The following is a 115343-nucleotide window of genomic DNA, read 5'->3' on the forward strand; positions in this document are numbered from 1 at the left end:
AGATCTGCCTGGCCTATTCTCAAAAGTATGAGTTTGCAGGGATGACCGCTGAGTGCAGCAGTGAAAATAAAGTGGCTCAAAACCTTTATCAAAAAATGAACGGTAAAGAAAATGCAGGGGTTCAATACCGTTTTTTTTAAGAGAAGTGCAGCTTTTACTTTTAAGACTTCTACTAAATGGTAAAAATATGTTATAGTATGAAAAGTGAAATTGATGAAAATGTCGGTGGGCTATATGTTAGATGATGGTATCAATAGTAGGGGGAAGTTGGACTAGCTGGTTGAAAGGCGGCCATCCTATTTTTAGTATAGCCGCAAGGAAGGAGCAGGACCTTGAAAAAAAATCCAATCTTAAACGCGTGGAAAATAGTAACTGCGACGAGCGGTTTTTTACTTGCGCTGTTTATCTTTAAAGTCCGAAAAGGAAGATAATCATATAAAGAAAGCTCCTCGATTGAGGAGCTTTTTATTATTTAGTAATAGGAAACGTCAAGGGAGTCACTGTTGATAAAGAATCTCTGTAAGAATGATAAGTGAAATAATGACGTGTTGGACTATAAATAGTCATGTAAAGTAAATAATCATATTTCGTTTCCATATAGAAAAAAACGCCGTCTGCGTAGAGTGTATAGAAAGAGTACGAAATCCCGAGCAGCGTTTGCTTTTGTACACTTGTGCTTGGGTTTTCTTTAATCCATTCGTACAGTTCAAACACACTCACTCCTGGTGATGATTGCAGCGTGTGTACTTTGTCATATAACTTATCCGATACATCGGAAACGGACTGTTTTAATTGGTGAAATAAGTTGGACATTTGTTCTTTCATTGTGGTGAGCTCCTTTACGGGTAGTCAGCTATTAGCATGCTCAGGGAAATCCACACTTATGTATAGTTAGTGGATGGCTGATTTGAATTTGCCGCCCTGCGCTTCTTGGGTATCCATAATGGTTGTAAAGGCATGTGGATCTATTTCGGAAATAATGGTTTTAAGCTTGGTAATTTCCAAACGCGTCACAACTACGTATATGACTTCTTTTTCTGTACCTTCAAATCCGCCTTTACCATACAGTTTCGTCACGCCGCGGCCTAAACGATGTGTAATAGCGTCTGATAGCTCTTCATAGTGATTTGAAACTATAAAAGCTGCTTTTGTTTCATCAAGCCCTTGAATAATCGCATCGATTGTTTTAGAAGCAATATAGTACGTAAGGATCGAGTACATAGCCTGTTCCCACCCTAACACAAACCCTGCCCAAGCGAAAATGAAGATATTTAAAAACATCACAAATTCGCCCACAGAAAACGGGATTTTTTTTGTTAATAAAATACCTAAAATCTCAGTTCCGTCTAACGCTCCACCGTGACGAATGACCGTTCCTACACCTGCTCCTAACAGCAGTCCGCCAAATACAGTAGCAAGAAGCGGTTCAGATGTTACAGCTGGAACATGGTGCAACTGAGATTCTACAATGGATAAAGCAACAACTGCAAACATAGATGAAAAGCAGAAGTTACGACCAATTTGTTTGTATCCACTATATAAAAAAGGGAGATTAAAGATGATGATAAGAAGACTGAACGGCAATTTCGTTAAGTACACTAAAATTAGAGAAATACCGATAATACCGCCATCAATTACAGAATTTGGGACTAAAAATAATTCGATAGAAACGGCAGCCAAGGAAGCCCCAATTAACATCATAATATAGCGATAAATGAGCCGACCTGCCTTTTCCTTTTTGTGCTGTTTCGTTGTCATAAAATCTTTCCTTTCAAAATACTGCCTATACGCAACTCTTACTAGTATAACTAAGTCTTGGGAACTCTATCCAATTATCTACTTTAAAAAAGACTAGCCAGAATAAACAAAATCCTGTTAAATTAAACGGTAGACATTTGCTGAAATAAAGGAGCTGTACATATGATAAACATTTATATTCCAGCGCTTCAAACAAGCGCTGGTGAAAAAGCGGCACGCTATATTGATACATTAACCAAACCGATAGGAAGCCTTGGAAGACTCGAAGAAATAGCAGTGGAATTAGCGGCCATGACCGGGGAAGTTTTTCCGACAGTCTCGCCGCCAGGAGTCCTCGTTTTTGCAGGCGATCATGGAATTGTAAAAGAAGGAGTTTCAGCTTATCCGCAAGATGTAACGGCACAAATGGCGCTGAATTTTTTACAGGGAGGAGCAGCTATTAACGTGTTTAGTCAGCAAATAGATGCCCAGTTCAAACTGATTGACATCGGCATTGCTTCTGACCTTTCCCATAAAGACCTTGTACAACGCAAAGTGAAGCTGGGCACAGCAAGTTTTTATAAAGAAGACGCGATGACGCGCAGTGAGGCAGAACTGGCTGTTCAAGTCGGATATGAAGAAGCTGAAGAGCTTATTGCCCAAGGAATTAAATGTTTGATTGTAGGAGAAATGGGCATCGGAAATACTACGTCAAGCACGGCTATTTTAGCTGTATTGACAGGAGAAAAAGTCTCTAAGCTTGCAGGAATGGGCACAGGGATTTCTGACGAACAACTGCGCCACAAAGTGAACGTGATTGAAGAAGCGCTGCAAAACAGGCACATTAACCCTCAGGATCCAATTGATATTATTAGTAAAATAGGGGGTCTTGAAATTGCAGGGATGACAGGTGCTATGCTGGCGGCAGCTGCTCACCGTATTCCTATTTTAGTAGATGGTTTTATTTGTACAGTTGCAGCCCTTCTAGCAACAGAAATCAATACACAAGCAAGAGACTATATGTTTGCTAGTCACGAATCTGTTGAACAAGGTCATGCGTGTGCAATGAAGCTTCTTGGCAAGAAACCGCTCCTCAACCTCAATCTTCGTTTAGGTGAGGGAAGTGGAGCTGCTGTTACATTTCCACTGCTGCACTCAGCTTCACTGATGATTGCCAATATGGCCACATTTGAATCTGCGGGAGTGTCTGAGAAAGAATAAACCTAAAAAAGACATGGGAACAAAACCATGTCTTTTTTCTTTATTTTATAAAAAAATTTATATTTTTAACATCATAAACCAATAAATGCTAAAGCTAGCACCTGTTAAAATAAATGATCCAATAATTAACAATACCAGTGCAACGCGTCGTTTAATCGCTTGAATTTCTCTATCTTTTGGCAAACGTCCCATTGGTCTTCCTCCATTATGTAAATATTTCACGTATTTTCCTATTTTACTCCGCTTTAAAAAGAGAGAACATATGTCAAAGTTACTAAAAACCAAATTATTTTACAAAAAAATTGTATCCCCGTTACAGCAGGGCAAAGAATACGTATTTTTTCAGTTAGAAAAGGACTGCTCTAAAGGTTTACTTACATGGCAACAACCTTTATCATATAACTGACTATACTATGATGTTATCCAAAGTTGGAAGAAATCTCAATAAATGTGAGTGTTATAATTACATGATAAGAGTCAGAAAATTTTAAAAAAGAGTGTGAGTAAACAATGAACGGTATGTTGATTATTCGGAACGGTGCTCCTTTTTATGAAGGAGCTTCCGTGCCTATGACAAAAGATAAAGCCTGTATTATCGGGCGAAGCAGTGAAGAATGGGAGCCTTATCTGGCCTTTCAAAGTGCTTACATTTCACGCAAGCATTTTGAAGTAACGTACGAAAGCAATGCCTTTTTCATTACAGACTTGTTTAGTAAACACGGGACAAAAGTAAACGGAGAAGAGTTACAGCCTGGAACCCCTCGTTTATTGAAAGAGCAGGATGTCATTACCTTAGCAAATGAGGAGGCAACTTTAGTATTTAGAAATGATGATATGGATGCAACCCTTGATTTAGGACCTTTGCTAAAACAAATAAATAAGCCATTTTACACATTAGATCCAATTTTGCAGAAAGTAAAAGTAAAAGAGGAAACGTATATTCTGTCAGATAAAGAATACGCGTGCTTAGCTTATCTTCTAGAATACAACAATCAATTTGTTTCAAAAGAAGCATTAAAAAAAAGCGTTTGGCCTGAACGAGTAGAGTCAAATGGAGAAATTCTAGTAGCAGCAGAAGAGCTGAATGCGCTGATTTACCGGGTTCGCAAAAAAATAGGAACATATTTAGAAATCGAAGTGATTCGAGGAAAAGGATATTGGCTGCACTTTAACGAAAATGGACGTGAATAGAATCACGTCCATTTTTTAATCTCGTTTTACAGCATGTACACGTATATGTTTAGCTTCTGCTAGCCAAGATCCATTTTGAAATAGTTTGTCTTGCATTCGATTTTCTAAGCGCGTAATGAGGACATTTTTAGTTTCTGTCGTCACGTGAGCAAAAAGAGGGGCTGCATTTGTTTCCAGCCAATTACGCAAGCCATTTTCCCCTTTTAACAAAAAGGGACGGCTGTAGTGAATAGCCGTGGTGACTTGAAAATTCTGTGATTCCAAAAGAGAAGAATATTCAGCTACAGAAGGAAAGTACCATGGGAAATCTCCATCGTTATAAGGGATATCAAACGTTTTAAATTGACGGATGATTTCTGTAAAAATTTCATCCATGTTTCCCTTTCCCCAAAATTCTGCTACAAATCGGCCGTTTGGTTTTAAAGCATTGTAAATGTTTTTAATGACAAGGTGAGGGGGACGGATGTCGTGTAAAGTTGCATTTGAAAAAACTGCGTCAAATTGTTCGTAATAAGGAAGGTTAAGGGCATTTAACTGTTCAAAGGATAGAGTTGGGTACTGATGACGAGCTTGTTCAATCATATTTTCAGAGCAATCGATGCCCGTTGCAAGGACATGAAGCTTATGAAGCTGCGAAATAAATTCGCCAGTGCCGCAGCCAATATCTAAAATATGTTCGCCAGCTTGAGGAGAAAGAAGGTTCATAGCACTTCCTCCAAATGAAGAAACAAACGGAAGATGATACACTTGAGCAATTTTTTGTTGGTTAACAGTTTGACTCATGAAGTGATTCCTCCTTTGTAAAAGATGATGACTATCGTTTTATAAGAAGAAACAAGCTTTGAATAGTAGATATGAAGTTATTGATAGAATTATACCATATATCTTACTTATTATGCCGAAAACTGCAAAGAAAAAGCGCACCAAACTTCTAGCTTGGGCGCTTACAAGCACGAACTATTTTATAACCATTAACTTAACCAAACTGAACAAATAGAGGAAGATCCGTATGACCCATCTCACGTACGTAGACGTATAAATTTCCTTTATGATGAATTTCATGGTCAATGGCCATTTGTAAAAGTTGACTTCCAGGAAGCTTTCTTCCAAACGCTGCAGTGGCGTCAATTGTTTTGTTTAAATCATCTTCGCTAAGTGAACGTAATACGTCTACTGTTTTTTGGGTATATTCAGCTGCAAGGTCCGATAATGACTTACCGCTAAAATCAGCTTTTTGACCAAGTGGCGATAAATCACCGGATTTTACCACTGATGCAAATGCATAAAAGGATGTTAAAATATGCGTAGATAAGTCAAAAGCGGACATAGATGTCGGGGCAGGCTTGTATTCGTAGTGACCTGCTTCAATTTTGTTGATTAATTCATTAGTTACATTTCGATGTGCTAAAAAGTGATGAGTAATTTGTTCAACTGTCATGATGAAAGGCTCCTTTATTATGTATTCGCTCCTGAGTATAGCATCTGGAAATCAGAAAGCGAAGAAAAAACTTTAACAAAAAGAAAAACAGCTGCATGTGAGCAGCTGCTTTTCTTTTTATTAGAAATTACGTTGTTTTAATTCTTCAAGTAATAACTCCATACCTTCGCGGCTTAAAGTTAATTTGCCATCTGCGATTGTTACGTTGTCAGAAGATACTTCGCCAGTAATCGCACAAGCACCGTTCGGCTCATATTTCTTTAAAATAATTCGATCTGTTTCGACAAAAATTTCAACAGGATCTTTTACATCTATTTCAAGAACACGTCTTAACTCTTTAGGAATTACGATACGACCTAAATCATCTACTTTTCTTACAATACCAGTCGATTTCATTTTTTAATCACCTTTACTTTTATATTTTATTGAGTGCGCAAAATATTATTTTTGGAATTTCTAAGATGATTATATACTAGATAACCGCTAAATTTGTCGAAGTTATTAATATGTAAATGAACTGTAATATTATTGAAATATTATCTGTAAATACAAATCCTCCTACAATATGGAATATGTAGGGCTCTTTGTATGATATAGGAGATGCAGGAATTAATTACATTTGACATACAATTTTTTTTGTGTTTATACAGCAGTATGGAGGTAGAGTACATGTAAGCGTGAAAGCAAACAAGTTGAAAAAATGAAGAAAATATGATTAAATTTAAAAAGTGACTTGCTCAAAATAATTAAATCGTAATGATTACGTATTTCAAATAAAAATTATTAAAACGAAAGGATGACAAAGAGTTTGGCTAAAAAATCAAAAGTGGTAAAAGAACAAAAACGTCAAGAGATGGTAGCGAAGTATGCGCAATTACGCCAAGAGCTGAAGGAAAAAGGAGATTACGAAGCGTTAAAAAAATTGCCTAGAGATTCTTCACCAACGCGCTTAAATAATCGCTGCCGCGTTACCGGTCGTCCGCGAGGCTATCTTAGAAAATTTGAAATGTCACGCATCGCGTTTAGGGAATTGGCCTACAAAGGACAAATTCCAGGAGTCAAAAAAGCAAGCTGGTAGTATAAAAGCCCTCATTATGAGGGCTTTTATTATTTATTAGCTGCAAAATATCGAGCGATCCCTTGGTAAATACCTGTAGATATTTGCTGCTGATACGCGTTAGAAGAAACAATTTGCTCATCGTGAGCATTTGATAAAAAGCCTAATTCAAGAAGTACAGCCCGCTGGTTGTTTTCTCGAGTAACATAATAATCTCCAAAACGAACCCCCATATCCTTCATAGAAGGCGCGTTTTCAGCCATGCTTTCTTGAATGTATTTTGCTAATTCTTTATCTTTAGATTCACTGTAATAAAATGATGCGATGCCGTTTGCAGAAGATGAAGTAGACGCGTTATAGTGAATGCTGATAAATGCATCTGCATGCCTTGCTTCACTAACATTCACCCGTCCGCTCAGTGAAATAAAAGTATCGTTTGAACGCGTCATAAATACATTTGCTCCAGCATTAGCTAAGCGGCTTGCCACAAGTTTTGCTGTTGTTAACGCTAAATTTTTCTCAATCGATGACTTGCCTGACGTGCCAGGATCATATCCGCCGTGCCCAGCGTCTACTACAATAATTTTATCTTTTAAAGCAGCAGATGAGGAAGGCAAACTAGCTGAAGTTGTAGAATCAGCCGCAGCTGTTAACCCTTTTGATACCCATGCTGTTTGACTGGCAGAATACTGAATTTGCACCCAGTCATTCGTTTCGTTTACTTTTTTGAATCTTTCACCTGCTTTTGCTACACGGATAATTCCAGCACTTAAGCTCGGCTGAGTGCGTAAATTTGAAGCTTTTGTAATTTGAATCGACTGGGCTGTTTGTGAAGACTGTCCAGAACCTGTTTGTAAGTACTGACTTGCTACCCAGCCTGTTTTGCCGCTTGCTGTTTTAATCTGGGACCAGGATCCGCTTTCTTTTACCACCGTTACTTTCGAATTGCGCGGTAAGTTCGTCACAATGGACGCGCTTGTGCTCGCAGAAGAACGAACGTTTAATGAACTGGCGTTAACGACCGCTGGCTTCGATGTTGTAGAGCCAGAATCTTTATCTGGCGCAGAAGAACCGGAGCTTGCTTGTAGGTACTGACTTGCTACCCAGCCCGTTTGACCGCTTGCCGTTTTAACCTGTGACCAAGACCCGCTTTCTTTTACCACCGTTACTTTTGCATTTCGCGGTAAGTTTGTCACGATGGATGCGCTTGTGCTTGCAGAAGAGCGAACGTTTAATGAGCTCGCATTAACGACCGCTGACTTCGATGTCGAATTTGCGGTAGACGTACTGTTTATTTGCGTTTTATTTATGTATTGAGATGAAATCCAAGCTTCTTTACCGTTATAGGTAATTTTAGCCCATCCTTTGCTTTCATCTACTATATCAACGGTGTTTCCCTTCGTTATTTTTCCAACGATAGCACCGCTTGTACTAGGCGTTGCACGTACATTTAACGATGTAGCAGTTACTTTGGCCGATTCAGCTGCATCTGCATCAATTGAATGCAAAAGCAATGAAGAGCTTAAAAGAACAGAAGAAACGGCTGTGTACATGACATGTTTTTTATTCATTTTTTCCTCCTTGCAAATTACAAATTTCAACATAAGGTTATTGGTATACAAATCATATATCGGCAAATAGTCCAAAATTTTGAGTTAAATCTACTATTATCTCATAATACCGATATTATCCATCATACTATATGTCGAAATTCAATTGTATAATGAATTTGAACTAGCTGCCATCCTTAAGGACAAATTTTACATTAATGTAAAATATAATTATATTAAAGGTGGAATTTAGCGATATTAAAGACCTTTAATCCTTTGTTCATCTACATTTTGAGGATATGTCTTCTACTAGTAAGAACGTAAAATAGTATAAAACAGCTGAGTGTGAATATGATAGAGGAGAGATAGAAAATAAAAGCTTATCTATCTTTTGGAGGAGAAAACATCCACAATTATGAAACATTTAGAATAAAAATAACAAAAATATATAAAATAATACAAAGCCTGTCTAGACGGGTGTAAAGCTCGTAGCATAAACTAAAAGTTAATAGTTAGAAAATTCTTTCTTTTTATTTTGAAACATGGTACAGTATAAAAAAGTGAAAGGGTGGAAACTGATATGCGAAAGATTGTTCAGTATGAAACAAAGTGGTCGCTTTTGTATCAAATGGAAAAAGAAGCGCTGCTTAATACACTAAAAGATTTTTCAGTAGACATCGAACATATTGGAAGCACGTCCGTTCCAGGATTGGCTGGTTCACCAATCGTTGATATTTTAATCGGAGTCAAACGCGAAGAAGATATAAATGAAGTGCGCGCTATATTAAAAAATAAATCTCACGTATATGTAGCGGAAAAAGAGATGTTTGTCTTATTAAAAGAAGGCGTTCCAGCTGCACACTACCCTCCAATTATGACAGCTAAAAATGCCCGTAAGCTCATTCCACATGATGCGAGAAGAAGTCATGTGTACGTAACGGTCAGTGAATCACCTTACTGGAACGAACGAATTAATTTCAGGGAGCAGTTACGCTCGAACGAACGTGCTAGAAAAAAATATGAAGCTATGAAATACGAGCTTTCAAAACGACTGTGGAACGATATTTCTACCTATGAGTACAAAAAAGAGGAATTCATTCAGCGCAGTCTATAAAAAACGTCATTTCAATTGAAATGACGTTTTTTTTAATTAATTATCTTGTAAAACAATGGTCTCAAGCTTGTCAGCAGTATTTACTGCGAGAACCGTATAGTTTTTACCACTTTGAAGATTTGTTCCAGGAAGATTTAGTATTTCTTTTCCATCTGCCGTGGAAACAGATAGATCATACGAACCCGGATTTACTACTTGATAACCTGAAATGCTTTTAAAAGACAGATCTTTAAATAAAGGAGCAGCACCTTTAGGACCTACGTTTACCGCAGGAGCATCAGGAGATAAATGAGCAACACGTAAGCTTGCTTTTCCATCCATTCCTTGCTTATTATTCGTGAAAGCCTGTAGTTCAAGGTTTTCTGCTTTATTTACAGCGGCCACTGTATACGATTTTCCACCGTCTACAACAAGGGTAGCTTCGATGATGGAATCTTTTGTTCCTTTTGTCTTCGCTTCGTATACTTCTACTTTATGAGAACCGGCTGCCAAAGGCAAAGAGTTGGCGACATCTTTAAACTTTGCTCCTTCTACTAAAGCTTTGTCATCCACAAAAATGTCTACAGCCGGAGCATCCGGTGAAGCATGAACGATGCGAACTTCTGCATTTTGAGCTGTTCGCTCATCTGCAGCAGGAGGTGTTTCAGCGGCAAATACTAACATGCGGCTAAGTGCCAAGAAGGCAATCACTGCTACCATTACAAATACTCGTTTCATCAAGTATCACTCCTTTTTTAGTATACACAGCTTTATGTAAAGAGAAGGACTGTGCAGTTGTTAGCGTATACTAAATAAAATCAACTATTCGTTTGTTTGTTAACTTTTGATGTGTTTACTGAGATTTCTGACGAAAAAATCGAAGAATAGCCAAAATATTGTACAGAGCTGTTAAGAGCCATGTCAGTAAAAAGCCTAGGCCAAGCCCAATATTGGCATCTATATACGTATGGGTGAAGTCATCATATACGACGTAGGAAAGAGGAGCAATCGACAGTAAAAATAGAAGAAAAAACAAAAGCGTTTTCCATTTGTTTGAAGTGAAGGTTAAACAAAAGAAAAGGAAAGCAGCGAACAATAGAAGACCGTCTCGAATAGCCCAAGGTAAAACGCCGATATGTGGATTAGCGAGAAGAAAAGTCGGAACAATTGAAAGGAGGAAAAGGAGAGAAAGTAAAGTCACGTGAAGAGTGTGCTTTTTTGTAAAAGCCGGCACCAATAAAAACGCTGCGGTTGCGCTTAAAAGAAAATTACAAATTAAAATAAACTCCATATCAACACCTCATTTATTGAGTATTACTTTTAGTCTATTCAGCACGCTGTTAAAGTAGATAAAAAAGCTGCGATGTTCATCGCAGCTTTTGGTTATTCGAATTTAAATCCTTGTTTTTCAAGCATCGCTCGAACTTCTGGATAATAAATAGTTTTATAAATAGCTGATACAGTTTGTGACCAGTTGCGGTCATCAGCACCGTTTGTTCTCTTTTTCATATACTCTGCCATTTCAGCATCATAGTCTTGAATCAATGACTTTAAGTCGTGATTATAGCTTTCACGATGGTGCACAGCAGCTTGTGGCAATCGAGGCTTTTTCGCAGAATGATCTGCCGGATGTCCAACCACAAGACCACTTACTGGGAATACGTATTCCGGTAAATCGAGCAGTTCAATGACTTCTAGTGGTTTTCTGCGAATTCCTCCGATTGGGACTGTACCTAAACCGAGTGATTCTGCTGCAACTGTTGCGGCTTCTAAAGAAATTCCAGCATCAGTTGCCCCGACTAAAATTGATTCAAGCCCATCGGTTACGCCAAGGGGGGCATCGTTAAGTTCAGCTGCAATCTTAGCACGATTAAAATCTGCACAAAAGATTAAAAATAGAGGAGCTTGGTCGATCCACGCTTGGTTGCCGGCAAGCTCTGAAAGTTTTTTCTTCTTTTCTTTATCTTGGACGCTAATAATAGTCACTTGCTGTCCATTAATAGAAGAAGCGGCTGACTGAGCAGATTGAATAATCGTATCTAAATGCTCGTCACTTACTGCTTCGTCTGTATACTGACGGATAGAACGATGATCTTGAATTGTACGAATTGCTTCATTCATGATGCGTCATCCTTTCAAAGAAGTTATGATTAACCTTGTAATGTTTTTACATCTAAAGGTGCTACAAGTACGCCAGTTTGAGCAAATGCTACAAAACTTTGGAAGTGAGCTGATTTATTGTGTGCTTGAATTGCTTCTTCGCTTTTCCACTCTTCAATCATCATAAATGTGTTAGGTGTAAAAGCATCTTCAAATAGTTGATAGTTGCTGTTTCCTTCTTCTTGTAAAGAATGCTTAATTAGTTCTTTTACGTTTTCTAAAAATTCTTCTCTTTTTGCTGGGTTAACTTTCATTGAAGCTTGTAAATGAATCATGGGTGATTCCTCCTTTAATAATGATGGTGCTTTATATTATTTGTTTTGTTTTTAATCTTTCATTCAATTTATGATTAAAATGAAGATAAGTTCGAATATCATCGAACAATGAAACTATAACACCGATTAAATAACAGTGCAAGGAATTTAGTTCGAAAGTTATCGAACATTGATACACAAAAGAAGCTGTGTTATATTTTAAGCATGAGAAAACCTTATCAACCACCGAAATCTGAAATTAAATTAACGCCTATTTTACACGCGTTGAGTGACCCTAACCGGCTGCGAATTGTACAGTGTTTAGCGACAAGAAAGGAGCAGACCTGTTCGTATTATCAAAAGTTAAATGTATCAAAATCAACGCTATCACATCATATTAAAGTACTTCGCGAAGCTGGAATTATCAAACTACGTATAGAAGGTACGCAGCACTATTATTCCTTGCGTTTAGAAGAACTTGAGGAATTGTTCCCAGGTCTGCTTCCTTCCATTATAAATATAGATGAGCAGTTATTTTAAAAGCTGAACAATGTTTTGTTCAGCTTTTTTGTTCAAAATAAATGTGTCCATGCAGGCTGCATCCAGGATTAAAGGAAGAACGACAGTGAGGGCAAGTCGAGTTACAGGTTAAATATTCATGAATTGATAGCTCATGTTTACATACTCCGCAAAGAATAGCTTTTTCATTAAACATAGCTTTTGGCCACTTTTTAATATCATGATCAGCATATCCATTATGACATTGATAGCATGGATAATATGTATTACAGCAATAAAATTTTATTGCAATAATATCTTTATCCGTATGATAGTGGGTACAGCGCGTTTCGGAATCCACTGTATCACCTTTTACTATAGGTGCAGATTTGTTCATTATCATCACTCCCTATGAAAAGTATAGCATGCTTTTATACGCCTTATCATACATATGTAAAAAGAAAAATGCTATAATAAAACCATCGTTTTACATGTCAGATTGCATGCTAAAAAGATCAGATAAAAATTGATGTCAAAACAGATCGATTAAGTGAAGTAAAGAGAGGAAGAAAAAATGAGTAAGCAAGTTATCGTTTTTACCGGAGGCGGAACAGCTGGACACGTAACACCAAACATTGCCATTATGAAAGAATTAGACAGTGAAAAATGGGATATCCATTATGTCGGTTCTCACAATGGTATTGAGAAAGAATTAATTACAAAATTAAACGTTCCATATCATGCGATTTCAAGCGGGAAGCTGCGTCGATACGTAGATATGGAAAATGTAAAAGATGTATTTCGAGTAGCAAAAGGAGTTGGCGATGCACGTCGCGTGCTGAAAAAGTTAAAGCCTTCTCTTGTGTTTTCAAAAGGCGGTTTTGTCACAGTTCCTGTTGTAATGGCTGCTAAATCGCTAAACATTCCCGTGTTCATTCATGAAAGTGATTTAACACCGGGACTGGCAAATAAAATTGCGCAGAAATTTGCCACTAAAATTTTCACTTCTTTTGATGAAGCGGCAAACTATTTTCCAAAAGAAAAAGTGCAGGTTGTTGGTTCACCTATTCGAAAAGAATTATTTAGCGGAAGCGCAGCGAACGGGGAAAGCTGGCTTCGCTTTTATGATAAGCGCCCAATTTTAACCATTATGGGCGGAAGTTTAGGAGCACGTCGCATCAATGAAATTGTTCGAGAGTCCTTGCCTGAACTGCAAAAGAAATTTCAAATTGTACACCTGTGCGGAAAAGGCAATGTTGATACAAGCCTTGAAAAAGAGTCGGGCTACCGTCAGTTAGAATATGTAAATGAACAGCTTCCAGATGTTCTAGCGGCCACTGATTATGTGATTACACGCGGCGGATCAAATGCTATCTTTGAGTTTTTAGCCCTTCATAAACCGATGATGATTATTCCTTTGTCAAAAGCACAAAGCCGGGGAGATCAAATTTTAAATGCACAGTCCTTTAAGAAAAAAGGCTACTGTATGGTTGTGGAAGAAGAACAGTTAACAAAAGAAGTGTTTTTGCGTGAAGTAAATGAGCTTCAGCAGCAGGCAAGTACGATGAAGCGTACAATGCGTGAAGCAACAAAAACGGATGCCATTTCAATTCTTGTAAATGAAATTGAGAAAATGAGCTAAAAAAAGCGTTCTTATCGAGGAGATAAGAACGCTTTTTTCTGAAAGAGGAGGAGGAAGCAGGCCGTAAAATAATTCATGATGAAATGGAAAGTATTTTGTCACGCGCGTCTGAACAAAATGTTGTGGCGGTTGTAGATGATCAAAACATTTTTATTGGATCCGTGCGGCGAAGAGAGATTATAGAGTATTGTATCTCTCAACTTTTTATACATGGAGAAACGCCTTTAAATGTGAAGATTTAGTTAAGTTTGCGTAAAAAACATAATTTTTACATAAAAGGTAGTCTCTTTTTATATAATTAATGTTATAATAAGAGATGTAAAGACGAAACTTGCGTAATGTAAGCCTCTAACATTTGTTAGAGGTTCTTTTTTTACATAACATAAAACATTTGATTTCAGTTCTTTCTATGGTTAAGTTAGAATAAGTGTTAAAGTAAGAGGTTTCTTGCTTTTTCACATAAGAAAAGTGAGCTGTACAAAGGAGACAAAGTATATTGACTACGGAAAAAACAAAAAGCGATCAATTACGCAGCATATTCAAAACTATTATCTTCGCTATCGCTCTAGTATTTATGATTCGCGCATTTTTATTTTCTCCGTATATTGTAGAAGGCGCTTCAATGAACCCAACGCTGCATAACGGAGAGCGTTTGTTTGTGAATAAACTGTCGTATTCGCTCCATGATATTCGCCGCGGAGATATTGTGATTATTAAAGATGAGGCTAAGAATAAGCATTATGTAAAAAGAGTAATCGGTCTGCCAGGTGAAAAAATCGAAATGAAAAAAGATCAGCTTTATATTGATGATAAAAAAGTAAGTGAACCTTATTTAAAAACGAATCGTCAAATTGCCAATAACATGGATATGGAGCTTACAGGAGATTTTGAACCCGTTCAAATACCTAAAAACGAAGTATTTGTAATGGGTGATAACCGTCTTTACAGTATGGATAGCCGCAACGGTCTAGGCCTCATTGATGAAAAACGGATTGTCGGAAAAAGCGAATTTGTATTTTACCCCATTAAAAAAATAAGAAAAACAACGTAAAAAGAAATGCCGGCGAAGGTATTTCTTTTTTTGTGCCTATGTCTACTCGGCTTCTAGATGGGCAAGCTAAGGAAAAAAGGGGTGAATTAATTGAAGACCGCCTATGAAAAATTATTTAAGCATTTTAAATTTGTTGATGCTCTTGAGATGAAAAACCGGTTAGCAATGGGACCTATCCTCACATACGCTTCACGGGAAAACGGAGAAATATCTGATATCGATCTGACTTTTTACGAAAAACGAGTAGGGGGCGTCAGTACGGTAATTGTCGGCCCCGCGTTTATCACAGAAAATGGCCAAGTAGCACATGGTCAAATCGGCATTCATCGTGATCATGTCATACGAAAGCTTCATCAACTAACCCAAATGATTCATAGAAGAGGAGCTAAAGCGATTCTTCAACTATCACACGGGGGAAGAAAGTGCGTAGAAATGAAAAATAAATGGCAAGCCATTAGCCCAAGTGAAAAGCCTCATAAACGTAAAGGGAAAAAGCCTGTTCAAATGACCGAGCGCGATATAACTTATATGGTTCAAGCGTTTGGCGAAGCTACCACCAGAGCTATGGAAGCCGGGTTTGATGGAGTAGAAATTGACGGAGGAAATGAATGTTTACTGCAGCAGTTTATGTCAAGGCAAGCAAATGAACGGAGCGATTCTTATGGTGGAAGCGCAGAAAACCGCTTCACTTTTGCACTTGAAGTTATTCGTGAAGTGACGCGTCGAGCAGCACATGCGGGCAAACCATTTATTGTGGGATATACATTAGCGCCCAAAGAAAAAGGCTATTTAGGAAATAAAGTGGAAGATACATTTGAGTGGATTGATCGTCTTGTTCATACAGAAATTGACTATTTACATATCAGTGCTTTGCATGAACCTACCTTAAGTAGTGAAGAAAATCGTTCACTGGTTTCTTCGATTATTAAGCACGTCAATCATCGGGTCCCTCTTGTGGGTACAGGAGGACTTACGGCAACAGAAGTAGCAGAAGCTTTTGAGAAAGGGCTGGCTTTAATTACGATTGAACAAGCATTAGTTGTGCAGCCAGATTGGGTAGAAAAAGTGATAAATAGCGATGAGCCCGCTTCTATGGATGTGACGTCATTAGACAAAGATATGAGTTTGCCACCTGAAGTACTAGCTCACTGGCAAGACATGCATAAAAATGACCGCCCTTATTAAGTGAGCGGTCGTTTTTATGTTGTTGACTTAACAAGAAGAATTTTATTTTACTGATACTATAACCAAGCAGCATACATAGACTAAAAGAAAAACTAAAAACACAGTTGACTTCTAGGAATAGTTAGGATTACAATATAAACAACTTATTCATAAAACGGACAGCTGATCGGACATACCGAAGGCTTCTAGCAAACAACTGTTGGAGGCCTTTTTGTGCTTTCTAACAGAAGATGAAAGTGGAGGGACAACATGAAAAAGTTAATTACGTTTGCACTTATTGGCTTTTTAGCTCAGTTAATTGATGGATCACTTGGAATGGCATACGGGGTGACATCAACTACGCTGCTTTTAACGTTTGGAATTGCACCAGCTGTGGCTTCCGCATCTGTTCACTTAGCAGAAGTTGTAACAACGGCAGCTTCGGGTGTTTCGCATATTAAATTTGGAAACGTAGATAAATCGATGGTGTTAAAACTGATTATCCCGGGCTCCATCGGAGCTTTTGTAGGAGCCTGCTTTCTAAGTAATTTACCTGGAGATGCAGTAAGGCCTTACGTTTCAACATTCTTATTGCTTCTAGGAGTTTATGTGTTATTTCGTTTTTTATTTACGTTTAAAACAAACGAAGAAAAGAGCACCAAACCTTTATCGACGAAGCAGTCCATTCCTTTAGGGTTAATTGCTGGATTTGCTGATGCTACAGGAGGAGGAGGCTGGGGGCCGATAGCAACGCCTGTATTGCTAGCTAAAAAAGGCACAACAGCACGGAAAGTCGTTGGAACCGTGGATACAAGTGAATTTGCTATTGCCGTCTCGGCTACACTTGGCTTTTTAATTTCTCTTGGCTGGGAGCAAGTAAACTGGTTCTGGGTAGGCGCCCTTATGATTGGCGGAATTATCGCGGCTCCGATTGCTGCATGGTTTGTTCGTATTATCCCGGCTCACTTGCTTGGTTCACTTGTTGGTGGGTTTATCATTTTAACAAATGCTCGAACACTCTTAAATACATGGATATCCAGCAGCTCAACTCAGATAGCTGTATATGCATTCATACTTATTGTGTGGGCAGCAGCGATCATTTACTCACTGTTACAAGGGAAAAAATATAATCAAAATCAAAACGTAGAAGTTTCGTAATAAAGAGGATGGAATAAAAGTAGCTTAGTTAAAGGGAGATCTGAACGTGTTTAATTCTTGATGGAGAATCAAATGCGTTCAGATTTTTTTATGGTTAGGGTGAAGGGAGTTTCATGTATGTAGTGGTTTCTAGCTGTTGATTGGAGCGCAAGCGACGAGGAGGCTTAGCGGCCGCCTGCGGAAAGCGAAGGCTTGCACGGAAATCAACAGCAGTGTAACAAGGGGCCATACTAGCGCATTATCCCATTTGTTCGTCTTTAGATTGGGGTGATTTCGTAATGTCTCAATCTCTTTTATTATCTGAATTCCGTAAAATAGAGAAGCGTAGATATTTTTTTTGCGTCTTATGATACAATAGACGAGTTCATTCATGAGTGGGAATACTTTCTAACACATATAAAATTCATTGAATCGTCGAGGTGTGAAGAGTAAGTGGTCTATTTTATTTTAGTATTAGTAGCAGCTATCGAAGTAATTGTCTTATTGATTAATCGACCTGTATTTGCAAACATTCCGTATGTTCAAGTATATATTGTTCCTTTGTTAATAGTAATTGTCATCACGATGTTACTTTCGCGAAATCCAAAGAGATTTATACGGTGGTTCAAACAAGGGCTTATTACGATTTCAGTCGTTGTGCTTGTATTCGTACCGGTTCTCTATGCCAAAAATCTCCCGCTGTATGGTTATAATGAAGCAAAAAAAATGCTTGCGCAAAGAGAACAGCTCTTGCTAAGTCAGTTCCAAAAAGGAAAATACGTATATCCAGCAAAAGACAGCCCTAAAAAATACCGTTATCTATTTAAAGTCAATCGTGGAAACGGCATGCTTGAATATGTATTCGACCCATACACAGGCGGTTATGAAGTTGTGACAGATGTGATAAAAAAATAAAGGTTTAGCTTATTTAAAGCTAAGCCTTTTAATATGAGAAAAATTGAAACTTTTTGAAAATCTGTGCGTATTTATTAAAGAACGTTCACAAAAAAGTCACAAAAGGAGTTGCACAATGGGGAAGTTAGAATACCGACTGCTAAAGCCTGATGATACGTTTGTATCTATTTATCACTATCAATCTATTGAACTTGAACAAATTTTAGCAAGAAGAGAATGCGAATTTTTTGTTAAAGAAGGAGTAACGTATAAACAAACTTCATCTGCAGTCGAAGACGATATACATATTATTTATGTAAAAGAACATGAACATGGGGCGAAAGAGCAAGCAGAAGACGATAACAGAGAGATTACGTTAGAAGTACGCGAACTGAATTCTCTTCGAGGACATCCGATTTTATTCGTCTCTTCATTTTATACCCATTTGGACGTATTAAGCTATATCGGAACAGTTTATACATACTACAATGGATGGGAATGGGAAAGAGACTCTGCGGAAATTGATGAAGATCGCAGCGTGTACAGTTTATATGTAACAAAAACAGGCGTAACGTATGAAGGGGGGAAGGCGTAATGTCAAAAACAAAAAAAATGATGGCCGGGGTTTTGACCACAGCTTTAATGACATCGCTCGTTGCCTGCGGTTCAACTGATCAGGCAAGACCAGCTAAACCGAAAGATAAATCGTGTGACAAGTGGAAGTGGGATGAAGATACCCAAACGTACTACTGTTCAGATTCTTCTTCTTCGCACAGCGGCTCATATTATCACGGAGGCCGCTACTACGGCTCTAAAAAACAGTTGACCTCATCATCGGCCTATAAATCATTTAAATCAAGCAGCTCGTATAAATCTGGAATTGGGAGCGGCTCTAAAGGCGGTTTTGGCGGGTAATGCATAAAGAAAAGCGAGAAATGTTTTATAAAGAAATTGAAGATTTTTGGCACGATTTATACGGAACAGAGTATGCTCTTTATGACGTACATACAGAGTCTTCTCATATCATTGATTCTATTAAAGAAGCTGCAAATCAAATTGGGGAATTATTTTTTAAAACTGCACCTTTACTTCGTTCGTTAGATGATCAGACGCTTTTTTCTTTAGGATTTCCAAAAGACAGCCTTCCGTACCTACGACTGAAAACGATGAAAACAGAAAGTGTGATTTCGCGCCTTGATTTTGCTGTTACGACTGATCAAATCAAGCTTTTAGAACTAAATGCGGATACGCCTACGTTCATTAAAGAATTGTTTCATGTAAATGAGTTAGTCTGTCGGCATTTTCAAGTACAAAACCCTAATAAGCTTGAAGAAAAAAAGCTTGCTTTAGCATTAAAACACGCCATTTTTGAAGCTTATAACGAGCTCGATAGAACGAACTATCCAAACGTCGTTTTTTCTTCGCACGATACGCATGAAGAAGATAAGTTAACGACTCTTTATTTAATGAAGCTAGCCGATGTAGATGCTACATACGTTCCATTATCGCAGCTTCGAATTGTCCCTTCCTCTACAGTGGAAGAAGGTGAACATATAGAAGCGGGCGTGTATGATCAATATGGACAAAAAATAGACGTACTCTATCGCCAAACTTATCCGCTTGAACATTTAATTGAAGATGAAGATCCGAGTACGCATGAAAAAGTCGGACACATGCTTTTAACATTAGCACAGCAAAAACAAGTAGCCATAATCAATCCGCCTTCTGCATTTTTGCTGCAGTCCAAAGCCGTGCAAGCACTCATTTGGGCTTTGCATGAACAACATCATCCTTTCTTCACTAAAGAAGAGCGTCACATCATTGAAACATACTTTTTACCAACGTATTTAGAAGAAGATACATTTATTGAAAGAAAACAAGCATTTGTGAAGAAACCATCCTTTGGTCGTGAGGGAGATACCGTTGAAATTTATAATGAAGACGGAATCAAAATAGACGAAGATCAGCATAAGACATATCAAGAATACACGGCTGTGTATCAACAGTTTATTCCTTTGCCAACTGCAACGATGAAGGCTCAAACGCAAACAATAGAGGCTCATATCATGTACGGGTGCTTTTTATTAAATGGAAAAGCAAGCGCAGTAGGAATACGAGCTGGAAATCAAATTACGGATAACGAATCGTACTATTTGCCGATTGGATTAAAATGAAAAGGGGAATAAAAATGACACAATGGATTGATTGGGCTAGTATAGGGAGTTTTTTATCTCACGTAGCGGTAGGGATAGGGTTATTATTTATCGGAGTTATGGTATTTGAATTAACAACAAAATTTAATGACCGTGAACTCATAAAAAAAGGCAATGTGGCGGTCGCTTTGAAGTTATGGGGAAAAGGAATTGGGCTTGCTATTGTCATTTTTACTGTATGGAGCAACAGCTTAAATTTGGTAGATGCAACTCTTTGGGGAGTAGTAGGTATCATTACTCAAGTAGTGGCATATTGGATTATTGAATTTATCATGACGCCTAAAACGAGCCTAGCCAAAAAAGTAGAAGAAGGAAATATAGCCGTTGGAGTAACTCTTTTTGCAGCGTCGGTTGCCGTCGGCCTTATTGTGGCCGGAAGCTTAACATATTAAAAGAAGGCGATTCCTGTTTTACGGGGAATCGCTTTTTTTATGTCCAGATTGCTCGTGTTCACTTAGTAATAATGTACGTGTATTTTCACGGTCGGCACGAACAATTTTTTGCTGTGTGTAAAGCGGAATGACAAAGAGCAAAATAAATAAAAAAACATAGCTCATTTTTGTTATCCTCCCATGTAAATTGTAAACGCCTGCTAATAGTGTGTGACAAACAATACGTAAATATAGCATATTTGACTGGGTGAACTGGAAAAAATTGAGGGATGCAAAAAGAATATAATCTCACCTTCAACAAAAACTAAAAGCAGTATAGAGGCACGTCTTTTATTAAGAAAGGAGTTGGAAAAAGTGAAAAGGTGGCTCATTTTGTGCTTCTTGATTGTAATCGCAGCTGGATCTGGATGTGGACGCCCAGATGAAACGTCTCAACCGAGCATTTTCCTTATACCAGAAGGGTACAAAGGATGGGTTATGGTCGAATATGATAAAGATAACGGAAACCCCAGCAAGACAGAAGGACACTACACTGTATTTAAAGTAAATGACCAGGGAGTCGGGAAAACCAAAACGCTTTTAAGCGGCGGCGGCTGGGCAAGAAATAAATATTTCTATGTAAATAAGAATGGAGAGCGAAAGCAATTGAAGCAGGGGAAGATGATACATGGAACGACTCAAGGTAACAAAAATCATACGGTAACCTACTTTTTCGTCGGCACCGCAAAAGAGTTCGATAAGGCCGGAGACTATCGAAGAAAACTTACCGAAGAAAGTTCTTCGTAAAAAAAGAAACGTTGCCTCTTCGGCAACGTTTCTTTTCTATCTTCATTTGAATGTGCAAAAGACGGTATCTTTTAAACGTTGAATTTCGCTTAATGCTTCTTCTTGCTTATGAATTACCCAATCTGGCAATGAATGTTCAACCGACAGCTCGTCGAAACAAGCCCCGCATGTTTTAACTTCAATATAAGATTCAATATACTGAAGGTGATCTAAGTTATAAGCCCAAAGTCGACGTTCAGGGCATATCGTTTCTAAGTAAAGCGGAAGCTGAAAAAAAGGATCTACTGCTTCAGAAAGTTCTAACGGTCCTTGGCTATCAGCGTTGGTTACGTCTAGATAACCGCAGTGAGGACACGTGCATGAGTGCGTTGACCCGCTCAATTTTTTATCCAATTTTACAACTCGCGCACATAGTTCGCAGTTTGGACATTTTACTAAGATAAAGTCAAGGAACTTATCTAAAAATTGTTGCTGTATTACTTGCTGATTTGTCATTTTTTGTACCTCTAACTGTCAAACTTTTTTTAGTTACGAAAATAAATCATGAAACCTACATACTATTCATAACACATGATGAGGGTTAAAACAACAAAAACCCTTTTCGACAGAAGGGTTGTGTGCTATAGTATGACAAATCAGAATAAATAAAGAAAAATGGTGAGAAAAAATGAGTCAAAACGAACAATGGACATCAAAACTCGGCTTTATCTTGGCATCTGCCGGTTCTGCAATTGGAATCGGAGCCATTTGGAAACTGCCTTATGTAGCCGGAACAAGCGGAGGAGGGGCCTTCTTTTTACTGTTTATCTTGTTTACAGCAATTATTGGTTTGCCGCTTTTGCTTGCTGAATTTGTACTAGGTAGACATACACAAAAAGAAGCAATTCGTGCTTATGATGCAGTTGCTCCCGGCTCCCTATGGAAAGGAATCGGGTATTTAGGCGTGATTACATGCTTTATTTTATTATCCTTCTATAGTGTAGTAGGAGGCTGGATTTTGCAATATATTTTTGCAAGCGTCACGGGTCAGCTGAATGGAGTAAGTGACTACGGGAGTTTATTTAACTCGACCATTGCTAATCCAACACGTGCTGTTATCTCTCAATTTGTTTTTCTTCTTTTAACAATTGTTGTAGTAGCAAGAGGCATTCAAAATGGTATTGAAAAAGCAAACAAAATTTTAATGCCTGCTCTCTTTATTTTATTTATTATTATCATTATTCGTTCTTTAACATTAGAAGGGGCAATGGAAGGTGTATCTTTCTTTTTGTATCCAGATTTTTCAAAGCTTACATCCCAAACCATTTTGTTTGCGATGGGACAAGCATTCTTTTCCCTTAGTGTAGGCGTTTCAGTTATGGTTACGTACAGTTCGTATCTATCTAAGCAGCAAAACTTGCCAAAATCAGCTATTTCAATTTCAGCGTTAAATATTTTGATTTCTTTACTAGCAGGACTGGCCATTTTCCCTGCGGTCTTTTCAATGGGTGTAAAACCGACGGAAGGACCAGGTCTTTTATTCATTGTATTGCCTTCTATTTTTGAACAGCTTCCGTTCGGAATTGTGTTTCAAACTTTCTTTTTGGCGCTGTTTTTATTTGCCACTTTGACATCTGCGTTTTCAATGTTAGAAATTATTGTTGCTTCTTTAGCCAAAGGAGAGCAGCATAAGCGTATAAAGCTATCTTGGATTTCGGGCTTGCTAATCTTCGTGGTAGGAATACCTTCAGCGCTATCGTATGGTTTGTTAAGTGACGTATCGATCTTTGGAAAAAGCATCTTTGACGCTTTCGATTTTCTTGTAAGTAATATCCTTATGCCACTAGGTGCTCTTTTAATTGCCATCTTTGTTCCTTGGAAAATGAAAAAAGATGTGCTAATTGAAGAATTCAAGCACGGTTCAACGAATGTGAAGCGCTGGTTCTCTTTATGGCTTCTTGCTATTCGATACATTGCACCTGTTTTAATTATCATTGTATTTATTAATATGCTAGGCTTTATCTAACGAAAAAACGCTGTTAAAACGCTTGGTTTTAACAGCGTTTTTTTGAAGGAAGAGGAGGAGTATGATGCTTGATTTCTTGTATGATATGTTTGTAGGGGTAGGGGTATTTATTTTATTAATAATTCTGTTGCTAGTAGCGAGAACGTCAGGGAAACGCAAGAAATAGGCGGGTATAATTCCCAGTGTAAAAACCCCAAAAAAGACTAACACCACAGAATTAAACTATGATAATATATTATCCTATGAGCATAATCAATGCTCACATATGTTGTGATGAAGCGTTTTTTAGAAAGAGGGATCATCTTGAGTGGAGAAGTTCTTGTCAAGATTTTATCTCAAGCGTATGAACAAAAAAAGACATTACCAATCGTCTCATTCTCGTCTTTTTTTGAACAAAAAAAGGTGGGCTTTCGTTTAAATAACGATGTGTCCGCTGATATTATCTACCATACGCTTATGTGTATTCAGAGAAAAACGTGTGTCCAAGATGTGTTAGTGGAAGTACTAAAAGTTGATAGTCCAAACAATGACGGGGCATTTTCTGATTGTGTATATATTTTAGCAAATGGTACAAAACAGCAAGTGAAAGAATGGGTTCAACCCTTACATCCTAAAAGAGTGAAACAAGGATATCAGCACGGGACACCCATTGATGCGCCACAGTTAAAAAATGACTACCACGTGTTTGCCGTTACTTGGTCATAAGCGTTTAACCCAAAAAACATCCTGCTGTCGCTGCAGGATGTTTTTTTGTTAATAAGGATGAGCATCGTGTCCTTTTTCATTAGCTTCTTCTACCGCATCAGCAGCTTTGTTGCTTCCTAACGGTGAACCGCCTTCTTTTGGCAATTTCCCGTATGTAGGAGTCATTTCTGCTCCCATTTCAATTTCTAGGGAACCATCATCATGCATCAGAAGACCAATGCCATTTGCTACGCGATTGCCGTAGTCAAAATCACATTGAGTTAAAAGCTCAATCATCTTTGTTTGAACGGTATGGTGACAACATTTTAAGCCGTCTACTAAATTTTGAATAAGCTCATCACGTTCCCAGTCCTCTAGTAAACGATAGCGTTCACCAGCTTGCTTAAAGTCATTTGTACGATCAATTTTTTCTTTTTTTACATTTCCTTCAACATAAGGCTGATGAGGTTTTGGATGGTCATGCGCTTCTTGAAGACCTCCAAGAGAAGAAGGCTCATAGTTCACATGCGGGTTCTGACCTGGAGCAACGTCTACATGATAGGCCATTTGACCATCGCGTTGATTTGTTGCTACATGTTTTTTCGGCGCGTTAATAGGCAGCTGCAAGTAGTTTGTTCCCACCCGGTGACGCTGCGTGTCGGAATAAGAAAACGTTCTTCCTTGCAGCATTTTATCATCAGAAAAATCTAGCCCGTCTACAAGTACACCAGTACCAAATGCGACTTGCTCCGTTTCAGCAAATACGTTGCTTGGATTTTTATCTAGGACCATTTTACCTACTGGGAGAAATGGAAATTGGTCTTCCGGCCAAATTTTCGTGTCATCGAGCGGATCAAAATCCAGTTCGGGATGCTCTCCATCTTCCATGATTTGTATACAAAGTTCCCACTCGGGGTAGTTACCGCTCTCAATCGCTTCATACAAGTCTTGAGTGGCGTGACTAATATTTTTAGCTTGAATTTCTTCTGCTTGCTTTTGGGTCAAATTTTTAATTCCTTGTTTTGGTTCCCAATGGTATTTCACAAGAAACGCATCGCCATCTTTGTTTATCCACTTATATGTATTAACACCGGAACCTTGCATTTGCCGATAGTTAGCAGGTATTCCCCAGGGTGAAAATAAAAAAGTAATCATATGCATAGCCTCAGGGGTGTGAGAAATAAAATCAAAAATACGCTCGGTATCTTGACGGTTTGTCACAGGATCGGGCTTAAAAGCATGAATCAAATCAGGGAATTTAATAGCATCGCGGATAAAAAATATTTTAAGGTTATTTCCTACTAAGTCCCAGTTTCCGTCTTCTGTGTAGAACTTTACAGCAAATCCCCTTGGGTCTCGCATTGTTTCTGGAGAGTCCTTTCCATGAGTTACGGTAGAAAATCTGACAAAAACGGGCGTCTGTTTGCCTGCTCCTGAAAAAACTTTTGCGCGGGTGTATTTTTCAACGGGCTCGTCACCAAGCTTTCCGTACGTTTCAAAATACCCGTGAGCTCCCGTTCCCCGGGCATGAACAACACGTTCCGGTATACGTTCACGATCAAAATGCGAAAGTTTTTCAATCAGCTGGTAATTTTCAAGAGTAGCAGGTCCTCTGTTGCCTACCGTTCGAGAATTTTGGTTATCACGAATGGGGTGACCTTGACGCGTCGTAAGCGTCTGCTCGTTTTCTCCGGCTGCATAGCGTTTGTCTTCCGAGTCACCTGATCCGCTAACATTTGTACCATGAGTGCCTTTATGGCTCATAAAATAATCCTCCTTGTTTCAAACATAACAAGACTATTTTTTTCAGCCCTCGCTTTTTTATTCATTAATATGGATATAATATAAATTTTTAGAAGAAAAGCTGTTTTACTAGAGAGGGAAACAAATCCGCTAAACGAATAAATTTTAAAAAAGTTTCACATTTCAAAAAAAAATAAATTGTTTTTTTTGAAATATAAAGATAATGTTACGGGTGATTTTTTACCTATTATTAGTGTAGGAAAAGGAATAATATTGGAATATATTAGCTTTTTTGTCGAACTTATTAAGTGTTAAACGACAATAAACTACGACAATATACACCATACAGCTGCGCTGCTGTCGTTTCCTGTAACATAAATGTAATATTAGTGATGTTATTTTGTAATAATGTGTTGTTACAATGTAAACGTCTTATAGATTAGTAGATTATGGCATTGGAGGAACCTTTTTTTATGAAAAAGTTGATATATTCGTTAGCGTTATGTGGATCTTTAACAGTAGTACCTACAATTAGTGAAGCTGCTTTAGGAGATGCTACGCTGCACCCAGGAACAAGTAATTCAGATGTGAAAGAATTACAGCAAAAATTAAAAAACAAAGGCTATTTTACATACGGTACAACAACAAACTATTACGGTTCAATCACGACTAGCGCAGTAAAGTCGTTTCAGCGTGCAAATGGTTTATCTGCAGATGGTATTGCAGGTCCATCTACATTTAATAAGCTGCTAGGAAGCGGAAGCTCATCAATTAGCTCAAGTTCATTGCTGCGCGTTGGTTCAACTGGACCAAATGTACAATCTTTACAGCAGCAGCTAAAGAATAAAGGCTATTTTAAAGGAACTACGACTCAATACTTCGGTTCAATTACAAAAAATGCAGTAATGGCATTTCAACGTGCAAACGGACTGTCTGTGGACGGAATTGCGGGTCCGGCTACGTTAAGCAAGTTAAAAAATGGCGGTTCTAGCGCTTCAACTGGTGGTTCTAGCTCTAGCAACTCAACTATTTTACGTCAAGGTATGAAAGGTTCAGCAGTAAGCAGCCTTCAGCAAAAACTAAAAAATAAAGGTTACTTCTCAGCTGGTGTAACAGGCTACTTTGGCTCAATTACAACAAGTGCAGTAAAATCATTTCAACGTGCAAATGGTTTATTAGTAGACGGAGAAGCGGGTCCAGATACGCTGAATAAATTAAATTCAAGCAGCTCTAGCAGCTCAAAACCTTCAACATCAACAGGAAGCAGCACAAGCTCAAGCTCAGCTTCAAAAGTTATTTCATACGGTAAACGTTTTATGGGAACACCTTATGTTTGGGGTGGAGCTGCGCCTGGAGGATTTGATTGCAGTGGTTACCTTAACTATGTATATCGCAATGCAGTAGGTGTAAGTCTTCCTCGTACAGTTGCTAGCATCTATCAAACTGGTACGCGTGTAAGTTCACCTCAGCCTGGCGATATCGTTTTCTTTGAAACGTACCAACCAGGAGCTAGTCATGCTGGCATTTATATCGGAAACGGTCAATTCATGCATGCAGGTTCTTCAACAGGCGTGACAATCACATCACTAAGCAACTCTTACTGGTCAAAACGTTACTTAGGAGCAAAGCGTTACCTATAAGAGTGTAACAAAAAGGAGTAGTTGTAGAACTATTCCTTTTTTCTATGCACCATAAACGTAAAAGTAGGAAATTTTTGCGCGATTTGATATGATAACTAGGGAACAAATAAAAGGAGTGTATAACATGGCTATTGTAGATGTAACCATTATTCCGGTAGGTACGGAAACGCCAAGCGTGAGTCAGTACGTAGCTGATATTCAAAAAGTGTTGGCCAAGCATGAAGATGAAATTACATATCAATTAACCCCTATGAATACATTGATTGAAGGGGAATTAAGCACGCTGCTAAACATTGTTCAAGAGATGCATGAGGTGCCTTTTGAAAATGGTATTCAGCGCGTATGTACAAATTTACGAATTGATGATCGCCGTGATAAAGAAAATCATACGATGGCTGGGAAATTACAATCCGTACAGTCTAAATTAAAAGCGAAATAAAGAATATGCAATACAATAAAAACGCTTGAGTATCCACTCAGGCGTTTTTTATTGTATTTATACTTAATTAGCATGCACAAGAGAAAAAATTTGAAAAGCTACGCGCAGCCGAAGGGTTTCCTCTGACGTGTGAATAGGTCTTTTTAATAACTCTTCGCATTTTTCAATTCGATAGATCACCGTGTTCCGATGAACGAATAACTGCTTAGCAGTCTCTGAGATTTGGCAATTGGAATTTAGATATGTTTCAAGCGTGTCGAGTAAGATGGAGCGATCTTTCTTATCGTACTGCAGCAAACCTTCTAATGTTTGAGAATAGTAATCCTGTAAATCGTTTGCTGGAAGCAACCTCAGCAGTTCTTTAAACTGTTTTGGCTGATAAAATTGAATAAGCTTCGACTGGTCTTTAAAATGGATGGTTTCAAGAGCTTCAACAGCTTCTTTATATGAATCAGCGATTGTAAGTAGGGATTGGCTTTGGTTTCCAACTCCAAATGAAATTCGCTTATCGTAGTGACGGTAAACAGCTTCCTGCAAGCGATGCAAGCATTCTATAATCATAGGTTGAGAATGAGGTGTAAACAAAAGAATATAAAGATTGTCATAGAAAAACAAAACGGCCTCTGTATGACCTGTTGATAACTCATATTGAAGGAGCTCATAGATCATATCATCATCGCTGTAAGGCGTGAATGTAGAATGGATTTTCCCGACGGCGCAAATATAGCTGTTTCCTGCTGATAAGCCCATCATCTGTGCTTGAAAGGAAGCATCTTCAAGCGTTTTATAATAATTGTTAACAAGCTGATTGAAAAAATCGTTTTTTCGTCGCCGTTCAGCTTCATACAAAGCCTGCTGCCTCATCATTTCGAAGGATAAAACGTTTGTCGCTTGTTCAATCGTTAGGAGCGCTGAATCGGATAAAGAAACTTGATGTTCAATAAGTAAATAACTGTACTTTCTTGTATGAGTAGCAATCGGAAAAAGCGTAACGGTTTTTTTTTTGTGTAAAAAGGAAAAGGTTGTATATTTTACCGTTCGTAAAAACAGCTGCTTAGCGCCCGCTACCGCTTCTTCCATCGGGAGTGAAAAGGGTTCGCGTTTGTTTGTATAAAAGAGTTCATGGCCATGGGTATCAAAAAGGGCAACGTGAGCATTGCATAACGTTTGAATGGATTGCATAATTTTCTCAATGCCTTTTCCTTGTAAGATGTACGAGGAAAATAGCTGATGTGTGACCATCGCTTGCTGAAGCTCGGCTGTTTTTTTATCTAAAATAAAGCTGAGAGATTCGTTAATAACCGCGCCTAACGTTTCGTCCGTTTGGAAATCAATGATCGGAAAGTGAAGTTCATCAGCTAGCTGACAAATAGAAGCAGGCACGTGCTCGAAAAAGCGCTTCGTTTTGATGGCCAATCCTGCACATTTCTTTTTAGCCATTCCTTCTACAAGTTTTGCTAAGCTTTCTTCATGTTCTTTGAAGTGATAACCCGTTGTAATTAAAAATTCTCCTTCTTTTAAAAAAGATAAAATATCGGGTGCGTCCATCATATTGACGTTATGTACTTTGCGGGTGACTCCTTTTTGCCCGGCTACTACAGATGCTTTCTCATAAATTGGAATGCGTAAAAGAGTTTGTAGTTCCATTATTTATTACTCCTTTTGTTAAAAATTCTCACATTTCCCTACGCGTATCTTTATCTATCTTTTATTTTATAAGAAAGTTTAGTTAAAATAAATAAAATTTTCAGAAAAAAATGTATAAATTGTTAATGAAGAAGTATATTCAATCCTGTAAGATAAAATAAATAACATATAATGTTAGAAAAAGTGACGTATATAAGATTTTGCATATTTAGTGATAATAGCTAAAAAAACACTAAATCATTGTAGAAAGTGTTAATGAAAACAATCAGTCATTTTCTTAAAATGAAGATAGCAGGAGGGATAGCAATGGTTGCAGATATGACGGGAAAATCTAAGCTTTGCCAGCAAATCGAAGAAAACGTTAACTGGTTGTCACAGTTTGGGGTAGATGAAAAAGAAGGGGTCACGAGGCTTTTATATACGGAACAGTGGAATGCAGCTCAAAAGGCATTGGAAGAAAAAATGAAGGGACTTCACCTCAAAACGTATTACGATGATGTTGGAAATTTATTTGGACGGTTGCAAGGAACGGGTTCAGAACAACAAGTTATTTTAACAGGATCCCATATCGACACCGTGATAAACGGAGGAAAGTATGACGGGGCGTTTGGTGTTGTGGCAGGTATCATTGCTCTGCAGTACCTATATGCGCATTACGGCTCCCCTACAAAAACCTTAGAGGTCGTATCACTTTGTGAAGAAGAAGGTAGCAGATTTCCTCTTACGTATTGGGGATCAGGCAATATAAATGGATTACACAGCAAAAGTGATGCAAAACATGTTATAAATAAAGAAGGGGTTAAGCTGGATGACGCAATGAAACAGCTCAATTTCGGAAAAGGCCTCCACAGCGAGCCATACCGCACGGATATCGCTTCTTTTATTGAACTGCATATCGAACAAGGAAAGCAGCTTGAAATGTCTCGTTGCGATATCGGAATTGTTTCTAGTATCGTCGGGCAGAAACGATTTACAGTATCTGTTAAAGGTGAAAGTAACCATGCGGGCACAACCCCGATGAACATCAGAAAAGATGCATTTTATGTGAGCTGCAAACTTGCTAAAGCATTTATTGAATTGAGCGAAAAATATCATAACGCTTTATACGTAACGGTTGGCAAAATTACACTTTCTCCAAATGCACCGAATGTAATACCAGGATATGTAGAATTCACGGTCGATATAAGACATCATGAGTATGAGGTTTTACAAGAAGCAGAACGAGAAATGAAGGAAATTATAAAGCGAACAGCAGGGGATTTAGAAGTGAATATCGACTGCTGGATGAATGAAAAACCTGTCGCTATGAACGAAGAATTATCTGAACTTTCCAAAATTATTTCCTCGGAAAAGAATATCTCCTCCCGAGAATTAGTAAGCGGTGCAGGACACGACTCCCAGGTATTTGGACGAAGAGTTCCCACATGTTTGTTATTCGTACCGAGCCAAGATGGAATCAGCCATTCCCCAAAGGAATTCACCAAAGGAGAACAGTTAGAAAAAGGAGTAAAGGTCTTAATAGAACTATTATATAAACTTGCCTACTAGGAGGAATTTGACATGACTATAACAAAACAGCTTCATACACCGCCGCGTACGATTATGACACCCGGACCCGTAGAAGCAGATCCACGCGTATTAAGAGCATTAGGAACACCTATTTTAGGTCAGTTTGACCCCGCATTTACGCACATTATGAACGAAACGATGGAAATGCTTCGTGAACTATTTCAAACCAAAAACAAATGGGCTTTTCCCGTTGATGGAACGTCTAGAGCTGGGATTGAAGCAGTTCTTGCAAGTGTAGTTGAGCCTGGCGATAAAGTGTTCGTCCCGATTTTCGGCCGCTTCGGCTATTTATTAACGGAAATTGCCGAGCGCTACGGAGCTGATGTACACAATATCGAATGCGAATGGGGAGAAGTGTTTGACCCTGAAACAGTTATTCGTGAAATAAAAAAAGTAAACCCGAAAATTGTTGCAATGGTTCATGGTGAAACGTCTACAGGAAGAATGCAGCCTCTTAAAGAAATTGGTGCTGCATGCCGCAACGAAGATATTTTATTTATCGTCGACGCAGTAGCTACTATTGGCGGTACGGATGTAAAAGTAGATGAGTGGAACATTGACGCATTGATTGCAGGCACACAAAAGTGTTTATCTGTTCCGTCCGGCATGGCACCTATTACGTACAATGATCGTATTGAAAAAATTATTATGGAACGTAAAAAAGTTGAAAAAGGAATTGCGACAAAAGCAGATGCTCAAACTGTTCGTCTGCGTCCGAATATTATCAGCAACTATTTTGATTTGAGTCAGCTTCAAGACTATTGGAGTGAGCGCAGATTAAATCATCATACGGAAGCAACGTCCATGCTCTATGCTTTAAGAGAAGGGCTGCGCGTTATTTTAGAAGAAGGATTAGAGGAAAGATTTGCAAGACATCGCCTCCATGAAAAAGCACTTGTAGCCGGTATTAAAGCAATGGGATTATCTTTATTCGGGGATGAGCATTCAAAAGTTCCAACCGTTACTTGTGTTTTAATTCCCTCAGGTATTGACGGAGAGGCAGTTCGTTCTACGCTTCTTGAACAATTTGGAATTGAAATTGCAAGTTCTTTTGGACCGATGCACGGAAAAATATGGCGTATCGGTACAATGGGATACAGCTGTCGAAAAGACAACGTTCTCTTTACATTGGCTGGTCTTGAAGCAGTGCTTATTCGAAACGGTGCAACCGTGAATGCAGGTTCTGCTTTACAAGCAGCATTAGAAGTTTACGAGGAAGAAGTAGCCTTGTCTAGTCTGTAAAGATTCGTTTTATTCATCATATAAAGAAAAGAGGAGATTTTCTATGAGCGAATACTTTTTTACACACCCCTATGCATCTCAGCGTACGTGTACGTTTGGAAAAAATGGAATGGTAGCAACTAGTCAGCCTCTTGCCGCTCAAGCGGGTCTTGAAATGTTGAAAAAAGGAGGCAATGCGGTAGATGCTGCTATTGCCTCGGCAGCTTGTTTAACGGTTGTAGAGCCTACGTCAAATGGAATTGGCGGAGACGCATTTGCTCTCGTGTGGATAAATGAAGAGCTATACGGACTCAACGCGAGCGGTCCTGCTCCTGCTTCCATCTCTATTGAGGCTCTGCGTGCCATGGGGATAAAAGAGATGCCGGCTCGCGGTTTTGTTCCTGTTACGGTCCCAGGTGCCCCCAGCGCGTGGGCGGAACTGTCAAAACGCTTTGGGCGACTGTCGTTAAAAGAAGTGCTGCAGCCTGCTATTTCGTATGCACAAGAAGGGTTCCCAATCTCCCCAATTTTAGGGTACAATTGGGAACGAGCGTTTGAACGATTTACACACGCGTTAAAAGGTGACGAATATAAGCACTGGTTTGAGACGTTTACCAACAATGGATCAGCTCCTAAAGTAGGGGAAGTGTGGCGATCACCGGACCATGCTGCTACGCTGCTTGAAATTGCCGAAACGAATGGGGAATCTTTTTACAGAGGGGATTTAGCTGATAAAATAGCAGCTTTTTCGAAAAAATACGGCGGATTTTTAACAAAAGAAGATTTAGCAGCTTTTAGAGCAGAGTGGGTGAAGCCAATTTCAACTTCTTACCGAGGATATGATGTGTGGGAAATTCCACCAAACGGCCAAGGACTTATTGCACTTTTAGCTTTAAATACGTTAAAAGGCTTTTCTTTCGATGCCAAAGATTCTGTCGATACATATCACAAGCAAATTGAAGCCATGAAGCTAGCGTTTGCAGATGGACAAAAATTCATTACAGATGCTGATAAAATGACAGTAGCAGTTGAAGATTTGTTGAATGATTCTTATGCAAACAAGCGCAGAGGGCTGATTGGCGAAAAAGCGCTTGTTCCCGAAGCCGGACAGCCGTCTCATAGCGGCACGATCTATTTAGCGACAGCTGATGGAGAAGGAAACATGGTATCATTCATTCAAAGTAATTACATGGATTTTGGCTCAGGACTTGTCGTACCTAATACGGGCATATGCCTGCAAAACCGCGGGCATAATTTTTCGTTAGACCCACAGCACCATAACCGATTAGAGCCTGGAAAACGAACCTACCATACTATTATTCCTGGATTTTTAACAAAGAATAAAAGCGCTGTAGGTCCATTCGGTGTAATGGGCAAATTCATGCAACCTCAAGGACATGTGCAAGTCGTCATGAATATGATCGATTTCCATCTAAATCCTCAGGCAGCTTTAGATGCACCAAGATGGCAGTGGATTGAACATAAAAAGGTTCTTGTGGAAAAAGAAATGCCTTCACATATTGTAGAAGCATTAGAACGCAAAGGGCATGATATTCATGTGGCTACGAGCAGACATACGTTTGGAAGAGGACAGATTATTTTAAGAGATGAACAAACCGGTGTATTATACGGCGGCACAGAAGCGCGAACAGACGGAGCGGTCGTTGCTTATTAGATCACAGAGAAAGGAGCGCGAGAAATGCGACAATTGGATATTTTTATAGCGTTTTTTCGCTCAGGTATGCTCGGCTACGGAGGCGGACCTTCAGCTATTCCACTCGTAAAAAAAGAAGTGGTCGATACGTACAAGTGGATGGATGACGATGAATTTGGCGATTTATTAGCAATCGCCAATACGCTGCCTGGGCCTATTGCTACAAAGCTGGCTGGATACATCGGCTATCGAGTCGGTGGTATTTTGGGTCTCGGGACAGCTTTATTTGCAGCCGTTATTCCAACCGTTTTTTTAATGGTATTGCTGTTAACAACTTTAACGCAATTTAAAGATCAGCCGTGGGTTATGGGTATGACCAAAGCAGTTGTTCCTGTAGTAGGAGTTATGCTCGCGGTTATGACGTGGGACTTTTTTAAAAAATCAACGTCTGGTCTAGGGTGGACGCCAGCTATTATCTTACTGATTATTAGTTTAGGGCTAATGGAATTCGCCCATATCCATCCAGCGGTCATTATTATTGTCCTTATGGCAGCAGCTTGGATTCCGCTAAAACGAAAAGGAAAAAAAGACGAAAGTGCTGAGCAGAAGCAGAAGAGGGAATCGGTATGATTTATATTCAGCTATTTATGGCGTTTTTTGTTTCAAATATTTTAGGCTATGGGGGCGGACCTGCGTCGATTCCGCTTATTCAAAAAGAAGTCGTAGATCGCTACCATTGGCTTACGGTCAAAGAGTTTAGTGAAATGCTAGCAATTGGAAATGCGCTGCCGGGTCCGATTGCAACAAAAATGGCGGGGTTTATCGGATATCAGCAGGCAGGGATTTTAGGCTCGGTGATTGCTCTTTTTGCAACGATTGCTCCGTCGGTTTTACTTTTAGTTATTTTACTTCGAATATTATTTAAGTATAAAGATTCGCCAAATGTTAAGAAAATGACGAACTACATTCGTCCGGTTATTGCCATTTTACTGGGCTTGATGGCATATGAATTTTTTATGAATTCATACGGTGATTCAGGGATATGGCAAACTTTATTTTTAGTAGCAGCCAGCTTTCTTTTATTGGAAAAATTGCGTGTGCATCCAGCGTTCGTTATTGTCGGAGCACTCGTATACGGAGCTGTTTTTCTTGCGTGAATGAAGCTCTCGAAGGATGAGAGTTTTTTTTTGTAAAAGAGACGAAAAGAGGGGAAGTCATGGTTGAAAAAGCGGTGTTAGAAAACGTTCAGGATCTGGTTAACTTGCGAATTTTGCTTATGAAAGAACTGGGAGAATTAAACGGGAATGAGGAGCTGTTTCGAAAAGCTACAGAAGAATATTTTACTGCAAATATAAATAATCCACATAGCTATACGGCTATTTTAAAAGCGAATGGAGAAATTGTATCAGCAGGAAGCATCGTCTTTTTTATACGTCCGCCTTCACCAAGTAACCTCCAGGGAAAAGAAGCATATGTTATGAACATGTATACAGCTTTTGATCACCGAAAGCACGGCTATTCTTCAGCTGTTTTAAAGCATTTGATGCAGTACTGCCAAAAAAATGGTGTAAACCGAATATGGTTAAATGCTTCTTCCGCTGGAAAAAGCTTGTATCAAAAACATGGATTTATTAAATATGAATCTGAAATGGAATACAAATTTGAAAAAAACTAGAGCAGCAAAACTCTTGATAGAGATGGGTTTGAAGGAGCTATGGTTTTTAAAAAATAAAAAAAATTAATAAAAAGTGTTGACGAAGATAAAAAAACCATTCATAATACAAATCAACATCACACAACATTACACACAACTTGGAAGCGACAAACAGTTTCAAACGATCGGAACTGATTATCCAAGTACACATACATAGTCAATACTGAGCGTTGATAGGAGCACTAGTAGAAAAAATTTCCCTGTAACAGAGAGCTGACGGTTGCTGCGAGTCAGAACACAAATTTTTTCGAAGTACATTCCTTGAGCATCTTTTCCGAGCAGGAAAAGACGGCCTAGCCGTTATTTTAATGAAGAGGCAAGCAAAATGCTTGCAACTAGGGTGGTACCGCGAATTTTCGTCCCTACTGACTCTTAAGAAAAATCTTAAGGGTGAGTAGGGACTTTTTGTATTTCGGTCCATTATAATTTTATATCCATTACAAGCGATGAAAAGAGCATAGTAGCAAAATCTTCCCTGTATTCAGAGAGCTGATGGTTGGTGCGAATCAGTACAAAAGAGATTGCGAATTACATTCTTGGAGCTTTCTTTTGGCGATAGTCAAAAGCGGCAATAGCCGTTATCTTAATGAAGAGGCAAGCAATGCTTGCAATTAGGGTGGTACCGCGATCAATTCGTCCCTACTGATACAATCAGTAGGGACTTTTTGTATATCCGCATAAGCGGCTGTGTAGGTGTAAAACGGGTTTTTCAATACAAACTAATCGAGAAGATCCGTTCAAGGTTATAAAATCAAAGGAGGATTTTTAAAATGACAAAATCACTAGAACAATTACGAGGACAAATCGACGAAATAAATTTAGAAATTTTAGAATTATTAAATAAACGCGGTGAAATCGCACAAGAAATCGGAAAAGTAAAAGGGACACAAGGTGTGAATCGCTTTGATCCAGTTCGTGAACGTAAATCGTTAGATCAAATCTTAGCTAACCATAATGGACCATTCGAAGCTTCAACAATTCAGCATATTTTCAAAGAAATTTTCAAAGCAAGCTTAGAGCTTCAAGAAGACGATCACCGTAAAGCACTTCTTGTATCTCGCAAAAAGAAATCTGAAGATACAATCGTTGACATCAACGGCACAAAAGTAGGTCCTGGAAACTTAGAATTTGTAATGGGACCATGTGCAGTAGAAAGCTACGAACAAGTAAAAGAAGTGGGCTTAGCGCTTAAAGAACAAGGCATTACATTAATGCGCGGTGGAGCGTTCAAACCACGTACATCACCTTACGATTTCCAAGGTCTTGGAGTGGAAGGGTTAAAAATCTTACGTCAAGTAGGAGATGAGCTAGGCCTATCAATTATCAGTGAAATTGTTTCTCCTCAAGATATTGAAACGGCTCTAGACTACGTAGATGTGATTCAAATTGGTGCACGTAACATGCAAAACTTCGAGCTATTAAAAGCTGCAGGTTCTGTAGACAAACCGATTCTTTTAAAACGTGGATTGGCAGCAACAATTGAAGAATTCATTAACGCTGCTGAATACATTATGTCTCGCGGAAATGGAAACATTATTCTTTGTGAACGCGGTATCCGCACATACGAGCGTGCAACACGCAACACACTAGATATCTCAGCTGTTCCAATCTTGAAAAAAGAAACGCATTTACCAGTTGTAGTAGACGTAACACATTCAACAGGACGCAAAGACTTATTATTACCATGTGCAAAAGCAGCGATTGCTATCGGCGCAGATGCTGTAATGGCAGAAGTTCATCCAGACCCAGCAGTAGCACTATCAGATTCAGCACAGCAAATGAACATTCCTGAATTCCACAAATTCATGGAAGAATTAAAAGGTGCAGCAGTAAAATTATCTTAATTTCATAGTGATACAGTGATAAGAAACTAGTAGCAAACATTTCCCTGTCTCAGAGAGCTGACGGTTGGTGGAAGTCAGTACACAAATGTGAGCGAATTACACTCTTTAAGTACTCTTTTACAGAGCGGTCAGCGGATCGTTAACAATTCGAGGTGGCAAGCAATGTTTGCAACTAGGGTGGTATCGCGAGAAAAACTCGTCCCTATGACGTAGGGGCGAGTTTTTTTATTTTTTATAACAGAAAGGAATCGATAATATGAGATATTTAACAGCAGGAGAATCGCACGGACCTCAATTAACAGCGATTATTGAAGGAGTACCAGCAGGGCTTGAATTAACAGCCGAACATATTAATGAAGATTTAGCAAGAAGACAAAAGGGACATGGGCGCGGACGCCGCATGCAGATTGAAAAAGATCAAGTTCAGATTAAAGGCGGGGTTCGCCACGGTGAGACGCTTGGTTCACCCATTGCTTTAGTCGTTGAAAACAAAGATTTTACTCACTGGAGAAATATTATGGGTGCTGATCCAGTTGATCATGATGAAGAAGTAAAGCGACAAATTACAAAACCTCGTCCAGGTCATGCGGATTTAAATGGAGCGATTAAATACGGTCACAGAGATATGCGAAACGTATTGGAACGTTCATCTGCTCGTGAAACGACGGTACGAGTAGCCACAGGCGCAGTTGCCAAACAAGTACTAAAAGCTGTAGGCGTAAATATTGCATGTCACGTGCTTGAAATCGGCGGTGTGAAAGCTGAAAAAACGGCATATGAGTCACTGACAGAACTTCAGGAAAAAACAGAAGCGTCACCTGTTCGCTGCTTAGATGAAGAAGCGGGACAGAAAATGATGAAAGCAATCGATGATGCAAAAGAAAATGGAGACAGCATTGGTGGCGTAGTGGAAGTAGTAGTAGAAGGAATGCCTACTGCAGTGGGAAGTTACGTGCACTATGATCGTAAGTTAGATTCAAAGCTAGCTGCTGCTATTATGAGCATTAACGCGTTTAAAGGCGTTGAAATCGGCGTAGGCTTTGAAGCAGCTCGCAGACCGGGAAGTGAAGTCCATGATGAAATTCTATGGGATGAACAAAATGGCTATACGCGTAAAACGAACAATGCGGGAGGTTTAGAAGGAGGCATGACAACAGGAATGCCGATTGTTGTGCGAGGCGTCATGAAACCTATTCCTACCTTATACAAGCCGCTTCAAAGTGTAGATATTGATACAAAAGAGCCATTTGCTGCAAGTATTGAACGCTCAGACAGCTGTGCAGTACCGGCGGCAGCGGTTGTAGCAGAATCAGTGATTGCTTGGGAACTAGCATCTGCTATTATCGATCAATTTGGGGCAGATCGAATTCAGTTAATTCAAGAAAACGTAAAAAAACATGAAGAATACGCAAAGCAATTTTAATGAATAGAGGAGAATGAAAGGTGAAAACACGTGTATTACTTATTGGCGTCGGCCTTATTGGAGGATCATTAGCGCTAGCTATGAAGAAGCATCGTCACGTCACAGTCGTTGGAGCTGATATCAATACAAATGAAGTACAAGTAGCCAACCAGCTAGGTATCGTTGATTATGTAGCTGAAGATATAAAAACAGAAGTAGCCCAAGCAGATTATATCGTACTTGCTACTCCAGTAGAGTACACGACAGCATGGATACACGACCTTTCTAATTGGAAGCTTAAAGAAACGGTTATCGTAACGGATGTCGGAAGTACCAAAGGTGAAATTATGAAAGCAGCCGAAGCGCTGAATAAGAAACGTATTTCATTTATTGGCGGGCATCCGATGGCTGGTTCTCATACGAGCGGTGCAGTCAATGCACGAGCGGATTTATTTTGTTCGGCGCGCTATATTTTAACGCCGTTTGAAAATGAGCAAAAAGAAAAAATAGATGCGCTTATGCATTTGCTAGAGCCTACAGGTGCACAATTTGTACCGCTTGATGCAGCTACTCATGATCAAATCACTGGAGTTGTCAGTCATTTACCTCATGTGATTGCGACCAGTCTTGTAAGACAAGTAAAAGGATATTCAGCACAGAATCATCTTGTCACGGAAATGGCAGCAGGCGGTTTTCGAGATATTACGAGAATTGCTTCAAGTAATCCTCATATGTGGAGAGATATACTAAAACAAAACCGTTCTATGCTTTTAACATTGCTTGATGACTGGATGAAAGAAATGGAACAAGTAAAACTATTAGTAGAAAAAGGTGACGGTCACGAATTATTTGATTACTTTTCAGATGCCAAAGAATTTCGTGATTCGCTTCACGCATAAAAGGAGAGACATATTGTGACAGTAAAAGCTTTACGAGGAACGATTCAAATTCCAGGGGATAAATCTATTTCTCACCGTTCCGTTATGTTTGGTTCGATTGCAGAAGGAACAACAACGATTAACGGATTTTTGCCAGGAGACGATTGCCTTAGCACCATTTCCTGCTTTCAAAAACTAGGTGTAAATATTCAAATGATTGATGAACAAAGCGTCGTAGTAAAAGGAAAAGGGATACAAGCGCTAAAAGAGCCATCTGATATTTTAGATGTTGGAAATTCGGGCACAACGATTCGCCTTATGATGGGGATTTTAGCAAATACACCCTTTCATTCAACATTGATTGGAGACGAATCCATTGCCAAACGCCCTATGAAGCGTGTGACCGGTCCGCTTCGTGATATGAATATTCATTTAGACGGTCGAAAAGATGCTAATTTTACACCGCTTGTTATACGAGGTGGGAAAGCAAAAGGTATACACTATACATCTCCCGTTGCAAGCGCACAAGTAAAATCAGCTATTTTACTTGCTGGACTGCAGGCGGAAGGAACAACTTCTGTAACGGAACCGGCGAAATCACGTGATCATACAGAACGTATGCTAGAGGCATTTGGTGTTAAAGTCGAAGAAGAAGGCTTAACCGTTTCAATTGAAGGCGGCCAAACGTTAAGAGGAACCCATGTAGAAGTGCCTGGTGATATTTCGTCAGCTGCATTCTTTTTAGTAGCGGGGGCTATTGTTGCAAACAGCCGCATTGAAATTCAAAAAGTTGGGATGAATCCGACTCGAACGGGTATTTTAGATGTGCTTTCAAATATGGGCGCTTCGATCGAGACAGTCAAAGAAACAAAAGAAACAGCGGAACCCTATGCAGATTTAGTTGTAGAAGCTTCTCACTTAAAAGGTACGGAAGTAGGCGGAGACTTGATTCCACGCCTAATTGACGAAATCCCGATTATTGCACTAGCTGCCACACAGGCAGAAGGGATTACGATTATTAAAGATGCTGCAGAGTTAAAAGTCAAAGAAACAAACCGTATTGATACGGTAGTGAATGAGTTAACCAAAATGGGAGCTAACATTGAAGCAACGGAAGATGGAATGATTATTCACGGAGGTGCAAAACTTCACGGAGCAAATGTAAACAGCCACGGAGATCACCGTATCGGTATGATGCTCGCTGTTGCCTCTTGTATTGCAGAAGGGGAAACAATTATTGAAAATCGTGACGCGGTATCCGTCTCTTACCCGCAGTTTTTTGCTCACTTAGAGTCTTTACAGCAGTAAATTCCCTTATTATGTTAAAATAGCAGTTTGAAAGTTATAAGGAATTTATAAAATTAAAACCAATGACTCTATATTTCGCCGGAGAAATCCGATATAATCATTACAACACCTCTAGTATTAAATAGAATTTGGTGAATGATTATGTTTTTGATGATTGTCTACATCGGGGCCATTTTATTTTTTATAAAAATGTTTATGGATCGAGATTTTATTTGGTTTTTGTTCCTATTGCCATTTTTGATGTTTGTTATGTTTTTTGAAACAGACTATCTTGATCATGTCCCTGAATCTGGAAGGTTAATTATCTTTACGTTTTCTTTTTTAGTCATTTATGCAATGGTTTTGGTGTATAATCGATATTTTAGAAAAGAAGGATGTAAAGAGTAAACTCAAATGTGAATCTATTGATAATGATAAAAAAAGCATGCCCTACGGCGTGCTTTTTTTATCGCTTGAATCGACATCCACTGGCGTAAGCGGCTTTTTAGCAGGGCCTTCTACCACAGATCCGTCGTAAGAGAAACGAGAACCGTGACAAGGGCAGTCCCACGTGCGGTCACCAGCGTTCCAATTTACTTCACATCCTAAGTGCGTACATGTAGTATCGACGCAGTGAAGCTTCCCTTGAGGATCTTTATAAGCTCCCGTACGTTTGCTGTTTACATATACGACCGACCCTTCATCATTTTGAAGCTGATCCAGTCCTTTTTCAGGCATTGAAAACTTACCGGTAATAAAGTGTTCAGCCACATCAAGATTTTGACGAAAGAAATGCTTAAGGCTAGGGTCCGCATAAAAACGAGACGGATTATACAACTCCGCATATGGGTTGTCTTTTCCGGTTATTGCATCTCGAATAATATGTGCTGCAATGGTGCTATGAGTCATCCCCCATTTTTTAAATCCGGTAGCAATAAAGATATTTGGCTTGCTTTCTTTAATGGGACCGATATATGGAATTTTATCAAGCGTAAATAAATCTTGTGCAGACCATTTGTAACGAAAATGTTGAACAGTAAAATTTTCTTCGGCGAACCTCTGAAGGGACTCATAGTGGAACATAGTATTAATTCCTTGTCCAGCTTTGTGGCCTTCTCCACCAATTAAAATGAGTTCTTCTCCGTCAACTTTTGTTGAACGCAGCGAATGAGTAGGCTGATCAGCACTTAAATACATGCCTCCAGGGTAAGCTTGTTCAACTTTTGCTGCTAACACATACGAACGTTTGGCATACATGCGCGTATAGTAAAAGCCGGCTCCATCATAAAATGGAAAGTGTGAACACGCCACTACATATTTGCAAGAAATTCGATGTCCGTCTCTTGTGACAACGGTGGGCGACGTGCTTTCTTCTACATCCGTGGCTACGGTGTTTTCAAAAATCAATCCGCCGCTTTCTGTGAATTTTTTTACTAAATGAAGCAGATATTTTAACGGATGAAACTGAGCTTGATCTTTCATAATAGCTGCTGCCCTAATATCAAAATTAAAAGGAAGCTCTGTTGCAAATTCACATGGGATATGTAATCGCTGATAGGCTCGAAATTCTTTACGAACTCGATGATCAAACTCCAGCGTTTCTCCGTATAAGTAAGCATCTTGTACCGAAAAATCACAGTCAATGTTTTCCGTTTGAATTAAGTTTTTCATAAACTGCAGAGCTTGTTCGTTTGCTTTATAATACAGCAGCGTTTTTTCTTCGCCAATGTGTGAAAGCAGCTCATCGTAGATAACGTCATGCTGAGCTGTAATCTTTGCTGTTGTGTGACCGGTTGTACCATTTAAAATATTATCAGCTTCAATTAACGCCACGTTCAGCCCTTCTTTTTGTAATAAATAAGCTGTTGTAATACCGCTAATACCGCCTCCTACTACTACAACATCAACTTTTCGATTTTCTGAAAGAGATGGGTATGTTGGAAACTTTAAATGATCGCGCCAGTAGGGCTCAGTATCCTTTGGGATATTTGCCAATTTATTCACCTCCATATGATAAGTCTTATTTTTACCATAGTTTTCTAAAAAATGTATGCAAAATAAAGGAATCTACTCCAATAGCATCTCTTTGCTGTACCTATTTAAGCAAAAGGAGGGGAAAAGAGTGATTGCAATCAGCCTTTGTATAATTGTTGCGAACGAAGAAGAGGTTAAACCAAAACATTTGCTCTTTAAGATTCTTCTTTTTAAACGTGGCTTCTGCACCTGCACCTTACCATTTGCTGCGAAAGAAGTGGTGAATAAAAAGCAAAGTATAAAATAGTAAAGGTTACAGATTTAAACATGCAAAGCAATAAATTCATATAAATGATAGGGAGCATCATATAATAAAAGTATAGAGGCTTAATTCGGCAAAAGATATTTAAACATCAAGGTCCAAATAAAAGGGCAAACGGCATGTTTGTCCTTTTTTCATGATTATAGTGACAATTTTCATATATAGTAATAAAGTATATATATAGCAAAAAAATCCCAAATTCCAAGAAGATAAAAAACAGCTTAAAACCAAAACAAGTTGTACTCTTAGAGTATGTAGAACGTGCAAAAAAAAGAAATAATATGTAGTATTGTAATACAGGACGTAATTGGGAAGAAAAATGAAAACGTTGACAAAAAGAGGAGGGGTACCATGTTGGGTTCACTACCTAATGTTATAAATACGTCAACGCTTGTGTCTTCAAGTGAACAACAAGAAGCGTCATCTGAATCATTTAAAACATATACTCATAAAGGAAAAAAATTCAAGGTCTATTTACCTAAATCCTATCATATTTTAAAATCTTACCCACTAATGGTTATGCTGCATGGATGTACACAAAATGCAGATGATTTTGCAATAGGCACGCAAATGAACGAGCTCGCCGACGAAAAAGAATTTATTGTCGTATACCCACAGCAGTCTTCTAACTCAAATATGAATAAATGCTGGAACTGGTTTGAACCTCTTCATCAAATTAGAGGGTTTGGCGAGCCAGCTATTATTGCAGGGATTGTAAAAAAAGTTCAAAACATGCACTTTATTCAGAAAAATAAAGTGTTTATTGCCGGTCTGTCAGCAGGAGGAGCAATGAGCATTGTTATGGGGGTAACGTATCCAGAACTGTTTGCTGGAATAGGTGTGTCAGCAGGTATCGAATATCAGGCGGCTCTTAACGTATTTAATGCGTATTCTGTCATGGCCAGTAAAGGTCCTTCACCCGTTAAACAAGGAAGAATTGCTTATCAGCAAATGGGAAAACGGGCAAAGCCACTGCCGCTCATTGTATTTCATGGTAACGCTGATTCTACGGTAAATGTAGCCAATGCAGATCAAGTGGTTCACCAGTGGATTACAACGAATAATCTTGCTTATAATGGAAGAATAGATGGATGGATTCAAGATAGCCCGGTTAAAACGAGAGAAGAAAAAATTCTCTTTGGCCGGGATTATACAACATATCGCTACGAAAGTAGTAAGGGAGAATTGGCTATTGATAAATATATTATCAATGGAATGGGGCATGCATGGTCAGGAGGGAATTCAGCGGGCAGCTATACAGACCCTAAAGGCCCCAATGCTAGTCGAATCATGTGGGACTTTTTTATGAGTCAAAAAGTATAAACAGAGCATATAATGAGGTTCAATTGCGTTCTTATCGCAGAGAAGAAGAGCTGAAAGTAGCTCTTCCGGCCCTTATTAGTATAAAGAAGCAGCTGCAGGAACCATTATTTTAACTAGACGTGTTTTTCTAAAAATTAGGATTTGATTATTTAGAAAACGGGTACTGTAATAAAGAAAATAAGAAGTCAAAATTACATAGCTTAGGATTGACAGCTTATAGTTGTAAATGTAAGATAACTGCGAGCTGCATTTTGTATGATTAAAACATTAAAAAAAGCCGAAAACTGAAAAAATAAATAGAAATTGTAAGATGAGCGGGTAAGGAAAAGGAGATTAAAAAATGAATATTGCATTTTTCTTAGTACCAAAAAGTGATGTTGTAACCCTAAATATTCAATCCACATTAAGACAGGCTCTTGAAAAAATGGAGTATCATCGCTATTCTACAGTTCCGCTAGTTGACGATGATGGTAAATATGTGGGCGTTCTTACTGAAGGAGATCTTCTTTGGAAGTTAAAAAGCCTAGGAGACTATCGCTTTCAAGATACGGAAAATATTAAATTAACAGAGATTGACCGCTATCAAGATTATAACCCAGTTGCTATATATGATGAAGTTCAAAACATCCTTTCAAAGGCAATTGACCAAAATTTTGTTCCTGTAACGGATGATCAAGGTGTATTTATTGGAATTGTAAGAAGAAGAGAAATTCTAGAGTTTTATGCAGAAAGCGCAAGTAAAGTGAAAAATCAAATATAAAAAAAGCCATCTAGAGATGGCTTTTTTTCTTGTCTTATCTCCCCCGTACATACTCCTAAAAACAGGCTTAGGTCATGGCCCACAGCAATGCACTTCCTTGTACTAGTTTACATAATCTATTTATATATAGGTATAAAATTGCCTATATAAATCTTATTTATAGATAAGGATGGTTTATGTGAGTTACAACAATAAAAAGAAGTGTTGCTGGTGTTCTAATCAGTATTATTACAAAACTTCTGGCTATGATCCAAGAAGTAGCCATGAAGGAAAATGCTGTCATAGCGATTATAAGCATAACGATCATTGTCCTAAACATGATGATGATCATCGTTCTGGACATAAAAAATGCCATCATGGTGGCAACCATAGCGGAGGTCACGACGGTAACCATGGCGGAGATCATGGTGGCAACCATGGCGGAGGTCACGGCGGCAGTCATGGCGGAGGTCACGGCGGAGGTCACGGCGGAGGTCACGGCGGTTGTCATGGCGGAGGTCACGGCGGTAACCACGGTGGAGGTCACGGCGGTTGTCATGGCGGTAACCACGGCGGTTGTAAAAGACGTCGCTGCTGTTGGGGCTGGGTGTTTTAATTTAATAAATAATTGAATTAAAATGAAGCGTTGATTTAGCAGAAAGAACTCAAGAAATTGAGTTCTTTTTTTTGTAAGTTGAAACTTATAAACGGTATACTTCGTATATATAGTAAGAGCATTTTGGAGGAGGAAAAAAATGTTTAAAAAAATGTTTGCTAAAATTGGAGTTGGAGCTGCCAAAGTGGATTTACGATTAAATGAAACCGCCTATACGCTCGGTCATGTAATTGAAGGAGCTATTGTCATCCAAGGTGGAAACGTTCAGCAACGTATTAATTTAATTGATGTTGAATTTTGGCTTGAAGTTCAATTGAAAAGCGGTCAAATGCATACACATCGTGTGGAAAGCCTGCGCGCAGCTTCTTCATTTACAATTAATGAAGGCGAGAAAAAAGAAATTCCATTTACATATCATTTACCTTTGGACCTTCCAATCTCTGCGAGCAACGTTAGCTATTTCTTTAAGACACACTTAGATATTGAAGGGGGAGTAGACTCAACAGACCGGGATCCTGTGCGCATTAAAGCTCCAAAAAGCTTATATCAGCTAGTAGAGGGCTTTGAAGCACTTGGATTTAGAGAAAAACATCATTCAGGAAAATTTAACGGATACAAACAAGAATTTTCATTTTTCCCTACAGACTTTTTAAAGGGATATGTAAATGAGGTTGAGTTTGAGGTAGCCATTGAACGAGAAGGGATCCGCGTGCTGTTGGAGCTAGATTTGCCTTCTTTTGGCCGTGAGAGGGAAATAAAAAATGAACTCTTTTTTACAAATGATGAACTAAGCCAGCCATCTACTATCGCTCGTTTGCTGGAAGAAGCGATGGAAGAGATGATGGAGAATCCTCGAGACTATGAATATTATAAGTCTCCTCACTATGATCAGCATTCACACCACCCACGTATGAGCGGGTTAGGGGGAGCAATGGGAGGTTTTGCAGCCGGTATGTTAGGCGGACTGCTCATTGAGAATTTGATGGATGATATGTTTGAAGACTCGGCGCTTGGTGAAATTGGAGAAGATATTGAAGAAGCCGGGGAAGATCTGTTGGATGGAGATTTTTTTGATGAAGGAGACGATTGGTAAAAGGGATTTTGAATAAATAAAAAGGATGATTAATGATGATCATCCTTTTTTTCTTTCTTCTTTCTTTTTTTTACTTCTATATACTTAATGTGAAAATCCTCTATAATCAGAACTTTAAAGTAAAATTGCTCATGCTGAATGATATCATTTTTGGTCACATCAAACTTTTCGGTTAACACCCACCCGGCAATGGTATCTACTTCTTCGTCGCTAATATCCGTACCGAGTAAATCATTTACTTGGCTAATGAGCATTTTTCCGTCAAGAATATAATGATCGTCTTTAATTTTTTGTACATAAGGAATTTCGTCCGTATCAAACTCATCTCGAATTTCTCCCACAATTTCTTCAATAATATCTTCTACTGTAACAAGCCCAGCAGTTCCGCCATACTCATCAAAAAGAATAGCCATTTGAATACGTTCTTTTTGCATCTTTACAAGCAAGTCATGAATGGGTACGGTTTCAATTACTTTAAAAATAGGCTTGACGTATGACTCTAACGTATTGGTGCCGTCTTTTTCGTTGAATACAATATCATTATAAATTTCTTTGATATTAACGAGACCGATTACTTTATCTTTATCCCCATCTTCAACAATTGGATAGCGCGTATATTTTTCGACATTTGCGATTTGCAAAAAAATCTCTACGACGTCGTCTTTGGAAGCACTCACAATTTCCGTACGAGGGACCATTACTTCTTTAGCTAAACGATCGTCAAAATCAAAGATTTTGCTCATATATCGATATTCGGATTGATTGATTTCACCGCCTTCGAAGCTCTCAGATAACAAAATACGCAGCTCTTCTTCACTATGAGCAGCTTCATTTTCTGAAATCATCGTTATACCAAAAACCTTAGTCAACATACGAGCTGATCCATTTAATATTTTAATGAACGGATACATAAGTTTGTAAAACACGATAATCGGTTTTGCAAAGTTCAGCGTAATTTGTTCAGCCATTTGAATAGCAAACGTTTTAGGAGCTAATTCCCCTAAGACAACATGTAAAAAAGTAATAACAACAAATGCAATGACAAAAGATAAAATACCAGCAAGCGGCTCATTCGTATGGAAGGTAGTAAAAAGAGGGTGAAGCAACCGATCTAGCGTCGGTTCACCAAGCCAACCAAGCCCGAGAGCCGTGATGGTGATACCAAGCTGACAAGCGGATAGATATTCATCTAGATGCGTAATAACGTGTTTGGCAGATACAGCTTTTTTATGTCCTTCTTCTAGAAGCTGATTGATTTTTGAACTTCTTACTTTTACAATAGCGAATTCTGTCGCTACAAAAAAAGCAGTTAATGCAATTAAAACTGCAACTAATAGTAATTTTACGGCGATCATCAAAGTCACCACCTTGTATGTAAATGTATATATTAAGTGTTAGCCAAAGTGGTGAAAACATGTATTAAATCAAGAAAAGAAAAACGCACATAAAAAAACTGCTTCTATCTTTAAAAAGAAAAAGAAGCAGTTTATTATGTTACATGTTCATTTAGGGGAATTAATCTTAACTTTACCATCATGGTCTATCACATATCGGTTCTACAGTTCAACTGACTTTTAGCAAACGTATTGCGAGTGTGTTATGACACCTCCTTTAACTGTAATCCGAGTATATATGATGCATCTCTCACCCCTTTCTATTAGTTAATTGTATTATAATGCATAATTAATCAAAATACTACAAATATTCAGAAAATAATCCAAAATGCATAGTTTTTTGTCATTTTCTGAAATATACGCACAAAACGAGATTGAGACATAACAAAATCAATACAATACAATCTAAAGACGAGTAAACTGAGTAAATGATCTAGTATGAGTCGTTTGGTTACACTGCTGGTGATTTCCGTGCAAGGCTACGCTTTCCCTCCAATCAACAGCTAGAAGCAACTCCAAACATATTAACATTAAACCTATATTCACCATACCAATGAAAAGATCCGAACGATGAATCGTTCGGATCTTGCTTCAACTAAAATACGTTTGTACCAGCCTCTTTTTAATTAATGTAGCTTATGGTTATTAGGCATCTGAGGAGAGGCAGTAGCTTTTGCAAAACTTGTGATCATTTGCTGCATATCTGCTTTTGCAAGCTGCGGCACTTGATAATAATGGTGTTTATTTTGATAAAGAGAAATTTCATAAGCCATTTCAATCCAATTAGGAACACTGTCTCCGAATATTCGGCGAACAACAGGATTTGTTATTTCTAAAGCGGTCATGGTTAAAAGAGATGCTTGAGACTTAACTAGACCTAGCATATGACCTGATATGCCTTTTTCATTGATTTCCTCAACGGACTGATTCGGCTTTTTAGGCTGCGAAGGCTTTAAGCCATAAACAAAGGTATGAGACTGCTTCATGTTATATACATGTGTAGAATCGGCCGGCTTTTGACCAGTAGAAAAAGCTTCTACGATTAAATTATATTCATTTAAAATAAACTGATATTGCCGATCAATGATATCAAGCAGCTCTTGTTCTTTTACATATTGCCTAAACATCATAAACTGATCCATTACATTAATCGAGCCCGCAAGTGTTTCATGAACGTCAAATAGTTCATGCCCTCCATGGTTCAATTGAGGGGGGACAGCTCCAGTTTGCATGTTTGTAGGAAGTTCGTGATTATTCATACTAAGTCCTCCTTAAAATCGGTATCGACTATAGTCTTTAAACTTCTTCAGGTTTTATACTCAAACTTGATTTATTCATAAAATGTTGCTCTACATAACTTAATTTACAACTAGTTATTTAATTAAAGGGTAAAAGTGAAAGGGTTTTATGAAAAAAAAGCGAATATCAATAACAATTCACGATCTATAGATAGGGGAATCAAAAAACATGAATGAGCTGCTGTCATACTCAAGTGAATTAAAACACGAAGCAAATCAACTGGTGGTATCCAGTCATTTATTGGATCTGTTAAGAGAATATGGTTGTCTTCTCTCAGGGGAGAGTTTTGAGTTAAATGTCATGACAAATCGCATCATTAATTTTTACGTAGGAAATGATGAAATGGATGAAGAATCTATTTTTCACATGGGGTATCAGCTTACAAAGCGTTTTAGCCCTTATAAGATGATATTTGCTAATGAAAAAGATAAGTATCAGTGGAGTGTGTATATGATTCAGAAGGGAGAAGAGTGGAAGCTTGATATTTCCGTGCTTCCAGAAAATATCGTGAAAGGCAAAGTTGAGAAACAAGAGTTATTAAAATCACTTTTCACTGAAAAGAAGCGGGAATGCATTTTATTTTTCAAGCAGCAAAGCGGATATAATCGCTATTATACGAGTGATCATGTCTATAAGGCTGTGCTAGAAGATGACATTCACGATGATATGTCTTTTTTTATGTGGCTGCAAAGACAAAAAAAAGTAAATCAACAAACGTAAAAAAGAGCCGCTGAGGCTCTTTTTATGCGTTTACGGATGTTTTTACAGGTAAAGCAGCTTTTAGCATCCAAATATGTTTTTCAATGTTGCCGATTGTTCCAATGAATAAGTCAGCTGTTACGTGATCGTGTGCTGCTTCAGCGTTTTCAACTGCATTTTTTAGGTTTTTAACAAGTAGCGTATAGTCATTAATTAAGGTTTCTACCATTTCTTCACTCGTTTGCTCGTTTCCATCTTCAGAAAGAGTAGCTGCTTGCAAAAATTGCTTCATTGTAGCAATTGGGCTTCCTCCAATGGCTAGTAATCGTTCTGCATATTCATCTATATAGTCCGCCGTCTCATTATAGAATTCTTCAAATTTTTCATGAAGCGGAAAAAATTGAGGCCCTTTTACATACCAGTGAAAGCGATGTAGCTTCGTATACAATACGTTAAAATCGGCAATTTGTTGGTTCAATACGTTTTCTAAATTCATAGTTAATAGCCTCCTAATAAGTTGTTGTTATCTTATATTTATATTATATCAAATATCAAATTAAAATCAATACTTATTTATAATAATTATTAAATAATAATAAAAGTGCTTTTAAATCATAGTTATTCTCTTTAAAAACTCTAAAGATATGATAGGATAGAGCAAGAGTATTGAAAGGAAGAAGGGTTAGTCATGCATATTACGCCAGAAGCAAAACAATTAATTAACAATATACTTGAAGAACAAGAGATAACAGGAATTCGCTTGTATTTCAAAGGAATTAGCTGTGAAATCCCTAATATTGGGTTAGCTTTTGAAGAGCCTTTTGAAAATGATGAAATGTATGAAGTCGATGGAGTACAAGTAGCAATGGAAGCTTCTATTTTGCCTTATACAAATGAATTAATGTTAGATGTTCATACAACGCCGTACGGTCCAGGTTTAGCATTAGTTGGGGCTAAAGAGGCTGAATAAAAAAATGTATGTAAGAGAAGCTAACAGGTTTGTTGTTTGTTTTGGTAAACCTTGGTTTACTTAATTTAAACGTTAGTGAAATGGAGGGGGACCTATGCTTCTTTCTCATCATGTAACGGTTGAACAAAGACAGCAAATCAAACGCTTTAAGCAGCAAATACAAGACGCAAAAACGCTAGAGGAGCGCCGTTTGTATCAAGCACAGCTAAATAAATTTGTTGAGCGCCTATTTATTGAGAATCGCTTGCAGCGCAGCGGCGAACAATAAAAAACACCTAGAAAAGAAACCTTCAAAGAAGGTTTCTTTTTTTTAGTAGATTATTATACTTTTACACTTTGCAATTATTCATTTTCTTATATATCGCTCTTTATCTACTTGGAATCTGGTTTTCTGTATGAATATAGCACTAAAAACGTGTAAGTGACTATTAAATGAAAGCGCTTTCTGTTATAGTGAAGGTATAGAATGGTACTTGTTCACCTACAATGTTCATAAGGAGTGGTTTGTATGATTGAAAGAGGAAACTTCTTAATTGGTTTAGCGTGGGGAACATCTTTGAGCATACCTTTATGGATCGCCTTCTTTGGCTGGATAAAATTAGTTTGGCGCTTGCTTTAAATAAATAAAAACAAAAAAAGTAAAAAAACTTCAGTGAATATGCGCTGAAGTTTTTTTAAACAATATAAATAGGTATTAAGAACTATTAAATAAATTATAACTTTTAACGATAAGTAAATAAGACTACTATAAATATTGTTTTTGGATTTTTTAGGTTCCTAATGTTTTAGGTCTTATTACACAACGGAAAGCAGGAGTACAAATTGAAAAGCTATCGTTTAGTAAGTTTCTCTACCTTATGTATCTGTCTACTCTTTTTATTCATTTCACCTTTTCAAGATACATCTAGTGCGTCAACTGATAAATATCAAAATTTCAAGCAGCTCTCACAGCATGAGTCTTCAGCTAGCTATAAAGTGACGACCAAAAAAACGAAAAGCCCTGTCCTTATCTTTGCTCCACACGGTGGAGGAATTGAAGGGGGGACAAGCGAAATTGCCCAAGAGCTTGGCAAACAAAATGCTCTTTACCTATTCGAATCGTTAAAGTCGAAAGGATCACGAGACCTGCACCTCACAAGCACTCATTTTGATGAGCCCACAGCGCGTAAGATGGTAAGCAAGTATGATAATGTTTTATCTCTTCACGGGTATTCTGGGAACGAAAAACATATTTTTGTGGGCGGGACTGATCGGGAGCGCGCAAAAAAATTAACGCAGTTATTAAATCAAAATGGATTTCCGGCCGAACTGATTACAAAAGGGCACGATGAGATTGCAGGCATTAACTCTGGAAATATTGCAAATAAAAATCGTACCGGGAAAAGTATTCAATTAGAGATTAGCCAACCGCTGCGAAGTGCTATGTTTCATTCATTCACTTCAAAAGGAAGAGCTTCGTCTAAAACTCAAACTTTTTATAGGTTTACAAATGTGCTTTCTACATTCGCTTCTACTTCTTACTGAATCAAAAAAAGAATGCTTTCGCAAGCATTCTTTTTTTATAAACTAGTTTTGCTACTCGTGACTTATAATAGGTTTCCAGTTAAAATCTTTTACATCTTGAACAGAAGGTTTTCTCACGTGCTGTAAGCTTTCTTTATTACACGCTCCATAAACTATAAAATTTTCCTGAGCTTCTATTAAAGAAATAGAGTTGGCTCCTAATTCGTTGGCATTAAGCTTTTGGTACGGATCGTCTTCCCAAAAACATATCTCACAAATGTCATAGTCACCATCACTGTCTAAAGATTGATAACCACAGCAAGGGCATGTATACTTTTTCATTGTTTCTATCCTTTCTGTATGGGATTTTAAGCTAGAAAAAAGTCAGTCATCTTATTTAACTATTTTACTATATTCAAGGATAGTCCGAAAGAAAATTCAAAAAAATTACAGCGGCATCTTCCCTAGGATTTGTGAACATTTTATAACGAATTGGTAATAGTTATTGTGAGACTGAGTAAAAAAGGAGTACACTTACTAGGAAAATAGATCGTGTTCGGAAACGTCTACATAAAAACATTTTTGGATATGATGAAAAAAGAAAAAAGAGATAGGGAGTCATAAATATGAAAAAAATAATAGGTTTACTTTTAGCATGCTTTTTAGCTGTTCCGACAGTTAGTTTTGCTCATACACATGTGCAAACAACCGTGCCGGAAAATGGTGCAACTGTTACAGCTCCTCTAAAAGAAATTAAATTAACCTTTGAAACACACATCGAGAAAATCAGTACTGTAACCGTTACAAAAGATGGACAAAAAATTTCACTTGCATCGCAAAAAGTAGAGGGTCATGATTTAATAGCTTCTCTCGATCAGCCTCTTAAAAACGGATCTTACACAGTGGACTGGGAAATTGTAGGGGAAGATGGTCATGTAATGAAAGATTCGATTGCTTTTAAAGTAGATGTGAAAGATGAAGCGAAAGAAGAGAATACTCAAGCAGCCGGAAAAGATAGTGAAAAAAAGCAAGACGCCACGCAATCCGAACAGCACCAAAAAAGTGCAGTAGCAAATGATGAAAAAACAGAGAACAATGATTCTTCATCGTTTTTTGTTATCATGATTATTGCTATTGTAGTTGTGGTTGGAGCATTACTCTTAATCTTCAGAAAGAAAAAGTCTTAAAAAGATGAGTATTTTGTTGCCTGTTTTTGAGTGGTTCACATACGTAGGTCTTTCCTTATTATTAGGATTTGCCGTACTGCAATATGTACCGCTTACAAAAAAGCCAACAATTTTATTATCAAAGCGATGGCTACTTGCAAGTGCAGCGGCTGTCGCTATTTTTTCGGTTGGAAATTCGCTTGAGATTATTTTATCTTTTTCAAAAATAAGAGGGTTAGGTGAAACAGTTCGTCTTGTATTATTGGAAACAAGAACGGGACACGCCTGGATCTTTGTTGTGCTAATTGCTATTTTATGTATGGTTGCTGTTTCAATAGAGAGCCACCCTCATATGTATACATTGCTGACTGTAGCCTTGGTGGGAGGAATCGCCTACGCAAGTCACGCAGCATCCGCTTCTGCGCTTAGCGGCATGCTTTCTCATTCTCTTCATATTTTAGCAGTTGGACTGTGGGGAGGGGTGGTTCTGATTGTTGCCGCTTTTTCAAAAGAAACCTCCAATTGGAAAAGTTTCTTAAGCTGGTTTACTCCTTTTGCAATCGCTTGTTTTGTGCTTCTTTCATTAAGTGGGTTCATTTCGATGGTCATTATCATGGGTCTGTCCAACTATGTAAATTCATGGGCTACAGATTACGGGCAGTCTCTTTTGCTAAAGCATATTACGATTATTCCGCTGCTTGCATTTGCCCTCCTCAATGGCTTTCTTATGAAAAAAACGATAAAACATCCAGAATATAAGCCCGTGATGTGGATTCGAGCAGAAAGCATTATTTTGCTTATCATTTTTTTATTTACAGCTATCATGGTAACGCAATCGCCGCCAACTAATATAAGTCATATGGCAATGGATTCATCGATTCTTCCGTTTATCTATGGGAAACAAGTGACGCTCCCTCTAACGTTTCACGTAACGATTGTGGGAATCCTATTCTTATTTGTCGCACTGCTGTTTTTTGTGTATTTACTTATTTGTTTTTACAAAAAGACAGTATGGCTTAGCGTATTAAGTGCGGGTTTGTTTGTTTTTGCTTTTTATATTGCGATGATGACAAGTATTCAAGTCTAAAAACAGTGAGAAATATCTCACTGTTTTTTTATTAGCCATTAAAAGCTGTATTATCTCTCGGGCCTTTTCCCGGAGAAGGAGGCATCGGCATTTGGGAATTAGAACCAGAGCTAGAGCTAGAACCAGAGCCGGACGTAGAGCCGCTTGGAGGCGATATATTTCCTGCGTTTCCAAAAATAACGATCCCGCCAGAAATTGTTCCAATAGAAATAGATTTAATATAAACAGACATCCTTATTCAACCTCTCATCTAGTAAAAGAATTCAGTGTACCATAATGTATGACCAGCTTGTCATTTTCGTATAGACGAGTTTGAAAAATAGGTAAAAGCTTAGAAGTTCAGGTTAAGAAAGGAAATGGTGTAAAATAAGATGGAACTTTGAAGGTAAAGTGTGTGGTGTTTGCCTAAAGTGTGTATACCACCTATTAAAAGAATTAGAAAGGAACTAAGATGAATACGCAAAAAGGAATTCATTTTTCATTTAAAAAATTATGGTTGCTAACGAACCCTCCGACAGGAAAGCTACTCATTTCGTTCATACTGGCCTTAATTAATACCGGAGCGTCGCTTTCTATCCCTCTTGTCATTAAAGAAGTGATGGAGAAAATTGCAGTAGGCATCTCACCGCAGCTTATAGCAGGACTCCTTGGTTTATTCGCTGCTCAAATGGTAACAAGCGCAGTATCTCTTTATCTCCTTGCTCAAGTAGGACAAGGTGTTGTAAAAGAACTGAGACATAAAGTGTGGAACAAGCTCATAAAGCTTCCGATTTCATTTTACGACCAAAACCATTCCGGTGAAATGGTAAGCCGCATTACAAATGATACAACCATTGTGATGAATTTATTGTCAACAGAAATGATTGACTTTGTTAAAAATATTTTATCTATTATCGTTGCCATTGTTATTTTATTTACGCTTGATGTACCCATGACGCTCATTTTATTAGCGGTTATTCCCGTTATGTTTGTACTGGTTATGCCCCTAGCGCGAAAAATACATAAAATTTCACGTGAGCAGCAGGATAAAATGTCCAAGCTTACAGCTTTTTTAGCTCAAATGCTGAGTGAAATCCGCTTGATTAAAGTATCCGGTTCAGAGAAAAAAGAAGTTGATTCCGGCTTACAATCGTTTCAGTCACTCTACCTCTTCGGTGTAAAGAGAGCTAAAATTGAAGCCATCATTACCCCGATTATTAGCACGGTGATGACCGCTGTTATGATTGCCATCGTCGGGTTTGGTGCATACCGTGTGAGTGAGGGATTTATCACTGCAGGAGAGCTGGTAGCTTTTGTTCTTTACCTTTTTCAAATTATGGTTCCGGTTGCTTCACTTAGCCGATTTGTTACTAGCTTTCAGCAAACTAAAGGAGCTTCAGAAAGAATCTTTGATATATTAGCTGAGAAAGAAGAGAACTATGAAAATGGAGAGGTGCTTGAACAGGTAGGGAGTTTAAGGTTCGATAAAGTTGCTTTTCAATATGAAGATAAACCAGTATTGCAGGAAGTTTCATTTTCTGCTAAAAAAGGAGAAGTTACCGCTTTTGTTGGACCTAGCGGAGCTGGAAAATCTACTATTTTTTCGCTTATCGAACGCTTTTATGAGCCTTCATCGGGGCGCATATTCTTGGATGGAACAGACAGTCAAAACGTCAACTTACGTTCGTGGCGTCACCTGTTTAGCTATGTTCAGCAGGATTCTCCGATTTTAGCAGGAACAATTCGAGAAAATCTCATTTACGGATTAGAGCGGCATGTGACGGATGAAGAAATAGAAGAAGCAGCGAAGTTAGCAAATGCTCATCATTTCATTCAGTCCTTTGAAGATCAATATGAAACAATGATTGGAGAAAGAGGTATTAATCTCTCAGGAGGACAGCGACAGCGTATTGCAATTGCCCGAGCGCTGTTACGCAATCCCCAGTTTTTACTACTGGACGAAGCGACAGCTAGCTTAGACTCCGAATCAGAAAAGCTTGTGCAAGAGTCATTGGAAACGGTAATGAAAGAACGCACATCACTCGTCATTGCACATCGTCTATCTACGGTCATTAATGCGGACCAAATTATTGTAATAGAAGAAGGGAAGGTTACAGGAAGCGGAACGCATAAAGAGCTGTTAGCCTTTCATTCTTTTTACCGGCGTTTGGTAGAGCAGCAGTTTCAAACATCCCTATAGAACAAACAAAAAAGACTGCTTTTAAGCAGTCTTTTTTTAGTTTATTTATTTAGCTTTTTAACTAATTCATCACCCATTAACTCAGAAGAAAAAGGATCTCGGCTTGTGACAATTTGATCATTTGCCCAAACAGCATATGCTTTTTTATCCATCTCAGGGATGTAATTAGCCACTTCACGAAGTTCTTGTTCTAAACTGTATGGTAAAAAGGGAAGTACTTCTTCCGGTTCAATTTCATCAGGATAACCAGTTACGTCTAGTCCTTTAATTAACAGTTTATCATCGGATCCTTTCAAGAAAGCAAAAACAGAAGGTCCGTGACACTCAGCTGCTAAAATACCTCCATTGTCGTACACTTTGTTCATAAGTGCATGCAAGTCCACATTTTTTGCTAAGTCAAACATAGCGCCGTGGCCGCCTACTACTAAGATAACATCATAGTTCTCAGCATCTACTTCTTCAAGTTTCATTGTCTGATCCGCTCTTCCTGATTCATATAATTTCTTATACGTTCCGTCTGGATCAAAGTCTTCTGAAATACTTCGAACGTCTACTTCCGGCTTACCTCCAAAAGGTGAGGCTAAATCAACGGTGTGCCCTGCGTCCTCAAGCTTTTGCAGCGGAGCAAATAATTCTTCTGCCCACCAACCTGTGTGATAATCTTTCTCTTCGTATCCGCTTGATAATACAGCTAACACTCTTGCCATGTTTATACCTCCTAAATGATGTAAAACGTATAGTGATACATATCATGTATTCATTGTGAACTGTACCCTATATAAAAAAACTTTAAACAATGGCAAGTTATGAAAAGGTAGCGTGAATCATAAACGAAACCAAAAAAGAGATAGCAAATTTAAGATGCCACTTTTTATCTGTACGCTTATAGCGCTTCACGCCCATCACGAGTAAACAAGCTAGAACAGCCATCGTAATAATTCCTGAAAAGTACGTAAAATTTGCTTGAAATCCTTTTATTAAAGCCATATAACCATGTAAAATAATCAAGGCCGTTGATATAAGAGCAATGGGAACGTGCCACTGACGAACATACTTGGCTAAAAATTGGATAAGCGGTTTTAACTCAAAATTTCCTTTCTTTATATGCGATAACGGTTTCCATTTTAATAATAAAAAAATAGGATAAATGGCTAAAGCTGCAAAAAAACCAATTCGTGCGATTGAACCAAGCTCTTTAAAATTTCCTTCATATATTTTAGAATCGAGTGGAAGGGAATGTTTATAAATAGGGATGTAAATAAGCCCTGCTACAACTAGTAAAAAAGAGATAGTAAAGATAAAGATCACTTTTTTTCGCTCATTTTTATTTTTGATTAATGTCTGTAGCCATGATTTTTTAGCTGGAGATTTAGCTGAATTCATTTTCTTCCTCCTTGGAAAAAACTAGTTAGTATCAGTATGAACTTTTTTTCTTAAAAATTCTTTAAAAATCCTTCTTTTTTAGAAAAATTCATTTTTTTCTTTGCAATACGCGTTATAGTTAAACAAAGGGTTTAAAAAGGAGATGAATATATGAAAAAAAGAATAAGTATATCTATAATCAGTCTTTGTTTACTTTTAACGGCCTGTGGTCAGGAACCTGCTCAAAGCACAAATGCTGAGCAGCCAAAACCGTTGGACGTAAATCTTCAAGGCCCAGGGGCGTTACAGAAAAATGAAAGCGGTATCTACAAAGCCGAAGTTACATATGGAGACGAAAAAGTGAAAAATGATGATGTTGAAATGATTGAATTTGAAATAGAAAAAAAAGATAGCGAAGGGAAAGGGAAGATGTTAAAGCCTAAACAAATAGGAGAAGGTGTATATGAAATACAAACATCTTTCTCTGAGCCTGGCACATATACCGTGCAATCACATGTTTCTGCAAAAGGGACGCATAACATGCCTCTTATAACCGTTACGGTTAAATAAAAAAAGTCAAGGATTCTAATTCCTTGGCTTCTTTTCGTTTAGTATGTCCATTGAATTCCCATTCTACAAGGGGAAAAGGTTATTTGGAATAGGATGATGTTTTCTATCATCAATTAAAGTAATGCACTGAGCCAACTGTTCAATTCCTCGTTTGATCGTATTCGTATTTACTTGTGAGATGCTTAATCGGAGAAGAGTGTCTCTTTTATATTCTGGTAAAAAAAATCTAGAGGCATCATCAACATATATGTGCTGCTCATTCAGCATGTGAACGATCTGTTTTGCTGTCACATGCTCAGGCAAACTAATGGATAAATAGAATCCTGAAGTTGGTTTAGAAAAGTGTGTATGAGCGGGTAGCAGTGAATCACATGCTTCTACAAGAGTTTGCATTTTGGTATGGTATACCTCTTTTATCTTTTTAAGATGACTCGTAAACATGCCGTTTTTTAAATAAATTTCAAGAGCACCTTGGGAAAGCGCTGAACTATTAAAATCTGAACTGAATTTATATCGTAAAAAGTTGCTATTCATTAACGAAGGAAGCACGACAGCAGCAATACGTAACCCAGGAAGAAAGACTTTCGAAAAGCTTTTAATGTAAATAACTCGTCCACAAGGATTAAAAGAAAATAAAGGATCTGATTTTGCATCGAGATCAAGGTCGCCCAAAAAGTCATCTTCCACTATATATACATCGTATTTTTCGGCTAGCTCCACGATTTTTTTCTTCTCAAAATTTGTATAACAATGCCCAAGAGGATTGTGAAATCTTGGAATAATGTAGAAAAATTTTATATCATTATTTCGAAAAATGTACTCCAAACGATCAAGGTCAATCCCTTCCATCGATAGCTGGATCCCAAAAGTAGTAGCTTGGTGCACCGTAAGAGACTCGATAAAACCGAAATAAGTGGGCTGTTCAATTAGGATATTATTTTTTCCATTTGGAAAGGGCATAGAACCTAGTAAGTGAAGAGCTTGCTGAGACCCGGATACAACAACTAACCTTTCAGCTTGAGTGAACACCTGTAGGTTCTGCAAGTGTTTCACTAACTGTACCCGCAATGAGTAAGAGCCTTGTTGATCAGAGTATGTAAAAAGCTCTTCTTTGTAGTGTTCAATCGCTTGGTTTATACAATGCTGAAATTCAAGATAAGGCATAACGTTTTTATCTGGACCAGCAGACAAGAAATCAATCACTTCATTTTCATTCGTCCTATGTTGAAATTCTGCCACAACGTAGTAGCCGCTTTTAGGAACAGAATAAATTAAATGCTCTTTTTCTAGTTCACTGTACGCTTTGAGAACGGTATTCTTGCTGCACGAAAAAAGTTGGGAGAGTCGGCGAACAGAAGGGAGTTTACCACCTGCAATAAGCGATCCATTTGCTAGGCCAAGCTTAATTTCTTCCATGATTTTCAGATATTTTAAACTCATAGGTCATACTCCTTTAATTTGTACCCGTACAGATAGGTAAAAGAATGATTTATTTTAGTAGTTGTCCTGCGCTATCCTTTTAATTATATCAGAACTTTTTTTAGAAAAATGGTACAGTTCTGAAAAATAAAAAGACAGGGGTAGGGTAAGATGCAAAAAGAAATTAGAGAGAAAATGGGTGTATTGTTGGGATTAGTAGGCGTTATCTGTTTTAGCTTAACCCTTCCTTCTACAAGCATTGCAGTCGAGTATTTCGGAACGACAGTCGCCGGTTTAGGAAGAACAGCTGTAGCTGCTGTTTTAGTAGCTGTGATATTGATTGTACGAAAAGAAAAATTTCCTTCTCTCCGCCAATTTAAAAGTCTGCTGATCGTCGCTTTAGGCGCAGTTTTAGGGTTTCCTCTGCTCACTTCTTGGGCAATGAAATCCTTGCCTGTTTCTCACGGAGCGGTTGAACTCGCTCTTTTACCATTAGCCACAGCCGGTTTTGCGATGTTTAGAGGGGGTGAACGCCCTTCTTTAAAATTCTGGATATCAAGTATGATTGGTTCGGCAGCCGTTATCGTGTATGCTCTTCACCTTGGATTCGGTCAACTGCAGTTTGCTGATGCAGCTTTACTAGCAGCGGTGCTGATACTTGGACTGAGCTATGCAGAAGGAGGGGTGTTAGCAAGAGAATTAGGCAGCTGGCAAGTAATTGCTTGGGCCATTATCATCGATGCACCATTTTTTATGGTTCCAGTGGGACTAAGCATTACAGCTGAAATGCTCCATGCGCCTTTACAAGCATGGGTTAGTTTGATTTATCTCTCAGTAGTGAGTCAATTTTTGGCATACGTTGCTTGGTACAGCGGGATGGCTATGGGTGGAATAGCCAGAGTTAGCCAAGTTCAATATTTACAGCCATTTTTAATGATTCTGTTTGCAGCTCTATTTCTAGGTGAAACGATTACACTTTTTACTCTTGCTACAGCAATAATTGTTGTTTTTTCGGTTGTACTAGGCAAAAACGCTTCGGTGTCAAAAAAAGAAGTGCATCCACAGAAAATAGTGAATAAAGACGCTTAACTAATATGTGGATTTGTTACATTAAAACAACATGCTCTATTCCAATTAGCAATCGGCAGGTTCACTCAGTCTCCTGTTTTTCTATGTAAGTTTCAAGAGCCAAAGTATAAGAAATGAATGAATTTCCTATGTGAAAAAGGTATATAACGGTTTTTTTTCACATAGGTTGAACATTATACAAGAACTTGTACACCGAAAAAATACAATTAGACAAATAATTCGTATTGGGCTTGTCATATACATAGAGAGAAGAGGTAGTGATGAAAAAGGACGGGAGATAGAGGAGATAACGAGATGAACACTTTTTTGAAAGGAACATTTATTCTAGCAGGTGCTGCCTTTGCAGGAGAGTTAATTGAATTTCTTGTAAATATGGTACTTGCTAGAGAATTAGGAAGGGAAGGCATGGGCATGTACATGACTGTTCTTCCTATCATTTTTCTTATTGCCACCGTAGCCAACTTAGAACTGCCTATTTCTATTTCTAAATTTCTTGCTGAACATCATCGCAAAGAACATCAGCATATGATGAAGCATGCCACCATTTTTGCTACTGCTGTGAGCTTGGGAATCTTTTTTATTACACTAGCAGTATTAGCAGCCTTTCCATTTTTCAGTCACTATCATCCTTACTTAAAATGGGTTGTCCTATGTTTCATTCCGGTTGTTTCGTTTTCAGCGGTGCTTCGTGGATATTTTACGGGTAAAAATAATATGACGACTATCGCTGTGTCTAATTTTATCCGCAAAGCCTTTCAGCTAACGATTTTATTTATTGTGTTTCAAATGTTTGCTTTCACAGATGTTAAAATGTCGCTGTTTATTGCGATTTGTACGCTAATTGGGACCGAAGCTGTTATTTTGCTTTATTTTTTTATCACGTATGTTACCCAGTTAAGTGTTTTATCAAGAGGGCACAGACCTCTGCTTTCTCCAAGTGAGATTCGGAAAAAGCTGTTAGGCGTCTCACTTCCGACCACGGGACTGCGTTTATTTAATGCGGTATGTAATGCTATTCAGCCGTTTTTAATCAAACACGCGCTCGTTTTATCGGGCATGACTTTAACCGGGGCAACGCAGCATTTTGGTATGCTAACAGGGGTAGCGATGTCGATCGGCTTTTTTCCGGCTTTCTTTGCTCATTCTCTTTTAGTAGCACTAATACCTGCTGTATCTGAAGCTCATGCGAAAAATCAGGAAGAACAGCTTCAAAGACTTTTGACTCAAAGTATGCAAATGACATTTTTATATGGGATTCCGTCTATAGTGGCGATGTATTTCTTTGCTGAGCCGCTTACTAACTTGTTTTTTCATTCTACAGAAGCCGTGTACTACCTAAAGGCTTTATGGCCGTATTTTCTTTTTCACTTTTTTGCCGTCCCGCTTCAAGCTTATTTAATTGGCCTTGGCTATGTAAAAGATGCTTTTTATCATACGATTTGGTCTCATATTGTATCTTTTTCCCTGATGTTTTTCTTAGGATCACAAACAAATATTGGCATGCAGGGAATTATTATCGGGATGAACTGTGGCGTGGTTGTCCTGACCGTTCTGCACTATGTAACGATTTGCAAAGTCATTAATGTTTCCTTTTTTTCACTTAAGCATAAAACGCATTTATCCTAAAAAAACCTCCAACAGTGAAGTTGGAGGTTTTTTGGTTACCAGTTATTCATAATTGAGCTAAACAGTGTAGCAGGGTCTTGTCCACCGCCGCCTGATAAGTATTTCGTTGTTTGCGTAGAATTAGCATTATCAAAGCCAGCGTGGATAGAAACGACTGCATCATCGGTATACCCGACAAACCAAGCATCTTTGACATCGTTGGTTGTACCGGTTTTACCTGCAGCATCTCGTGAAGAACGAGCGTTAACACCTGTTCCATAGCTTTTTTCAATCACATCTTGCAGCATGGATGTCATTGTATCTGCATTTTCTTCACTCATTACTTGCTCTGTCTGAATGTCTGGCTTTTTCACTTCACCGTCGCGCATCTCAATTTTTCGAATTGCGTACGGCTTAGTCATGACGCCTTTGTTAGCAAAAGTAGTATATCCTTGTGCTAACTGAAGGGGAGAGAACGTTGTGGTCGTTCCTCCAAGAGCAAGCCCTAATTTTGACTTATCATCATCTTCAAGAGGAAGTCCAGCTTTTTCCATGAATTTTGCGCTTGTATCAATACCAATTTGTTTTAAAAGCCAAACAGCTGGAACGTTAAGTGAACGAGTAAGTGCTTCACGCATTGTCACATGCTTTTGATATTCACCTTCTGCATTTTTAGGGCTATATCCACCGCCAAAGTCTTGTCGTTCGTCACTTAAGAGTGAAGTTGGTGTATAATCTCCAGTTTCTAAGGCTGGACCGTATACGGCTAACGGCTTAATAGCTGAACCAAGCTGATAGCCGCTTGTAGCACGGTTTAAGCCGTTTCGTTCATAGCTGCGTCCTCCATACATCGCTGAGATCCCACCTGTTTTAGGGTTAACAGCTGAAATCCCAACCTCTACTTTGCTGTTGATGTCATCATCTCGGAACGTATGATTTGCTACAGAGTTATTAATCGATTCCTGTAAATTAGGATCTAAATCTGTATAAATGGCATAACCACCCTTATAAAGGTCATCAGCAGATACGCCATACTGTTGAGCAGCTTCTTTAATTACATAATCAATAAATGCTTGATTGGAGTTCGGTTTTTTAACAGGAATACTAGGCTTGACTACACGTTCGTTTAACGCTTGCTGATACTGAGTATCGCTAATAACGTTTTGGTCATGCATCAGTTTCAATACAACGTTTCGTCGGGCTGTCGCTTTTTCTGTACTATTGCTTGGTGAATACGTACTCGGCGCTTTTGGCAGTCCCGCTAAAAGCGCAGCTTCGCCTACGGTTAAATCTGATACAGGCTTATTAAAATAAAGCTGAGAAGCTGCACCAATACCATATACACCGCTTCCGAAATAAATTTGATTTAAATATAATTCCAAAATTTGATCTTTTGTAAATTGTCTTTCTAAGCCAAGTGATAGAAACATTTCATCTACTTTACGTTTAATGGTCTTATCACTAGATAAGTAAAGATTTCTTGCTAGCTGCTGTGTAATGGTACTTGCGCCTTCAGCTTTACTCATTGTTACAATGTTCTTAAAAAGGGCGCGGCCAATACCTTGTAAATCAATCCCAAAATGCTTGTAAAAGCGACGGTCTTCCGTTGCAACAAACGCCATTTTTACATAATCGGGAATTTCATTGCTCGAAACATTTTGACGGGGAACGGTTTTATACAATTCGTCAATCTTACGGTCATTTTTGTCATAGACTACCGTACTTTGAACCGACTGCAGTTTCGAGTAAGATAAATCAGCCGTTTGCTGAAATTGCTTTAATACATAGGTAACTCCCAGCATTACAATTAAAACAACGACTAAAAAGGCTAAAATAAATTTCCTCATGTTGGTTCACTCCACTAAGTAATAATTCCATGTTCACACATAGCTACATTCTTCGTCTTTACAAGGTCGTTATGTAAAGAATGCTGAAGTTTGTTGACCCATTCAATCTTTTAACAGAGAAATGGGTGATAAAGTATTAACGTTCACAAGCTGACGCGCTAAGTTTAATAAAGGCTATTATTCAAGTGCAGGTAAGTTTTTAGGGTATAAGATGATTGACATAAATAGCTCTTTACGCAGTTATTTTTTGCTTACTCGCAGATGCTTCGTTTTTTATTAAACTGAAACAAAGTGAAATACAATCATCTGAACTTAGTTTACCCATAAATTTGTGTTTGTCAAATAAAGTCGTATAAAGCACCATTCGGGGCTTTGTTCCCCTTTATGAAAAAACAAGCTGATATTTTACGTTCTGTTTCTCATAGAAAAAAGTTGTTGTAACACGTATACGAAATAAGATTTAGTACGTTCGGGTATAAATGCTGATATCTGTTGAAAGTAACGAAATAAAGAAAAAATTAACTAATTTATCAGACTAGGGCACTTTTTATACTAAGGAGGACGGGCGAGTTTTAATCATTATCCACCTTTTGACGGGAGCACTTAGCTAAAAGTGGAATATTTCTTTCCCCGCTGTAAGTCAAACGAATTAAATACCTAGCTGCATATGAGCAATGGCCATATGAAGTTATTCAGTATTATGTGATACTGCCAGCAAAACATACAGGTATTTCTTTGACAGTAGTTCCTTTACAAATGCTTCGAAAGTTCTTATAATAAAATTATCTTTAATTCGAGATATTTAAAAGGAGTGGATATACGTGAAACATATTTTTAAAAAAGGAACGGACGAGACGAAACCGACTTTATTGCTGTTGCATGGTACAGGAGGTACAGAACAAGATCTGCTTCCTGTTGCCGATATGATTGATTCCTCTTGCTCGGTATTATCTGTAAGAGGAAATGTACTAGAAAACGGAATGCCTCGTTTCTTTAGACGTTTACAAGAAGGAATATTTGATATAGAAGATTTAATTGAACGCACAAAAGAACTTCATCAATTTTTAGATGAAGCGGCTGAAACATACTCATTCGATCGACACAACATCGTAGCTGTAGGCTACTCAAATGGTGCCAATATTGCAGGAAGTTTGCTATTTCATTATGAGAATTCTTTAAAAGGGGCGGCTCTTCTTCATCCGATGGTTCCAAGAAGAGGAATTGAAGTTCCTAAGACCGACGCTTCTATCTTTATTGGCGCAGGCAAAAACGACCCTATTTGCCCAGCATCAGAAACGGAAGAACTTTCTGCGCTTTTAGAAAAAGCTGGAGCGGACGTACAGGTGCATTGGGAATCATTTGGCCATCAGTTAACACGAACAGAAATTGAAGCAGCTGAAAAATGGTATCGAGCAAAATTTTAATTTAAAAACTTTCCGCATTCGTGCGGGAAGTTTTTTATTTTTAAAAAATAATGAAAGTTATCGTACAAAAGATAGATATAAATGGTAAAAAGTACTTTTTTTACTGAATGAAGGGAAATTTTATGATATCATTTTATTTCCGGTATATCCTTGCAGAATAGCTATTTTTAGGTGAAGTATCAAATTATTTTAAAATTCTTGGCTTCTATCACAAAAAAATGAAACCAAAGTCTGAGTAAACCGTTATAATAAATGCAGGATTTAAATTCAAAAGGATGGTTAAAAGCATATGACTCGTTTTTTTATTGTTTTACTTTTCGTTCTAATGGTTATATGTGTATATACCATTATTTCGCAAACCCTTTACCGTCGCTATCATTCATCAGTCATAATAAAAGGGGCAAAAAAGCATAAAATAGCTATAACATTTGATGACGGACCTCATCCTGTTTATACACCAAAAATTTTGGACTTGTTCAAACTGCATGAAATGAAAGCTACTTTTTTTATTGTGGGAGAACTAGGGGAGAAACACCCGTCTATTTTAAACAGAATGATTGATGAAGGACATGAAATAGCTATACATCATCATCGTCATGTGAGTGCATGGACGCAAACACCTTGGCAATTAAAAAGACAAATTCATCAATGTGCACAGGTTATAGAGAAAGTAACCAATCAAAAGCCGCTTTTTTATCGTCCGCCGTGGGGACATTTAAATATGAGCAGTTTATCAATGGCCAAGCCATATCACCTTGTGATCTGGACAGGAATCTTTCAGGATTGGACACTAAAAACAACGAAAACGGCATTAGTTCAAAAACTAATGCGTAAAGTAGAAGATGGAGCCATTTTTGTTTTACACGATAATGGAGATACCCCGGGAGCAGATGAAAAAGCACCTGAAATGACGATTGCGGCGTTAGAAGAATTTTTACCTTACTTAAAACAGCAAGGGTATGAAAGTATAACCATGCAGCAATTGATGAATCAATCGTAAATAGAGGAGCGAGCAGTGGACTTAACAATTATTTCTCAGTATATACATTCCTATGGTTATATTGTTATTTTACTTGTACTTTTTTGTGGGATTGTTGGAATTCCAGCGCCTGAAGAATCGTTTTTAATATTATTAGGCATGTTTATTGCCAAACATCAGCTGAACTTATACGAATCATCTCTTTTTGCTTTTTTAGGTGTTATCACTGGAATGCTTACTGCTTACGGGCTAGGAAGGTATGCGGGAACCCCATTTTTTGATAAATACGGAAGATACGTAGGGTTAACCAAAGAGAAAATTGAAGCGGCAAGCGGCAGCTACCATAAATATGGGATATGGACCATTTTATTTGGTTTATATATTCCAGGCTTGCGTCAAATTAGCCCATATATGGCGGGAATAAGTCGCTATCCGTTTTTCCTTTATTTATTGTTATCGTTAGTAGGAAGTCTAGTATGGGTCCTTTCTTTTCTGATTCTAGGTTACTACGTAGGAGATCGAATTCATATTTCGTATATCATCATGGGCGCTGTAGCTTTTTTTGTCATTTATTTACTTATAAAAAGAACAAGAAACCGAAAACGTCTTGAGAGGAGGGATGGTCAATGAGGAAGGTTTTATTCTTACCGCTTTTTCAGATGCCATCTGGTCATCACCAAGTAGCAGACGCCGTTATGGATGCCATTATGGAGCGTTTTTCGCACGTTATTTGTCAAAAAATTGATTGTTTAAGCTATTGGAGCAAACCGCTTGAACAAATGATTTCATCGATATACATGAAATGGATTTCTGTTTTCCCAAAGCAGTTTGAAAAATTTTATTACGGTCATGTATACAAAAAAAACGACCATACGATGGACGATTTTGTTGTGAAAAAGTGGCCGATTATCGAATACCATATGAAGAAATTAATTGATGCAGAGCAGCCGGATGTCATTGTTTGTACACACAGCTTTCCTTCCTGTGTATTAAGCGGGTTAAAAGAAAAAGGAATCATTGATCTTCCTATTATAAACGTATACACAGACTTCTTAGTAAGCGACGTATGGGGTAAAAATGGAATTGAGCTTCACTGCGTGCCTGATCAGGATACAAAAGCGTTTTTACAAAACGTTCACGGTGTAAAAGAGTCTTCTATTTATGTAACGGGAATTCCTGTTCATAAAGCGTTTTTAAAAAGAAGGATTGACCATCTTATGCCACAGAAACATATACTGATTGCCGGAGGGAATTCCGGCCTTGGAAATGTACGCAAAATGCTTCAGCAGCTTCCGCAAAACTGTACGTATATGTATTATGTGCTGTGCGGAAAAAACAAAAAGTTGTATCAAGAACTAATAAAATTAAACCACCCGAGAATTAAAGCGGTCTCGTATGTAAAATCGAGAGAGAAAATGAATGATTTATATGAGGGAGCAGATGCCATTGTCACAAAAGCGGGAGGAGTGACAATTAGCGAAGCCCTTCACAAAAGACTACCTATTTTTATTCACTCCTCTCTTCCCGGTCAAGAACAAATTAACATTGAATATCTAAAAGAAAAAGAGCTGCTGATACCGCTTAATGAGGCTGAAGCCTTTGAACAGCAGCTTAAGAACATTTTAGAAAATGATGTGAAACGAAACCGGTTGATAAAACGGATGGACGAATATGTAGACAGCTTAGAAGTAAAAGTAGATCACGTGCTTGCAGATCACTTTAAGCTGTATCGATATGAGACAAGTCAAAATCAATTTTAAGCAGAACATTGGTTATTTCTTTTTACATTCGATAAACTAACTGTAGAGATAACAACTGTAGAAGGTTAGATGAAGTAAAAGGAGATTATAATATGAACTCAGTTATTGAAACGATTTTAAATCATCGTTCTATTCGCAAATATGAAGACAAACCATTGTCAGAAGAGCAAATTCAGACGATTGTAGAAAGCGCACAGGCAGCTTCCACATCAAGCTATATTCAAGCGTATTCCATTATTGGAGTAAAAGATAAAGAAACGAAGCGAAAGCTTGCTCAATTAGCAGGAAATCAGCCTTACGTAGAAACAAATGGACACTTCTTTGTATTTTGCGCTGACTTTCATCGTCATGATGTCATTGCGGAAATGGAGAAAAAAGATTTATCGACAGCCCTCGAAAGCACAGAGCAGTTTATGGTAGCTATTATTGACGTTGCCCTTGCTGCGCAAAATGCAACGCTTGCTGCTGAATCAATGGGACTTGGAGCTTGTTACATCGGCGGTTTGCGTAACGAATTAGAAGAAGTAAGCAAATTGTTAAAACTGCCTTATCATGTAATTCCGTTATTTGGTCTAACCGTTGGACACCCAGCGGGTATTACGGATAAAAAGCCGCGCTTACCATTTAAACATGTGTATCATGAAGAAACATATGAGCCGAACGATGAGCAGACGAAAAAAGAATTAACAGCGTACAACGAAGAAATTTCTGCTTATTACAACGAAAGAACAAATGGCAAACGCCAAGACACATGGACTGGTCAAATGGCCGACATGCTTTCCAATCCTAAGCGTATGTATATGAAAGAATTTGTTGAAAAGCAAGGATTTAACAAGAAATAAAAAAAGCTGGGACAAAAGTATTTTAGCCGAATTGAAAAGCGAACCGCTAATCAAAATTTTTGATTAGCGGTTCGCTTTTTTTGTTATAAAAAAACTGAATATACCCGTTAAATGATCAATAAAAAAGAAGAGGCATAGTCAGCAATGGTAGAGAAATTTAACTATTTTAGTAAAAACAACAATAAAAAGCAGTAAAAAGTAGAAACGTTTCATCATATAGCCAAATTATCAGAAATATTACGATTGAATGTTCTGTTTTGTTAAGTTTTGTAATAAAAGTAGCATGGCTCTGTAACGGCTGTGAAATGTGAGGATGATATCATTCAATCATTGAGTAAATAAGGAGGTATTCGTAATGAAAAAATTTATATTTACTCTAGGAACAACAGCAATCCTTTCAGCAGGATTTGTAGGTGCAGCTTCTGCTTCTACAAGCGGAACGTATCACGTAGAAAAAGGTGATACGTTATGGAAAGTCGCTCAAAAGCACAGCGTGAGCGTAGACGAGCTAAAAGATGCAAACAACTTAACATCTAATATTATTTATCCAAATCAAGAATTAAACGTAGCTACTATAAAAGAAATGACGCACAAAGTTCAGCAAGGAAACACATTATGGTCTATCAGTCAGCAATACGGCGTGACGGTAGATCAAATTAAAGAATGGAACGGACTGAAGTCAGATTTAATTTATCCTGGCGAACAATTAAAAATTCAGTCTCCAAACGGCCAAGCTCAGCAATCAAGCCCTTCAGTAGCCCAAGCTGCTCCAGAAGCTCAGCAAGCTCAAGCGCCGGCTGAACAAACTCAAGAAGAACAGCAGCAAGCTCAAGTTGAACAAACTCAAGAAGAACAGCAGCAAGCTCAAGTTGAACAAGCTCAAAAAGAGCAGCAGCAAGCTCAAGCTGAACAAGCTCAAAAAGAGCAGCAGCAGGCTCAAGCTGAACAAGCTCAAAAAGAGCAGCAGCAGGCTCAAGCTGAACAAGCTCAAAAAGAGCAGCAGCAGGCTCAAGCTGAACAGGCTCAAAAAGAACAACAACCTGCTGAATCGTCACAACAAGCCAGCGGCAAATCAATGACAGTTGAAGCAACTGCCTATACGGCTAATTGTGCTGGATGTAGCGGTACAACCGCTACAGGAGTGGATTTAAAAGCAAATCCAAATCAAAAAGTAATCGCTGTTGACCCTAGTGTTATTCCATTAGGTTCGAAAGTTTATGTAGAAGGCTATGGTGAAGCTGTAGCTGCCGATACAGGTGGAGCAATTAAAGGCAATCGAATTGATGTATTCGTTCCTGCTGAAGGTGATGCTCAACAGTTCGGAAGAAAATCTGTTAAAATTACGGTTATGAACTAAGAAGTTCTTTATAAAATTGCTAGTCTAGTATAGAAATACATAGCTAGTAAAGCAAAAGAGGTGCCTTATGGCACCTCTTTTTACTTTATAATACGCTTTGCGCCCGCATAGCTGTTTTTCCAGTACGCTGTTGAAATTGATTGCGTTTTAACGCCTTTGCTGCTGACATAAATGAATTCTTGTTTGTCTAGGTAAATTCCTACGACTGAAACGGATTTGCCGTTTTTAAAGAAAACTAAATCTCCAGCCCGCAGGCTGTTTTGCTTTACGTCCGTACCGCTTTTATACTGATCTGCTACTGTACGGGGGATAGAAATATTTGAACCCGCGTTTTTATATACATACTGTGTGTACCCTGATACATCAAAACCTTTTGGTGTCGTACCTCCATATTTATATGGCTTTCCAATTAGCGTTTTAGCATACGATACAATTTGCTGCTGTTTTGCACTAACAGAAGTTTGAGGTGCTGGAGCCGGCGAAGGTGCGCTTGCACTTTTCACTTTCAGCACTTGTCCGACTTTTAGCGCGTCTGTTTTTAAATTGTTTAATTTTTTTAATTCAGCTACCGTCATGCCGTACTTTTTAGCGACTGCTGTCAGCGTGTCTCCTTTTTTCACCGTGTAGGTGCCATTGCTATCAGCCGGTGTAGATGGAGCTGTTGGTGAAGGTTGAATATCTTCATCAAGCAAATAACTCATATTTGCGTTAAACGCTACTTTTCGCTTCGTTTTATAGCTCTTCGCTTTTTGCTGAAATTGCGTATTGTATGCGTTGATTTCTTTTTCAAAATTTGCAGAGATCTTATTAAATTCCGCGTCACTTACATCTCCATACGCATAGTCTTCAAGATCTACAATGTAATTGTAAAGAGCAATTAAGCTGTCGTATAAATACCCTTGAAGCTGATCAGCTTCTGAATTAAGGTGATTCATCGCATAATTTTTATCAGTCTTTGTTAGAAACTGGTCAATTTGATTCGCAAGCTGATCATATGCATCTAACGCTTTTTCGTCATCTTTTATTCCTTCAATTTCTTTTAGCTTTTTTTCTACGGTTTTATAAAATGGTGCGTAATAATCTGCTAGCGAATTAACGTCTTTTTGATAAACGCTGACAGAAGAAGCAGCATAAGCAGAGTGACTAAAAACAGGCGTTGTCACCGATGCTCCTACTAAAACAGATGCTGCTATAAATGGTACAAGTAGTTTCTCTTTTTTCATTTGTAAAGTCCCCCAAATATCCAAATAATAGTATAGCAGATAGATTATACTATATTAGGTTATAAAAGAACTAGTACTTTTCCTTTAATTTCATATTTTTTAGCAGTTTGCGTACTAGATAGAAGATAATCTAAGGAACAAAGAAAATATGTGATACAATGTACAAATATTCAGTTAAAAAGGAAGTGTACGATATGCAGCAATTTATCAAAGAAATAGCGCGCGGAAAAAGGGGATCAACTGACTTAACGTATGAACAAGCAAAAGAAGCAGCTCGCTTAATCGCTTCTGGACAAGCTACGGATGCTCAGATCGCTGCTTTTTTTATCGCGGAACGTATTAAAACTGAAAATGCAGATGAACTATTGGGATTCGTCCATGCTTTTCGTGAAAAAACAAAAGAAATATCGCTGTCTCAGCCGTTAAAAGATAAATCAATTGATTTTGCAAGCCCTTATGCAGGGAGGAATTCATTTTTTGCGACCATTCCTGCATCAATTTTATTAGCTGAAAGAGGTGTGCCAGCTTTTTTACACTGTACAGAAGCACTTCCTCCAAAGTTTGGAACAACGATTGAAGACGTACTTCATTCATTACAGATCCCTCAAGCTCAAACGATTGAAGACATCGGTCATGCGTTTGAAACGTTAAAAATTGGCTTTGTAAATGCCGAAACAATCTCTTATCCTCTTAGCCGCATCAAACAAGTTCGTCATGAAATTGGTGTAAGGACACTTATTAATACGGTTGAAAAACTACTAAACTTATCGAATGCTTCTTCTTTAATGATGGGCGCTTTTCACCGTACAGCCATTAATAAGATTGTGCCTATTTTTGCTTCTCTGCCTTTCAAACACGTATACGTGGTACAAGGGATAGAAGGATCAGAAGATGTACCTGTACATAGAAGCAGCTTTGTTTTTACGATCTCAGAAGGAGAGATGGAGTCGTTTATTGTCAATCCAAAAGAATACGGACTGTTTGTGGAAGAAGAGCACTTTGAAAAGAAAATAAGTGTTGAAAAACAAGTGGAATATGTGACGCGCATTCTGGAGGGTGAATCTTCTTCCGAACTGACTTACGTCTATAATCAAGTAGTATTAAACGCTGGCTTGCGCTATTATCTATTTGGCTATGAAGCTTCTATTGAAAAAGGAGTAGACTATGCAAAACGTCAGCTAGCTGAAGGTTTGGGCTGGAAACACCTGCAGAAATGGAAAACACAAGCGATTTCAGAAGAGTAAAAGGTGAGCAAACATGCTCATCTTTTTTTAGCGGAAGAGATAAATCCTTTGTTTTTTGTCAGAAAATTTACTATAATTAGTTATGTATTTTGTGTTAGAAAATATCACATTTGATGTTAATTAGAAAATAGATTAGCAGAAAGGAAGCTTTCATTGAAACTTACGTCGAGAGAACAAGAAAAATTAATGATTGTCGTAGCTGCAGACTTAGCAAGACGCCGTCAAACAAGAGGATTAAAACTTAATTATCCCGAAGCAGTAGCTATTATTACATATGAAATTATGGAAGGAGCTCGTGATGGCAAGACGGTAGCACAGCTAATGCGAGAAGGGACCAAGATTTTAAAACGAGAAGATGTAATGGAAGGTATTCCGGAAATGATTCATGATATTCAAGTGGAAGCTACCTTTCCAGACGGAACCAAGCTCGTCACTGTGCACGATCCAATTCGTTAAGAGGAGGGAAAGATATGATTCCAGGGGAATATTTCTTAAAAAAAGACCCAATCACATGCAATAACGGAAAGAAATCAATTAGCGTGACTGTAATCAACAGAGGCGATCGACCTGTTCAAGTAGGGTCACACTTTCATTTTTTTGAAGTGAATGCTGCGCTTGAGTTCCCCCGCGAAGCTTCGCTTGGCTATCATTTAAATATTCCGGCCGGTACAGCCGTTCGTTTTGAACCAGGTGATGCAAAAGAAGTGGATCTCGTTGCTTTCTCCGGAACAAGAGAAATCTACGGTCTTAACAATAAAACAAACAGATCGCTTTCTGATAGAAAGGAAGATGTATAAGATGAGTTTTCAAATGTCGCGACGTCAGTATGCAGATATGTTTGGACCAACCGTTGGAGATGCTGTTCGTTTAGCAGACACAGAGCTATTTATTGAAATTGAAAAAGATTTCACCACGTACGGAGATGAAGTAAAGTTCGGCGGAGGAAAAGTCATTCGTGACGGAATGGGGCAGCATCCTCTTGCAACACGAAGCGAAGCAGCGGACTTAGTGTTGACAAATGCAATTATTGTTGATTATACAGGCATATATAAAGCAGATATTGGAATAAAAGATGGACTCATTCAAACTATCGGAAAAGCGGGCAATCCCCTGCTGATGAATGAAGTAGACATCATCATTGGTGCCAGTACAGAAGTGATTGCAGCTGAAGGGAAAATTGTAACCGCCGGCGGTATTGATGCACATATTCATTTCATTTGTCCGCAGCAAATTGAAACTGCTCTTGCCTCGGGAGTTACAACAATGATTGGAGGAGGAACGGGACCGGCTACAGGAACAAAAGCTACAACTTGTACACCCGGAGCTTGGCATATTGAACGAATGCTTGAAGCTGCTGAAGCATTCCCAATGAATATTGGCTTTTTAGGAAAAGGGAATGCAAGTGCCAAAGAGCCTTTAATTGAGCAAATTGAAGCTGGAGCGATTGGACTAAAGCTTCATGAAGACTGGGGAACCACGGCATCTGCCATTGACACAAGCTTACAGGTAGCAGACGAGTACGATGTCCAAATTGCGATTCATACAGATACTTTAAATGAAGGCGGCTTTGTCGAAGATACGATTGCAGCGATTGGCGATCGAGTCATTCATACCTATCATACTGAAGGAGCTGGAGGCGGACATGCACCTGATATTATGGAAATGGCAAGCTTTCCAAACGTGCTTCCATCATCAACTAATCCAACAAGACCCTATACTGTCAACACGCTTGAAGAACATTTAGATATGCTCATGGTATGTCATCATCTTGATCCCTCTGTACCAGAAGACATCGCTTTTGCTGATTCTCGCATTCGCAAAGAAACCATTGCAGCTGAAGATATTTTACACGATTTAGGTGTATTCAGCATGATTTCTTCAGATTCCCAAGCAATGGGACGTGTAGGAGAAGTGATTACAAGAACGTGGCAAACAGCTGACAAAATGAAAAAGCAGCGAGGGAAACTTGATGGTGACAGCGAAGCTGGCGATAACGCACGTGTCAAACGCTATGTAGCTAAATATACGATTAATCCAGCTATTGCTCATGGAATTTCGGAATACGTAGGATCAGTAGAAACAGGGAAAATGGCTGACTTAGTCCTATGGGAGCCAGCTTTTTTTGGAATAAAGCCTGACTTGATTGTAAAAGGCGGTTTGATTGCACACAGCTTAATGGGAGATCCTAACGCGTCAATTCCAACTCCACAGCCGGTTTTATACCGTCCGATGTTTGCTTCTTATGGAAAAGCAAGAGCTAAAACGTCTCTTACGTTTGTGTCAAAAGCAGCGTACGAGAACAAAGTGGGCGAGAAACTGGGGTTGCAAAAGCTGCTTAAACCGGTCAAAAATATTCGTCAATTAAAAAAAACAGATATGAAGTTAAACGGGGAAATGCCTAAAATTGAAGTTGATCCCCAAACGTACGAAGTAAAAGTAGATGGACAAATGATTACATGTGAAGCAGCAGAAGTTGTGCCTATGGCACAGCGATACTTTTTATTTTGAGGTGAAAGAAATGGTAATCGAAAAAATTATCGGAAATATGGCAACATTAGAAAAACGGGCTCCGCATATAGAAACGGTATATATCGAAAGTGATCACTTAGTAAAACGCGTTCAGCGCGTTGTAACAGATCACGGTAAGGAACTAGGAATTCGTCTAAAAGAAAATCGCGAGCTCACTGATGGCGACGTGCTGTTTATGGATGAAAGCAATATGATTGTTGTTCAGGTGGTGGCAGACGATATTTTAACCATTCAGCCGATTGATATTCAGCAAATGGGAGAAATTGCTCACCAGCTTGGCAACCGACATTTGCCAGCACAGTTTGAAGGTGGAGACATGCTCGTACAGTACGATTATTTAGTCGAAGAATTGCTTCAGCAGCTTGATATTCCCTATAAGCGCGAAAAAAGAAAAGTAAAACAAGCTTTTAAGCATATCGGACACAGTCATGACTAATTCATTGCTTTCGCTGATTCAACTATGTGATTCAAATTTTCCATCCGGTGCATTTTCACATTCGTTTGGCTTTGAAACGTATATTCAGCGAGATCAAATTTACAACACAGAAACCTTTCAAGAAGCGCTTCGTACATACCTTGATGTTCAGCTGACGTATACGGACGGCTTAGCATGCAGACTGGCTTATGAGTATGCAAATCATGACCAGTTTAACGAAATTATAAGAGTGGATCATGAATTATACGCTCTTGCTTTGTCAAAAGAAACAAGAGAAGGGACGAGACGCGTGGGCCAGCGCATGTTAAAACTTTGCTTAGAGTTATTTCAAGGCTCTTATTTAGAAAAGTATATGAGTGAAGTAAAAGCAAAGAAGGCGTATGGACATCCTGCTGTTGTATTTGCATTAGCCAGCCTGCAGTTAAACATTACAAAAGAAGAGGCAATTTTAAGTCACTTGTACGCTAGTATTTCTTCGTTAATTCAAAATGCTGTTCGCGGCATACCGATCGGGCAAACCGATGGGCAAAAAACGCTCGTTCTTTTTCAGCCGTTGCTGCAGCAAGCACTTCAGCATATTTTACAAGCAGATCAAGAGGAATTTGGTGCGGTGACACCAGGGTTAGAAATTGCTCAAATGCAGCATGAACAGTTACATGTTCGATTGTTCATGTCATAAAAAAGGAGGGAAAGCCTTCTAACAATGAAGGCGTAAAAATGAATGCAATTAAAATTGGAATTGGTGGACCTGTTGGTGCAGGGAAAACAATGTTAGTAGAACGATTAACGCGTGCACTAGAAGGACAGCTAAGCATGGCAGTCGTTACAAACGATATTTACACAAAAGAAGATGCGCAATTTCTAGTAAAAAACAGTATTTTGCCAGAAAATCGTATCGTAGGAGTAGAAACAGGAGGATGTCCTCATACGGCCATTCGAGAAGATGCATCTATGAACTTTGCTGCGATCGATGAGTTAGTGGAACGCCACCCCGATGTTGAACTTATTTTTGTAGAAAGCGGAGGAGATAATTTAGCCGCAACGTTTAGCCCAGAGCTCGTTGATTTTTCGATTTATATCATCGACGTAGCACAAGGGGAAAAAATCCCGCGTAAAGGCGGTCAAGGAATGATTAAATCTGATTTATTCATTATCAACAAAACAGATTTAGCCCCGTATGTAGGAGCCAGTTTAGAAGTAATGGAAAAAGATACAATCCAAGCAAGAGGGCACAAGCCTTTTGTTTTCACCAATTTAAAAGAAGATAAAGGGCTCGACCAAGTGATAGAATGGATTAAAAAAGAGGCCTTTTTAATCGGCCTTGAATCATGAGCTACACGGGTTATTTAGAGCTTCGAGCAGAAAGAAACAGTGAGCGAACCGTTATTAAAGATACGTACCATTACGGTGCTTTCAAAGTTGCCAGACCTATTTACATGACTCCTGAATCCCCTTTTGTTTATATGCTTCACGTAGGCGGAGGATACGTAAGCGGAGACAAGTATAAAACGATGATAACGGTAGAGAAAAATGCCCAGCTGACGGCTACTACTCAATCTGCGACAAAGGTGTACAAAACACCGAACAAAGCTGTTTTACAAGAAACGTGTATAACCCTTGAAGAACAAGCAATCATGGAATATATACCAGACCCGCTTATTTTGTATGAAAATGCTGCATTTGTCCAAGAAATAACGGTTCGTATGGCACAAAACGCTGCTTTGTTTATGTGTGACAGCATCACCCCGGGGTGGTCACCGGATGGGCAGCTGTTTCAATATACCTCTATGCGTTCCAAGCTTAAACTGTATGTAAACGAGCAGCTGAAGGTATACGATCACTTATACTTGAAGCCAGAAAGCCATTTGCGCGGCATGATGAAAATGGAAGGGTATACTCATTTTGGATCGATTATCATTGTTCATCCAAACGCCGACGACGCATTTACAGCGAAAGTACATCAGCTGTGCGAAGAGGCAGGCTGTAAAGTAGGAGCTTCTGCACTTCCGATCCCTGGATGTGCTATTCGAATATTAGCTGCTAGTACACAAGAAGTTGAAGACATAATCGCTAAAGTATACGGATTGTTCCGACAGCATTTACTAAAAGCTGAAGTATCACTTTTGCGTAAGTATTAAAGAGGCTGGGACAAAAATATGTTAGTTGAAAGAAGATCCGAACGAGCTGGATTCTTAATGGAGAATCAAATTCGTTCGGATTTTTTATTGGTAGGGTGAACGTAGGTTTCCTGTATGTAGCTCCTTCTACCCGTTGATTAAAGGGCAAAGCGGCGTCTTGCACAAAAATCAACAGCTGTGGAACAGGCAGTCCAGGACATTTATCCTACTTATTCATCTTTAGATTGAATTGTTTTCGTTATGTCTCATTCGCTTTTAGAACCACAGGCTAAACAATCCGTCGCTTACACCTAAATTATACATATAATAAAGGCCAAATATAATGCTGACAGCGCCTGTTACCTGCAGTAAGCAGCGGTTTAACGTCACTTGTTTTTTAGTTGTAACGAATGGAATTCCAATGACCGTGGTAAATAACAGCATGCCAAGACAAGTGCCGATTCCAAAAATGATAATGTACAGAGCACCTTGCCATACGTGAGTAACGGTGCTCATCGTTAATACAACCATCGCTGCGCTTCCGGCCAGTCCATGAACAAAGCCAATGCCCAATGACTTTAAGTAAGACGTTTTTTCGTGATGCGTATGTACTTGTTTTTTGTAAGACAGAAACGATGTGAAACCGAGGTAAACGAGCATAATGCCCACTAAAAATTCAAGTGACATGCTCATACGTTCAGAAATACTGCTTTTTAACACCATTAAAATCATGCCAAAAATAAACAGCGTAAGCGTATGGCCAATCCCCCAGTACACTCCTGCAAGCGAAGAGCGCCACAGTTTTTTACTTTTTGAAGCAATGGTTGATACAGCGATAATATGATCTGGTTCTAGAGCATGCTTGATTCCTAAAAGAAACCCTAGTATTAAAATTGAAAAAAAACTTGTTTCCATGTCAGCTTTCTCATCCTTTCGTACGTATAACACTAGTATATCGTACGATTTTGTTTTAATAAACAGAAAATTCTAAACGAAAATATCTGGTCGAATAGCTAAACTATTTATCAATTTACAATAAGTTACAAATATTAAAGGAGATGTAGTATAAAAATTTTACATTTACAAAAACTATGAGTAAATTATTGTGAGGTTGATAACTATGGACAAAATTTCTACTGATATTATGCTGTGGAGTTCTTTTATACGTCAAAATGTTAGGACAGAACGTGACTAGACTAGAAGCTCTTTTATGGAGCATTGCGTTGCCGGGCTTTGGACAATTACTAAACAAAAAACATATAAAAGGAATTTTGTTTATTGTACTTGAATTTCTCATTAATATGGGCGCAAATTTTAATGAAGGCATTCGCTTAAGCTTTTTAGGAGAAACAAGGCAGTCCCTAGAAGTAATGAACATACAGTGGTTAATGTTTTATCCATGTTTATATTTTTTTGCAATTTGGGATGCTGTTAAAGAAGCAGAAAACGGCGCATCGAGATTTACATTTATTCCTTTTGTCTCCTGTGCTTATTTTGTTACAGTAGGCATTATGTATTCCTCAGTAACAACCATCAACGGTGTTTTTATAGGACCAATTTGGCTTCCTATGCTGTCTGTTATACCTGGACTTGTTGTCGGACTCATTGTCAAAAAGCTATTAGAAGTGTATATACATAAGAAAAAATAAACGTCATTACAATCTATACATCCGTAGATTTTAATGGACGTTTATTTTATTTTTGTTTATAAATAAGTAATAAAGTCTCTTATTTAGGGAACGTACTAACAGTGGCTGTTTTTACATAATTTTAAGAGAGCGCGGACTACTCATAAAAAAGAGCACATTGAAAATGGAGAGAATGGGTACGAGCTTATATAATAGCACTTTGACAAAAAGAAGCTGGAGAGAAGGTGGATAGAGGATGATCACAAATGGTATTTATCGTTTTTTTCTTATCTGGTACGTATGCGGAGTCGTCTTGCTTTCCTTCGATTTGCTGCCTTCATGGTTAGAATGGGCAAACGCGGTCTTTTTACACTTGAGCAGTCTTCTTGCTCTTATTTATCTAGCTAAAGCTTATGGAGTAAGGCGGGCACTGCTCGTTGCGATATTTGTGACAGGCGCATCTATTTATATCGAAAGTCTAGGTGTTAAGTATGGATTTTTATTTGGATCCTACGATTACGAAAAAGATTTTGGCGCCAAAATTTTAGGTGTTCCTCTGACCATTGGTTCGGCTTGGTTTATGGTTGTGGTTACAAGCAGAATACTAGCTCTAGGAATTATGAAACGTATGGAGCTGCCGTTTATTGTCCATGGAATTGCCTATGCAGTCATTAGTTCGCTTTTTGCTGTTATTATGGATTTGGCTATTGATCCTGTTGCCTATGTTGTTAAACAATATTGGGTGTGGGAAGGGGACAGCTTTTATTATAATATTCCTTTATCAAATTTCTCCGGCTGGTTTTTATTGTCTTTCTTCATTCAGCTGGTCGTATACTTCTTTTTAGCTAAGTCTCCTAAAGAGGAAAATCCGGTGTGGGAAAAAAGAATGGTATTTTTGTATAGTGCAGTTGTCATGATGTTTGTGATTGTAGCGTTGGCAAATGGCCTATGGCTTGTCGTATGGCTGACGATGATTCCTTTTCTTATTCTTTATATTGTGTATAAAAAGGAGACTCGCTTATGATTTACCCGAAGAAAAACTCAATATTTGAGCGATTTTTTCAACTGTTTGTCACATATCAGCTTAAAAAGCAATTTTATCGTATTCATTTACATATAGGAGGGCTCCCAAAAGATAAAAAAATTTTATTAATTGCTAATCATTCCAGCTGGTGGGACGGTTTAGTGACATTTTATTTAAATAACGCGGTATTAAAAACAGATCTATACGCTATGATGTCCGAACAAGGAATGAAGGATTTTCCTTTTTTTCAACGAATCGGAGCTTTTTCAGTAAATGCAGCGTCTCCGAAGCATACGGTGGAATCGTTAAGGTTTGCCAGTAAGCTGTTAGAAGAGAAAAAAGCGGTGCTTATTTTTCCCCAAGGAAAAGAAGAGCATCTTGAAAAAAGACCGTTAACTTTTTCTGAAGGACCTGCTTTTCTTCTAAAGAAGCATTCTGACGTTGAAGTTATTCCCATTACGTATTATTATACGTTTCGCCATGATCAGCGACCGGAGCTTTTTATCTGGATAGGGCAAGCTGTTTTTTACGACTCGGCCAAGGCAAGAGAAGAGATAACCAACACGCTAGGCGGTGCAGTCACTGCTCAGCTTGATCATCAAAAACAGAAAATAATTCAAGAAAACGATGAGGAGTTTACGGTTTTATTAAAAGGAAAAAAGACGCTTAGTGAATGGTTAACGTGGTGGAAAGCGAAGGTGAAAGAATGATTTACTATATGCTCTTATTTATTTTTATGCTGCTTTTAACCATTGTAAATATTCAAGCAATGCCTAAATTAAAAAGATACGAGCCGGATTCCAAAACACCTCAGCCTCTCATTTCTATTTTGATTCCAATGCGAAATGAAGAACGAAATGTAAAGCGAATCATTTCCTCTATTAAAGGATTAACGTACAGCAATCTAGAATGTGTCATACTAGACGATCAGTCCACTGATCAAACACGAACACAGCTGTTGAAAGAAATTCACGGGGATCCGAGGTTTACCATCATAGAAGGAAAAGAGCTGAGAGAGGGTTGGGTCGGAAAAGTTCATGCCTGTTACCAGCTGTCGCAAGCTGCAAATGGAGAATATTTATTGTTTATAGACGCAGATGTAGAACTAAAAGAACGTACACTAGAACATACTTTAGCCACAGCACAAGCGGCAAAAGCCGCTCTTTTAACAGGTTTCCCTCGTTTTCCCGTAAAAACGTGGTTAGAAGCATTGGTTGTTCCGCTTCAGCATGTGGTTGTTTTTAGTTATTTACCGGTTGTCGTAGCTAATCGTAACAAGATGAGCAAAGCTTCCGCGGCTCACGGTGCTTTTATGTTTATAAAAAAAGAAGCTTACGAGGCCGTAGGAGGACATGAAGCCGTCAAATCTTCACTAGTAGAAGATGTCCACCTAGCCCAGCTTTTTAAGCAAAAGAAACACCGCGTCATTTTAGCTAATATTACCTCTCATGTTAGCTGTTATATGTATGAAACAACAGAAGAAGTATGGAACGGTTTTGCTAAAAACATCTTTGTAGGTCTGGGCCGCTCCGCTAAAGCAGTTTGGGTACTAAGCGTTTTTTTTGCCTGTTACTATGTGCTGCCGCTTCCTTTTTTTATAGCAGGAATATTCACAGGCAACATGCTTTGGATTCTTCCTTTTTGCATTATGCTTTTTCAGCGGTTTTTAATTGACCGGTCGGCTCAGCAAAAAGGGCTTTTATTTTGTACGATGCCCGCGTCGGCAATTGTGCTGATGCTGCTGATGAATCATTCCATGAAGCGTGAACGAAAAAAGCAGGGATATGAATGGAAAGGAAGGCATTATCAATGAAAAAAGTACTAATAGTTGGGGCAGGATTAGGCGGATTAGCTGCAGGAGTTCTTCTTCAAACAAAGGGGTTCGATGTCACAATTGTGGAAAAAAACGAGCATGTAGGCGGAAAAATGATGCCTGTGCAGCTAGGAGAATATTCTTTTGATTTTGGGCCTAATACCATTACAATGCCCGAAGTTTTTCAGTGGTTATTTGAGCAAGCGGGTGAACGTCCAGAAGAATATATGCCTCTTGTCAAAGTAACGCATCATACGAATAATTTCTTCACCGACGGCTCCCAATTTTCCATGTCTATAGACGAAAGAAAAATGATTCAGCAGCTTGAACGTCTCGATCCCTTTGCTGCGGAGCAATACCCTGCCTATTTGAAAGAAGTAAAAAGAATATACGACATTGCAAAAAGCCAATTCTTCTACCGGACATTTTCATCGTGGAAAGATTACACAAACCCTTCTTTATTAAAAGCATTGCTGCAAGTAAGGCCGTTTGAAACAGTAGATACGTTTCATCAGCGTTTTTTTCGAAACGAAAACATACGAAATGCATTTAATCGATATGCAACCTATATCGGATCTTCACCTTATACATCACCCGCTACGTTTTCATTGATTGGACATTTAGAAATGAATGATGGGGTGTACTATGTAAAAGGAGGAAATCCTAGAATTGCAAAAGGGCTGGGACATGTGTTCCAAAAAGCTGGAGGAAAGCTGTATACAAACTGCAGTGTTACTGAAATAATCGTAAAAAATAAACGGGCTGTCGGAGTGGAAGTAAATGGAGAAGAAAAGATAGACGCGGATATCGTTATTGTGAACGGAGACTTGCTAAAAGCCTATCCGGCACTTGTAAAAGAACAGGATAGACCTCATTTTAAAAACAAAAAAGTAGCTGAATTTGAGCCTTCCATATCAGCTTATGTGATCATGGCAGCTGTTAAGAAGCGCTTTTCTCAGCTGATTCATCATCAAGTGTATTTTTCTCAGGATTATAAACAGGAATTCTATGAACTATTTCAACAAAAAACGCTTCCAACCGATCCCACCATTTACATTTGTAATTCTTCATATACCGATAAAACGGTAGCTCCGGGCGATAATTTATTTATTTTAGTGAATGCTCCTGCTGTGAAAGAAGAGAATCAAGAAGAAATGAAAGCTTATAGAGAAGTTGTCTATCGCAAGCTTTCTCAGTTTGGTTTAGATATCGAGCCTTGGCTTGTACATGAACGAATTGTTACTCCATATGAAATTGAACAAACGTTTGGTGCATTTAAAGGTGCTCTGTACGGCGTGAGTTCAAACCGGAAAATGGATAGTTTTCTTCGCCCAAGCAACGTCTCAAAAGATGTTAAAAACTTATATTTTGTAGGAGGAACGACTCACCCTGGAGGAGGGTCTCCTATGGTCACGATTAGCGGCATCAATGTAGCTATGCTTATTTCATCGTCCTAATTGATAAATCAGGATTGTCAAAAAGTTTAGTTTTTTGGTACTATAAGAAAGTGCAGAGGCTGTTAACCTACTGTTATTACGGATGGAAAAAATGAAAAAATATGTTACATAACGAAGTTGAAAAGGTGATTACATAACTATATGATTGTATTTACGTGTCTTATTATTATCATAAGCATTATCCGTCCGTACTTGGAAAGCGTGACTGTTAAGCGAATTGCTTCAGAAGGCAAAAAAATTCGCTACTACAAAGAACAGTTCTTTTTTTATGTGCTAATTTTACTGTTTTATATTGCGGTGATGGTATACCATAGGGTTCCAATTTCTATGTTAGGATTACAGGGAGTATATCTCGATACGATTCACCGCACGGCTCCGTATCCAGCGTGGATTGAATATTTGCTGCTTTTAATCTTTGCAGGCTTTATCATTCTTTCCATTATGCTTCAATGGATGAAAGATCATGGAGAAACGGTTTTTGTGGAACAGGAAATGCCCACGTCAATTGAGGCAACCGTTCCTAAAACGGAAAGAGAGCAAAAGTGGTGGCTTGCATACAGCGGTATCTCCAGCTTCGTAGAAAGTACCGTTTATTTTCCTAGCTTTTATTTATATAGTCACTATATATTAGCCATTGAAAACACATGGGTATTGGCCGTCTTAATTGGTATTGGTTATTTCCTATCACAGCTAGCTTTCCAGCGTGACCGTTTAAGTGTCCAGACGCTGTTAGTTGGTATTGGGCTAGGCGCTTTATTTATCATGACGAAGTCAGTTGTCATCATGGTCTTGTACTATGGCTTTAGCTTTTTGATTTATGATATTTACCAGCAAGATCGCAATCTAGTAAAAAGCACAGATGATCACTAAGAAATAACACGGCATAAAGCTGTGTTGTTTCTTTTTTTTATAATTTATAAAAAAAGCTTGAAAAGCGCTTTCAATAGTCTTATAATTTAGATAAATCGATTTACTAAACCGGTTTAGTAAGTGGTTAGTTAGTATAATAAGAAAGGTAGGTCGATTTATGAATAGTATCATTATCCCGTTAAATGCATTCGAAACAACAGGCTTTCAGCACACCATGATTGGGAAAATATATGAGCAGCAAGTACATGGAGTGGAAATTCGAAGAGAGTTAATGAAAAAAGTAGATCAAGAGATTGAGCTTATTGCCGAAGAATTAAAAACATATCCGCTTTTTACAGTATATTCGGCTCCAATTGAACTGTGGAAAGAAAATGGAGAGTTAAACACACAAGAATTAAAAGCTATTCTTGAAGAAGCCGTATCACTTGGCGCTCAGTGGGTAAAAGTTTCTCTTGGTTTTTATCAGCCCCAATCGCCTATGGCAGATTTACAGCAGCTATTAGAAGCATTTCCAGCTTTACGTCTATTTGTAGAGAACGATCAAACCAGTCACGGAGGCAACATAGCATCTCTGCATGCATTTTTTGATAACGCTTACGAAGTTCCTGTTTCCATGACGTTTGATATTGGTAATTGGCTTTATGTACATGAACAACCCCAGGAAGCAATCAAAATGCTAAGGTCATTTGTGGGCTATATTCATATTAAACACGTCATAAAAAGCAGCGGAAAGCTAGTGACAACCGCTATATCAAACGATTCAAATGAAATGTGGAAAGATATTTTGAAAGGGTTTTCTCATTCGATTTTTAAAGCTTTAGAGTTTCCAATCGATGAACCGGAACAAATTCCCGGCTTCATTTCATCGGTGCAAGCAGCAGAACAGGAGGAAGTTCAATGAATTCATTAGACGTTATTACCTTCGGAGAAGCAATGGCGATGTTCATGGCAGAACAGCCGGGACCGCTGCATGAGATTAAGCATTATACGAAAGAACTGGCCGGAGCAGAAACAAATGTAGCAATTGGTCTCGCTCGTCTCGGTCTGCGCGCAGGCTGGGTGAGCAAAGTCGGCAACGATCCTTTCGGTACGTTTATTATGAAACGTCTACAAGAGGAATATGTCAACACCGATTGTGTACTAGTAGACAGCGAACATGCAACAGGCTTTCAAATTAAATCAAAAGTGGAAGTGGGAGATCCGGAAGTTTGTTACTTCCGAAAAAATTCAGCAGCCAGTCACTTGCACTCGAGCGATTTTAATCAAAACTATTTTTTAGCGGCAAAACATATGCATATGACAGGCATACCGCTTGCTGTGTCAGCAAGTATGCGCGATTTTGCTCTACATGCACTTACATCGATGAAAGCAGCTGGAAGAACGGTTTCCTTTGACCCAAACCTGAGACCCACTCTTTGGAAATCGCAAGAAGAAATGGTTGTTACAATCAATGAAGCTGCTAAACAAGCAAACTACGTTCTGCCGGGCATTGAAGAAGGAAAAATCTTAACCGGCTACGAAAATCCAGAAGACATTGCTTCTTACTATTTAGATGCAGGTGTAGAGCTTGTGGTTATTAAACTAGGTGAACAAGGAGCCTTTTTTAAGACGGCTAAAGAGCAAGGGATGGTTGAAGGAATAAAAGTGAAACAAATAGTGGATACAGTCGGAGCAGGAGACGGTTTTGCAGTAGGACTATTAAGCGGACTTCTTCAAAATGATTCTCTTACTCAGTCTGTAAGGAGAGCAAATGCTATTGGGGCATTAGCTGTACAAAGCCCTGGAGATAACGACGGATATCCAACTGAACAGCAGTTGCAAAGATATATGGAATCCCAAAAACAAGGAGTGAAGTGATAATGAAACAGCAGCTAGCAAAAAAAAGATGGCTTCGATTAATTCCTATCGTATTTATTACGTATAGCCTTGCATATTTAGACCGTGCAAACTATGGGTTTGGAGCAGCGGCAGGGCTGGCAGAAGATCTTCATATTACGCCAGGTATTTCGTCTTTATTAGGGTCGCTCTTTTTCTTAGGTTATTTCTTTTTCCAAATTCCAGGCGCTCACTATGCTGAAAATAAAAGCGCCAAAAAGCTGATTTTTTGGTCTCTGATTTTATGGGGAGCACTTGCTACAGCTACGGGTATGGTAAGCCACGTCGGATTTTTGTTTGTTATTCGATTTGCTTTAGGAGTAGTTGAAAGTGCCGTTATGCCTGCTATGCTGGTATTTTTAAGCCACTGGTTTACAAAAGCAGAACGTTCTAGAGCCAACACGTTTTTAATTTTAGGAAACCCGGCAACCGTTCTTTGGATGTCTATTGTTTCTGGGTATTTGCTAGAATCGTTTGGCTGGAGATGGATGTTTATTTTAGAAGGTTTTCCAGCTGTTATTTGGGCATTTTTATGGTGGAAACTAGTAAATGACGAGCCAAAAGATGCAGGATGGCTGTCAAAAAAAGAAAAAGCAGATTTACACGATGCACTGCAAAAGGAACAAGAAGGAATCAAACCTGTTAAAGGCTATAAAGAAGCTTTCAAAAATCGTACTGTCATTTTATTAAGCATTCAATATGCTTTATGGAGTATCGGTGTCTACGGATTTGTTATGTGGCTTCCGTCTATTATTAAAGCAGCGCCTAACATGAGTATAGTGAAAACAGGTTGGTTAGCGTCCGTTCCTTACGTATTAGCAGTTATATTAATGTTAACGGTTTCATATCTGTCAGATAAGTTTTTAAAACGAAGCGCATTTGTATGGCCGTTCTTATTAGTAGGAGCGTTTGCTTTTTACGGATCTTATTTAGTTGGCACAAGCAACTTCTGGCTTTCTTTTACTTTACTCGTTATCGCCGGAGGAACGATGTACGCTCCGTACGGACCGTTCTTTGCAATTATTCCTGAAATTTTACCGCGTAATGTTGCCGGAGGAGCAATGGCTTTAATTAATAGCATGGGCGCACTTGGTTCATTTGCCGGTTCTTATATTGTAGGATTTTTAAATGGATCAACAGGAGGATTTGGCGCTTCATATATCTTTATGGCTGGATCATTATTCCTTGCGGCAGTTTTAACCATTGTCGCAACGAAAAAGCCAAGAGAAGTTCAAAGTGTAAAGCCAGTCGAAACAACGGCTTAATGTAACGATAAAAAAGGAGAATTGAGATGCATATTGAGAAAATTACAAGTAGCGGTATTGTAGCGGTCATTCGAGGAGCAAGTGCTGAGCGAATTATTCCGCTTGCCTACGCATTAAAAGAAGGCGGAGTAACAAACCTAGAAATTACAATGGAAAACCCTGCTGCTGTAGAGGTTATTAAAGAGTTGAAAAATGAATTTGACGACTCGATGTTTATTGGAGCAGGAACTGTTCTAGACGAAGAAACAGCACGAATTGCTATTATGGCGGGAGCGTCATTTATTTTTTCTCCTACGGTTAATGAACGAACAATTAAAACGGCTAAAAGATACGGTGTCATTAGCGTTCCGGGTGCTTTTACACCAACTGAAATACTAACAGCCTATGAATGCGGTGCAGATATGATTAAAGTTTTCCCGGCAAGCGTAGTAGGCCCCGCTTATTTTAAAAATATAGCAGGACCGCTTCCTCATATTCCATTAATGCCAACGGGCGGCGTTACGGCTGAAAATGCGGGCGCTTATATTAAAGCTGGTGCAGCTGCTATTGGGGCAGGAAGCACATTAGTGGATGGAAAGCAGCTTCCAACTCCTGAATACTTACGTCAAGTAACAAAGGAAGCGAAGCGTTTTACTAATGAAATTCAAGAAGCTAGGCTTGCGTACGCTTAATAAATAAAGCCTTCTGCTAGCAAGAAGGCTTTTCCTTTTTCGTTTTTTTCGTTTACACTAGGAGTAGCATAATTTTAGGGATTGAATGAAAAGGGCGGATTATGATGCAAAAAGTTACTATGCTGGACGTTGCAAAAGCAGCAAATGTCTCCAAAAGCACCGTATCACAATACATTAACAAACGGTATGAATATATGGGCGAAGAAACACGAAAGAAAATTAAAGAAGCGATTGATACACTCGGCTATCAGCCCAACTATCTAGCACGAAGCTTAAAACAAAAGCGAACGTCAATGATTGGGATTATTGTCGCGAATATTATGCACAGATTTTCTACTGAAGTCATTCGTGCAATTGAAGACTATTGCCATTCACAAGATATACATGCCATCATCTGTAACGCAGATGATGACCCTGATAAAGAAAAGAAATATATTAATATGTTAAAAGCAAAGCAAGTAGATGGCCTTATTTTATTTCCAACGGGAGCCAATACTTCTCTTTATGAGCAGATGATCAAAGAAGAATATCCAGTTGTTATTATGGATCGCAAAATTCACGATGTAAAAGGAAAAATTCCATCCGTAGTGGCGAACAACCAAGAAGCCACAAAACAGGCTATTTTGCATCTCCTCGAGCTGGGACATAAGCATATAGCAATTATTACAGAACCATTAACTATTACACCTCGGATTGAACGTATAGAAGGGTACAAAGAAGCGTTAACATTAGCCAATATGCCTGTAAATGAATCCATGATTATCAACTGCAAAAAAGCGGACATGCAAAAAGCGCTTGAGAAGCTATTTGCAGCCGATAATCCGCCCACAGCGCTGCTTGCTGGAAACGATTTAGTATTCATTGAAGTGCAGAAATTTATTAAACAACACGGATTTAATATCCCAAATGATTTATCTTTAATTGTTTATGATAATATTCCTTACGCAGATGTAGCAACGCCTGCTGTTACGACGATTTCGCAGCCCGCTTTTGATATGGGAACAAAAGCAGCAGATTTACTTATTAAACAAATTTTGAAAGAAAAGATAGCTTATGAAGAATACCAGTATGAGTGTGAATTAATTATTCGAGAAACAACTTTGTCGCATTAAGCTAAAAAGAGCGCCTATGGCGTGCTCTTTTTAGCTCATCAAAATATTGGTTTTTTTTTATGCAGTTACTAAACCGATTTAGTAAAAAGTGAGGAGAAAAAATATGAAGATACAATTAGCATTAGATCGCGTCACAATTGAAGAAGCTATTATCCTTGCCAAGCTGGCAGAACCCTCTGTTGATTGGATTGAAGTAGGTACATCTCTTATAAAAGAGTATGGAATTGAAAGCATTTATAAAATCAAACAGGCATTTCCGCACAAGACGATTGTAGCAGATATCAAAACGATTGATAACGCAGAGTATGAGTTTACAATGTGCTATCAAGCAGGAGCAGATATAGCAACGGTCATGGGTGTATCACCTTTACCTACGATAGAGACGTGCGCAAATGTCAGCGAAAAATGGAATAAAAAAATGATGGTTGATTTATTAAACACGTCAAGCAGCTCGCAAAAGCAAGTAAGTATTTATAGAAACGCTATTTTTTGCCATCATATCAGCAAAGATGAGCAAGAAAAAGAAGGAAAATCGCTGAGTCAAATAAATTTGCGGCAATATTTTCATTCAGATGCCCAAATAGCAGTAGCAGGAGGAATTAATCCAGCCTTAGCAGCATTATTACTTCAAATGAAAGCGGACGTCGCGATTATTGGATCAGCGATTACAAAAAGTGCGGATGTGGCAAAGTCATCTGCTAAATTTCAAAACTTATTTATGAGCAGGGGGAACGTATGATGACAAAAACACAAACGATTTTAGACGAAATTACGGCCGTAATGAATCACATAAAAGAACCGCAAATAGAAGAAGTAGCGTTTTCACTTTACCAAGCAAAACGAATTTTTGTTATAGGCGAAGGCCGCTCTGGGTTAATGGGCAAATCATTTGCGATGAGACTGATGCATTTAGGTGCGACAGTATATGTTGTAGGGGAGACCATTACTCCTTCGATTGCAGCAGGTGACGTGTTGGTGGCCGTATCTGGTTCAGGAAAAACACAGCAAGTGGTGAGTGTAGCAAAAAAAGCGAAAGAGGTAGGATGTTCAGTTATCGGCATTTCAGCTAGTACAGAATCACCATTAACTGCTCATACTGACGAGCTTTTACACATTCCCGCTGCAACCAAATATCGAAGTGAAAATGAAGCAGCTTCCATTCAGCCTTTGGGCTCGTTATTTGATCAATGTGCTCACGTTGTATTTGATACCATTTGTTTAGAATACGGGAATTTGAATCACACGAATCATGAACAGGCGTTTAAGCAGCACAGCAATTTAGAATAAGAGGAAAGAGGCTAGAACAAAAGTAGGTTATTTAAAAGAAAATCCGAACGATGAATCGAGATTCTTGATAAAGAATCACATTCGTTTGGATTTTTTCATTGGTATCGGTGAGCGTAGGTTTCATGGGTGTAGTTGCTTCTAGCTGTTGATTGAATCGAGATAGTTATGTCTCATCTCCTTTGATACAGGCAAGTCTAAGTCTGAACGTTGACTTCACTTCAAAGTAAATAACAGCATTTTTATGCTGAAATTGCTATAATATACAAGCCGGTACATATACTAAGGCGACTGAAAATAAAGGAGTTTTGATTAATGAAAAAAATAAAATTAATTTCACATAACGATTTAGACGGGGTAAGTCCGGCACTATTGGGTCGGTTAGCGTTTGGCGATGACAACTTTGATTACAGCACGGTAAGCATTGGCCGCATTAATGACACAGTGACACATTTTATTGAAGAAGAAAACGATGGAGACACAGCTTTATACATAACGGATATTAGCGTGAATGAGGAAGTAGCGGAAAAATTAAATGAACTGGTAAAAAAAGGCCAAAAAATCACTCTTATTGACCATCATATCTCTGCTCTTCCACTAGCTGAGAAATACGATTGGGTTCATGTTATTGCAGAAGACGAAAACGGTAAAAAGACGGCAGCTACATCTCTTTTCTACGACTACTTAGTGCACAACAACATGCTCCAAAAAACGGCGTTGCTTGATGAGTACGTAGAACTTGTGCGCTTATTTGATACGTGGGACTGGTTCCATGAAAATAACTTGAAAGCAAAGCGCCTTAATCACCTATATTATCTAATCCCGCATGAAGAATTTAAAGAAACTATTCTAGAAACGCTTCGTGAATCGTACCATACTGAAAATCAAGAATTTACGTTTACGGACAAACATGAAATTTTACTAGAAGCAGAAGAAAAAAAGATTGAAAAATACATTTACGACAAGCAAAAACAAATCATAAAAGAAAGGGTTGAAATTGATAACACAGCGTACAACGCAGGGATTGTATTCGCAGATACATATCAGTCTGAGCTAGGAAATGCACTGTGTCTAGAAAACGAAGATATCGACTTTTCCGTTATGGTAGACATGGGACGCCAAAAAATTGGCTTCCGTGCAGTAAAAGACGAAATCAACTTAGCAGAAATTGTTGGGCACCTTGGAGGAGGAGGTCACCCAAAAGCTTCTGGATGCAAGTTAACGGCTGAAACGTTTGCTCTTTTCGTCACGGATCACTTGTTTAAAGACGAAGAAAAAAGTGAATAAAGCGTATAAGGAGGAGATGATATGTCGTTTAAAGATTTAGTTGTTGTTGTTACCGGAGCTGCGAACGGAATAGGTAAAGATGTATCCCGCGCATACGCGAAACAAGGAGCAAAAGTGGTATTGGCAGATGTGGACGAAACCGAAGGAGAGCGTCACGCAGAAGCTATTCAAAGACAAGGCGGAGAAGCCATTTTTGTCAAAACAGACGTCCGAAAAGAAGGCGACATTTTAAATCTCGTTGAAAAAACGGTCAGTACGTATGAAACGATACATATTTTGATTAATAATGCAGGCGTTTCCCGCTGGAAATCACCGTATGAGCTAACCATTGATGAATGGGATGACATTATCAATACGAACCTGCGCAGCGTGTTTCTATGCTCTCGCGAAGCAGCTAAGGTGATGAGAAAAAACGAAAGCGGAGGCTCCATTGTAAACTTAGCTTCTACAAGAGCTACAATGTCTGAACCTCACACAGAAGCCTATGCTGCTACAAAAGGAGGAATCGTTGCTTTAACTCACGCACTTGCCATTTCACTTGGTGATGACAATATCACAGTAAACGCTATTTCTCCAGGATGGATTGAGACATCTGACCACGATGGCCTTCGTGAAATCGATCATGCGCAGCATCCGTCTAATCGGGTGGGAACGCCAGCCGATATCTCAAGAGCGTGTATGTACTTAACAAACGTCGAAAATGATTTTGTAACAGGAGCTAACCTCGTAGTAGACGGGGGAATGACGCGAAAGATGATTTATGAACATTAAGCATCTAAGAAAAAAGACTGCCGTATTTAGCAGTCTTTTTTCATATAATCAAGAAAAGAAAAAGATAATAATTTTTGCTTGACAGAACAAAATAATCATTGTAAAGTAAGTTACATAAAGTAATTAAATTTCAATTAATATTTTTTTAGTTTAATATCTCGAATTAGAGATATAATAATTCATTATATCTTGTTTATCTCCTTTTATCAGGGGGAAGGGTATAAACATGCAATTTAAGCTTAAAAAACAAACAATTAGGAGTGTGGAAAATGGGTTTTTTAGATAAATTATTTGATAAATCAAGTGATCAACAACAGGTTGGAAAAGATTTTTATGAAGCGATTAAAAACCGACGTTCTATTTATGCAATTGATAAAAATGTAAAAATATCAGAAGAAAAAATTGAAGAAGTTATTAACTTTGCGGTGAAACATACTCCTTCAGCATTTAATTCCCAAAGCGCACGCGTAGTCGTTTTATTTGGCGAACAGCATGATAAAGTATGGGATATTACGAGAGAAACGCTTCGTAAAATTGTTCCAGCTGAAAATTTTTCAGATACGGATCAAAAAATGAACTTATTCGGAAGCGGCTATGGAACAGTTCTTTTCTTTGAAGATCAAGAAGTAGTTGAAGGATTGCAAAAGCAGTTCGCATCTTACAGCGAAAATTTCCCGGTTTGGTCTAACCAATCATCAGGCATGCTGCAGCATGTGATTTGGACAGCGCTTGAGCTCGAAGGCCTAGGAGCAACATTACAGCATTACAATCCATTGATTGACGATGAAGTAAAAGCAGCTTGGAATATTCCAAGCTCATGGAAATTAATTGCCCAAATGCCATTTGGTAATCCTGTGTCACCTGCGGGAGAAAAAGAATTTCAACCGCTAACTGAACGTGTAAAAGTATTTAAATAAGCAAAATAAGAGGTACGGACAAAATTATTTTAGTTGAAGCAAAATCCGAACGATTCATCGTTCGGATTTTTTCATTGGTATGGCAAGCGTAGGTTTTGCGTATGTAGTAGCTGCTTCTAGCGGTTGATTTCGTTATGTCTCAGCCTCTTTTTTTGATAAATAGTTTGAATATTCTTTTATGTTTAACCTAAGAAAAATGCGGTTAAATAGGAGGAGTAGTCCTCAAATCTTCTGTGGAATTTATGCGCTATACATAAGCAATTCAACGATGTTTTACAAAAAAATAAAGTTTTTAACTTGGTTTTTTAGAGAATATTTGTTAACATATCCACTTGTGAGGTCTTAGTAAGAGGAGGATGATGTAAAGAATCCCATATCGGACGCAAGGGCGTAGATATGTGGAGTGGGAATTTTAAAGGAGGATTTTATGTCTGATCAAGGAAATCAAGGAAAATTTAAAAAATCAATATCGTTACTTGACCTAACGTTAATTGGGATGGGAGCTATTTTTGGTTCCGCCTGGTTATTTGCGGTTAGTAACGTAGCGTCAAAGGCTGGGCCAGCCGGAAGTTTTTCGTGGCTGATTGGCGGAGTCATTATTTTACTTATCGGTTTAGTGTATGCTGAACTTGGAGCAGCGCTGCCACGTACCGGTGGAATTATCCGTTATCCGGTTTACTCACACGGTCATTTAGTGGGTTACTTAATTTCATTCATTACCATTATTGCTTACACTAGTTTGATTGCTATCGAGGTAACGGCTGTACGTCAGTATGTTGCTTTTTGGCTTCCTGGTCTAACTAAACATGGTTCTGAATCGCCTACTACAGTCGGCTGGTTATTTCAGTTCGCGTTATTAACACTATTTTTTATCATTAACTACGTAAGTGTAAAAGCATTTGCTAAGTCAAATGTTATTATATCTGTGTTCAAATATGCGGTTCCTCTTACAATTATCGTCGTGTTGGCTTATCACTTTAAATCAGCTAACTTTACAACTGGCGATTTTGCTCCGTTTGGTTTTAATGGTATCCAAGCAGCCATTTCAACAGGTGGCGTTATGTTTGCTTACCTAGGACTTCACCCTATTGTTTCTGTAGCCAGTGAAGTTAAAAACCCGCAGCGTAATATTCCAATCGCGCTCATTATCTGTATTGTACTTTCAGCGATTATTTACACAGCACTGCAAGTATTGTTCATTGGTAACATCCCGGCTGATATGCTATCAGGAGGATGGGGAACAATTCAAGAGCAATTCTCTTTACCATTTAAAGATATTGCACTTATTTTAGGCCTTGGCTGGTTAGTAACGCTTGTTATTTTTGATGCTATTTTATCACCAGGCGGTAACGGGAACATCTTCATGAATACAACTTCTCGTTTAGTTTATGCTTGGTCTCGTAATGGAACACTATTTAAACGTTTCTCAAAAGTAGATAAGAAAACAGGAATTCCACGTGCGTCACTATGGCTATCATTTGGAATGTCCGTATTCTGGACACTGCCATTTCCTTCTTGGGAAGCGCTAGTAAACGTATGTTCAGTGGCACTTATTCTGTCTTATGCGATTGCGCCAATTTCAGCTGCTGCATTCAGAGTAAATGCAAAAGATCTTAAAAAACCTTTTAAATTAAAAGGCATGAGCGTTATTGCTCCTGTATCATTTATTTTCTGTTCATACATCGTATATTGGTCAGGGTGGACGACAATTTCTTGGCTGCTAGGATCACAGCTTCTAATGGTTGTTATCTACGTAGCGTTTAAGAAATACGTACCAACTGACGTTGTAAAATTTGCACAGCAGCTTAAATCTGCTTGGTGGCTAGTTGCTTATTATATTATTATGCTTGTTATCTCTTATTTAGGTTCATTTGGTGGAGGACAAGGTGTGCTAAGCAACCCGCTTGACTTAATTTTAATTGCTCTTGTTTCACTTGGTATTTTCTACTGGGCGAAATACACAGGTTTACCAAAAGCAGTTATCGATACAGATGATTAATAAAAAAACACGGCATGAATTCATGCCGTGTTTTTCGCTTGTATAGGGGGTGTACTCTATTTACTTATCAAACAGCCACGTTTTTAATATAGCAGCATACTCACGAAAGTAGGCTTGAAGTTTAATTGAATTTGGTGTCTTTGCACCTAAAGGATAAACGTCAAAACCTTGACGTTTAGCAATAATAGAGGCGCGAAATAAATGAAAATCACTGCTAACAAGGACGACTTTTTTGTGTTGAATATCAACTTTCTGTTTAGTAAAAGTAAAATTCTCAAAAGTAGAAGTTGACTGATTTTCTTTTATAATTCGATTCTCTTTAATTCCTTCTTTCCGCAGAAAACGATAGGCTGCCTCTGCTTCAGAAATTGCTTCATCGGATCCTTTTCCGCCCGTTACGATAACTTTTGTTTGTTGATGTGCTTGTAAATAAGATAAAGCCGTCTTTACTCGTTCTTTTAAACTAGGAGACATTTTGTCACCATCTACTTTAGAACCTAAAACGAGCACATAATCTGCGTTTTGCGGAACAGGCTTGTGAGCAGTTTGATACATACAAAAAGATATAATTGCTATATAAAGAACAAGAGAACCAATAAAGGTATAAATCATTTTTTTCTTCAACTGTGAGCACCTTCCTAGCTATTTCATAAGATGTTTGGAAAATAATTGTTATTATAGCATACGAGACCCAAATAAGTATAAACACAGTAATATATAATAATAGAAGAAAATCGTTATTGTGAATGGTTATAAAATTCGTTACAATAAAGAATAAATGATTTTAAAAGTGCCTCTAAGGAGGATAATAGGGAAATCGGTGTAAATCCGGTGCAGCCCCCGCTACTGTAAATGTGGATGAACCTGCAAAGACCCACTAGTCAAACTAGGAAGGGTGCAGAAGTAAAACGAAGCATAAGCCAGGAGACCTGCTTTTAAAAACCCCTTATTTTTCGGTGGGAGAAATAAGTCAAGACAATGTGTTAATGAGCGCATGACCAAACCTTGACTTTTACAGTTAAGGTTTTTTTATGTGGTAGGGAGTGGGAAAAGTGAAAAAAGGAAAACCGCTTATGATTCAAGGAACGCACTCAGACGCTGGAAAAAGCATGATTGCTACAGCATTTTGCCGTATTTTTAAAGAAGACGGCTATCAAACTGCACCGTTTAAATCGCAAAATATGGCGCTTAATTCATACATTACAATGGATGGAAAAGAAATTGGCAGAGCGCAAGGAATTCAAGCAGAAGCGGCTGGAGTAGAAGCAACAACCAATATGAACCCTATTTTAATTAAACCAACTCGTGATCATGAATCTCAAATTGTCGTTCACGGAAAACCGCTACGTAATATGTTTGCTTTTCAGTATCGGCAAGAATTTTTTAATGAAGGTTTGAACGTTATCACGGAAGCTTATAAAGAGCTTGCCAATCATTATGATCGAATTGTGATTGAAGGTGCTGGAAGTCCTGCCGAAGTCAATTTGAACGATCGGGAACTCGTAAATATGCGTGTTGCAAAAATAGCAGAAGCGCCTGTTGTGCTAGTAGGAGATATTGATAAAGGTGGCGTTTTCGCGAGCCTAGTGGGTACTCTTCAATTGCTTCCAGATGAACACAAGTCTAGAGTTATCGGGGTGTTAATTAATAAATTCCGAGGAGATTTAGAACTTTTAAAACCAGGTTTGAAGTGGTTTGAAGAATACACGGGTGTTCCGGTTCTAGGAGTTATTCCTTATATGAACAACGTGGAAATTGATGCGGAAGATTCGTTATCACTTAGAAATTACTCAACGCTTGTGAATCCGTTAAAAGAAATTGATATTGCGGTCATCTCGTACCCGCGCATCTCAAATTTTACAGACATCGATCCTTTAAGCTTAGAAGAAGACTGTCACGTGAGGCTTGTAACCAAGCCGTCGCAATTAGGTACGCCTGATTTAATTGTTTTACCAGGAAGCAAAAATACGATTGAAGATGCGCAGTTTTTACAAGAAAGCGGCCTGGATCTAGCCATTAATCAAGTATTGAACACAACGAACGTTCACGTCATTGGCATCTGCGGAGGATATCAAATGCTAGGGGAGACAATTACAGACCCTGATGCAGTAGAATCTCGGATTGAATCCATTAAAGGGCTGGGCTTGCTTCCAGTGGAAACGGTTATGACAACCAGCAAAAAAACAGAAAGAGTTGCTGGGTATGTCCAGCTAGAAAGTGAAAGAGTTTCGATTGAAGGCTACGAAATTCATATGGGAAAGACGATTTCTAAGAGCACCACGGAAGCTTTTGCAGTGGTAGAGCATGAAAAAGAAGGAACGGTTAAAGACAACGTCATTGGCACGTATGTTCATGATGTGTTTCATAATGATGCTTTGCGCAGAGCTTTGCTTAATCAAATTCGTAAACATAAAAAATTGCCGCCTATTACGGACACATTCAACAGTCGCCTGCAAAAAGAGGAATCTTTTTCAAAAGCAGCAGCATATGTGAGAGAAGCCGTAGATATGGAAAAGCTGTATCAGTTAATAGACAACTATAAAAGCCCGGAGCAAACACAAAAAGTATAGCTTGTAGAGGCTTTCGCTTGTTTTTTTGCCGAGAACTTTAGTACGCTATTCTACGTTGCCTAGTTCAACAGTCTAGCACTCGTAACAAATAAAAGATGATTGTTTCCAACTTAATGCATGGTGGAAGCATGGTTTATGGACAGGAAAATGAATGGTTAATGTAATATAAAACATCACGCCTCGTTTCCTAGAGGAGCTGAACGTATTGATTTTTAAACGTATTTTTTTTAACAAAGCATCTATTTTATACATAGTCAGTTTATTTATTGTATGTACTTCGGTAATTATGGGCGTATTTATTGGTACAGTTTCGTTAACCGTAGGAGATACAATCAAAATTATTATTGGCCACCTTACCGGGCTATCCTTATATCACGGTCCCGAAAACATGGATTTAATCATTTGGCAAATTCGTTTACCAAGAGTACTGGTGGCATTTTTAGTAGGAGCTTCGCTTTCAATAGCAGGGGCTGCCTTTCAAGGGCTATTAAGAAACTCTCTTGCTGATCCTTATACGATTGGGGTTTCCTCAGGTGCAACCCTTGGCTCTGTCATGGCAATTTATTTTCATTGGAGTATTTTTGGTTTGTCTATCTTCACGCTGCCTGTAGTCGGCATTGTATCTGGTTTTATTACTCTTCTTTTAGTTTTTGGTATTACGAAACTCGCAAGCGGCAATTTGGCCAATGAAACCATCATCTTAGCGGGGATTATTTTATCATCCTTTATGAGCGCGCTTATTTCATTAATTGTGGCTCTTTCTCCCGAAGAAGATGTAAGACAGGTTTTATATTGGCTAATGGGAAGCGTATCAATGAGAGGATGGTCTCATATTCAAATTTTAGGGCCGTTCTTTTTGATTGGTACAATTATGCTGTTGTTACATGTAAAAGAGCTGAACGGCTTAGCATTTGGCGATCAATCCGCTCAGTTTATGGGAATAGACGTAAAGAAGAAAAAAAGAATGATTTTAATAGGTGCATCCGTATTAACAGGGGCTGCGGTATCAGTATCTGGGGCAATTGGATTTGTTGGCTTAGTTATCCCCCATGTAGTGCGTCTCGTAGCGGGAGCTAATCATAAGCATGTACTGCCGCTTTCTATTTTAATTGGAGGAAGTTATTTGGTTTTAGCAGATTTATTGGCACGAACGATATTAGAACCTCGTGAACTGCCGATTGGAGTCGTAACCGCCTTAATTGGTTCGCCAATCTTTACCCTGCTCCTTGTAAAAGAACGTATGCGGAAAAGAGGAATATCATGATTGAACTATATAATGTGACAGGAGGATACGATAGGCAGCAGCCGACCGTTCGTGACATCACGTTCACCGTAGACAAAGGTTCTTTTGTCGCTTTACTAGGACCAAATGGAAGCGGGAAAACAACGCTTATTCGCTTGATTATGAATGTATTAACCATTCAATCAGGCGAAGTGAAGGTAGAAGGAAAGTCAGTGAAGGCTTATTCACCAAAACAGCTGGCGCAAAAAGTTGCAGTCATGACGCAAGAAAATCAAATTGGGCTAGAATTTACGGTTCAAGAAATTGTTTCACTTGGACGTTACCCTTATCAGGCAAAAGGATTGTTTAGCACTGTATCAGCACAGGATGAAGAAGTGGTGGAAAGCGTGATGAAATTAACAAACGTTTGGCACTATAGAAATCATACTTTTCAATCGCTGAGCGGTGGAGAAAAACAGCGGGTTTTACTGGCTAAAGCACTGGCGCAAGAACCTGACTACTTACTTCTTGATGAACCAACGAATCACTTAGATGTAAAACATACAATGGAACTGCTTCAGCTGTTAAAAACGTTACAGCAGGAAATGAGCTTAACGGTTCTGGCCATTTTGCATGATCTCAACATCGCCTCGCTGTTTGCAGATAATGCTGTGTTACTGAAAGATGGAAGAGTAGAAGAAACGGGGATGGATGCTATTTTTCAGGATGCAGCTACGTTAAAAAGAGTATATGGGGTTGATTTGCATGTATTTCACCATCCCGCTGTGAACAAGCGGCAAATTGCTTTTGTGCCGCCGTATCAATATCCAGAGACGGACTTTCATGAGTTATATCAGTTACAAAAGGAACCGGGCAACCTATGTTTATCCTTTGTTCGTCCTTTGAGAACTCTTTCACTGGGTTCAAATGAAACAGGCCTAGACTGGTGTCAAGAAATTGTTCAACAGCAAAGCAGTGCTAACGCGGCGTGGAAATCTGCGTCTTTATCCAGTCATGAAGTTCGCTTAAAAGACGATAAAGGTTACTCGTGGCTGGCTGTGCTGACACATGGACAAAAAGAGAATGAAATGAATATTGTTCTACTAACAAATACACCGCTTTCGGACGCGAACTTACTTCATGCTGCGATGAAGGTAATTGAGTACCGGGCTTTCTTAGGGAAAACAGGACGTATTGCTGTAGCATCATCTCATCATAAAGAAGAAAATCAAGAAGAAATTTCAGAGTTCTTAATGGAACGCCTCCAAAAAGAATTACAACTATTTATGGAAACAAAAATGACCGACAATTGCTTTAAATAAGCAGTAGCGGTCATTTTTTATTCTTCGGAGTGATCATCAGATTTTTCTGGTTCACCTCCTGAACTCATCGTTGTTTCAGTTGTATGTTCATCAATCTTTTTTTCTTTTAGCTTAACAGAAAACAAGTCTTTGACTTCTTCATCTACTTGATCAGAGTCAGCGCTGTAAGTGGTGCCGATGTTTAAGTGACCCGTCAAATCTTTAATGCCTAACTGGCCGAAATTATTACTAAGATCAATTTTGTCTAACAATACTTTTTCGACCATGATTTTTTCAACAACAATGGACTGCTTTGGCTGAGTTACTTCATCAATCTTTTTGTCAAGAGTTTTCACCATCTCATATAAGGCGGTATTAGAAGATTCTTCCTTTAACGCAGAGAGCTGATTTTGAATAGCCTCGAAATTAGGAGCTGACTGCATAGCCGAGAGTAAATGAGCTGTTTGCTCGTGCAGTTGAGACAGTGATTGAATAAGGTGAGCTGATTCATGTAATTGCTGATGAAGCTCTTCTATTTTAGGGATCGCGTCGGTTAAACGCGTCACTTGATCAATAATTCCCTGCAGGTTCAGCGCTGAATCTGACGAAAGAGCAGGTTTTGTGACTTCAGCTTCAGCAGATGTCTTAGGCTCCGTTTGGCTAGACAACTTCTTTGGCTGCTGAGAAGGGTTCTTTAGATTAGACTGTTTTTTAGTTTTCATCTTTTTGGGTAATTCTTTCCGCTTTTGATTAGAACGTTGGTCTATGGGACTTACTTTTTTTTTGGTTGGAAGGGAAGACGGATTTATTTTGCGGACTGTTTCAATTTTAGGCGATTGTTTAAACCACTTAGAAAACATGAAATTCCCTGCCTTTCATGCTACGTATAGTTCTGCACAATAAATTACAAATCAAATTTCACATGCAAAAGACCATCTTTAAATGATGCGTGACACGGCGCTTCCTCTACAGCAGGTGGAAGGATAATTGATCGTTGAAACGTTCCTTCACGTCTTTCTTTGTGAAGAACATTTGCATCCTTCACGGTTAAAAGAGATGAACCGGATATGTGTAAAGTATTTTCGTGCATAGTCAATTCGACGTCTGTTCGTTTAGCACCGGGGATTTCAATTACAACTAACAGTTGATTTGCCCATTCATATACATCAATTAAAGGATAATCTCGATACTCATTTACAATCTGAGGAGAAGCATCTGCTTCCGTATCATTCTTTTCTTCATGATCATCATCAAAAATCTTTTCCCAAAATTTCTTATGGTTTTCTTCTTGTAACGTTTCTGCCCACTTTTTAAATTTTCCGTGATTCATATTTGTCACCTTCTTTAAAAAAATAAAACAAGGCCTTTTGCAGCTTTCTATTTTATATGTATGCATGAAAACAGAAAAAAACGTCCACTTTAATCTAAATCGTGGACGTCTATTTGAGACATAGGAATATTAACATGTTTAGGCATCCGGATTTCCAACACTCCGGAACGATATACGGCGCGCGTACCTTTTTTGCGAACCGAACAAGGAAGCTGAATTTCTTCTTTGAAGGATTCTTCTCCATCTATTCCTTCAATCGTGCACACGTATGGAGTATGATAGACTTTAATGCTTGATACAATATCGCGATTAGGGATTTTCAACTGAACAATGCATTCGTCTAATGTATTGATGACGTTTGAATCAAACCTTCTTAGCTGTTGTCCTTGACCTTCATTTCCCACATCCTGCTGTTCTTTCATCATGTCTTGAGCTTGCTTAAAGAATTCATTTCCTTGCATAAAATCGGGAAAAGAATGGGACATCGTAGAAGAAATCATTTGCTGAATATACTTATTCATGTCTTTAGATGCCATTCCTTTTGGGATATTTTCCATCATTCCTTTAAAAGGAGACTTTCCAAATGGAAACATATTTACACACCTCCTTGTAATGTGCCAAGTAAACTAACAAAATTGTTAAAGCTAAATTTGATTTCCAATTGGAGCTGAAGGGTTTGCAATTTGATCTTGATCACTTACATCAGGATCTAACACGCCCGTATTCATTTGAGAGCAAGTAGGAGAGAAGTTACCTAAAGAGAAATTCGCGCCGTTAAACTTTGAGTTCGCCGTGTGACTGTTTTGAATAGTGGAACCAAAATCAATATTTGCGTTTTGCGTGACACCGTTTGTTACGATATTAAAAACGTTAATTTGAAGAGGCATAAAGAGACTCCTTACTGTTTTTATTCATTCTACTCCAACAGTCTATTGCGTTCAGAGAGAATGTATTCACCGTTTGTCGTCATGCTGTTGACAAGCATCGCCCTATATCACTGCTGATAACCATTGACATGATCAACGTTTGCAATATCTGTTTGGTCATTTGTATCAGGATCGATATAAATGTTTCGCATTTTCGAGGAAGCAGGTGAGACATCGCCATAAGAAGAGTTCGTACCAGTGGATTTTGAATGAGCCGTGTGACTGTTATGGAGTGCTTCGCCAATGTTGACAGAACCGTTGCTTGAGATACTGTTGATCTTTAAATTATAAATGTTAATAACACTTGGCATACGCTCTCACCCTTTTCTATGGTTGATTAATGTATCCTATGATGATAAGTGCCTAAACGTTCACAATTCCTCATAACTAAAATCGCCTTTTCCGATTGAAGGAAAAAGCGATTGAGAGAGGATTACTTAATGATATGATGGGCTTATGAAATGGGTGCAATACGATAATTCTTTTTTTCTAAAATGTAAGAGATGCTTTGTTGGACAGTGGAAAATGTTCGCCAATTAAACTGAGAATCTACAAGCGAAAGAGCCATTTTTGAAGAAAGACCAACAATAAGGCAAGTGGTACCAATCAAACGCAAAGCATCGTGAAGCGTGTTAATATAATAACCGTGTTCTTCGTCTAACGAATGAAGGGAAGATAAATCAATAAGCAAATAGCGCGCCTGTTCTTTTACAACTGCCTCCAATACCGTTTCAGTTAGCTTCTTACCACGTTCTATATCCATCTTACCGGTAATGGGCACAGCTAAAACCTCGTCCCATATTTTTAATAAAGGTGTGGACAAATCCTCAATTAACCGTTCTTTTTCAAGCTCTGCTTCGGCTTGATCTGTAAAGTCTAATAGCATAAGCAAGTAGCCATAACGCTCGCCGTCTTTTGTATCAATAGGGTGAATCACGGCTTCTGCTACGTATTGACTGCCAATCGTTATACGCGTTCGGTAGGTTGTATGAAGAGAGGTGAGTAATTTTTCCGCTTCTTCAGAATTGGAATGAAAGAAGTCCATATGCTTTCCAATTAACTCTTCGATATGAGATAACTGGTAGATTGGAAGTACTGGCTGGAGTGTTTCAATTGCTCTTGCATTCATCCACTGCACACGATAGTCTTTATCCGCAATAATCATGGTTTCTTGAATATTTTCTAAAATCAAATGGCCATTAAGCTTTTGTGGAAGTCGTCCAATTCCATTCATTCTCCATCTCTCCTTATGTGTGTATTAAGTTTATGTACATCTACTTTATATTTTACAGTGAAAAGAATAAAGAAGGCTATAAGAAATTTATTAACGTATATAGGGATTATGGTATGTAAAAAAACGTTGGAGTAAGCACTCTCTTCAATTAAAAAACTCCCCTGTGCAAAAGGGGAGGCCACCTTACTCATATGATTTAATAAAATCAACGTTGTATTTTTCAACACTTGATAAGTAGGAATCTCTAAATGATGAATCAGGCGTATACCATGACTTTTCATAAAAATAGGCTTGAAGATCTTTCGATTTAAATACGTACCCATGCCGCGCATAGATTTCATTTCGAGCTAGCCTTAGTTCACTCGAGCTCAAACTGTTAATATCACTATAGCTTAATTTGTAAGAATCCGAACCAGGAAGAATATAAGAGCTTGAAGTAGCATAAGAGCGCGGCCCAGGCACGATCACTTCTCGTTCTTTTATGACGGTTTTTTCCTTTTCGACGGGCGGCGTTTGTATATTTAACATAATACTTTCTTCACTTTGAATAGTGTAGGGACTGCTTTTGAACGTTGTGCCGTCTTTTTGCACTTCTGCATGAACAGTGACGCTTCCATCCGTGGCAACAGGCCCTATTTGTGATGAGCTATTCACCTGCAGTCCCGTGCTTTTTCCATTTACGAATAAAACAGCGTCATCTCTATTCGATGAGATTGTAACGTAAGCGCCTTTAAATACCACAGATATATTTTCTTCTTTTTGTCGGTGAAAATTTACAGTGGTTTGGTCTGTAAGTTTTCCATAAGAGCTTTCATAAGAAGCCGTAAGCGGGTAATTTCCAATCATAAAAGGTCCTATTTTTTGCGTTTGATTCTTGGATATCGATTGTTTTGTATCATTGACTATAACCGTTGCATCCTCTGGCGTGGTGAGGGAGATATAATATGATGACGGCACAACCACGTACTGTTTTTTGAAGAGTAGTGAATGTTTCTGTTCTTTTATTGTAAAGTAGATGCTCGATTTATTTTTTAAATCATTTTCAACATCTCGTAAAATAGAACCATCGGAAGTTGCGTCTAACAGAGCTTGAATAGATGTGTCATTAATAACTATAGTAGACTGCGAAGAGTCTAACAACTCTCTTAACACAGCTGTATCTTTCGATTCTAATGCCTCAATAAAGCGGTCAGCCGTCTTTTCTTCTGAGCCAGAGAAAAAGAAATAAAATACAAAAGTTAAAAGAAGTATAAGCGCAATACCCCCGCCAATATACCAGCTCTTTTTATGCTTGGCTGCAGCTGGCGACACGGTGAAAGAAAAGCCGCAGTTATTGCAAAATAATTGGTCTGTGCTTGCACTGGCCCCGCATTTTGGACATTGATTCATTCACACCATTCCTTTCTTTTTATTTCATTAAATGTATGGAATGTGTAGGTAAAACAGACCGTTAAATTGGAAAAAGAATAGATTCAACAAGAAAGATAAACACACCAAACATGCACAGAAAAGGTGAGGTATGCTATGATAAGAACTATATATTAATCCGATAGGGACACTCTGTCATATAAAAAGGAGATGAAGCAAATGAGTGTTTCATTTGTAAATAAAAATCAAGAGTCTACGTATGAAAAATTGCTGCCTCTAGTCGAAAAATTTAAGAAACGAGCTTTTAAAATAGATGAAGAAGGTACGTTTCCCTTTGAAAATATTCAAGAGTTAAAAGAAGCGGGCTATACACGTCTTTCTCTCGAAAGCAAATATGGCGGAAATGAATTACGCCTTTATGATTTTTTATTATTTCAAGAATTAATTGCTCAAGGAGATGCTTCTACGGCTCTTAGTATTGGATGGCATATGGGGATTACAATGGACTTGCGTGAAAAACAGCCTTGGAATCAGCAAATGCTCGATTTTATTTTTAAAGAAATAGAAAAAGGTGCACTTATTAACACCGCTGCAACTGAACCGAAGACGGGAAGTCCTACTCGAGGAGGAAAACCGGAAACGACAGCCGTAAAAACAAAAGAAGGCTGGCGAATCAATGGCCGAAAAACATTCACCACGATGTCTCCAGTGTTAAATTATTTTTTGGTAAAAGCAAGCATTGAAGGTGAAGAAGAGATCGGCTTATTTTTAATTCCTCGTGAAACAAGCGGACTTTCAATAGAAGAAACATGGGATATGATTGCAATGCGCGGAACAGGAAGTCATGATCTTGTGCTAGAAAACGTCGATATTAAACACGACTTTCTTGTTGAACGCCTCGGTGGTTTTAAAAAGAATGAGCCAAGCGGCTGGCTGCTTCATATACCAGCTTGCTACATGGGTACAGCCATCGCAGCAAGAGATTATGCTGTCGCATTTGCTACAGAATATTCGCCTAATAGTATTGAAGGAACGATTAGCGAATTGCCAAATGTGCAGCGTTTAGTAGGAGAGATGGAACTTGAACTTATGCAAGCGCGTCACTTTATGTACAGCGTGGCAAGTAAATGGGATGAAACCAGCGACCGAGCAGCATTAGCGGGAGAGTTAGCAGCTGTCAAACACGTAGTGACCAATAGTGCCTGTACGATTGTCGACAAAGCAATGCGCATCGTGGGGGCGAGAAGCTTGCAGCGCAGTAATCCGCTGCAGCGCTATTATAGAGACGTGCGTGCTGGGCTTCACAACCCTCCAATGGATGATATGACGATTGTTAATTTAGCGAAGCAGGCGTTTGCTAGATAAAACTTAATAACATGTTAAATGATGAAAAACTGCTTATTATAGGCTATTCTATAATAAGCAGTTTTTTCGTTGCAAGAGGAGGAATTGGAGATGAAGTCCGTAAGAGAAATTCAGCTGACACCCTATAATATCGCGTGGGAAAAGGAATTTTCAAAAGAAGCTGCCACCTTAACAACTATAATGTCAGCTCAAGTTTTAGAGGTTCATCATATCGGAAGCACTGCTGTTCCCGGCTTAAGTGCAAAACCGATTATTGATTTACTTATTGAAGTGAAAGATATAAAGAAAGTAGATACATATAATCAGAGGATGGAGCAGCTTGGTTACGAAGCGAAAGGTGAAAACGGCATAAAAGGAAGACGATACTTCCAAAAAGGCGGAAATGAAAGAACGCACCATGTTCATATTTATGAAAAAGGTCATCCAGAAATTAATCGGCATATATGGTTTCGAGATTATCTGCGAACTCACCCTGATACAGCAAAAGAATACGAAACGTTGAAAATAGAACTAGCGCATCGCTATCGCTTTGAACCAGAAAAATATGTGGAAAATAAAACGAATTTTATTCATAAAATAGATGTGCTAGCTTTAAAATGGAGAAAGGGAAGCAGCAATAAGAATAGGAAAGATGATCTTAGATAAAAAGGAGGAACGAGCTTGACTCCAGTTCTAAATCGACAGACAAATACAGGAAGAAAGAAAAAAACAATATGGATCAGCCTGATATCCTTTGTTATTCTTTGTTTTGTACTTTGTACGGCAATTTCTCTTTATGTAGGCATAAGCCTGACAAAACTAGATAAAAATCCTGCTGTGAAAAATCCTGGTGATTACGGCATGCACTATAGCAATCAAGTATTTTTGAGCAAAGACGGAATAACCCATTTAAAAGGATGGATGATTGAACCAACGGAACAGCCAAAAGCGACCATTATTATGTCACATGGATACGGAAATAACCGTGAAGCACAAGGAGCTGGCTTTCTGCCGCTGAGTAAGGAATTTGTAAAAGCGGGATATCGAGTAGTTATGTTTGACTTTAGAGATTCAGGAGACTCAGAAGGAAATCAAACAACGATTGGTGTAAAAGAACAGCTCGATTTATTAGGCGTTATTCAGAAAATGAAAGAAACAACAAAAGAGCCAATTGTGCTCTACGGCATTTCAATGGGAGCAGCTACTTCTTTATTAGCAGCTTCTCAAGAGGACGACGTAAAAGCGGTGGTAGCCGACAGTCCTTTTAGTGATTTAACCTCTTATTTAAAAGAAAATCTATCTGTATGGTCTCATTTACCAAACTTTCCGTTTACACCGCTAACAATTGCTATTCTTCCTGTTATTGCAGATTCAAATCCTGCTGAAGCTAGTCCTATTAAAGCAGTCGAGCATATTTACCCTCGACCAATTTTATTTATACACAGCACAGGAGATACAAAAATTCCTTACACTGAAAGTGAAAAAATGGCTAAAACGCACCCGGATGCTTTTCACTTCTGGAAAACTGATAAAGCAGAACACGTTCAAAATTATCATGTATACAAAAAAGAATATGTAAAGCGCGTATTATCTTTTATTGAGCAATCACTGTAAAAAAAGAGGCTGGGACAAAAATATTTTAGACGAAATGTAAAACGAACCATTGATCAAGACTTTTGATTAGTGATTCGTTTTTTTGTTAGGACAAACGTAGATTTCATGTGTGTAAATCTTTCTAGCTGTTGACGAAGACTCCTGCGGGAAAAGCGGAACAGGTGAGACCCCGCAGGAGCGAAAGCGACGAGGCTCAGCGCCCGCCCGCGGAAAGCGAAGCCTTGCACGGAAATCAGCTGCGGTGTCTCAAACAGTTCAGCTCATATATCCCATTTGTTCATCTTTAGATGGGATTCATTTCGTTATGTCTCAACCTCTTTTAGCCGTTGATTTTACCTTGTTCTATAAGCTCAGCATATAAATTACGAAGAATGTAGGTTTTATAACTTTCTAGCTTTCTTCCATCGATTTTAGAGATATTGGCCGCTTTTAACTGCTGAACAAACCAGCCCTTTGAATAGATATGAGCCATTGTTAATCACTCCTTCAAAAAGATCCACTCTAAATAATTAACTATATTCATAAAAGGAACTAAAAAGAAGTGAATGAGGCAAATGAATTGACGTTCATTTTTTGCAGCGTTATACTGCTCTACAGCTACTTATAAAGGAGGAAATGAACAATGAGTAAACAGTATATAAACGTAAATGGCGTTAATTTGCACTACATAAGCAAGGGACAAGGAGATCTTATGCTATTTCTTCATGGGTTTCCTGACTTCTCGCATATTTGGCGACACCAGATAGATGAATTTTCTAATGATTTTCACACAGTTGCTTTGGATTTAAGAGGATATAATCTATCTGAAAAGCCAAGCGGACTAGAATCATACGAAATTGATGTATTAGTAGAAGATATTCGCCAAGTGATTGAAGGTTTAGGATATAGCTCCTGCACGCTAGTTGTACACGACTGGGGAGCAGGAATCGGCTGGACATTTGCTTATCGCTACCCTGAATATGTACAAAAATTAATTGCTTTTAACGGTCCGCACCCTTATACATTTATGCGTGAGCTTAGAACAAATAAAAATCAGCAAAAAGCAAGTGAATATATGAAATGGTTTCAAAAACAAGAAGCACAGGACTATATGGAACGAGATAATTTCTCAGGTTTGCGTAAGCTTGTGATCGACCCAGGCGTAAAAAAAGGATATCTAACAGCTGATGATGTTCAAGCATACGTGAACTCTTGGGAAAATGGCTCTGTGCTGTCCATGCTAAGTTATTACCGCAACTTAAAGATTTTCACAGAAGAAGACCTTCAAAGAAAATCTTTGTTTCCGTTAGAAGAAGAAGTGTTAAACATCCCGGTACAAATTATTTGGGGAAATCAAGATCCTACTTTTATGCCTGAAAACTTAGATGGTATTGAAGAATATGTACCAAACATATCTGTTCACCGATTAGGTGAAGCATCTCATGCTCCTCAGCATGAAAAGCCTCACGAAGTAAACGACGTGATGTGGAATTTTTTAAATAAGTAAAGATAAAAAGAGGCTCAGACAAAAGTAGTTTAGGTGAAAGAAAATCCGAACGATGAATTGAAATTCTTGATAGAGAATCCAACTCGTTCGGATTTTTTTATTGCGCAAGTTTCATATATATAGTGGTTTCTAGCTGTTGATTGGAGGAAAAGGCGAAGACTCCTGCAGGAAAGACCCCGCGGGGCGCAAACGACGAGAAGGCTCAGCGGCTGCCTGCAGAAAGCGAAGTCTTGAACGGAAATCAACAGTAGTATTAAAAGTAATTCATACTAACTCATTTATCCCATTTGTCCGTCTTTAAATTGAATTTATCTTGTTCTGTCTCAATTTCTTTTTCGGTTAAATTTAAAATATTTATTCAAAAAGTGATCCAAATGAATAAGGTGTTCGTTAGGTAAATAGAAAAGGAAGTACTTCTTAAGAAAAGGCGGTTAAAAACTTTTTTTAAAAAAAGTGATCCAACGTCACTCAGCGATCGTTTAGTAAATAGAAAGAGAATACTTCCTAAAAAGGATCATTAAATGTGAGGGAACATGAAAGTTTAATATATAGAATATTCAAAATATTCTATATATTTAATGGTTTAAGATGTAGTAAGAATGAAAAAAGTGGCGTACATCAACTAAAAATGAGGAGAGTGGAAAATGATGAAATTAAGTAAAAAATTAATGATCCCTGTACTAGGAGCTTCACTATTGATGCCGACTATTGCAAATGCGGAGGAAGTAAAACCAACGGCAGTAACAAAAGCTTCAGATCTACGAGCGAACTTAGACTACCTATTATCTGAACACTTTACGCTTGCCGTTGCCGCTATGACAACAGCCTATGACGGTTCTAAAGATGCTGACGCTTCGTTCAAAGCATTGGATCAAAATGCCGTCGACATGGAGCCAGCTATTGCTTCTATCTATGGTGATCAAGGAGCGGCTGAATTTGAACGAATTTTCAGAGAACACAACAATTACACAGATGATTTTGTAAAAGCAACAAAAGAAAACGACAAAGAAGCCATGGCGGAAGTAGATAAAGAAGTAGATCAATTCGTGAATGAATTTGCTGAATTTTTAAGCACTGCTACGGAAGGTAAACTACCTGAAGATGCAGCAAAAGAAGCGCTTCGCGTGCACGAAGATCAAGTAAAAGAAACGTTTGAAGATTATGTAGAAGGTGACTATGAGGCAGCCGCGAAGACATACCGCGAAGGATATCAGCAAATGTTCGCAATTAGTAAAGCGTTATCAAATGCAATCGTAACGCAAATGCCTGATAAATTCGACAATACAAAAGTAGATACACCAGCAGCAGATTTACGTTCTTCATTAAACAGCTTAGCAGCAGAACATTTTGCTCTAGCAACAATGGGAATGGAAAAAGGGTTTAACGGTTCAAAAGATTACGACTATGTTAGCTGGTTAGAAAATGCTAACACAGCAGATTTTAAAGCTGCAATTGGCTCAGTATATGGCGATGAAGGAGCTGCACAATTCGAAAAAATTTGGCAAGGAGATCACATCAATGCCCAAGCTGAATTAGTAAGTGCACAAGTAAAAAGCGATGAAGCAGGAGAAAAAGCTGCAAAAGATAAGCTCCATAAATTCGCGCAAGAATTTGGTACATTCTTAGGAACAGCAACAGATGGAAACCTTCCAACTGCAGACGCACAGGCAGCTATAAAAGCACACGAAGATACGGTTATTAAAACATTTGAACAATATGCATCCGGTGACTACGCTGGAAGTTATGATACGTATCGTGAAGGGTATAAATTAATGTTTGGTGTTGGCCAAGCTTTAGGTGAAGCAATCGTAAAACAAAACCCCGATAAGTTTGCTGAAACAGCTATGCCAACAGCTATGCCGAAAACAGGTATGGGCGGGGCATCTGAATCAACGATGAACCCACTTACAGCGATCTATATTGCACTAGGTTCGTTAGCTGTGTTAACAGCTGGAGTGATTTTACGCAAGAAACCAGTAAGCAAATAATATTTTTTCTCCTTTTCCTTATGATTTACAAGTCAAGAGTCCTGAAAAAAAGAAGAGAGGTTGTTCTCTCTTCTTTTTTATAAACAGCTGTGAAATGAGGTGACGATGTGAAAAAAGCGATTGTTCTCGCCTACTGTATATTAAGTTTAGTCCTGCTTGTTAGCGGGGGACTATATTTTAAAGAACAAATGGTAGAAGCAAAAGAAACAAAGCAACAGGCTGCAGCTAAGCAACAAGAAGCACAATCAAAGGATCTAAAAAGCCAGGTAACGCTTGAAGAAGAATTTGCTGTACTAAAAAAGCATAAAACAGAAGCCAAACAGTTAAACAAAGAATTTAAAGGAATCATTCCTGAAAAAATGTCCATTCCTGCTGTTCATGTGGAGGCTTCAGTTGAACAAGTAGGAGTATTAGACAGCGGTGAAATGGCAGCTCCATCTACAGAAAATGGAGTTTCTTGGTTTGAACCAGGAGCTAAACCTGGCGTAAAAGGAAATGCTGTATTAGCAGGACACGTAGACAGTAAAACCGGCCCTGCAGTCTTTTACAACCTAAAAAACTTAAAAAAAGACGATGAAATTACCGTCAGAGATGCACAGGGAACCACGCTTACTTTTGTTGTTAAACGTATAAAAAGCTATCCGCGAGATAAGGCACCTCTAAACGAAATTTTTGGGTACAGCAACAAACGTAATTTAAATTTAATTACGTGCACAGGCACGTTTGACCGTGCGGAAGGAACCCATCAAGAGAGGTTAGTTGTCTATACAGAACTAAAAGCTGACCAAGCAAAAGAATTGGAGCGTGAAGCAAATGCACCACAAACTCCTACACATGTAAAGATGAGTGGTAATTTGCTTACGTGGTACGCGGTACGAGAAGGTAATATTATCGGCTACCGAATTTATAAAAAGAATCCAGGCGGAACATTTGTCCATATTGGCAGCGTTTCGGAATTTGAGCGAAAAAGCTTTGCTGACTCCGACGCATCTCAAGCTCGTTACTATGTAACAGCTGTTAATGAGTCAGGAAAAGAGTCCGCTCCGTCTAGTATAGCGAAATAACAAAAAGTTCTCCTTAAATGGAGAGCTTTTTGTTATTTTTGATTGTCGATTAAAAAGATATCTTCTGCCTTTCTATTTATCTAAATGCTATTAGTTTTAATAGATAAATAAAAATTCCTTAAAAATAATACTTGAATAATATAAATATTCAGATTATTATGTACTAATAGTCTTTTTGGTAATTAAAAGGAAAAACCTAAAAAGAATCTAAACGAAAAAGGAGAGAAAGCATGGCACAACCTAATTTGCAGACAGAGCAAAAATCATATCCAACAACTTTTCTAGACAAACTATTAGGAAGAGTAGAAGCAATCGGAAACAAACTACCTGATCCTTTTATTTTGTTTGTATGTCTAGCGCTTATTATCGTAGTAGCATCTGTTGCTATTAATAGTATCGGAGTAACGGTGGTCCATCCCGGTACTAATAAGACTCTTCCAATTAAAAGTTTGTTGTCGCACGAAGGCATTCAGTATATCTTAACATCGATGCTGACCAATTTCACTGAATTTAAGCCCCTAGGACTTGTACTTGCTATGATGCTTGGAGTC

The 115343-nt window shown here is 38.4% G+C and carries 125 protein-coding genes, 1 pseudogene, 1 riboswitch and 3 other annotated features (2 of these 130 only partly in view); of the genes and pseudogenes, 89 read left to right on the forward strand and 37 right to left on the reverse strand.

Annotation, left to right across the window (positions count from 1 at the left end; all coding sequences use genetic code 11):
* A protein-coding gene (locus AC0C45_RS15025; RefSeq protein WP_013083824.1) for a GNAT family N-acetyltransferase crosses the window boundary here: on the forward strand, positions 1-140 show its end. It extends 307 nt beyond the left edge of the window; 140 of the gene's 447 nt are visible here — the last part of the coding sequence; the start codon falls outside the window, past its left edge; it ends in the stop codon at positions 138-140.
* Positions 141-468: 328 nt separating this feature from the next.
* Here AC0C45_RS15025 and AC0C45_RS15030 read toward each other — a convergent pair whose 3' ends face one another.
* Both AC0C45_RS15030 and AC0C45_RS15035 read right to left on the reverse strand, forming a co-directional pair.
* Positions 469-825, reverse strand: a complete 357-nt coding sequence (locus AC0C45_RS15030) for a hypothetical protein (protein WP_016764740.1) — start codon at positions 823-825, stop codon at positions 469-471.
* Between the two features lie 66 nt (positions 826-891).
* Positions 892-1758, reverse strand: coding sequence for a YitT family protein (locus AC0C45_RS15035; RefSeq protein ID WP_013083822.1), 867 nt, complete (start codon positions 1756-1758; stop codon positions 892-894).
* Positions 1759-1920: 162 nt separating this feature from the next.
* Here AC0C45_RS15035 and cobT point away from each other — a divergent pair, with 162 nt between their 5' ends.
* Entirely contained in the window at positions 1921-2958 is a 1038-nt protein-coding gene (gene cobT / locus AC0C45_RS15040) for a nicotinate-nucleotide--dimethylbenzimidazole phosphoribosyltransferase (RefSeq protein ID WP_237892516.1), read from the forward strand.
* Positions 2959-3015: 57 nt separating this feature from the next.
* Here the strand turns inward: cobT and AC0C45_RS15045 are convergent, their stop codons facing one another.
* Positions 3016-3180, reverse strand: a complete 165-nt coding sequence (locus tag AC0C45_RS15045) for a hypothetical protein (protein WP_155727968.1) — start codon at positions 3178-3180, stop codon at positions 3016-3018.
* Between the two features lie 348 nt (positions 3181-3528).
* Here AC0C45_RS15045 and AC0C45_RS15050 point away from each other — a divergent pair, with 348 nt between their 5' ends.
* The gene (locus AC0C45_RS15050) at positions 3529-4149 is read left to right on the forward strand and encodes an FHA domain-containing protein (protein WP_233334995.1); all 621 of its coding nucleotides are present in this window, start codon (positions 3529-3531) and stop codon (positions 4147-4149) included.
* Between the two features lie 15 nt (positions 4150-4164).
* On the opposite strand, the gene AC0C45_RS15055 is transcribed toward AC0C45_RS15050, so the two are convergent.
* The 3 genes from AC0C45_RS15055 to AC0C45_RS15065 form a co-directional block, all read right to left on the reverse strand.
* Positions 4165-4932: a class I SAM-dependent methyltransferase gene (locus AC0C45_RS15055; protein WP_016764736.1), complete on the reverse strand. Its 768-nt coding sequence runs from the start codon at positions 4930-4932 to the stop codon at positions 4165-4167.
* Between the two features lie 193 nt (positions 4933-5125).
* The gene (locus AC0C45_RS15060) at positions 5126-5587 is read right to left on the reverse strand and encodes a DinB family protein (protein ID WP_013083818.1); all 462 of its coding nucleotides are present in this window, start codon (positions 5585-5587) and stop codon (positions 5126-5128) included.
* A 120-nt stretch (positions 5588-5707) separates the two neighbouring features.
* Positions 5708-5983 carry an AbrB/MazE/SpoVT family DNA-binding domain-containing protein gene (locus AC0C45_RS15065; protein WP_013057736.1) on the reverse strand — a complete coding sequence of 92 codons (276 nt, stop codon included), beginning with the start codon at positions 5981-5983 and terminating at the stop codon, positions 5708-5710.
* 412 nt (positions 5984-6395) lie between these two features.
* On the opposite strand from AC0C45_RS15065, the gene rpsN reads away from it, so the two are divergent.
* Entirely contained in the window at positions 6396-6665 is a 270-nt protein-coding gene (gene rpsN, locus AC0C45_RS15070) for a 30S ribosomal protein S14 (protein WP_013083817.1), read from the forward strand.
* Positions 6666-6694: 29 nt separating this feature from the next.
* On the opposite strand, the gene AC0C45_RS15075 is transcribed toward rpsN, so the two are convergent.
* Entirely contained in the window at positions 6695-8215 is a 1521-nt protein-coding gene (locus AC0C45_RS15075) for an SH3 domain-containing protein (protein ID WP_328252766.1), read from the reverse strand.
* Between the two features lie 559 nt (positions 8216-8774).
* Here AC0C45_RS15075 and AC0C45_RS15080 point away from each other — a divergent pair.
* Positions 8775-9308: a GrpB family protein gene (locus tag AC0C45_RS15080; RefSeq protein ID WP_237892514.1), complete on the forward strand. Its 534-nt coding sequence runs from the start codon at positions 8775-8777 to the stop codon at positions 9306-9308.
* Positions 9309-9344: 36 nt separating this feature from the next.
* Here the strand turns inward: AC0C45_RS15080 and AC0C45_RS15085 are convergent, their stop codons facing one another.
* From AC0C45_RS15085 to AC0C45_RS15100, 4 genes are all read right to left on the reverse strand, one after another.
* Positions 9345-10025 (reverse strand): DUF4397 domain-containing protein, encoded by a 681-nt coding sequence (locus AC0C45_RS15085; RefSeq protein WP_237892513.1) that lies wholly within the window; start codon positions 10023-10025, stop codon positions 9345-9347.
* Positions 10026-10140: 115 nt separating this feature from the next.
* Positions 10141-10578 carry a hypothetical protein gene (locus tag AC0C45_RS15090; RefSeq protein ID WP_016764734.1) on the reverse strand — a complete coding sequence of 146 codons (438 nt, stop codon included), beginning with the start codon at positions 10576-10578 and terminating at the stop codon, positions 10141-10143.
* A 92-nt stretch (positions 10579-10670) separates the two neighbouring features.
* On the reverse strand, positions 10671-11408 hold the full coding sequence (gene nfsA, locus AC0C45_RS15095; protein WP_016764733.1) for an oxygen-insensitive NADPH nitroreductase: 738 nt from the start codon (positions 11406-11408) through the stop codon (positions 10671-10673).
* 29 nt (positions 11409-11437) lie between these two features.
* A complete protein-coding gene (locus AC0C45_RS15100) occupies positions 11438-11722 on the reverse strand; it encodes a putative quinol monooxygenase (protein WP_016764732.1) in 285 nt (94 codons plus the stop codon).
* Positions 11723-11926: 204 nt separating this feature from the next.
* Here AC0C45_RS15100 and AC0C45_RS15105 point away from each other — a divergent pair, with 204 nt between their 5' ends.
* Positions 11927-12241: an ArsR/SmtB family transcription factor gene (locus AC0C45_RS15105; RefSeq protein WP_013083811.1), complete on the forward strand. Its 315-nt coding sequence runs from the start codon at positions 11927-11929 to the stop codon at positions 12239-12241.
* Between the two features lie 19 nt (positions 12242-12260).
* Here the strand turns inward: AC0C45_RS15105 and AC0C45_RS15110 are convergent, their stop codons facing one another.
* Positions 12261-12596, reverse strand: a complete 336-nt coding sequence (locus AC0C45_RS15110) for a CHY zinc finger protein (RefSeq protein ID WP_016764731.1) — start codon at positions 12594-12596, stop codon at positions 12261-12263.
* A gap of 177 nt (positions 12597-12773) precedes the next feature.
* Between AC0C45_RS15110 and AC0C45_RS15115 the strand changes: the two genes are divergently transcribed.
* From AC0C45_RS15115 to AC0C45_RS15155, 9 genes are all read left to right on the forward strand, one after another.
* Positions 12774-13841, forward strand: coding sequence for an undecaprenyldiphospho-muramoylpentapeptide beta-N-acetylglucosaminyltransferase (locus AC0C45_RS15115; protein WP_013057726.1), 1068 nt, complete (start codon positions 12774-12776; stop codon positions 13839-13841).
* Positions 13842-14337: 496 nt separating this feature from the next.
* On the forward strand, positions 14338-14892 hold the full coding sequence (gene lepB, locus AC0C45_RS15120) for a signal peptidase I (protein WP_013057720.1): 555 nt from the start codon (positions 14338-14340) through the stop codon (positions 14890-14892).
* Positions 14893-14982: 90 nt separating this feature from the next.
* Positions 14983-16077 (forward strand): oxidoreductase, encoded by a 1095-nt coding sequence (locus AC0C45_RS15125; protein ID WP_034650785.1) that lies wholly within the window; start codon positions 14983-14985, stop codon positions 16075-16077.
* 249 nt (positions 16078-16326) lie between these two features.
* Positions 16327-17214 carry a sulfite exporter TauE/SafE family protein gene (locus AC0C45_RS15130; protein ID WP_472928238.1) on the forward strand — a complete coding sequence of 296 codons (888 nt, stop codon included), beginning with the start codon at positions 16327-16329 and terminating at the stop codon, positions 17212-17214.
* Between the two features lie 432 nt (positions 17215-17646).
* Positions 17647-18108: a hypothetical protein gene (locus tag AC0C45_RS15135; protein ID WP_034650791.1), complete on the forward strand. Its 462-nt coding sequence runs from the start codon at positions 17647-17649 to the stop codon at positions 18106-18108.
* Positions 18109-18223: 115 nt separating this feature from the next.
* Positions 18224-18682: a hypothetical protein gene (locus tag AC0C45_RS15140; RefSeq protein ID WP_237892509.1), complete on the forward strand. Its 459-nt coding sequence runs from the start codon at positions 18224-18226 to the stop codon at positions 18680-18682.
* Positions 18682-19002, forward strand: a complete 321-nt coding sequence (locus AC0C45_RS15145) for a hypothetical protein (RefSeq protein WP_013057715.1) — start codon at positions 18682-18684, stop codon at positions 19000-19002. The genes AC0C45_RS15140 and AC0C45_RS15145 overlap by 1 nt, the downstream gene beginning before the upstream one ends.
* A complete protein-coding gene (locus AC0C45_RS15150) occupies positions 19002-20261 on the forward strand; it encodes a glutathionylspermidine synthase family protein (protein ID WP_472928239.1) in 1260 nt (419 codons plus the stop codon). The genes AC0C45_RS15145 and AC0C45_RS15150 overlap by 1 nt, the downstream gene beginning before the upstream one ends.
* A gap of 14 nt (positions 20262-20275) precedes the next feature.
* Complete coding sequence (locus AC0C45_RS15155) at positions 20276-20692, forward strand: DUF350 domain-containing protein (protein WP_047932479.1); 417 nt, start codon at positions 20276-20278, stop codon at positions 20690-20692.
* Between the two features lie 18 nt (positions 20693-20710).
* Here the strand turns inward: AC0C45_RS15155 and AC0C45_RS15160 are convergent, their stop codons facing one another.
* Positions 20711-20857: a hypothetical protein gene (locus AC0C45_RS15160; protein ID WP_016764718.1), complete on the reverse strand. Its 147-nt coding sequence runs from the start codon at positions 20855-20857 to the stop codon at positions 20711-20713.
* A gap of 189 nt (positions 20858-21046) precedes the next feature.
* On the opposite strand from AC0C45_RS15160, the gene AC0C45_RS15165 reads away from it, so the two are divergent.
* Positions 21047-21478, forward strand: a complete 432-nt coding sequence (locus tag AC0C45_RS15165; protein WP_237892508.1) for a DUF6843 domain-containing protein — start codon at positions 21047-21049, stop codon at positions 21476-21478.
* A 42-nt stretch (positions 21479-21520) separates the two neighbouring features.
* Here the strand turns inward: AC0C45_RS15165 and AC0C45_RS15170 are convergent, their stop codons facing one another.
* Complete coding sequence (locus AC0C45_RS15170; RefSeq protein ID WP_013083800.1) at positions 21521-21973, reverse strand: hypothetical protein; 453 nt, start codon at positions 21971-21973, stop codon at positions 21521-21523.
* Positions 21974-22145: 172 nt separating this feature from the next.
* Here AC0C45_RS15170 and AC0C45_RS15175 point away from each other — a divergent pair, with 172 nt between their 5' ends.
* Entirely contained in the window at positions 22146-23483 is a 1338-nt protein-coding gene (locus AC0C45_RS15175; RefSeq protein ID WP_016764716.1) for a sodium-dependent transporter, read from the forward strand.
* Between the two features lie 303 nt (positions 23484-23786).
* Positions 23787-24188 carry a hypothetical protein gene (locus AC0C45_RS15180; protein ID WP_013057709.1) on the forward strand — a complete coding sequence of 134 codons (402 nt, stop codon included), beginning with the start codon at positions 23787-23789 and terminating at the stop codon, positions 24186-24188.
* 218 nt (positions 24189-24406) lie between these two features.
* On the opposite strand, the pseudogene AC0C45_RS15185 reads toward AC0C45_RS15180, so the two are convergent.
* Positions 24407-25931 (reverse strand): annotated as a pseudogene (locus AC0C45_RS15185) (catalase); the annotation flags it as partial.
* A 452-nt stretch (positions 25932-26383) separates the two neighbouring features.
* Between AC0C45_RS15185 and AC0C45_RS15190 the strand changes: the two are divergent.
* The gene (locus AC0C45_RS15190; protein ID WP_016764712.1) at positions 26384-27550 is read left to right on the forward strand and encodes a C40 family peptidase; all 1167 of its coding nucleotides are present in this window, start codon (positions 26384-26386) and stop codon (positions 27548-27550) included.
* Positions 27551-27674: 124 nt separating this feature from the next.
* A complete protein-coding gene (locus tag AC0C45_RS15195) occupies positions 27675-27989 on the forward strand; it encodes an MTH1187 family thiamine-binding protein (protein WP_013083795.1) in 315 nt (104 codons plus the stop codon).
* A gap of 63 nt (positions 27990-28052) precedes the next feature.
* Here the strand turns inward: AC0C45_RS15195 and AC0C45_RS15200 are convergent, their stop codons facing one another.
* Positions 28053-29636 carry a PucR family transcriptional regulator gene (locus AC0C45_RS15200; protein WP_237892506.1) on the reverse strand — a complete coding sequence of 528 codons (1584 nt, stop codon included), beginning with the start codon at positions 29634-29636 and terminating at the stop codon, positions 28053-28055.
* 306 nt (positions 29637-29942) lie between these two features.
* Between AC0C45_RS15200 and allC the strand changes: the two genes are divergently transcribed.
* From allC to AC0C45_RS15255, 11 genes are all read left to right on the forward strand, one after another.
* Positions 29943-31184: an allantoate deiminase gene (allC, locus tag AC0C45_RS15205; RefSeq protein WP_237892505.1), complete on the forward strand. Its 1242-nt coding sequence runs from the start codon at positions 29943-29945 to the stop codon at positions 31182-31184.
* Between the two features lie 12 nt (positions 31185-31196).
* A complete protein-coding gene (locus AC0C45_RS15210; RefSeq protein ID WP_034650808.1) occupies positions 31197-32447 on the forward strand; it encodes a pyridoxal-phosphate-dependent aminotransferase family protein in 1251 nt (416 codons plus the stop codon).
* A gap of 43 nt (positions 32448-32490) precedes the next feature.
* On the forward strand, positions 32491-34101 hold the full coding sequence (gene ggt / locus AC0C45_RS15215) for a gamma-glutamyltransferase (protein ID WP_013083791.1): 1611 nt from the start codon (positions 32491-32493) through the stop codon (positions 34099-34101).
* A 24-nt stretch (positions 34102-34125) separates the two neighbouring features.
* Positions 34126-34710, forward strand: a complete 585-nt coding sequence (locus AC0C45_RS15220) for a chromate transporter (protein ID WP_237892503.1) — start codon at positions 34126-34128, stop codon at positions 34708-34710.
* Positions 34707-35237: a chromate transporter gene (locus AC0C45_RS15225; RefSeq protein WP_014459451.1), complete on the forward strand. Its 531-nt coding sequence runs from the start codon at positions 34707-34709 to the stop codon at positions 35235-35237. Before AC0C45_RS15220 ends, AC0C45_RS15225 begins: the two co-directional genes overlap by 4 nt.
* A 59-nt stretch (positions 35238-35296) precedes the next feature.
* Positions 35297-35755: a GNAT family N-acetyltransferase gene (locus AC0C45_RS15230; protein WP_237892502.1), complete on the forward strand. Its 459-nt coding sequence runs from the start codon at positions 35297-35299 to the stop codon at positions 35753-35755.
* A gap of 200 nt (positions 35756-35955) precedes the next feature.
* Positions 35956-36161: a binding site (T-box leader), on the forward strand.
* Between the two features lie 70 nt (positions 36162-36231).
* Positions 36232-36438 (forward strand) — a binding site (T-box leader).
* Positions 36439-36564: 126 nt separating this feature from the next.
* A complete protein-coding gene (locus tag AC0C45_RS15235) occupies positions 36565-37638 on the forward strand; it encodes a bifunctional 3-deoxy-7-phosphoheptulonate synthase/chorismate mutase (protein WP_013057698.1) in 1074 nt (357 codons plus the stop codon).
* 6 nt (positions 37639-37644) lie between these two features.
* Positions 37645-37845 (forward strand) — a binding site (T-box leader).
* Positions 37846-37894: 49 nt separating this feature from the next.
* The gene (aroC, locus tag AC0C45_RS15240; protein WP_013057697.1) at positions 37895-39061 is read left to right on the forward strand and encodes a chorismate synthase; all 1167 of its coding nucleotides are present in this window, start codon (positions 37895-37897) and stop codon (positions 39059-39061) included.
* A gap of 20 nt (positions 39062-39081) precedes the next feature.
* Positions 39082-39939 carry a prephenate dehydrogenase gene (locus AC0C45_RS15245; protein ID WP_237892501.1) on the forward strand — a complete coding sequence of 286 codons (858 nt, stop codon included), beginning with the start codon at positions 39082-39084 and terminating at the stop codon, positions 39937-39939.
* Positions 39940-39954: 15 nt separating this feature from the next.
* Positions 39955-41226, forward strand: coding sequence for a 3-phosphoshikimate 1-carboxyvinyltransferase (gene aroA, locus AC0C45_RS15250; RefSeq protein ID WP_047932245.1), 1272 nt, complete (start codon positions 39955-39957; stop codon positions 41224-41226).
* Between the two features lie 141 nt (positions 41227-41367).
* Entirely contained in the window at positions 41368-41613 is a 246-nt protein-coding gene (locus tag AC0C45_RS15255; protein ID WP_013057694.1) for a hypothetical protein, read from the forward strand.
* Positions 41614-41655: 42 nt separating this feature from the next.
* On the opposite strand, the gene AC0C45_RS15260 is transcribed toward AC0C45_RS15255, so the two are convergent.
* Positions 41656-43200 carry an FAD-dependent oxidoreductase gene (locus AC0C45_RS15260; RefSeq protein WP_013083785.1) on the reverse strand — a complete coding sequence of 515 codons (1545 nt, stop codon included), beginning with the start codon at positions 43198-43200 and terminating at the stop codon, positions 41656-41658.
* A gap of 127 nt (positions 43201-43327) precedes the next feature.
* Between AC0C45_RS15260 and AC0C45_RS15265 the strand changes: the two genes are divergently transcribed.
* From AC0C45_RS15265 to AC0C45_RS15285, 5 genes are all read left to right on the forward strand, one after another.
* Positions 43328-43486, forward strand: a complete 159-nt coding sequence (locus tag AC0C45_RS15265; protein WP_205661552.1) for a hypothetical protein — start codon at positions 43328-43330, stop codon at positions 43484-43486.
* Between the two features lie 366 nt (positions 43487-43852).
* Entirely contained in the window at positions 43853-44824 is a 972-nt protein-coding gene (locus tag AC0C45_RS15270; RefSeq protein WP_016764703.1) for an extracellular catalytic domain type 1 short-chain-length polyhydroxyalkanoate depolymerase, read from the forward strand.
* A gap of 340 nt (positions 44825-45164) precedes the next feature.
* Positions 45165-45584, forward strand: coding sequence for a CBS domain-containing protein (locus AC0C45_RS15275; RefSeq protein WP_013057690.1), 420 nt, complete (start codon positions 45165-45167; stop codon positions 45582-45584).
* 178 nt (positions 45585-45762) lie between these two features.
* Positions 45763-46179 carry a hypothetical protein gene (locus AC0C45_RS15280; protein ID WP_472928240.1) on the forward strand — a complete coding sequence of 139 codons (417 nt, stop codon included), beginning with the start codon at positions 45763-45765 and terminating at the stop codon, positions 46177-46179.
* A gap of 139 nt (positions 46180-46318) precedes the next feature.
* Positions 46319-47272 (forward strand): sporulation protein, encoded by a 954-nt coding sequence (locus AC0C45_RS15285; RefSeq protein ID WP_472928241.1) that lies wholly within the window; start codon positions 46319-46321, stop codon positions 47270-47272.
* Positions 47273-47301: 29 nt separating this feature from the next.
* On the opposite strand, the gene AC0C45_RS15290 is transcribed toward AC0C45_RS15285, so the two are convergent.
* Positions 47302-48627: a hemolysin family protein gene (locus tag AC0C45_RS15290; protein ID WP_171777014.1), complete on the reverse strand. Its 1326-nt coding sequence runs from the start codon at positions 48625-48627 to the stop codon at positions 47302-47304.
* Positions 48628-49292: 665 nt separating this feature from the next.
* Positions 49293-49925 (reverse strand): spore coat protein, encoded by a 633-nt coding sequence (locus AC0C45_RS15295; protein ID WP_016764699.1) that lies wholly within the window; start codon positions 49923-49925, stop codon positions 49293-49295.
* Between the two features lie 208 nt (positions 49926-50133).
* On the opposite strand from AC0C45_RS15295, the gene AC0C45_RS15300 reads away from it, so the two are divergent.
* Positions 50134-50685, forward strand: a complete 552-nt coding sequence (locus AC0C45_RS15300; protein WP_013083781.1) for a hypothetical protein — start codon at positions 50134-50136, stop codon at positions 50683-50685.
* A 22-nt stretch (positions 50686-50707) separates the two neighbouring features.
* On the opposite strand, the gene AC0C45_RS15305 is transcribed toward AC0C45_RS15300, so the two are convergent.
* Positions 50708-51160 (reverse strand): Dps family protein, encoded by a 453-nt coding sequence (locus AC0C45_RS15305; RefSeq protein ID WP_472928242.1) that lies wholly within the window; start codon positions 51158-51160, stop codon positions 50708-50710.
* 192 nt (positions 51161-51352) lie between these two features.
* Here AC0C45_RS15305 and AC0C45_RS15310 point away from each other — a divergent pair, with 192 nt between their 5' ends.
* From AC0C45_RS15310 to AC0C45_RS15320, 3 genes are all read left to right on the forward strand, one after another.
* Positions 51353-51634, forward strand: coding sequence for a Fe-S cluster assembly protein HesB (locus AC0C45_RS15310; RefSeq protein ID WP_237892499.1), 282 nt, complete (start codon positions 51353-51355; stop codon positions 51632-51634).
* Positions 51635-51728: 94 nt separating this feature from the next.
* Complete coding sequence (locus tag AC0C45_RS15315; RefSeq protein ID WP_162837684.1) at positions 51729-51902, forward strand: hypothetical protein; 174 nt, start codon at positions 51729-51731, stop codon at positions 51900-51902.
* A 554-nt stretch (positions 51903-52456) separates the two neighbouring features.
* Complete coding sequence (locus tag AC0C45_RS15320; protein WP_237892498.1) at positions 52457-53158, forward strand: poly-gamma-glutamate hydrolase family protein; 702 nt, start codon at positions 52457-52459, stop codon at positions 53156-53158.
* A gap of 51 nt (positions 53159-53209) precedes the next feature.
* Here AC0C45_RS15320 and AC0C45_RS15325 read toward each other — a convergent pair whose 3' ends face one another.
* A complete protein-coding gene (locus tag AC0C45_RS15325) occupies positions 53210-53479 on the reverse strand; it encodes a CPCC family cysteine-rich protein (protein ID WP_013057680.1) in 270 nt (89 codons plus the stop codon).
* Positions 53480-53763: 284 nt separating this feature from the next.
* Here AC0C45_RS15325 and AC0C45_RS15330 point away from each other — a divergent pair, with 284 nt between their 5' ends.
* Complete coding sequence (locus AC0C45_RS15330; RefSeq protein ID WP_013083777.1) at positions 53764-54324, forward strand: copper resistance CopC family protein; 561 nt, start codon at positions 53764-53766, stop codon at positions 54322-54324.
* A gap of 4 nt (positions 54325-54328) precedes the next feature.
* Positions 54329-55390 carry a copper resistance D family protein gene (locus AC0C45_RS15335; protein WP_472928243.1) on the forward strand — a complete coding sequence of 354 codons (1062 nt, stop codon included), beginning with the start codon at positions 54329-54331 and terminating at the stop codon, positions 55388-55390.
* A gap of 31 nt (positions 55391-55421) precedes the next feature.
* On the opposite strand, the gene AC0C45_RS15340 is transcribed toward AC0C45_RS15335, so the two are convergent.
* Entirely contained in the window at positions 55422-55622 is a 201-nt protein-coding gene (locus AC0C45_RS15340) for a hypothetical protein (RefSeq protein WP_016764694.1), read from the reverse strand.
* Positions 55623-55841: 219 nt separating this feature from the next.
* Between AC0C45_RS15340 and AC0C45_RS15345 the strand changes: the two genes are divergently transcribed.
* Positions 55842-57569 carry an ABC transporter ATP-binding protein gene (locus AC0C45_RS15345; RefSeq protein ID WP_472928244.1) on the forward strand — a complete coding sequence of 576 codons (1728 nt, stop codon included), beginning with the start codon at positions 55842-55844 and terminating at the stop codon, positions 57567-57569.
* A 41-nt stretch (positions 57570-57610) separates the two neighbouring features.
* On the opposite strand, the gene AC0C45_RS15350 is transcribed toward AC0C45_RS15345, so the two are convergent.
* Both AC0C45_RS15350 and AC0C45_RS15355 read right to left on the reverse strand, forming a co-directional pair.
* Positions 57611-58276, reverse strand: coding sequence for a type 1 glutamine amidotransferase domain-containing protein (locus AC0C45_RS15350; protein WP_171777016.1), 666 nt, complete (start codon positions 58274-58276; stop codon positions 57611-57613).
* Between the two features lie 97 nt (positions 58277-58373).
* Complete coding sequence (locus AC0C45_RS15355) at positions 58374-58952, reverse strand: hypothetical protein (protein WP_237892495.1); 579 nt, start codon at positions 58950-58952, stop codon at positions 58374-58376.
* Between the two features lie 150 nt (positions 58953-59102).
* Here AC0C45_RS15355 and AC0C45_RS15360 point away from each other — a divergent pair, with 150 nt between their 5' ends.
* The gene (locus tag AC0C45_RS15360) at positions 59103-59501 is read left to right on the forward strand and encodes a FixH family protein (RefSeq protein ID WP_237892494.1); all 399 of its coding nucleotides are present in this window, start codon (positions 59103-59105) and stop codon (positions 59499-59501) included.
* A 63-nt stretch (positions 59502-59564) separates the two neighbouring features.
* Here the strand turns inward: AC0C45_RS15360 and AC0C45_RS15365 are convergent, their stop codons facing one another.
* Entirely contained in the window at positions 59565-60941 is a 1377-nt protein-coding gene (locus AC0C45_RS15365) for an aminotransferase-like domain-containing protein (protein ID WP_472928245.1), read from the reverse strand.
* A gap of 150 nt (positions 60942-61091) precedes the next feature.
* Here AC0C45_RS15365 and AC0C45_RS15370 point away from each other — a divergent pair, with 150 nt between their 5' ends.
* Together AC0C45_RS15370 and AC0C45_RS15375 are read left to right on the forward strand one after the other, a co-directional pair.
* Positions 61092-62009, forward strand: coding sequence for a DMT family transporter (locus AC0C45_RS15370; protein ID WP_237892492.1), 918 nt, complete (start codon positions 61092-61094; stop codon positions 62007-62009).
* 294 nt (positions 62010-62303) lie between these two features.
* Positions 62304-63635 (forward strand): polysaccharide biosynthesis protein, encoded by a 1332-nt coding sequence (locus AC0C45_RS15375; protein ID WP_013083768.1) that lies wholly within the window; start codon positions 62304-62306, stop codon positions 63633-63635.
* 35 nt (positions 63636-63670) lie between these two features.
* Here the strand turns inward: AC0C45_RS15375 and AC0C45_RS15380 are convergent, their stop codons facing one another.
* On the reverse strand, positions 63671-65461 hold the full coding sequence (locus AC0C45_RS15380) for a transglycosylase domain-containing protein (RefSeq protein WP_237892491.1): 1791 nt from the start codon (positions 65459-65461) through the stop codon (positions 63671-63673).
* An 821-nt stretch (positions 65462-66282) separates the two neighbouring features.
* Between AC0C45_RS15380 and AC0C45_RS15385 the strand changes: the two genes are divergently transcribed.
* From AC0C45_RS15385 to AC0C45_RS15410, 6 genes are all read left to right on the forward strand, one after another.
* Positions 66283-66885, forward strand: a complete 603-nt coding sequence (locus tag AC0C45_RS15385; RefSeq protein WP_016764687.1) for an alpha/beta hydrolase — start codon at positions 66283-66285, stop codon at positions 66883-66885.
* Between the two features lie 289 nt (positions 66886-67174).
* Positions 67175-67885, forward strand: coding sequence for a polysaccharide deacetylase family protein (locus tag AC0C45_RS15390; RefSeq protein ID WP_171777019.1), 711 nt, complete (start codon positions 67175-67177; stop codon positions 67883-67885).
* Positions 67886-67900: 15 nt separating this feature from the next.
* Positions 67901-68494: a DedA family protein gene (locus AC0C45_RS15395; RefSeq protein ID WP_237892489.1), complete on the forward strand. Its 594-nt coding sequence runs from the start codon at positions 67901-67903 to the stop codon at positions 68492-68494.
* Complete coding sequence (locus AC0C45_RS15400; protein WP_034650848.1) at positions 68491-69624, forward strand: MGDG synthase family glycosyltransferase; 1134 nt, start codon at positions 68491-68493, stop codon at positions 69622-69624. The genes AC0C45_RS15395 and AC0C45_RS15400 overlap by 4 nt, the downstream gene beginning before the upstream one ends.
* A 92-nt stretch (positions 69625-69716) precedes the next feature.
* Positions 69717-70466: an oxygen-insensitive NADPH nitroreductase gene (gene nfsA, locus AC0C45_RS15405; protein WP_034650851.1), complete on the forward strand. Its 750-nt coding sequence runs from the start codon at positions 69717-69719 to the stop codon at positions 70464-70466.
* 355 nt (positions 70467-70821) lie between these two features.
* A complete protein-coding gene (locus tag AC0C45_RS15410; protein ID WP_047932266.1) occupies positions 70822-71823 on the forward strand; it encodes a 3D domain-containing protein in 1002 nt (333 codons plus the stop codon).
* A gap of 80 nt (positions 71824-71903) precedes the next feature.
* Here the strand turns inward: AC0C45_RS15410 and AC0C45_RS15415 are convergent, their stop codons facing one another.
* The gene (locus AC0C45_RS15415; protein WP_257062127.1) at positions 71904-73046 is read right to left on the reverse strand and encodes a C40 family peptidase; all 1143 of its coding nucleotides are present in this window, start codon (positions 73044-73046) and stop codon (positions 71904-71906) included.
* Positions 73047-73240: 194 nt separating this feature from the next.
* On the opposite strand from AC0C45_RS15415, the gene AC0C45_RS15420 reads away from it, so the two are divergent.
* From AC0C45_RS15420 to AC0C45_RS15455, 8 genes are all read left to right on the forward strand, one after another.
* Positions 73241-74290: an anthranilate phosphoribosyltransferase gene (locus AC0C45_RS15420; RefSeq protein WP_472928246.1), complete on the forward strand. Its 1050-nt coding sequence runs from the start codon at positions 73241-73243 to the stop codon at positions 74288-74290.
* Positions 74291-74443: 153 nt separating this feature from the next.
* On the forward strand, positions 74444-74746 hold the full coding sequence (locus AC0C45_RS15425; protein WP_013057659.1) for an urease subunit gamma: 303 nt from the start codon (positions 74444-74446) through the stop codon (positions 74744-74746).
* 14 nt (positions 74747-74760) lie between these two features.
* Positions 74761-75087, forward strand: a complete 327-nt coding sequence (locus AC0C45_RS15430; RefSeq protein ID WP_013083758.1) for an urease subunit beta — start codon at positions 74761-74763, stop codon at positions 75085-75087.
* Position 75088: 1 nt separating this feature from the next.
* Positions 75089-76798, forward strand: coding sequence for an urease subunit alpha (gene ureC, locus AC0C45_RS15435; RefSeq protein ID WP_034650864.1), 1710 nt, complete (start codon positions 75089-75091; stop codon positions 76796-76798).
* A 10-nt stretch (positions 76799-76808) separates the two neighbouring features.
* The gene (ureE, locus tag AC0C45_RS15440; protein WP_047932268.1) at positions 76809-77255 is read left to right on the forward strand and encodes an urease accessory protein UreE; all 447 of its coding nucleotides are present in this window, start codon (positions 76809-76811) and stop codon (positions 77253-77255) included.
* Positions 77248-77934 (forward strand): urease accessory protein UreF, encoded by a 687-nt coding sequence (locus tag AC0C45_RS15445; RefSeq protein WP_034650871.1) that lies wholly within the window; start codon positions 77248-77250, stop codon positions 77932-77934. The genes ureE and AC0C45_RS15445 overlap by 8 nt, the downstream gene beginning before the upstream one ends.
* Before the next feature lie 38 nt (positions 77935-77972).
* Entirely contained in the window at positions 77973-78587 is a 615-nt protein-coding gene (gene ureG, locus AC0C45_RS15450) for an urease accessory protein UreG (RefSeq protein WP_013057654.1), read from the forward strand.
* Complete coding sequence (locus AC0C45_RS15455; RefSeq protein ID WP_016764673.1) at positions 78584-79393, forward strand: urease accessory protein UreD; 810 nt, start codon at positions 78584-78586, stop codon at positions 79391-79393. Before ureG ends, AC0C45_RS15455 begins: the two co-directional genes overlap by 4 nt.
* Before the next feature lie 255 nt (positions 79394-79648).
* Here AC0C45_RS15455 and AC0C45_RS15460 read toward each other — a convergent pair whose 3' ends face one another.
* Entirely contained in the window at positions 79649-80287 is a 639-nt protein-coding gene (locus tag AC0C45_RS15460; RefSeq protein ID WP_047932270.1) for a HoxN/HupN/NixA family nickel/cobalt transporter, read from the reverse strand.
* Between the two features lie 272 nt (positions 80288-80559).
* On the opposite strand from AC0C45_RS15460, the gene AC0C45_RS15465 reads away from it, so the two are divergent.
* The 17 genes from AC0C45_RS15465 (at position 80560) to AC0C45_RS15545 (ending at position 97345) form a co-directional block, all read left to right on the forward strand.
* Positions 80560-81021, forward strand: coding sequence for a hypothetical protein (locus AC0C45_RS15465; protein ID WP_228459514.1), 462 nt, complete (start codon positions 80560-80562; stop codon positions 81019-81021).
* A 235-nt stretch (positions 81022-81256) separates the two neighbouring features.
* Positions 81257-82024, forward strand: a complete 768-nt coding sequence (locus AC0C45_RS15470; RefSeq protein WP_034650879.1) for a carotenoid biosynthesis protein — start codon at positions 81257-81259, stop codon at positions 82022-82024.
* Positions 82021-82734: a lysophospholipid acyltransferase family protein gene (locus AC0C45_RS15475; RefSeq protein WP_047932272.1), complete on the forward strand. Its 714-nt coding sequence runs from the start codon at positions 82021-82023 to the stop codon at positions 82732-82734. The genes AC0C45_RS15470 and AC0C45_RS15475 overlap by 4 nt, the downstream gene beginning before the upstream one ends.
* Positions 82698-83837 (forward strand): glycosyltransferase family 2 protein, encoded by a 1140-nt coding sequence (locus AC0C45_RS15480; protein WP_233335000.1) that lies wholly within the window; start codon positions 82698-82700, stop codon positions 83835-83837. Before AC0C45_RS15475 ends, AC0C45_RS15480 begins: the two co-directional genes overlap by 37 nt.
* Positions 83834-85294, forward strand: coding sequence for a phytoene desaturase family protein (locus tag AC0C45_RS15485; protein ID WP_047932274.1), 1461 nt, complete (start codon positions 83834-83836; stop codon positions 85292-85294). The genes AC0C45_RS15480 and AC0C45_RS15485 overlap by 4 nt, the downstream gene beginning before the upstream one ends.
* A 141-nt stretch (positions 85295-85435) precedes the next feature.
* Positions 85436-86164, forward strand: coding sequence for a hypothetical protein (locus AC0C45_RS15490; protein WP_028409104.1), 729 nt, complete (start codon positions 85436-85438; stop codon positions 86162-86164).
* Positions 86165-86321: 157 nt separating this feature from the next.
* Entirely contained in the window at positions 86322-87065 is a 744-nt protein-coding gene (locus AC0C45_RS15495; protein WP_013083745.1) for a sugar phosphate isomerase/epimerase family protein, read from the forward strand.
* Positions 87062-88021 (forward strand): sugar kinase, encoded by a 960-nt coding sequence (locus tag AC0C45_RS15500; protein ID WP_047932275.1) that lies wholly within the window; start codon positions 87062-87064, stop codon positions 88019-88021. Before AC0C45_RS15495 ends, AC0C45_RS15500 begins: the two co-directional genes overlap by 4 nt.
* Before the next feature lie 2 nt (positions 88022-88023).
* On the forward strand, positions 88024-89304 hold the full coding sequence (locus AC0C45_RS15505) for an MFS transporter (RefSeq protein ID WP_034650899.1): 1281 nt from the start codon (positions 88024-88026) through the stop codon (positions 89302-89304).
* Between the two features lie 26 nt (positions 89305-89330).
* Positions 89331-89975, forward strand: coding sequence for a bifunctional 4-hydroxy-2-oxoglutarate aldolase/2-dehydro-3-deoxy-phosphogluconate aldolase (locus tag AC0C45_RS15510; RefSeq protein ID WP_013083742.1), 645 nt, complete (start codon positions 89331-89333; stop codon positions 89973-89975).
* A gap of 101 nt (positions 89976-90076) precedes the next feature.
* Positions 90077-91087 carry a LacI family DNA-binding transcriptional regulator gene (locus tag AC0C45_RS15515; RefSeq protein WP_472928247.1) on the forward strand — a complete coding sequence of 337 codons (1011 nt, stop codon included), beginning with the start codon at positions 90077-90079 and terminating at the stop codon, positions 91085-91087.
* Positions 91088-91190: 103 nt separating this feature from the next.
* The gene (gene hxlA, locus AC0C45_RS15520) at positions 91191-91826 is read left to right on the forward strand and encodes a 3-hexulose-6-phosphate synthase (RefSeq protein WP_171777026.1); all 636 of its coding nucleotides are present in this window, start codon (positions 91191-91193) and stop codon (positions 91824-91826) included.
* Entirely contained in the window at positions 91826-92374 is a 549-nt protein-coding gene (gene hxlB / locus AC0C45_RS15525) for a 6-phospho-3-hexuloisomerase (protein WP_047932281.1), read from the forward strand. Before hxlA ends, hxlB begins: the two co-directional genes overlap by 1 nt.
* A 312-nt stretch (positions 92375-92686) precedes the next feature.
* Entirely contained in the window at positions 92687-93658 is a 972-nt protein-coding gene (locus AC0C45_RS15530) for a DHH family phosphoesterase (protein WP_237892479.1), read from the forward strand.
* Between the two features lie 21 nt (positions 93659-93679).
* Positions 93680-94429 (forward strand): SDR family oxidoreductase, encoded by a 750-nt coding sequence (locus tag AC0C45_RS15535; protein WP_472928248.1) that lies wholly within the window; start codon positions 93680-93682, stop codon positions 94427-94429.
* 269 nt (positions 94430-94698) lie between these two features.
* The gene (locus AC0C45_RS15540; RefSeq protein ID WP_034650914.1) at positions 94699-95346 is read left to right on the forward strand and encodes a nitroreductase family protein; all 648 of its coding nucleotides are present in this window, start codon (positions 94699-94701) and stop codon (positions 95344-95346) included.
* A 427-nt stretch (positions 95347-95773) separates the two neighbouring features.
* Positions 95774-97345, forward strand: coding sequence for an APC family permease (locus tag AC0C45_RS15545; RefSeq protein WP_013083735.1), 1572 nt, complete (start codon positions 95774-95776; stop codon positions 97343-97345).
* Between the two features lie 60 nt (positions 97346-97405).
* Here the strand turns inward: AC0C45_RS15545 and AC0C45_RS15550 are convergent, their stop codons facing one another.
* Positions 97406-97969, reverse strand: a complete 564-nt coding sequence (locus tag AC0C45_RS15550) for a YdcF family protein (protein ID WP_034650916.1) — start codon at positions 97967-97969, stop codon at positions 97406-97408.
* A 147-nt stretch (positions 97970-98116) separates the two neighbouring features.
* Positions 98117-98296, forward strand: a riboswitch (cobalamin riboswitch).
* Between the two features lie 92 nt (positions 98297-98388).
* Here AC0C45_RS15550 and AC0C45_RS15555 point away from each other — a divergent pair.
* From AC0C45_RS15555 to AC0C45_RS15565, 3 genes are all read left to right on the forward strand, one after another.
* The gene (locus AC0C45_RS15555) at positions 98389-99915 is read left to right on the forward strand and encodes a cobyric acid synthase (protein ID WP_034650917.1); all 1527 of its coding nucleotides are present in this window, start codon (positions 98389-98391) and stop codon (positions 99913-99915) included.
* 205 nt (positions 99916-100120) lie between these two features.
* The gene (locus AC0C45_RS15560; protein WP_472928249.1) at positions 100121-101179 is read left to right on the forward strand and encodes a FecCD family ABC transporter permease; all 1059 of its coding nucleotides are present in this window, start codon (positions 100121-100123) and stop codon (positions 101177-101179) included.
* Positions 101176-102459 (forward strand): ABC transporter ATP-binding protein, encoded by a 1284-nt coding sequence (locus tag AC0C45_RS15565; RefSeq protein WP_047932282.1) that lies wholly within the window; start codon positions 101176-101178, stop codon positions 102457-102459. Before AC0C45_RS15560 ends, AC0C45_RS15565 begins: the two co-directional genes overlap by 4 nt.
* Positions 102460-102476: 17 nt before the next feature.
* Here the strand turns inward: AC0C45_RS15565 and AC0C45_RS15570 are convergent, their stop codons facing one another.
* From AC0C45_RS15570 to AC0C45_RS15600, 7 genes are all read right to left on the reverse strand, one after another.
* Complete coding sequence (locus AC0C45_RS15570; protein WP_016764653.1) at positions 102477-103298, reverse strand: hypothetical protein; 822 nt, start codon at positions 103296-103298, stop codon at positions 102477-102479.
* A 44-nt stretch (positions 103299-103342) separates the two neighbouring features.
* Positions 103343-103768, reverse strand: a complete 426-nt coding sequence (locus AC0C45_RS15575) for an Hsp20/alpha crystallin family protein (protein ID WP_472928250.1) — start codon at positions 103766-103768, stop codon at positions 103343-103345.
* An 89-nt stretch (positions 103769-103857) separates the two neighbouring features.
* On the reverse strand, positions 103858-104361 hold the full coding sequence (locus AC0C45_RS15580) for an Hsp20/alpha crystallin family protein (RefSeq protein ID WP_034650927.1): 504 nt from the start codon (positions 104359-104361) through the stop codon (positions 103858-103860).
* Positions 104362-104412: 51 nt separating this feature from the next.
* Positions 104413-104655 (reverse strand): spore germination protein, encoded by a 243-nt coding sequence (locus tag AC0C45_RS15585; protein ID WP_013057626.1) that lies wholly within the window; start codon positions 104653-104655, stop codon positions 104413-104415.
* 107 nt (positions 104656-104762) lie between these two features.
* A complete protein-coding gene (locus AC0C45_RS15590) occupies positions 104763-105005 on the reverse strand; it encodes a spore germination protein (protein ID WP_013057625.1) in 243 nt (80 codons plus the stop codon).
* Positions 105006-105148: 143 nt separating this feature from the next.
* A complete protein-coding gene (locus AC0C45_RS15595) occupies positions 105149-105928 on the reverse strand; it encodes an STAS domain-containing protein (RefSeq protein ID WP_013057624.1) in 780 nt (259 codons plus the stop codon).
* Positions 105929-106111: 183 nt separating this feature from the next.
* On the reverse strand, positions 106112-107317 hold the full coding sequence (locus tag AC0C45_RS15600; protein WP_472928251.1) for a TcaA 3rd/4th domain-containing protein: 1206 nt from the start codon (positions 107315-107317) through the stop codon (positions 106112-106114).
* 198 nt (positions 107318-107515) lie between these two features.
* Here AC0C45_RS15600 and AC0C45_RS15605 point away from each other — a divergent pair, with 198 nt between their 5' ends.
* From AC0C45_RS15605 to AC0C45_RS15620, 4 genes are all read left to right on the forward strand, one after another.
* Positions 107516-108661, forward strand: coding sequence for an acyl-CoA dehydrogenase family protein (locus tag AC0C45_RS15605; protein ID WP_257062159.1), 1146 nt, complete (start codon positions 107516-107518; stop codon positions 108659-108661).
* 90 nt (positions 108662-108751) lie between these two features.
* Complete coding sequence (locus AC0C45_RS15610) at positions 108752-109306, forward strand: GrpB family protein (protein WP_013083723.1); 555 nt, start codon at positions 108752-108754, stop codon at positions 109304-109306.
* A 15-nt stretch (positions 109307-109321) separates the two neighbouring features.
* Positions 109322-110254 carry an alpha/beta hydrolase gene (locus tag AC0C45_RS15615; protein ID WP_047932286.1) on the forward strand — a complete coding sequence of 311 codons (933 nt, stop codon included), beginning with the start codon at positions 109322-109324 and terminating at the stop codon, positions 110252-110254.
* 115 nt (positions 110255-110369) lie between these two features.
* The gene (locus tag AC0C45_RS15620) at positions 110370-110615 is read left to right on the forward strand and encodes a basic helix-loop-helix domain-containing protein (protein ID WP_080967558.1); all 246 of its coding nucleotides are present in this window, start codon (positions 110370-110372) and stop codon (positions 110613-110615) included.
* Here the strand turns inward: AC0C45_RS15620 and AC0C45_RS15625 are convergent.
* Positions 110574-110726, reverse strand: coding sequence for a YflJ family protein (locus AC0C45_RS15625; RefSeq protein WP_013057618.1), 153 nt, complete (start codon positions 110724-110726; stop codon positions 110574-110576). The genes AC0C45_RS15620 and AC0C45_RS15625 overlap by 42 nt on opposite strands.
* A gap of 150 nt (positions 110727-110876) precedes the next feature.
* On the opposite strand from AC0C45_RS15625, the gene AC0C45_RS15630 reads away from it, so the two are divergent.
* The 5 genes from AC0C45_RS15630 to AC0C45_RS15650 all read left to right on the forward strand — a co-directional run.
* A complete protein-coding gene (locus AC0C45_RS15630) occupies positions 110877-111740 on the forward strand; it encodes an alpha/beta fold hydrolase (protein ID WP_034650945.1) in 864 nt (287 codons plus the stop codon).
* Positions 111741-111876: 136 nt separating this feature from the next.
* Entirely contained in the window at positions 111877-112041 is a 165-nt protein-coding gene (locus tag AC0C45_RS15635) for a hypothetical protein (RefSeq protein ID WP_162837685.1), read from the forward strand.
* A gap of 343 nt (positions 112042-112384) precedes the next feature.
* Entirely contained in the window at positions 112385-113728 is a 1344-nt protein-coding gene (locus AC0C45_RS15640) for a copper amine oxidase (protein WP_415762059.1), read from the forward strand.
* A 107-nt stretch (positions 113729-113835) separates the two neighbouring features.
* Positions 113836-114792: a class F sortase gene (locus AC0C45_RS15645; protein WP_415762057.1), complete on the forward strand. Its 957-nt coding sequence runs from the start codon at positions 113836-113838 to the stop codon at positions 114790-114792.
* 230 nt (positions 114793-115022) lie between these two features.
* Positions 115023-115343, forward strand: the start of a protein-coding gene (locus tag AC0C45_RS15650; protein WP_173427152.1) for an AbgT family transporter. It continues 1218 nt past the right edge of the window; the window shows 321 of its 1539 coding nt (coding positions 1-321); its start codon is at positions 115023-115025; the stop codon falls past the right edge of the window.

The organism is Priestia sp. VA7, assembly GCF_055710015.1.

Bases quoted from the DNA above. Each gene is read 5' to 3' on its own strand.
- AC0C45_RS15030 (WP_016764740.1), bottom strand. From the start codon at position 825: ATGAAAGAACAAATGTCCAACTTATTTCACCAATTAAAACAGTCCGTT.
- AC0C45_RS15035 (WP_013083822.1), bottom strand. From the start codon at position 1,758: ATGACAACGAAACAGCACAAAAAGGAAAAGGCAGGTCGGCTCATTTAT.
- cobT (WP_237892516.1), top strand. From the start codon at position 1,921: ATGATAAACATTTATATTCCAGCGCTTCAAACAAGCGCTGGTGAAAAA.
- AC0C45_RS15050 (WP_233334995.1), top strand. From the start codon at position 3,529: ATGACAAAAGATAAAGCCTGTATTATCGGGCGAAGCAGTGAAGAATGG.
- AC0C45_RS15055 (WP_016764736.1), bottom strand. From the start codon at position 4,932: ATGAGTCAAACTGTTAACCAACAAAAAATTGCTCAAGTGTATCATCTT.
- AC0C45_RS15060 (WP_013083818.1), bottom strand. From the start codon at position 5,587: ATGACAGTTGAACAAATTACTCATCACTTTTTAGCACATCGAAATGTA.
- AC0C45_RS15065 (WP_013057736.1), bottom strand. From the start codon at position 5,983: ATGAAATCGACTGGTATTGTAAGAAAAGTAGATGATTTAGGTCGTATC.
- AC0C45_RS15075 (WP_328252766.1), bottom strand. From the start codon at position 8,215: ATGAATAAAAAACATGTCATGTACACAGCCGTTTCTTCTGTTCTTTTA.
- AC0C45_RS15080 (WP_237892514.1), top strand. From the start codon at position 8,775: ATGCGAAAGATTGTTCAGTATGAAACAAAGTGGTCGCTTTTGTATCAA.
- AC0C45_RS15085 (WP_237892513.1), bottom strand. From the start codon at position 10,025: ATGAAACGAGTATTTGTAATGGTAGCAGTGATTGCCTTCTTGGCACTT.
- AC0C45_RS15090 (WP_016764734.1), bottom strand. From the start codon at position 10,578: ATGGAGTTTATTTTAATTTGTAATTTTCTTTTAAGCGCAACCGCAGCG.
- nfsA (WP_016764733.1), bottom strand. From the start codon at position 11,408: ATGAATGAAGCAATTCGTACAATTCAAGATCATCGTTCTATCCGTCAG.
- AC0C45_RS15100 (WP_016764732.1), bottom strand. From the start codon at position 11,722: ATGATTCATTTACAAGCTTCAATGAAAGTTAACCCAGCAAAAAGAGAA.
- AC0C45_RS15105 (WP_013083811.1), top strand. From the start codon at position 11,927: ATGAGAAAACCTTATCAACCACCGAAATCTGAAATTAAATTAACGCCT.
- AC0C45_RS15110 (WP_016764731.1), bottom strand. From the start codon at position 12,596: ATGAACAAATCTGCACCTATAGTAAAAGGTGATACAGTGGATTCCGAA.
- AC0C45_RS15115 (WP_013057726.1), top strand. From the start codon at position 12,774: ATGAGTAAGCAAGTTATCGTTTTTACCGGAGGCGGAACAGCTGGACAC.
- AC0C45_RS15130 (WP_472928238.1), top strand. From the start codon at position 16,327: ATGAAAAAGTTAATTACGTTTGCACTTATTGGCTTTTTAGCTCAGTTA.
- AC0C45_RS15140 (WP_237892509.1), top strand. From the start codon at position 18,224: ATGGGGAAGTTAGAATACCGACTGCTAAAGCCTGATGATACGTTTGTA.
- AC0C45_RS15145 (WP_013057715.1), top strand. From the start codon at position 18,682: ATGTCAAAAACAAAAAAAATGATGGCCGGGGTTTTGACCACAGCTTTA.
- AC0C45_RS15150 (WP_472928239.1), top strand. From the start codon at position 19,002: ATGCATAAAGAAAAGCGAGAAATGTTTTATAAAGAAATTGAAGATTTT.
- AC0C45_RS15155 (WP_047932479.1), top strand. From the start codon at position 20,276: ATGACACAATGGATTGATTGGGCTAGTATAGGGAGTTTTTTATCTCAC.
- AC0C45_RS15160 (WP_016764718.1), bottom strand. From the start codon at position 20,857: ATGAGCTATGTTTTTTTATTTATTTTGCTCTTTGTCATTCCGCTTTAC.
- AC0C45_RS15170 (WP_013083800.1), bottom strand. From the start codon at position 21,973: ATGACAAATCAGCAAGTAATACAGCAACAATTTTTAGATAAGTTCCTT.
- AC0C45_RS15175 (WP_016764716.1), top strand. From the start codon at position 22,146: ATGAGTCAAAACGAACAATGGACATCAAAACTCGGCTTTATCTTGGCA.
- AC0C45_RS15190 (WP_016764712.1), top strand. From the start codon at position 26,384: ATGAAAAAGTTGATATATTCGTTAGCGTTATGTGGATCTTTAACAGTA.
- AC0C45_RS15195 (WP_013083795.1), top strand. From the start codon at position 27,675: ATGGCTATTGTAGATGTAACCATTATTCCGGTAGGTACGGAAACGCCA.
- AC0C45_RS15200 (WP_237892506.1), bottom strand. From the start codon at position 29,636: ATGGAACTACAAACTCTTTTACGCATTCCAATTTATGAGAAAGCATCT.
- allC (WP_237892505.1), top strand. From the start codon at position 29,943: ATGGTTGCAGATATGACGGGAAAATCTAAGCTTTGCCAGCAAATCGAA.
- AC0C45_RS15210 (WP_034650808.1), top strand. From the start codon at position 31,197: ATGACTATAACAAAACAGCTTCATACACCGCCGCGTACGATTATGACA.
- ggt (WP_013083791.1), top strand. From the start codon at position 32,491: ATGAGCGAATACTTTTTTACACACCCCTATGCATCTCAGCGTACGTGT.
- AC0C45_RS15220 (WP_237892503.1), top strand. From the start codon at position 34,126: ATGCGACAATTGGATATTTTTATAGCGTTTTTTCGCTCAGGTATGCTC.
- AC0C45_RS15225 (WP_014459451.1), top strand. From the start codon at position 34,707: ATGATTTATATTCAGCTATTTATGGCGTTTTTTGTTTCAAATATTTTA.
- AC0C45_RS15230 (WP_237892502.1), top strand. From the start codon at position 35,297: ATGGTTGAAAAAGCGGTGTTAGAAAACGTTCAGGATCTGGTTAACTTG.
- AC0C45_RS15235 (WP_013057698.1), top strand. From the start codon at position 36,565: ATGACAAAATCACTAGAACAATTACGAGGACAAATCGACGAAATAAAT.
- aroC (WP_013057697.1), top strand. From the start codon at position 37,895: ATGAGATATTTAACAGCAGGAGAATCGCACGGACCTCAATTAACAGCG.
- AC0C45_RS15255 (WP_013057694.1), top strand. From the start codon at position 41,368: ATGTTTTTGATGATTGTCTACATCGGGGCCATTTTATTTTTTATAAAA.
- AC0C45_RS15270 (WP_016764703.1), top strand. From the start codon at position 43,853: ATGTTGGGTTCACTACCTAATGTTATAAATACGTCAACGCTTGTGTCT.
- AC0C45_RS15275 (WP_013057690.1), top strand. From the start codon at position 45,165: ATGAATATTGCATTTTTCTTAGTACCAAAAAGTGATGTTGTAACCCTA.
- AC0C45_RS15285 (WP_472928241.1), top strand. From the start codon at position 46,319: ATGTTTAAAAAAATGTTTGCTAAAATTGGAGTTGGAGCTGCCAAAGTG.
- AC0C45_RS15290 (WP_171777014.1), bottom strand. From the start codon at position 48,627: ATGATCGCCGTAAAATTACTATTAGTTGCAGTTTTAATTGCATTAACT.
- AC0C45_RS15295 (WP_016764699.1), bottom strand. From the start codon at position 49,925: ATGAATAATCACGAACTTCCTACAAACATGCAAACTGGAGCTGTCCCC.
- AC0C45_RS15300 (WP_013083781.1), top strand. From the start codon at position 50,134: ATGAATGAGCTGCTGTCATACTCAAGTGAATTAAAACACGAAGCAAAT.
- AC0C45_RS15305 (WP_472928242.1), bottom strand. From the start codon at position 51,160: ATGAATTTAGAAAACGTATTGAACCAACAAATTGCCGATTTTAACGTA.
- AC0C45_RS15310 (WP_237892499.1), top strand. From the start codon at position 51,353: ATGCATATTACGCCAGAAGCAAAACAATTAATTAACAATATACTTGAA.
- AC0C45_RS15315 (WP_162837684.1), top strand. From the start codon at position 51,729: ATGCTTCTTTCTCATCATGTAACGGTTGAACAAAGACAGCAAATCAAA.
- AC0C45_RS15325 (WP_013057680.1), bottom strand. From the start codon at position 53,479: ATGAAAAAGTATACATGCCCTTGCTGTGGTTATCAATCTTTAGACAGT.
- AC0C45_RS15330 (WP_013083777.1), top strand. From the start codon at position 53,764: ATGAAAAAAATAATAGGTTTACTTTTAGCATGCTTTTTAGCTGTTCCG.
- AC0C45_RS15335 (WP_472928243.1), top strand. From the start codon at position 54,329: ATGAGTATTTTGTTGCCTGTTTTTGAGTGGTTCACATACGTAGGTCTT.
- AC0C45_RS15340 (WP_016764694.1), bottom strand. From the start codon at position 55,622: ATGTCTGTTTATATTAAATCTATTTCTATTGGAACAATTTCTGGCGGG.
- AC0C45_RS15345 (WP_472928244.1), top strand. From the start codon at position 55,842: ATGAATACGCAAAAAGGAATTCATTTTTCATTTAAAAAATTATGGTTG.
- AC0C45_RS15350 (WP_171777016.1), bottom strand. From the start codon at position 58,276: ATGGCAAGAGTGTTAGCTGTATTATCAAGCGGATACGAAGAGAAAGAT.
- AC0C45_RS15355 (WP_237892495.1), bottom strand. From the start codon at position 58,952: ATGAATTCAGCTAAATCTCCAGCTAAAAAATCATGGCTACAGACATTA.
- AC0C45_RS15360 (WP_237892494.1), top strand. From the start codon at position 59,103: ATGAAAAAAAGAATAAGTATATCTATAATCAGTCTTTGTTTACTTTTA.
- AC0C45_RS15365 (WP_472928245.1), bottom strand. From the start codon at position 60,941: ATGAGTTTAAAATATCTGAAAATCATGGAAGAAATTAAGCTTGGCCTA.
- AC0C45_RS15370 (WP_237892492.1), top strand. From the start codon at position 61,092: ATGCAAAAAGAAATTAGAGAGAAAATGGGTGTATTGTTGGGATTAGTA.
- AC0C45_RS15375 (WP_013083768.1), top strand. From the start codon at position 62,304: ATGAACACTTTTTTGAAAGGAACATTTATTCTAGCAGGTGCTGCCTTT.
- AC0C45_RS15380 (WP_237892491.1), bottom strand. From the start codon at position 65,461: ATGAGGAAATTTATTTTAGCCTTTTTAGTCGTTGTTTTAATTGTAATG.
- AC0C45_RS15390 (WP_171777019.1), top strand. From the start codon at position 67,175: ATGACTCGTTTTTTTATTGTTTTACTTTTCGTTCTAATGGTTATATGT.
- AC0C45_RS15400 (WP_034650848.1), top strand. From the start codon at position 68,491: ATGAGGAAGGTTTTATTCTTACCGCTTTTTCAGATGCCATCTGGTCAT.
- nfsA (WP_034650851.1), top strand. From the start codon at position 69,717: ATGAACTCAGTTATTGAAACGATTTTAAATCATCGTTCTATTCGCAAA.
- AC0C45_RS15410 (WP_047932266.1), top strand. From the start codon at position 70,822: ATGAAAAAATTTATATTTACTCTAGGAACAACAGCAATCCTTTCAGCA.
- AC0C45_RS15415 (WP_257062127.1), bottom strand. From the start codon at position 73,046: ATGAAAAAAGAGAAACTACTTGTACCATTTATAGCAGCATCTGTTTTA.
- AC0C45_RS15420 (WP_472928246.1), top strand. From the start codon at position 73,241: ATGCAGCAATTTATCAAAGAAATAGCGCGCGGAAAAAGGGGATCAACT.
- AC0C45_RS15430 (WP_013083758.1), top strand. From the start codon at position 74,761: ATGATTCCAGGGGAATATTTCTTAAAAAAAGACCCAATCACATGCAAT.
- ureC (WP_034650864.1), top strand. From the start codon at position 75,089: ATGAGTTTTCAAATGTCGCGACGTCAGTATGCAGATATGTTTGGACCA.
- ureE (WP_047932268.1), top strand. From the start codon at position 76,809: ATGGTAATCGAAAAAATTATCGGAAATATGGCAACATTAGAAAAACGG.
- AC0C45_RS15445 (WP_034650871.1), top strand. From the start codon at position 77,248: ATGACTAATTCATTGCTTTCGCTGATTCAACTATGTGATTCAAATTTT.
- ureG (WP_013057654.1), top strand. From the start codon at position 77,973: ATGAATGCAATTAAAATTGGAATTGGTGGACCTGTTGGTGCAGGGAAA.
- AC0C45_RS15455 (WP_016764673.1), top strand. From the start codon at position 78,584: ATGAGCTACACGGGTTATTTAGAGCTTCGAGCAGAAAGAAACAGTGAG.
- AC0C45_RS15460 (WP_047932270.1), bottom strand. From the start codon at position 80,287: ATGGAAACAAGTTTTTTTTCAATTTTAATACTAGGGTTTCTTTTAGGA.
- AC0C45_RS15470 (WP_034650879.1), top strand. From the start codon at position 81,257: ATGATCACAAATGGTATTTATCGTTTTTTTCTTATCTGGTACGTATGC.
- AC0C45_RS15475 (WP_047932272.1), top strand. From the start codon at position 82,021: ATGATTTACCCGAAGAAAAACTCAATATTTGAGCGATTTTTTCAACTG.
- AC0C45_RS15480 (WP_233335000.1), top strand. From the start codon at position 82,698: ATGGTTAACGTGGTGGAAAGCGAAGGTGAAAGAATGATTTACTATATG.
- AC0C45_RS15485 (WP_047932274.1), top strand. From the start codon at position 83,834: ATGAAAAAAGTACTAATAGTTGGGGCAGGATTAGGCGGATTAGCTGCA.
- AC0C45_RS15490 (WP_028409104.1), top strand. From the start codon at position 85,436: ATGATTGTATTTACGTGTCTTATTATTATCATAAGCATTATCCGTCCG.
- AC0C45_RS15495 (WP_013083745.1), top strand. From the start codon at position 86,322: ATGAATAGTATCATTATCCCGTTAAATGCATTCGAAACAACAGGCTTT.
- AC0C45_RS15500 (WP_047932275.1), top strand. From the start codon at position 87,062: ATGAATTCATTAGACGTTATTACCTTCGGAGAAGCAATGGCGATGTTC.
- AC0C45_RS15505 (WP_034650899.1), top strand. From the start codon at position 88,024: ATGAAACAGCAGCTAGCAAAAAAAAGATGGCTTCGATTAATTCCTATC.
- AC0C45_RS15510 (WP_013083742.1), top strand. From the start codon at position 89,331: ATGCATATTGAGAAAATTACAAGTAGCGGTATTGTAGCGGTCATTCGA.
- AC0C45_RS15515 (WP_472928247.1), top strand. From the start codon at position 90,077: ATGATGCAAAAAGTTACTATGCTGGACGTTGCAAAAGCAGCAAATGTC.
- hxlA (WP_171777026.1), top strand. From the start codon at position 91,191: ATGAAGATACAATTAGCATTAGATCGCGTCACAATTGAAGAAGCTATT.
- hxlB (WP_047932281.1), top strand. From the start codon at position 91,826: ATGACAAAAACACAAACGATTTTAGACGAAATTACGGCCGTAATGAAT.
- AC0C45_RS15530 (WP_237892479.1), top strand. From the start codon at position 92,687: ATGAAAAAAATAAAATTAATTTCACATAACGATTTAGACGGGGTAAGT.
- AC0C45_RS15535 (WP_472928248.1), top strand. From the start codon at position 93,680: ATGTCGTTTAAAGATTTAGTTGTTGTTGTTACCGGAGCTGCGAACGGA.
- AC0C45_RS15540 (WP_034650914.1), top strand. From the start codon at position 94,699: ATGGGTTTTTTAGATAAATTATTTGATAAATCAAGTGATCAACAACAG.
- AC0C45_RS15545 (WP_013083735.1), top strand. From the start codon at position 95,774: ATGTCTGATCAAGGAAATCAAGGAAAATTTAAAAAATCAATATCGTTA.
- AC0C45_RS15565 (WP_047932282.1), top strand. From the start codon at position 101,176: ATGATTGAACTATATAATGTGACAGGAGGATACGATAGGCAGCAGCCG.
- AC0C45_RS15570 (WP_016764653.1), bottom strand. From the start codon at position 103,298: ATGTTTTCTAAGTGGTTTAAACAATCGCCTAAAATTGAAACAGTCCGC.
- AC0C45_RS15575 (WP_472928250.1), bottom strand. From the start codon at position 103,768: ATGAATCACGGAAAATTTAAAAAGTGGGCAGAAACGTTACAAGAAGAA.
- AC0C45_RS15580 (WP_034650927.1), bottom strand. From the start codon at position 104,361: ATGTTTCCATTTGGAAAGTCTCCTTTTAAAGGAATGATGGAAAATATC.
- AC0C45_RS15585 (WP_013057626.1), bottom strand. From the start codon at position 104,655: ATGCCTCTTCAAATTAACGTTTTTAATATCGTAACAAACGGTGTCACG.
- AC0C45_RS15590 (WP_013057625.1), bottom strand. From the start codon at position 105,005: ATGCCAAGTGTTATTAACATTTATAATTTAAAGATCAACAGTATCTCA.
- AC0C45_RS15595 (WP_013057624.1), bottom strand. From the start codon at position 105,928: ATGAATGGAATTGGACGACTTCCACAAAAGCTTAATGGCCATTTGATT.
- AC0C45_RS15600 (WP_472928251.1), bottom strand. From the start codon at position 107,317: ATGAATCAATGTCCAAAATGCGGGGCCAGTGCAAGCACAGACCAATTA.
- AC0C45_RS15605 (WP_257062159.1), top strand. From the start codon at position 107,516: ATGAGTGTTTCATTTGTAAATAAAAATCAAGAGTCTACGTATGAAAAA.
- AC0C45_RS15610 (WP_013083723.1), top strand. From the start codon at position 108,752: ATGAAGTCCGTAAGAGAAATTCAGCTGACACCCTATAATATCGCGTGG.
- AC0C45_RS15625 (WP_013057618.1), bottom strand. From the start codon at position 110,726: ATGGCTCATATCTATTCAAAGGGCTGGTTTGTTCAGCAGTTAAAAGCG.
- AC0C45_RS15630 (WP_034650945.1), top strand. From the start codon at position 110,877: ATGAGTAAACAGTATATAAACGTAAATGGCGTTAATTTGCACTACATA.
- AC0C45_RS15640 (WP_415762059.1), top strand. From the start codon at position 112,385: ATGATGAAATTAAGTAAAAAATTAATGATCCCTGTACTAGGAGCTTCA.